The 115,343-nt window shown below is 39.8% G+C and carries 117 protein-coding genes, 3 pseudogenes and 1 riboswitch (1 of these 121 running past the window's edge); of the genes and pseudogenes, 89 read left to right on the top strand and 31 right to left on the bottom strand.

The window, feature by feature from the left end; translation table 11 throughout:
• Positions 1 to 124 precede the first annotated feature (124 nt).
• Positions 125 to 898 (top strand): annotated as a pseudogene (locus tag CSV64_RS01620) (WD40/YVTN/BNR-like repeat-containing protein); the annotation flags it as partial.
• Positions 899 to 1,074: 176 nt separating this feature from the next.
• On the opposite strand, the gene CSV64_RS01625 reads toward CSV64_RS01620, so the two are convergent.
• On the bottom strand, positions 1,075 to 1,503 hold the full coding sequence (locus CSV64_RS01625; protein WP_099633326.1) for a HEAT repeat domain-containing protein: 429 nt from the start codon (positions 1,501 to 1,503) through the stop codon (positions 1,075 to 1,077).
• Positions 1,504 to 2,193: 690 nt separating this feature from the next.
• Here CSV64_RS01625 and CSV64_RS01630 point away from each other — a divergent pair.
• From CSV64_RS01630 to CSV64_RS01645, 4 genes are all read left to right on the top strand, one after another.
• Entirely contained in the window at positions 2,194 to 2,907 is a 714-nt protein-coding gene (locus tag CSV64_RS01630) for an endonuclease V (RefSeq protein WP_099633327.1), read from the top strand.
• A 435-nt stretch (positions 2,908 to 3,342) separates the two neighbouring features.
• On the top strand, positions 3,343 to 3,615 hold the full coding sequence (locus CSV64_RS01635) for a hypothetical protein (protein ID WP_099633328.1): 273 nt from the start codon (positions 3,343 to 3,345) through the stop codon (positions 3,613 to 3,615).
• Positions 3,616 to 3,688: 73 nt separating this feature from the next.
• Positions 3,689 to 3,919 (top strand): hypothetical protein, encoded by a 231-nt coding sequence (locus tag CSV64_RS01640; RefSeq protein ID WP_099633329.1) that lies wholly within the window; start codon positions 3,689 to 3,691, stop codon positions 3,917 to 3,919.
• A gap of 79 nt (positions 3,920 to 3,998) precedes the next feature.
• Positions 3,999 to 4,178: a hypothetical protein gene (locus CSV64_RS01645; protein WP_099633330.1), complete on the top strand. Its 180-nt coding sequence runs from the start codon at positions 3,999 to 4,001 to the stop codon at positions 4,176 to 4,178.
• A gap of 190 nt (positions 4,179 to 4,368) precedes the next feature.
• Here the strand turns inward: CSV64_RS01645 and CSV64_RS01650 are convergent, their stop codons facing one another.
• Complete coding sequence (locus tag CSV64_RS01650) at positions 4,369 to 4,938, bottom strand: hypothetical protein (RefSeq protein ID WP_099633331.1); 570 nt, start codon at positions 4,936 to 4,938, stop codon at positions 4,369 to 4,371.
• Between the two features lie 152 nt (positions 4,939 to 5,090).
• The gene (locus CSV64_RS01655) at positions 5,091 to 5,462 is read right to left on the bottom strand and encodes a DUF4181 domain-containing protein (protein ID WP_233190384.1); all 372 of its coding nucleotides are present in this window, start codon (positions 5,460 to 5,462) and stop codon (positions 5,091 to 5,093) included.
• A gap of 302 nt (positions 5,463 to 5,764) precedes the next feature.
• On the opposite strand from CSV64_RS01655, the gene CSV64_RS01660 reads away from it, so the two are divergent.
• The 4 genes from CSV64_RS01660 (at position 5,765) to CSV64_RS01675 (ending at position 8,830) form a co-directional block, all read left to right on the top strand.
• A complete protein-coding gene (locus tag CSV64_RS01660; protein WP_099633333.1) occupies positions 5,765 to 6,073 on the top strand; it encodes a hypothetical protein in 309 nt (102 codons plus the stop codon).
• A gap of 167 nt (positions 6,074 to 6,240) precedes the next feature.
• Positions 6,241 to 7,035, top strand: coding sequence for a conserved phage C-terminal domain-containing protein (locus CSV64_RS01665; RefSeq protein WP_158232993.1), 795 nt, complete (start codon positions 6,241 to 6,243; stop codon positions 7,033 to 7,035).
• The gene (locus tag CSV64_RS01670) at positions 7,032 to 8,282 is read left to right on the top strand and encodes a replicative DNA helicase (RefSeq protein ID WP_099633335.1); all 1,251 of its coding nucleotides are present in this window, start codon (positions 7,032 to 7,034) and stop codon (positions 8,280 to 8,282) included. Before CSV64_RS01665 ends, CSV64_RS01670 begins: the two co-directional genes overlap by 4 nt.
• Before the next feature lie 83 nt (positions 8,283 to 8,365).
• The gene (locus CSV64_RS01675; protein ID WP_099633336.1) at positions 8,366 to 8,830 is read left to right on the top strand and encodes a hypothetical protein; all 465 of its coding nucleotides are present in this window, start codon (positions 8,366 to 8,368) and stop codon (positions 8,828 to 8,830) included.
• Between the two features lie 374 nt (positions 8,831 to 9,204).
• Here CSV64_RS01675 and CSV64_RS01685 read toward each other — a convergent pair whose 3' ends face one another.
• Genes CSV64_RS01685 through CSV64_RS01700 form a run of 4 tightly spaced genes read right to left on the bottom strand, consistent with a single transcriptional unit; the run spans position 9,205 to position 13,398 of the window.
• Positions 9,205 to 10,317 (bottom strand): GerAB/ArcD/ProY family transporter, encoded by a 1,113-nt coding sequence (locus tag CSV64_RS01685; protein WP_233190385.1) that lies wholly within the window; start codon positions 10,315 to 10,317, stop codon positions 9,205 to 9,207.
• Positions 10,318 to 10,352: 35 nt separating this feature from the next.
• Positions 10,353 to 10,586, bottom strand: a complete 234-nt coding sequence (locus CSV64_RS01690; protein WP_099633338.1) for a hypothetical protein — start codon at positions 10,584 to 10,586, stop codon at positions 10,353 to 10,355.
• Between the two features lie 6 nt (positions 10,587 to 10,592).
• A complete protein-coding gene (locus tag CSV64_RS01695) occupies positions 10,593 to 11,780 on the bottom strand; it encodes a Ger(x)C family spore germination protein (RefSeq protein WP_099633339.1) in 1,188 nt (395 codons plus the stop codon).
• Positions 11,781 to 11,796: 16 nt separating this feature from the next.
• A complete protein-coding gene (locus CSV64_RS01700; RefSeq protein ID WP_099633340.1) occupies positions 11,797 to 13,398 on the bottom strand; it encodes a spore germination protein in 1,602 nt (533 codons plus the stop codon).
• 601 nt (positions 13,399 to 13,999) lie between these two features.
• On the opposite strand from CSV64_RS01700, the gene CSV64_RS01705 reads away from it, so the two are divergent.
• From CSV64_RS01705 to CSV64_RS01740, 8 genes and pseudogenes are all read left to right on the top strand, one after another.
• Positions 14,000 to 14,914 (top strand): ABC transporter ATP-binding protein, encoded by a 915-nt coding sequence (locus tag CSV64_RS01705; RefSeq protein WP_099633341.1) that lies wholly within the window; start codon positions 14,000 to 14,002, stop codon positions 14,912 to 14,914.
• Positions 14,915 to 14,926: 12 nt separating this feature from the next.
• Positions 14,927 to 15,697: an ABC transporter permease gene (locus tag CSV64_RS01710; RefSeq protein WP_085426299.1), complete on the top strand. Its 771-nt coding sequence runs from the start codon at positions 14,927 to 14,929 to the stop codon at positions 15,695 to 15,697.
• 431 nt (positions 15,698 to 16,128) lie between these two features.
• Positions 16,129 to 17,355: an S-layer homology domain-containing protein gene (locus CSV64_RS01715; RefSeq protein ID WP_099633342.1), complete on the top strand. Its 1,227-nt coding sequence runs from the start codon at positions 16,129 to 16,131 to the stop codon at positions 17,353 to 17,355.
• Positions 17,356 to 17,683: 328 nt separating this feature from the next.
• Positions 17,684 to 18,904: an S-layer homology domain-containing protein gene (locus CSV64_RS01720; RefSeq protein ID WP_099633343.1), complete on the top strand. Its 1,221-nt coding sequence runs from the start codon at positions 17,684 to 17,686 to the stop codon at positions 18,902 to 18,904.
• Between the two features lie 435 nt (positions 18,905 to 19,339).
• Positions 19,340 to 20,305 carry a 2-hydroxyacid dehydrogenase gene (locus CSV64_RS01725; protein WP_099633344.1) on the top strand — a complete coding sequence of 322 codons (966 nt, stop codon included), beginning with the start codon at positions 19,340 to 19,342 and terminating at the stop codon, positions 20,303 to 20,305.
• A 126-nt stretch (positions 20,306 to 20,431) separates the two neighbouring features.
• Positions 20,432 to 20,842: pseudogene (locus CSV64_RS01730) on the top strand (peptide-methionine (S)-S-oxide reductase); the annotation flags it as partial.
• Positions 20,843 to 21,013: 171 nt separating this feature from the next.
• Positions 21,014 to 22,522, top strand: a complete 1,509-nt coding sequence (locus CSV64_RS01735; RefSeq protein ID WP_099633346.1) for an S-layer homology domain-containing protein — start codon at positions 21,014 to 21,016, stop codon at positions 22,520 to 22,522.
• 673 nt (positions 22,523 to 23,195) lie between these two features.
• Positions 23,196 to 24,764, top strand: a complete 1,569-nt coding sequence (locus CSV64_RS01740) for a Vga family ABC-F type ribosomal protection protein (protein WP_099633347.1) — start codon at positions 23,196 to 23,198, stop codon at positions 24,762 to 24,764.
• 68 nt (positions 24,765 to 24,832) lie between these two features.
• On the opposite strand, the gene CSV64_RS01745 is transcribed toward CSV64_RS01740, so the two are convergent.
• Positions 24,833 to 25,288 (bottom strand): arylamine N-acetyltransferase, encoded by a 456-nt coding sequence (locus tag CSV64_RS01745; RefSeq protein ID WP_233190386.1) that lies wholly within the window; start codon positions 25,286 to 25,288, stop codon positions 24,833 to 24,835.
• Between the two features lie 29 nt (positions 25,289 to 25,317).
• Positions 25,318 to 25,482, bottom strand: coding sequence for a hypothetical protein (locus CSV64_RS16570; RefSeq protein ID WP_158232996.1), 165 nt, complete (start codon positions 25,480 to 25,482; stop codon positions 25,318 to 25,320).
• 751 nt (positions 25,483 to 26,233) lie between these two features.
• Here CSV64_RS16570 and CSV64_RS16575 point away from each other — a divergent pair.
• From CSV64_RS16575 to CSV64_RS01760, 4 genes are all read left to right on the top strand, one after another.
• Positions 26,234 to 26,386 (top strand): hypothetical protein, encoded by a 153-nt coding sequence (locus CSV64_RS16575; RefSeq protein WP_158232997.1) that lies wholly within the window; start codon positions 26,234 to 26,236, stop codon positions 26,384 to 26,386.
• Between the two features lie 12 nt (positions 26,387 to 26,398).
• A complete protein-coding gene (locus tag CSV64_RS01750) occupies positions 26,399 to 26,866 on the top strand; it encodes a cytochrome c oxidase subunit II (protein WP_099625284.1) in 468 nt (155 codons plus the stop codon).
• Positions 26,867 to 26,878: 12 nt separating this feature from the next.
• Positions 26,879 to 28,543 carry a cbb3-type cytochrome c oxidase subunit I gene (locus tag CSV64_RS01755; protein ID WP_099633349.1) on the top strand — a complete coding sequence of 555 codons (1,665 nt, stop codon included), beginning with the start codon at positions 26,879 to 26,881 and terminating at the stop codon, positions 28,541 to 28,543.
• A 162-nt stretch (positions 28,544 to 28,705) separates the two neighbouring features.
• Positions 28,706 to 30,055 carry an S-layer homology domain-containing protein gene (locus tag CSV64_RS01760; RefSeq protein WP_099633350.1) on the top strand — a complete coding sequence of 450 codons (1,350 nt, stop codon included), beginning with the start codon at positions 28,706 to 28,708 and terminating at the stop codon, positions 30,053 to 30,055.
• Between the two features lie 175 nt (positions 30,056 to 30,230).
• Here CSV64_RS01760 and CSV64_RS01765 read toward each other — a convergent pair whose 3' ends face one another.
• A complete protein-coding gene (locus CSV64_RS01765; RefSeq protein ID WP_099633589.1) occupies positions 30,231 to 31,598 on the bottom strand; it encodes a DHA2 family efflux MFS transporter permease subunit in 1,368 nt (455 codons plus the stop codon).
• A 418-nt stretch (positions 31,599 to 32,016) separates the two neighbouring features.
• On the opposite strand from CSV64_RS01765, the gene CSV64_RS01770 reads away from it, so the two are divergent.
• The 13 genes from CSV64_RS01770 (at position 32,017) to CSV64_RS01830 (ending at position 43,796) form a co-directional block, all read left to right on the top strand.
• Positions 32,017 to 32,631 carry a sterol desaturase family protein gene (locus CSV64_RS01770; RefSeq protein WP_099633351.1) on the top strand — a complete coding sequence of 205 codons (615 nt, stop codon included), beginning with the start codon at positions 32,017 to 32,019 and terminating at the stop codon, positions 32,629 to 32,631.
• Between the two features lie 24 nt (positions 32,632 to 32,655).
• Positions 32,656 to 33,369, top strand: a complete 714-nt coding sequence (locus CSV64_RS01775) for a GntR family transcriptional regulator (protein WP_099633352.1) — start codon at positions 32,656 to 32,658, stop codon at positions 33,367 to 33,369.
• A gap of 153 nt (positions 33,370 to 33,522) precedes the next feature.
• Positions 33,523 to 35,355 carry a bifunctional metallophosphatase/5'-nucleotidase gene (locus CSV64_RS01780; RefSeq protein WP_255397607.1) on the top strand — a complete coding sequence of 611 codons (1,833 nt, stop codon included), beginning with the start codon at positions 33,523 to 33,525 and terminating at the stop codon, positions 35,353 to 35,355.
• A 183-nt stretch (positions 35,356 to 35,538) separates the two neighbouring features.
• Positions 35,539 to 35,919, top strand: a complete 381-nt coding sequence (locus CSV64_RS01785) for a GntR family transcriptional regulator (RefSeq protein WP_099633354.1) — start codon at positions 35,539 to 35,541, stop codon at positions 35,917 to 35,919.
• Positions 35,912 to 36,784 carry an ATP-binding cassette domain-containing protein gene (locus tag CSV64_RS01790; protein ID WP_099633355.1) on the top strand — a complete coding sequence of 291 codons (873 nt, stop codon included), beginning with the start codon at positions 35,912 to 35,914 and terminating at the stop codon, positions 36,782 to 36,784. The genes CSV64_RS01785 and CSV64_RS01790 overlap by 8 nt, the downstream gene beginning before the upstream one ends.
• Before the next feature lies 1 nt (position 36,785).
• Positions 36,786 to 37,490: a hypothetical protein gene (locus CSV64_RS01795; protein ID WP_099633356.1), complete on the top strand. Its 705-nt coding sequence runs from the start codon at positions 36,786 to 36,788 to the stop codon at positions 37,488 to 37,490.
• 142 nt (positions 37,491 to 37,632) lie between these two features.
• A complete protein-coding gene (locus CSV64_RS01800) occupies positions 37,633 to 37,995 on the top strand; it encodes a hypothetical protein (protein ID WP_099633357.1) in 363 nt (120 codons plus the stop codon).
• A gap of 400 nt (positions 37,996 to 38,395) precedes the next feature.
• Entirely contained in the window at positions 38,396 to 38,956 is a 561-nt protein-coding gene (locus tag CSV64_RS01805; RefSeq protein WP_099633358.1) for a class I SAM-dependent methyltransferase, read from the top strand.
• 71 nt (positions 38,957 to 39,027) lie between these two features.
• Positions 39,028 to 40,401 (top strand): MATE family efflux transporter, encoded by a 1,374-nt coding sequence (locus CSV64_RS01810; protein WP_099633359.1) that lies wholly within the window; start codon positions 39,028 to 39,030, stop codon positions 40,399 to 40,401.
• A 100-nt stretch (positions 40,402 to 40,501) separates the two neighbouring features.
• The gene (locus CSV64_RS01815) at positions 40,502 to 40,978 is read left to right on the top strand and encodes an RrF2 family transcriptional regulator (protein ID WP_099633360.1); all 477 of its coding nucleotides are present in this window, start codon (positions 40,502 to 40,504) and stop codon (positions 40,976 to 40,978) included.
• Between the two features lie 162 nt (positions 40,979 to 41,140).
• Entirely contained in the window at positions 41,141 to 41,560 is a 420-nt protein-coding gene (locus CSV64_RS01820; RefSeq protein ID WP_099633361.1) for a hypothetical protein, read from the top strand.
• 190 nt (positions 41,561 to 41,750) lie between these two features.
• Entirely contained in the window at positions 41,751 to 43,193 is a 1,443-nt protein-coding gene (locus tag CSV64_RS01825; protein WP_099633362.1) for a DHA2 family efflux MFS transporter permease subunit, read from the top strand.
• Between the two features lie 144 nt (positions 43,194 to 43,337).
• Entirely contained in the window at positions 43,338 to 43,796 is a 459-nt protein-coding gene (locus CSV64_RS01830) for an OsmC family protein (RefSeq protein WP_099633363.1), read from the top strand.
• 89 nt (positions 43,797 to 43,885) lie between these two features.
• On the opposite strand, the gene CSV64_RS01835 is transcribed toward CSV64_RS01830, so the two are convergent.
• The gene (locus CSV64_RS01835) at positions 43,886 to 44,980 is read right to left on the bottom strand and encodes a thermonuclease family protein (protein ID WP_233190387.1); all 1,095 of its coding nucleotides are present in this window, start codon (positions 44,978 to 44,980) and stop codon (positions 43,886 to 43,888) included.
• 444 nt (positions 44,981 to 45,424) lie between these two features.
• Between CSV64_RS01835 and CSV64_RS01840 the strand changes: the two genes are divergently transcribed.
• The 6 genes from CSV64_RS01840 to CSV64_RS01865 all read left to right on the top strand — a co-directional run bounded on the left by CSV64_RS01840 (position 45,425) and on the right by CSV64_RS01865 (position 51,436).
• The gene (locus tag CSV64_RS01840; protein ID WP_199168377.1) at positions 45,425 to 47,587 is read left to right on the top strand and encodes a M28 family peptidase; all 2,163 of its coding nucleotides are present in this window, start codon (positions 45,425 to 45,427) and stop codon (positions 47,585 to 47,587) included.
• Between the two features lie 170 nt (positions 47,588 to 47,757).
• Positions 47,758 to 49,377 (top strand): GMC family oxidoreductase, encoded by a 1,620-nt coding sequence (locus CSV64_RS01845; protein WP_099633364.1) that lies wholly within the window; start codon positions 47,758 to 47,760, stop codon positions 49,375 to 49,377.
• 266 nt (positions 49,378 to 49,643) lie between these two features.
• Complete coding sequence (locus CSV64_RS01850) at positions 49,644 to 50,063, top strand: organic hydroperoxide resistance protein (protein WP_099625833.1); 420 nt, start codon at positions 49,644 to 49,646, stop codon at positions 50,061 to 50,063.
• A gap of 14 nt (positions 50,064 to 50,077) precedes the next feature.
• Positions 50,078 to 50,554, top strand: a complete 477-nt coding sequence (locus CSV64_RS01855) for a glutathione peroxidase (protein ID WP_099633365.1) — start codon at positions 50,078 to 50,080, stop codon at positions 50,552 to 50,554.
• Positions 50,551 to 50,994, top strand: coding sequence for a MarR family winged helix-turn-helix transcriptional regulator (locus CSV64_RS01860; protein ID WP_099633366.1), 444 nt, complete (start codon positions 50,551 to 50,553; stop codon positions 50,992 to 50,994). The genes CSV64_RS01855 and CSV64_RS01860 overlap by 4 nt, the downstream gene beginning before the upstream one ends.
• A 184-nt stretch (positions 50,995 to 51,178) precedes the next feature.
• Positions 51,179 to 51,436 (top strand): autorepressor SdpR family transcription factor, encoded by a 258-nt coding sequence (locus tag CSV64_RS01865; RefSeq protein ID WP_099633367.1) that lies wholly within the window; start codon positions 51,179 to 51,181, stop codon positions 51,434 to 51,436.
• A gap of 298 nt (positions 51,437 to 51,734) precedes the next feature.
• Here the strand turns inward: CSV64_RS01865 and ytxJ are convergent, their stop codons facing one another.
• The 3 genes and pseudogenes from ytxJ to CSV64_RS17055 all read right to left on the bottom strand — a co-directional run.
• Entirely contained in the window at positions 51,735 to 52,061 is a 327-nt protein-coding gene (gene ytxJ / locus CSV64_RS01870) for a bacillithiol system redox-active protein YtxJ (protein WP_099633368.1), read from the bottom strand.
• 88 nt (positions 52,062 to 52,149) lie between these two features.
• On the bottom strand, positions 52,150 to 52,434 hold the full coding sequence (locus CSV64_RS17050; RefSeq protein WP_369823488.1) for a GreA/GreB family elongation factor: 285 nt from the start codon (positions 52,432 to 52,434) through the stop codon (positions 52,150 to 52,152).
• Positions 52,408 to 52,572: pseudogene (locus CSV64_RS17055) on the bottom strand (transcription elongation factor GreA); the annotation flags it as partial. The gene CSV64_RS17050 and the pseudogene CSV64_RS17055, both read right to left, overlap by 27 nt.
• A gap of 236 nt (positions 52,573 to 52,808) precedes the next feature.
• Here CSV64_RS17055 and CSV64_RS01880 point away from each other — a divergent pair.
• From CSV64_RS01880 to CSV64_RS01890, 3 genes are all read left to right on the top strand, one after another.
• Complete coding sequence (locus CSV64_RS01880) at positions 52,809 to 53,489, top strand: DUF1361 domain-containing protein (RefSeq protein ID WP_099633369.1); 681 nt, start codon at positions 52,809 to 52,811, stop codon at positions 53,487 to 53,489.
• 206 nt (positions 53,490 to 53,695) lie between these two features.
• Positions 53,696 to 54,550, top strand: coding sequence for an aldo/keto reductase (locus CSV64_RS01885; protein ID WP_199168379.1), 855 nt, complete (start codon positions 53,696 to 53,698; stop codon positions 54,548 to 54,550).
• A gap of 369 nt (positions 54,551 to 54,919) precedes the next feature.
• Positions 54,920 to 55,423 carry a hypothetical protein gene (locus CSV64_RS01890; protein WP_099633370.1) on the top strand — a complete coding sequence of 168 codons (504 nt, stop codon included), beginning with the start codon at positions 54,920 to 54,922 and terminating at the stop codon, positions 55,421 to 55,423.
• 521 nt (positions 55,424 to 55,944) lie between these two features.
• Here the strand turns inward: CSV64_RS01890 and thiC are convergent.
• The gene (thiC, locus tag CSV64_RS01895) at positions 55,945 to 57,717 is read right to left on the bottom strand and encodes a phosphomethylpyrimidine synthase ThiC (protein ID WP_099633371.1); all 1,773 of its coding nucleotides are present in this window, start codon (positions 57,715 to 57,717) and stop codon (positions 55,945 to 55,947) included.
• A gap of 118 nt (positions 57,718 to 57,835) precedes the next feature.
• Positions 57,836 to 57,953, bottom strand: a riboswitch (TPP riboswitch).
• A gap of 585 nt (positions 57,954 to 58,538) precedes the next feature.
• Between thiC and CSV64_RS01900 the strand changes: the two genes are divergently transcribed.
• Positions 58,539 to 59,492 (top strand): calcium/sodium antiporter, encoded by a 954-nt coding sequence (locus CSV64_RS01900; protein WP_099633372.1) that lies wholly within the window; start codon positions 58,539 to 58,541, stop codon positions 59,490 to 59,492.
• Positions 59,493 to 59,647: 155 nt separating this feature from the next.
• On the opposite strand, the gene CSV64_RS01905 is transcribed toward CSV64_RS01900, so the two are convergent.
• Together CSV64_RS01905 and CSV64_RS01910 are read right to left on the bottom strand one after the other, a co-directional pair.
• Positions 59,648 to 60,322, bottom strand: a complete 675-nt coding sequence (locus CSV64_RS01905; RefSeq protein ID WP_099633593.1) for a response regulator transcription factor — start codon at positions 60,320 to 60,322, stop codon at positions 59,648 to 59,650.
• A gap of 18 nt (positions 60,323 to 60,340) precedes the next feature.
• Positions 60,341 to 61,699: a sensor histidine kinase gene (locus tag CSV64_RS01910; protein WP_099633373.1), complete on the bottom strand. Its 1,359-nt coding sequence runs from the start codon at positions 61,697 to 61,699 to the stop codon at positions 60,341 to 60,343.
• Positions 61,700 to 61,924: 225 nt separating this feature from the next.
• On the opposite strand from CSV64_RS01910, the gene CSV64_RS01915 reads away from it, so the two are divergent.
• The 3 genes from CSV64_RS01915 to CSV64_RS17130 all read left to right on the top strand — a co-directional run bounded on the left by CSV64_RS01915 (position 61,925) and on the right by CSV64_RS17130 (position 64,003).
• Positions 61,925 to 62,485, top strand: a complete 561-nt coding sequence (locus tag CSV64_RS01915; protein WP_099633374.1) for a YdhK family protein — start codon at positions 61,925 to 61,927, stop codon at positions 62,483 to 62,485.
• Between the two features lie 143 nt (positions 62,486 to 62,628).
• Positions 62,629 to 63,171, top strand: a complete 543-nt coding sequence (locus tag CSV64_RS01920) for a CueP family metal-binding protein (RefSeq protein WP_099633375.1) — start codon at positions 62,629 to 62,631, stop codon at positions 63,169 to 63,171.
• 304 nt (positions 63,172 to 63,475) lie between these two features.
• On the top strand, positions 63,476 to 64,003 hold the full coding sequence (locus CSV64_RS17130; RefSeq protein WP_099633376.1) for a GNAT family N-acetyltransferase: 528 nt from the start codon (positions 63,476 to 63,478) through the stop codon (positions 64,001 to 64,003).
• A gap of 67 nt (positions 64,004 to 64,070) precedes the next feature.
• Here the strand turns inward: CSV64_RS17130 and CSV64_RS01930 are convergent, their stop codons facing one another.
• The gene (locus tag CSV64_RS01930) at positions 64,071 to 65,783 is read right to left on the bottom strand and encodes an ABC transporter ATP-binding protein (protein ID WP_099633377.1); all 1,713 of its coding nucleotides are present in this window, start codon (positions 65,781 to 65,783) and stop codon (positions 64,071 to 64,073) included.
• Positions 65,784 to 66,162: 379 nt separating this feature from the next.
• On the opposite strand from CSV64_RS01930, the gene CSV64_RS01935 reads away from it, so the two are divergent.
• The 4 genes from CSV64_RS01935 to CSV64_RS01950 all read left to right on the top strand — a co-directional run bounded on the left by CSV64_RS01935 (position 66,163) and on the right by CSV64_RS01950 (position 68,404).
• Complete coding sequence (locus tag CSV64_RS01935) at positions 66,163 to 66,600, top strand: VOC family protein (protein WP_099633378.1); 438 nt, start codon at positions 66,163 to 66,165, stop codon at positions 66,598 to 66,600.
• Positions 66,601 to 66,619: 19 nt separating this feature from the next.
• On the top strand, positions 66,620 to 67,153 hold the full coding sequence (locus CSV64_RS01940; protein ID WP_099633379.1) for a dihydrofolate reductase family protein: 534 nt from the start codon (positions 66,620 to 66,622) through the stop codon (positions 67,151 to 67,153).
• A gap of 62 nt (positions 67,154 to 67,215) precedes the next feature.
• Positions 67,216 to 67,641 (top strand): hypothetical protein, encoded by a 426-nt coding sequence (locus tag CSV64_RS01945; RefSeq protein WP_099633380.1) that lies wholly within the window; start codon positions 67,216 to 67,218, stop codon positions 67,639 to 67,641.
• A 166-nt stretch (positions 67,642 to 67,807) separates the two neighbouring features.
• Positions 67,808 to 68,404, top strand: coding sequence for a CPBP family intramembrane glutamic endopeptidase (locus tag CSV64_RS01950; protein WP_199168381.1), 597 nt, complete (start codon positions 67,808 to 67,810; stop codon positions 68,402 to 68,404).
• A 423-nt stretch (positions 68,405 to 68,827) separates the two neighbouring features.
• Here CSV64_RS01950 and CSV64_RS01955 read toward each other — a convergent pair whose 3' ends face one another.
• Positions 68,828 to 69,220 carry a DUF1259 domain-containing protein gene (locus tag CSV64_RS01955; RefSeq protein WP_099633381.1) on the bottom strand — a complete coding sequence of 131 codons (393 nt, stop codon included), beginning with the start codon at positions 69,218 to 69,220 and terminating at the stop codon, positions 68,828 to 68,830.
• Between the two features lie 421 nt (positions 69,221 to 69,641).
• Between CSV64_RS01955 and CSV64_RS01960 the strand changes: the two genes are divergently transcribed.
• The 6 genes from CSV64_RS01960 to CSV64_RS01985 all read left to right on the top strand — a co-directional run bounded on the left by CSV64_RS01960 (position 69,642) and on the right by CSV64_RS01985 (position 75,556).
• Positions 69,642 to 70,601 carry an urea transporter gene (locus CSV64_RS01960; RefSeq protein ID WP_099633382.1) on the top strand — a complete coding sequence of 320 codons (960 nt, stop codon included), beginning with the start codon at positions 69,642 to 69,644 and terminating at the stop codon, positions 70,599 to 70,601.
• A gap of 101 nt (positions 70,602 to 70,702) precedes the next feature.
• Positions 70,703 to 72,283, top strand: a complete 1,581-nt coding sequence (locus CSV64_RS01965; RefSeq protein WP_233190389.1) for an ABC transporter substrate-binding protein — start codon at positions 70,703 to 70,705, stop codon at positions 72,281 to 72,283.
• Complete coding sequence (locus tag CSV64_RS01970) at positions 72,273 to 73,241, top strand: ABC transporter permease (protein ID WP_099633383.1); 969 nt, start codon at positions 72,273 to 72,275, stop codon at positions 73,239 to 73,241. Before CSV64_RS01965 ends, CSV64_RS01970 begins: the two co-directional genes overlap by 11 nt.
• Positions 73,242 to 74,054: an ABC transporter permease gene (locus CSV64_RS01975; protein WP_099633384.1), complete on the top strand. Its 813-nt coding sequence runs from the start codon at positions 73,242 to 73,244 to the stop codon at positions 74,052 to 74,054.
• The gene (locus tag CSV64_RS01980; RefSeq protein WP_099633385.1) at positions 74,047 to 74,796 is read left to right on the top strand and encodes an ATP-binding cassette domain-containing protein; all 750 of its coding nucleotides are present in this window, start codon (positions 74,047 to 74,049) and stop codon (positions 74,794 to 74,796) included. Before CSV64_RS01975 ends, CSV64_RS01980 begins: the two co-directional genes overlap by 8 nt.
• 13 nt (positions 74,797 to 74,809) lie before the next feature.
• Positions 74,810 to 75,556, top strand: coding sequence for an ABC transporter ATP-binding protein (locus CSV64_RS01985; RefSeq protein ID WP_099633386.1), 747 nt, complete (start codon positions 74,810 to 74,812; stop codon positions 75,554 to 75,556).
• 196 nt (positions 75,557 to 75,752) lie between these two features.
• On the opposite strand, the gene CSV64_RS01990 is transcribed toward CSV64_RS01985, so the two are convergent.
• Positions 75,753 to 76,583, bottom strand: coding sequence for an aldo/keto reductase (locus tag CSV64_RS01990; protein WP_099633387.1), 831 nt, complete (start codon positions 76,581 to 76,583; stop codon positions 75,753 to 75,755).
• A gap of 48 nt (positions 76,584 to 76,631) precedes the next feature.
• Complete coding sequence (locus CSV64_RS01995) at positions 76,632 to 77,843, bottom strand: MFS transporter (protein WP_099633388.1); 1,212 nt, start codon at positions 77,841 to 77,843, stop codon at positions 76,632 to 76,634.
• A gap of 176 nt (positions 77,844 to 78,019) precedes the next feature.
• On the opposite strand from CSV64_RS01995, the gene CSV64_RS02000 reads away from it, so the two are divergent.
• The 13 genes from CSV64_RS02000 (at position 78,020) to CSV64_RS02065 (ending at position 87,109) form a co-directional block, all read left to right on the top strand.
• Positions 78,020 to 78,379 carry a winged helix-turn-helix transcriptional regulator gene (locus CSV64_RS02000; RefSeq protein WP_369823480.1) on the top strand — a complete coding sequence of 120 codons (360 nt, stop codon included), beginning with the start codon at positions 78,020 to 78,022 and terminating at the stop codon, positions 78,377 to 78,379.
• A gap of 39 nt (positions 78,380 to 78,418) precedes the next feature.
• Positions 78,419 to 79,066 (top strand): O-methyltransferase, encoded by a 648-nt coding sequence (locus CSV64_RS02005; RefSeq protein WP_099633389.1) that lies wholly within the window; start codon positions 78,419 to 78,421, stop codon positions 79,064 to 79,066.
• 214 nt (positions 79,067 to 79,280) lie between these two features.
• Complete coding sequence (locus CSV64_RS02010; RefSeq protein ID WP_099633390.1) at positions 79,281 to 79,754, top strand: RrF2 family transcriptional regulator; 474 nt, start codon at positions 79,281 to 79,283, stop codon at positions 79,752 to 79,754.
• A gap of 34 nt (positions 79,755 to 79,788) precedes the next feature.
• On the top strand, positions 79,789 to 80,757 hold the full coding sequence (locus tag CSV64_RS02015) for an LLM class oxidoreductase (RefSeq protein ID WP_099633391.1): 969 nt from the start codon (positions 79,789 to 79,791) through the stop codon (positions 80,755 to 80,757).
• 22 nt (positions 80,758 to 80,779) lie between these two features.
• A complete protein-coding gene (locus tag CSV64_RS02020; protein ID WP_085130816.1) occupies positions 80,780 to 80,995 on the top strand; it encodes a DUF896 domain-containing protein in 216 nt (71 codons plus the stop codon).
• Between the two features lie 30 nt (positions 80,996 to 81,025).
• Complete coding sequence (gene hslO / locus CSV64_RS02025; RefSeq protein WP_099633392.1) at positions 81,026 to 81,889, top strand: Hsp33 family molecular chaperone HslO; 864 nt, start codon at positions 81,026 to 81,028, stop codon at positions 81,887 to 81,889.
• A gap of 241 nt (positions 81,890 to 82,130) precedes the next feature.
• Positions 82,131 to 82,439, top strand: a complete 309-nt coding sequence (locus CSV64_RS02030; RefSeq protein WP_099633393.1) for a DUF3784 domain-containing protein — start codon at positions 82,131 to 82,133, stop codon at positions 82,437 to 82,439.
• Between the two features lie 166 nt (positions 82,440 to 82,605).
• A complete protein-coding gene (locus tag CSV64_RS02035) occupies positions 82,606 to 83,007 on the top strand; it encodes a disulfide bond formation protein DsbD (RefSeq protein ID WP_099633394.1) in 402 nt (133 codons plus the stop codon).
• A 72-nt stretch (positions 83,008 to 83,079) separates the two neighbouring features.
• The gene (locus tag CSV64_RS02040) at positions 83,080 to 83,550 is read left to right on the top strand and encodes a hypothetical protein (protein ID WP_099633395.1); all 471 of its coding nucleotides are present in this window, start codon (positions 83,080 to 83,082) and stop codon (positions 83,548 to 83,550) included.
• A 383-nt stretch (positions 83,551 to 83,933) separates the two neighbouring features.
• Positions 83,934 to 84,383: a hypothetical protein gene (locus tag CSV64_RS02045; RefSeq protein WP_143565190.1), complete on the top strand. Its 450-nt coding sequence runs from the start codon at positions 83,934 to 83,936 to the stop codon at positions 84,381 to 84,383.
• 431 nt (positions 84,384 to 84,814) lie between these two features.
• Positions 84,815 to 86,053, top strand: coding sequence for an NADH:flavin oxidoreductase/NADH oxidase family protein (locus tag CSV64_RS02055; RefSeq protein WP_099633398.1), 1,239 nt, complete (start codon positions 84,815 to 84,817; stop codon positions 86,051 to 86,053).
• Between the two features lie 342 nt (positions 86,054 to 86,395).
• Positions 86,396 to 86,623, top strand: coding sequence for a DUF3953 domain-containing protein (locus CSV64_RS02060; protein ID WP_099633399.1), 228 nt, complete (start codon positions 86,396 to 86,398; stop codon positions 86,621 to 86,623).
• Between the two features lie 39 nt (positions 86,624 to 86,662).
• Positions 86,663 to 87,109, top strand: coding sequence for a hypothetical protein (locus CSV64_RS02065; RefSeq protein ID WP_099633400.1), 447 nt, complete (start codon positions 86,663 to 86,665; stop codon positions 87,107 to 87,109).
• Positions 87,110 to 87,197: 88 nt separating this feature from the next.
• Here CSV64_RS02065 and CSV64_RS02070 read toward each other — a convergent pair whose 3' ends face one another.
• The 3 genes from CSV64_RS02070 to CSV64_RS02080 all read right to left on the bottom strand — a co-directional run bounded on the left by CSV64_RS02070 (position 87,198) and on the right by CSV64_RS02080 (position 91,854).
• The gene (locus CSV64_RS02070; protein ID WP_099633401.1) at positions 87,198 to 88,256 is read right to left on the bottom strand and encodes an acyltransferase family protein; all 1,059 of its coding nucleotides are present in this window, start codon (positions 88,254 to 88,256) and stop codon (positions 87,198 to 87,200) included.
• Positions 88,257 to 88,499: 243 nt separating this feature from the next.
• Entirely contained in the window at positions 88,500 to 90,920 is a 2,421-nt protein-coding gene (locus tag CSV64_RS02075; protein WP_158232998.1) for a Lon protease family protein, read from the bottom strand.
• A 196-nt stretch (positions 90,921 to 91,116) separates the two neighbouring features.
• Positions 91,117 to 91,854, bottom strand: a complete 738-nt coding sequence (locus CSV64_RS02080; protein ID WP_099633403.1) for a cyclase family protein — start codon at positions 91,852 to 91,854, stop codon at positions 91,117 to 91,119.
• A 185-nt stretch (positions 91,855 to 92,039) separates the two neighbouring features.
• Between CSV64_RS02080 and CSV64_RS02085 the strand changes: the two genes are divergently transcribed.
• Positions 92,040 to 92,252, top strand: coding sequence for an alpha/beta-type small acid-soluble spore protein (locus tag CSV64_RS02085; RefSeq protein WP_099633404.1), 213 nt, complete (start codon positions 92,040 to 92,042; stop codon positions 92,250 to 92,252).
• A 405-nt stretch (positions 92,253 to 92,657) separates the two neighbouring features.
• On the opposite strand, the gene CSV64_RS02090 is transcribed toward CSV64_RS02085, so the two are convergent.
• Both CSV64_RS02090 and ggt read right to left on the bottom strand, forming a co-directional pair.
• Entirely contained in the window at positions 92,658 to 94,847 is a 2,190-nt protein-coding gene (locus tag CSV64_RS02090; protein ID WP_099633405.1) for a YhgE/Pip domain-containing protein, read from the bottom strand.
• Between the two features lie 236 nt (positions 94,848 to 95,083).
• Positions 95,084 to 96,838 (bottom strand): gamma-glutamyltransferase, encoded by a 1,755-nt coding sequence (gene ggt / locus CSV64_RS02095; protein ID WP_199168383.1) that lies wholly within the window; start codon positions 96,836 to 96,838, stop codon positions 95,084 to 95,086.
• A 382-nt stretch (positions 96,839 to 97,220) separates the two neighbouring features.
• Between ggt and CSV64_RS02100 the strand changes: the two genes are divergently transcribed.
• Positions 97,221 to 98,105 (top strand): D-alanyl-D-alanine carboxypeptidase family protein, encoded by an 885-nt coding sequence (locus CSV64_RS02100; RefSeq protein WP_099633406.1) that lies wholly within the window; start codon positions 97,221 to 97,223, stop codon positions 98,103 to 98,105.
• Between the two features lie 80 nt (positions 98,106 to 98,185).
• Here the strand turns inward: CSV64_RS02100 and bioA are convergent, their stop codons facing one another.
• Positions 98,186 to 99,517: an adenosylmethionine--8-amino-7-oxononanoate transaminase gene (gene bioA / locus CSV64_RS02105; protein ID WP_233190400.1), complete on the bottom strand. Its 1,332-nt coding sequence runs from the start codon at positions 99,515 to 99,517 to the stop codon at positions 98,186 to 98,188.
• Positions 99,518 to 99,533: 16 nt separating this feature from the next.
• Positions 99,534 to 100,262: a dethiobiotin synthase gene (gene bioD / locus CSV64_RS02110; RefSeq protein WP_158232999.1), complete on the bottom strand. Its 729-nt coding sequence runs from the start codon at positions 100,260 to 100,262 to the stop codon at positions 99,534 to 99,536.
• Between the two features lie 96 nt (positions 100,263 to 100,358).
• On the opposite strand from bioD, the gene CSV64_RS02115 reads away from it, so the two are divergent.
• Positions 100,359 to 100,925: a biotin transporter BioY gene (locus CSV64_RS02115; RefSeq protein WP_099633409.1), complete on the top strand. Its 567-nt coding sequence runs from the start codon at positions 100,359 to 100,361 to the stop codon at positions 100,923 to 100,925.
• 54 nt (positions 100,926 to 100,979) lie between these two features.
• On the opposite strand, the gene fabG is transcribed toward CSV64_RS02115, so the two are convergent.
• Positions 100,980 to 101,723, bottom strand: a complete 744-nt coding sequence (gene fabG / locus CSV64_RS02120; RefSeq protein ID WP_099633410.1) for a 3-oxoacyl-ACP reductase FabG — start codon at positions 101,721 to 101,723, stop codon at positions 100,980 to 100,982.
• A 215-nt stretch (positions 101,724 to 101,938) separates the two neighbouring features.
• On the opposite strand from fabG, the gene CSV64_RS02125 reads away from it, so the two are divergent.
• The 6 genes from CSV64_RS02125 to CSV64_RS02150 all read left to right on the top strand — a co-directional run bounded on the left by CSV64_RS02125 (position 101,939) and on the right by CSV64_RS02150 (position 106,563).
• Entirely contained in the window at positions 101,939 to 102,370 is a 432-nt protein-coding gene (locus tag CSV64_RS02125) for a BrxA/BrxB family bacilliredoxin (RefSeq protein WP_099633411.1), read from the top strand.
• On the top strand, positions 102,367 to 103,146 hold the full coding sequence (locus CSV64_RS02130) for a class I SAM-dependent methyltransferase (protein WP_233190390.1): 780 nt from the start codon (positions 102,367 to 102,369) through the stop codon (positions 103,144 to 103,146). Before CSV64_RS02125 ends, CSV64_RS02130 begins: the two co-directional genes overlap by 4 nt.
• Positions 103,147 to 103,561: 415 nt before the next feature.
• The gene (locus tag CSV64_RS02135) at positions 103,562 to 104,149 is read left to right on the top strand and encodes a YpjP family protein (RefSeq protein ID WP_099633412.1); all 588 of its coding nucleotides are present in this window, start codon (positions 103,562 to 103,564) and stop codon (positions 104,147 to 104,149) included.
• 224 nt (positions 104,150 to 104,373) lie between these two features.
• Positions 104,374 to 104,970 carry a hypothetical protein gene (locus tag CSV64_RS02140; protein ID WP_099633413.1) on the top strand — a complete coding sequence of 199 codons (597 nt, stop codon included), beginning with the start codon at positions 104,374 to 104,376 and terminating at the stop codon, positions 104,968 to 104,970.
• A gap of 156 nt (positions 104,971 to 105,126) precedes the next feature.
• Entirely contained in the window at positions 105,127 to 106,068 is a 942-nt protein-coding gene (locus CSV64_RS02145; RefSeq protein WP_099633414.1) for a thymidylate synthase, read from the top strand.
• Between the two features lie 12 nt (positions 106,069 to 106,080).
• Positions 106,081 to 106,563 (top strand): dihydrofolate reductase, encoded by a 483-nt coding sequence (locus tag CSV64_RS02150; protein ID WP_099633415.1) that lies wholly within the window; start codon positions 106,081 to 106,083, stop codon positions 106,561 to 106,563.
• A gap of 9 nt (positions 106,564 to 106,572) precedes the next feature.
• On the opposite strand, the gene trhA is transcribed toward CSV64_RS02150, so the two are convergent.
• Complete coding sequence (gene trhA / locus CSV64_RS02155) at positions 106,573 to 107,208, bottom strand: PAQR family membrane homeostasis protein TrhA (RefSeq protein WP_099633416.1); 636 nt, start codon at positions 107,206 to 107,208, stop codon at positions 106,573 to 106,575.
• Between the two features lie 78 nt (positions 107,209 to 107,286).
• Here trhA and CSV64_RS02160 point away from each other — a divergent pair, with 78 nt between their 5' ends.
• The 10 genes from CSV64_RS02160 (at position 107,287) to CSV64_RS02205 (ending at position 114,890) form a co-directional block, all read left to right on the top strand.
• The gene (locus CSV64_RS02160) at positions 107,287 to 108,123 is read left to right on the top strand and encodes a DegV family protein (RefSeq protein ID WP_099633417.1); all 837 of its coding nucleotides are present in this window, start codon (positions 107,287 to 107,289) and stop codon (positions 108,121 to 108,123) included.
• A 25-nt stretch (positions 108,124 to 108,148) separates the two neighbouring features.
• Positions 108,149 to 108,952 (top strand): GDSL-type esterase/lipase family protein, encoded by an 804-nt coding sequence (locus CSV64_RS02165; protein ID WP_099633418.1) that lies wholly within the window; start codon positions 108,149 to 108,151, stop codon positions 108,950 to 108,952.
• Between the two features lie 8 nt (positions 108,953 to 108,960).
• A complete protein-coding gene (locus CSV64_RS02170) occupies positions 108,961 to 109,533 on the top strand; it encodes a YpmS family protein (protein ID WP_099633419.1) in 573 nt (190 codons plus the stop codon).
• Positions 109,534 to 109,540: 7 nt separating this feature from the next.
• On the top strand, positions 109,541 to 110,077 hold the full coding sequence (gene msrA, locus CSV64_RS02175; RefSeq protein WP_199168399.1) for a peptide-methionine (S)-S-oxide reductase MsrA: 537 nt from the start codon (positions 109,541 to 109,543) through the stop codon (positions 110,075 to 110,077).
• Entirely contained in the window at positions 110,074 to 110,499 is a 426-nt protein-coding gene (gene msrB, locus CSV64_RS02180) for a peptide-methionine (R)-S-oxide reductase MsrB (RefSeq protein ID WP_099633421.1), read from the top strand. The genes msrA and msrB overlap by 4 nt, the downstream gene beginning before the upstream one ends.
• 15 nt (positions 110,500 to 110,514) lie before the next feature.
• Entirely contained in the window at positions 110,515 to 110,739 is a 225-nt protein-coding gene (locus CSV64_RS02185; RefSeq protein WP_099633422.1) for a YozE family protein, read from the top strand.
• Positions 110,740 to 110,817: 78 nt separating this feature from the next.
• Positions 110,818 to 111,522 carry a purine-nucleoside phosphorylase gene (gene deoD / locus CSV64_RS02190; RefSeq protein ID WP_099633423.1) on the top strand — a complete coding sequence of 235 codons (705 nt, stop codon included), beginning with the start codon at positions 110,818 to 110,820 and terminating at the stop codon, positions 111,520 to 111,522.
• Between the two features lie 75 nt (positions 111,523 to 111,597).
• Entirely contained in the window at positions 111,598 to 113,094 is a 1,497-nt protein-coding gene (locus CSV64_RS02195; protein WP_099633424.1) for a lmo1851 family serine protease, read from the top strand.
• A gap of 64 nt (positions 113,095 to 113,158) precedes the next feature.
• Positions 113,159 to 114,058, top strand: a complete 900-nt coding sequence (locus CSV64_RS02200; protein WP_099633425.1) for a CobW family GTP-binding protein — start codon at positions 113,159 to 113,161, stop codon at positions 114,056 to 114,058.
• A gap of 178 nt (positions 114,059 to 114,236) precedes the next feature.
• Entirely contained in the window at positions 114,237 to 114,890 is a 654-nt protein-coding gene (locus CSV64_RS02205; RefSeq protein WP_099633426.1) for a CAP domain-containing protein, read from the top strand.
• A gap of 354 nt (positions 114,891 to 115,244) precedes the next feature.
• Here CSV64_RS02205 and CSV64_RS02210 read toward each other — a convergent pair whose 3' ends face one another.
• Positions 115,245 to 115,343: the 3' portion of an MATE family efflux transporter gene (locus CSV64_RS02210; RefSeq protein WP_099633427.1), read on the bottom strand. It continues 1,257 nt past the right edge of the window; 99 of the gene's 1,356 nt are visible here — the last part of the coding sequence; the start codon falls outside the window, past its right edge; its stop codon occupies positions 115,245 to 115,247.

Consider the following 115,343-nt stretch of genomic DNA (forward strand, 5'->3'; position numbering starts at 1 on the left):
ATTTTGAATTTCACTGGAGATAGTTTCAGAGTTACAAACGCTTTATCGCGACAAAGATAAAAACTAAATTGAAGGCTGGCAAGCTTGTGTATTTTTCATTGCAAACTTATGCACTTTCTTCTTGCAAAACACAAGTATGTGGAATGAACATAAGTATGGGGTAGTGTATTACGGGAAGAGAAATTGGGGCTACAATATTGAGGGGATTATTCATATCGATGAGAATGGTAAGGAGCAGACTCCTACAAAAATCACATCTGAAATAATTGGCTATACGGTATCTATTTTTGTCCCTGGAAAAGAGAAAGAGATACTACCTGCAAGATATACTTTAATTGGTGATCCAGATTGGAGTCAGTCAAATACGACTCAAAATCAAGAAAGTTTTGAAGCTGATCGGCAAGAGATAGCTAATACCAATGAACAGTTTTATTACTCAAAAGAAGTAGGATATATGTTACATGTTACGGATAAAGCATTAGGAGGTACTTTGTATGCACTTAGAAAGACCAGTGACGGTGGTGAAACTTGGGCAGTTATAAATCAAAATCCATTCAATGGAACAGTTGGTAGTGCAGCAGGAATAACTTTTATTACTGATGATATTGGATTTTTAAGGGCAGCAAGACCTTCTGGTACGGAAGGAGTGTTATATCGTACACATGATGGAGGGATATCGTTTGAAGAGGTAAGTTATGCCCTTCAGGAAATGAAGCTGGATAGTGGGCAATCTATAAATCCTTTTGATTTTCCAGGTCTGCCCTTTGAAAAAGATGGGGTTCTTACTATGTTAGTGGGGCAAGGATCAGATGGTGATTATAATGGTAATAGTAGTGGACTTTATCAATCAAATGATAATGGTGAAACCTGGGAGTATATAAAAGAGGTTGAAAATTAATATTCTTATAAAATGGATATTTACAGTTTAGAACTATCGGTCGTTCTTTTAGTATCTACGGTGAAACTTCATTCGATCATACTAGTAGTTTCGAAGAACCGTACCGTAAGATAAAAAAGCCATCCCCTCCACTAGGGGAAAGGATGGCTAACTTTCACATATTGTAAAATTACGGATTAGAGTTTTGACCAACGTTCCTCTAACCAGCTCATAAATTCTACACCTTTGTCGCCTTCATACGCATCAAAGACGTCTACACGCATACGCTTTAATTTATCCGCAAAATCAGCCACAGTATGATCTTTCGGCAAGCTCTTTTTGACCCGCAGGAAGATCTTGTCCGTGTTTTTAATAATATCAAAACGTGGAGGTGATGGCTTTTCCACATCCTCGCCAAATGCGGCAAGTGCTTCATACGCTGCTAATTGAACTTGGTAGACAGTATCATGCTGCATACGATTATTTAATAAATCTATGACTTTGTCATGTTTATAATCCGATAATGTTTTCACTGCTTCCAAACGTTCTCGCCAGCTAGACGTATAATTGGCCTGTTTTTTTAATGCTTCATACTGCTCAGGTAATGCTGTTTCAAACTTTTCCACGTAATTGCACCTCTTTTTTTAACTAAAGAAAAAATGAATTCTTCTTCTGCTTTTATCATTATACGTTGTCTGGGTGAAAATAGCGATGAATCGCTAGTAAGGATATATAGTGAGAAAATAGAAAACAAATTAACGAAGTATGAATTTCCTAGAATGGGAATACATACTTCTTTTTTTGTCGAGATTTTCGTCTTGGCATACGACCATCAAAAAGGATTCTATGTATAAAAGTGAATATCGAAATTTACTCTATTCACTTCGTCTGAACGCTTCCAAACACGGACGGCAACCTGCCTAGGACTGGGTTATCATAGAATGGAAAGGGGGAGCTGGAAAACTTGACAGCGTCCGGTGTATTGCTGTGTGTGTAGCTTTCCGTTATCAAGCGGTGCAGTAGAAGGGAAACGGTTCAAGGATGTGAGAAGAATCAATTTGTACAGACGGTGAATGAGCTGGTAGAGCTTAATATTTACGCTTATTTTAAGTAGTCGATGTTACGGAAAAAGACAGTAGCGGACAGCCAGTTTCATTCAACAAAATAAGGTGAGTATATATATGCATGTCAACGAACATATTGTCATCATGGGTGAAGGAATTGCTGATGTTTGCACAGCGAGTACACTAACGATAATTAATTGTGTTAGACATTGAAGAGTAAATTCCGAAGTGCGATTTAGTTATCTAGGAGGAATGAAAATATACATTCAGAATGTTCATCCGCTACCAGTGGACAATAAGAAGTGGCATGCAATTCAAACGTGTTTAAAAGAAAAAGTGAGTAGGGTCAACAGAATGACTATTACTGATCTCAAGTTCATTGCGGGTGTGGATGTAGCCTACTGGGAGGTTGAAGGAATTGAATGGGGTGTTTGTAGCATAATTGTTATAGATTATGCTACAAAGGTAGTTATTGAAGAAACAAATAGCATGGGAATTATCGCAGTCCCTTATATACCAGGTTATTTGGCATTTCGCGAACTCGCCCTAGTGATTGAAGCGGCCAAAAAGCTTACACACGCGCCAGATCTTTTTATGTTTGATGGCAATGGCTATTTGCATCCAAGGCATATGGGGATCGCAACACATGCTTCATTCTTTCTGAATAAACCGACCATCGGCATCGCAAAAAGTTATTTGAAAATAGCTGATGCCGAATTTAAAATGCCTGAAAATAGGGCAGGTTCTTATATAGATATAATCATAAATAAAGAGATTTACGGCAAAGCTTTACGAACACATCAAGGCGTAAAACCGATATTTGTTTCATGTGGGAACTATATAGACTTACCAACAGCAACAACTATTACTGAGCAATTAATCAATAGTGAGAGTCGATTACCCATACCAGTTAGACTGGCAGATTTGGCAACAAAGAGAAATAGAAGGCTGCTAAGAGATCTTTAGGAGGATGCCTAGGTTCAACAAAACGAATACTTTTATTAAATAATTAACTGCATCAACTGAGGTGAATTAAATCAATACCGCGATTACTAGTTTCATTAGACAGGACGAACATAGCTATACCTTTAATAAGTGGTAACATCATAGCACTAAGTTACTAATGAAGTGAAATTATGATTTCCGGTACTTCTTACTATCATTTGTAAGATTATTATGTATTTCATTTTCACTATTTTTAGTATGACTAACTTGTACGATTGCAACACAAGTGATGTCGTAATATCACAATTAGGCTAATATATTTAATTGAATGAAACCAATTAGGCATTCATCCGTATATAAATCAAGGCGAAAAAAGTAAAGTAATATAGTTATTGGACGTATTCATAGAATAACCATTTCTTATAACCGGAAAAAGACTGATAAAGAGGTGAGGGAATGAAGAAGGTATTTGAAGCTATATACGAGGGTCATCGAATACAAGTTGAGAATAGATGGTTTTCAGGTGAGAAGTTGTATGTAGATGGAGAATTGCAAGATGAAAATTTAGGCGTAGCATTTAGAGGGACTTTAAATGGGCGTATTAGGAATAAAGGAAACGGATCAAAGAGTATAAAGGTGGCTTTAGGTGGGTTTTTTAGTGTCCACTGTAAAGTCTTTGTTGATAATATATTAGTTCCTTCATATCCAATAAAAACAATGCAGTTGTAGAAAATGAACAATTAAATCATAATGAAGTTACTAATTAAAGCGAGAAGTTTGAGAAGGAAGGATGAATGATTATATGTTATGGGTACTTGCACAAAATAAAAAAAGCTTGATGAATGTAAGAGATGTTTCTGTAAAAGGAAAACATATCGTAGGTTTTATTGAAAATAGTCTTTTGGATCAATGGAATAAAAATATCGGTACATATGAATCTAATGAGAGAGCAATAGAAGTTCTCGAAGAAATATTTAGTAGGATAGAAGAATGTACCGGTGCCGCTGTGACGTACTCGATGCCGCAGAGGTAATAATACGAATCAATTATAGGGCTACTTTCTTAGCGATAGGGTTCAGATTAGAAAAAGCTTGTATTGGAGGTGTAAAGCAATGAAGACGACGACTGGATTATATCTTTTCTTTATAGCCATACATCTTGTCAATCTCGCAAATATTACATTATCAAAAGGGGACTGGAACGGCATTACGATGTGGCTTAGTACAGGATTGTTTATAGCAGGTACCGCCTATTATGCATTAAATAAAAGTGCTACCGGGAAAGCAAAGTGATTAGGACGAGAGAGAATATGCTGCTCATCTTCTTAGAAATGCACCCAGATAACAGGAGGGTGTTTGAACCTGTCGATCTGAGCGTAGCCTGATAAATTTGGCGTAGGAACGAGCGAACGCTTCTGAACTTACGTGATAAACGCAATTATTTCCATTAACGGAACACATTGAAAGCTTTTTAAAAGTTGATTTATACGTCTTCAAATACCAATCGTAAATATTCCTCTTTTCGATAGGATGGATCGCTAGTGATGAAAGATACACTATGGGCATCGTGGTCAGCTAACAAAATTATGGATTGTTGCTCCATATCAATACATGCAAATTGGTTTTTATAGTACAAATCAACGTTTTGTGTAACTACCCACATGCAATTTTCCTGTGCTAAATGGAACCATTCTGCAAATGCTGTTTTTAATGAGTCTTCGTTAACTATTGTGACCGTGAAGGATGGAATCTCGGCATGGTATGTTTTTCCATCCGACGTAGTGAGAACTGTTCTTCCAGTGTTTTGATAATAAATGGGGAAGTCCCTTTGATGTAATACTATCGAATCGATTTCATCTTCGTACCCCTCAAAATGAATATAAAAGGGGAAAGCAAAGCATGTGATAGCGGCTTTTTGCATTAAAGCTGCTGTGTATTCTACGTAATCTTCATGAAGATCATAATCACCATAGACATGAAATTGATCATACTCTCCATGTAAATTTACCCAATCTTGATCTGGTTCTACATTTCGTAAAACTTCAATATCCACTATGTATTTCACCTCGTAAGTTATTTCCACACAACTATCTAGTAGACTTTAATTTAAAACTATTCAGTTTACCATTACATTCCAGAAAAACACCTATTTTTCTACGTTCTTCTGTATCCTGACATCCTGAAATAGAGCTTTTAGTGCTTTGTTCAGAAGGGACCAAGTAAGTTAAATTGAACCACGATGATGACGGCTACTATTATGACTAGCATTTCGGTTAACGTTAGGATCGATTGTTTTGGATAGAGTGTATACTTCCATTCAAAAAATGCTGTGATCATAAAATCGAGTATCGCAAAAGCCAGGACAACGAAGAAAAACAGATAAATTAAGTCTTCATAATAAAAAAGTAGAACAGTATATAAAGTGATCAGGCTAATTGTAGAAAATATACGCAAACCTTTATCGATTTTTCGATGTAATTCATTAATGTGGTTATAAGAAAAAAATTCTTTTTTCACTTTTTCAATTTTAAGTAACTTCCTCAGAATAGCCTTAAGTAGTGAATTAACAGCAAACATACATACTATAATCACCCCAAATCTTAACCAGAACACAAAACCCCTCCTCTTTCCTTAATCACCTGTTATTTTTCGTAATCATTCTGTAAATGGACGCGATGGTTGAATAACACTTGATTATTATATTTCTACATAATTATACCAAAGATATCCAATAGGGCTATTGAAAAATTAAAAACAGTACGAAATGAGACATCCAGATCAACCCAATACTAGTAAGTTTCAATTAGAGTGTATCCATAAGCAGAAATCCCTCTATATAACCTGTGAAGCGAGCAATATAAATTAAGGAGGAATTGGATATGCACCAAATAGCTACGAAGCAATACTTGAAAACGACTGCACTGTTAATGGAAAAGAACGCTTGGCATGAATATATTGCACTGCAGGAAATCCATGCGTATGTCTACAGCTTGAAACATGAACATGACCAAGATCGCTGGATTTACAAAACAGCGAAGGAGTGGCAAGAGATGTTTCCGTTCTGGACGCCAGCCATGATCGAAGACATTCTATTCAATCTTGAAAACATGGGTTATCTCGCCATATTGAATGGCAGACAAGATTCTTCTTCAAAATGTTATCAAATTAATTATGCGATGTGTGTGTGAAAACATAGAGTCTACAGGGGTTGGAGAGCTATACTCCCACTCCTTTTTTAGCGTATGTAAAATTATTTTTTAAAATGAGTATCCTTTTCTGAAAAACTCTCTATATGGAGTATGAGAAGTGCAAAGTGAGCACTCATCCACTACTGATCTACAGGGGGAGCAACCAAATGAAATTATTAATTGATGAAGAGCCGATACCGCTACTACCGTCGCTCGTGCACTTAGTGGGAATTAACGGGGCCTTGGTTATGCAACAAGTGCATTTCCGCTCGCTCATATCTAAGAACGTTCGAGAAGGTCATAAGTGGATCTATAAAACGTATGAGGACTGGACAAAAGAATTTACGTTCTGGTCGACGAACACGATTAGACGCATTATTTATGATCTTGAAGAAAAGGGCTATCTCATTTCTGCACATCATCATAACCGAATGAAGATCGACAACACGAAATGGTATCGAATCGACTACACTAAATTGCCAGCAAGTACGTTCGAACTTGAGCAAGTCACTTGCTCAGAAGCGCCATGTGCACCTGTCGAAGTGAAGCAAGTCCACGTGGCGGATTTGGGCAAGCCAATAACCAAAGAACTTAAAGAATCTTTAAAAATAAAGAATAAAGACCAAGTCGAGATGAATCTCGACGTTGCGCATATGGTGATTCAGTATCTGAATGATAAAACCGAAAAGCAATTCAAAGCCAGTTCAGCTGCTACTAAGAAGTTCATTGCTGGCAGAGTAAAAGAAGGTTATACGCAAGAGGACTTCATGAAAGTCATCGATCTTAAAGTGTCACAGTGGATGAATCACGCTGAATTCAACCGCTTCCTGAGGCCTTCAACTTTATTTAGCGCAACGAATTTCGAAAACTATGTCAATGAACTAGCTGTAGTGCAGAAGCCGAAAAAACGTTTGCTTGCTCTGCCAGTGCTAGATTTCAATAAAGGGGATGAACACGTATGAATAGTGAACTAATGGAAAAAAGTCTTCTGGGTACGATGATGGAGGAAAATTATTTGGTACTCGACAGTGGAATCCAAACAGCATTCTTTGAGAAACAGCTGCACAAAAATATTTATCTGACCATGAAAGAATTAGCCAACAACGGACGTCCAATCGACTTCATCACATTGCTAACGACACGTGAACCGGCAGAACTTGGTGGGGCCAACTACGTATCGGAATTACGTCGCTTTGCCAATCCTGCACGCTTTGACGAGTATTTAGAAATTATCGTTTCTAAGTGGAAGAAACGTGAGACAGCAAGGATCATCGAGTCGGCACAGAATGAACAATGGGAGTCAGATAACCTTATCAAGGCATTAGAAAAAATAGATACCGATCATAGGTCCGATGAGTTATTGTTACTTGATGAATACCTTGTGAGTCAGTACGAACGCCCATTCATCCAAGGACCGGACATGACAGGAATTAGCACTGGCTTACAGCCGATGGATTATCTGCTGAACGGATTCCAAGACAGTGAATTCATTGTCATCGCGGCAAGACCTTCTATGGGGAAGACGGATACACTCAATCATCTCGCGCTAACTGCCGGATTAAACGATCATGTACCGATCGTCTTTTCTCTCGAAATGAGCCGTAAAACGATGACCGATCGTCTGATATCAGCTGCGGGTGGGTACAGTCGATTGAAAATGCGCAATCCATACAAACACTTCGACAACTCACAGAAGGATACGTGGATGACGGCACTCGAGCATCTGCAAAGCGCTAAGATCCGTATTGACGACAGAAGCGGAATAAAAGTGAGCCAAATAAGAGCCACTGCCCGGAAAATCATCAAAGCACAACCTGACAAGCGACCGATTATTTTCATTGATTACTTGCAGATCATTCGGCCGGAAGAAACAACGAATAATCAAAATCAAGCAATCGGTCAAATTAGCGCAGATTTAAAAACGATGGCTAAGGAGTTTAACTGTCCTGTCGTCGTGCTATCTCAACTTTCGAGAGCGGTCGAACAACGGCAAGATAAGCAACCGATGATGAGCGACCTACGAGACTCCGGCAATATCGAACAAGACGCAGATGTCGTGTGCTTCCTTTACAGAGAAGATTACTACGATCAAGAATCAGAGCTCAAAAACCATCTTGAAATTACCGTCGCTAAACATCGCAACGGTCCAGTTGGTGGCTTCATGGTTTACTACAATAAAGACAATGGGCGACTGGCATCGATTCGGTGATACAAAAGCGCTTCCGTACCAGGTTCCAAAACAATTCTGGATCTTTCGTGGACCTAGTACCCCTAAAAAAGGAGAGTGAACGTATGATCACAGTGGAAGACTTATTTGATTATGCAGTAGACACCGATATGTCCCTAACCGCACACAGCATCTTCTGGGCGATCACGAATCAAAAGATCCGCATGGACGATGATAGCAAAAAACTTAAAGAAATCGAATTCGACGAAGAAGCGATCCAGCAATCGATGCAAGTGAACATATTGCGTATTGGGGAAATAAAACTTTTCGTGGTGGAAAGTAAGCAACCGAATTGGTACGCATTTTATCTTGGTAAGAAAGAAGCTGACGCTTATCGGTTACATAGCGAAACATTTCATGAAACCGGTGTAAAGGTTACACATGCCGATCGGCTGATGCCAAACTTATTAACATTTGTGGAATCCGGAACAGAAGAAAGTTTATATGAGTATCGAAAGCGCATAGTGCAGTTTCCGGTGTATGTGGGACATGTAGAAGCAGGGAAGCGCTTGGTGCATCGAGCATTATAAATGCGAGAGGAGAGATAGTGTGGAGATAATGGATATGGTGTTGATCCCAGTGATTGTCGGGCTGGTGGATGCGTTGAAAGGGTATGGGTTGCCGAAGAAGTGGTGGCCGGTTGTATCGGTGTCGCTTGGTATAGCCGGCGGGGGTGTGTATTTTTTCCAGGGGACTGGTCTAGTGGGGTGTTGAGTGGAGTTATTATGGGTTTGTCTGCTGGCGGTTTGTATAGCGGTGGGAAGACGGTATGGAGTAGTTAAGAGATACGCTGTAGAGGATACGTACGTTTTGGTCCTCATAGCCATGGTAATCCAGCTCATCTTCATGTAAGAAGACGAGCTGGATTACTATATGATGTACTATCAATACCTAAGCGGTTTCACTAAGGACTTTCAGATTCCTTTTTCAATTTATTTTTTCGAAATGCATACACGATAGCGAGCAAAAGAGGGAAGAACAGTCCAATACTTATGGATAAGTATATTTCAGTCGATTGTTCTATTTCTTTTTGATAGACGACGTTAGGATAGATCACGAGAGAGAGTATAACGGCCAACACGCCTAACGGTAATGTTAAAGGGCGGTAGTCTTTCAAATTTAATAGTTGCGCAATGCCTAAAACAGAAGCATAAAAATAAAGAATCGCCTTAAAATAGAGGGCGATAAACCAAAGGAAACCCATCAATTCTTCAATGCGCTGTACAAAATCCCCCACATTAATTCGTTTGGCTAATTCATAACTTGGATAAATCTGTCTAGCTGTATCATCGGCACCTACTACCGAAACGCTTAAGAATGTAAAAATAAAGATGAAGATTCCACCTATTAAGTTTCCAATTAGAAAGGACTTTCTCGCTTGTTTCACTTTATTAATCAAGGCTGGGAAGATCATTAATAACACAATGGCATTGACAGAGGAAGAGGTAATAAAATAGATGCTGGATTGAACGATCGTTTTGGTCCCTGCCTCAAAAACCGGCTGTAAATTTTCAAACTTGATTTGAGGTGAAATAAACACCACTACAATAAGGAATAGGACAAAGAATACGAAAATAAAAATTTCTGCTGAACGAGCAATTGTTTCCAACCCAAGACGGACGCCCATCACGACGATCCCCATCATAAGAATATTTAGGGCTACTATTGGAGTGTTAGGCATCATATTGGTCGTGATGAACGTAGAGGAATAATACAATAAACTAGCAGTGTATAGAGTAGCCATTGCTACAAATAGTACGGAAACAGCTTTACCTATCCATTTTCCAAATATCTTTTCATTAATTTGGATATAAGTGAGATGAGGAAACCAAAGGGCTATAGTTGTGAATAGCCATATGACCAATAAGCCGATGCCAATACCGACGATTGCGGCAATCCAAGCATCTTGCTTTGCTTCAGTAGCTAATACTGACGGTACAATTAAGATCCCTGTACCAATTGTAAAGAAAATAACCAAAACTAGAAATTGGTATGGGTTAATTTTAACATTTTGCATCATTTCATATCCTACCTTTCCCTCTACTTAGATCTTTACTTCAGCAAAGGAGCCATCAGGTTAGTTAACAGTGTGAATAAAAAAGTGAGTAAGTCCAGTGGTGTCGGAATCGACTTTCCAAATCCAAGCACCATGCCTAATACAACTCCAATCGTAAGAAAAACAGAAAACGCGAGCAATTCTTTTTTATGCTTTCTATCTAAGAGAGGGGGAACTTCAAACCAGATAATGGCAGCTGCTATTAAGAGAATACCTATACTATTCAGCATGATGAGTTAGTCCTTTATCTTTTTTAAGAAGGAATTATTTACTGTACCGATGCGACGAATTTTCATATCAATATGAACATTCACGGTTAAATCGGAAAACTTTTCATCCCAGTGCTCTTTCATCTCGTTCCATTCTTTCGGGTTGGATCTGTGAATAGCTTCACCAAATCCAAAAATGTCTGATTGATATTGTTTTTGTACTGACTCGATCGTTTGATGAATAATCTCTTTCACTTCTTCTTCATAAATTTTCTCTAGCTTGTCAATGGTTTCAGGTTCCATAATATCAATTGAACATAAAACCTCCCCTATATTGCCTTCCGCTTCAATTTTGATATCCACCTCAGGTTCACCTTTATTTATAGAACCTATAATTTTAGAATGATATCGAAAAATATCTATAATAATTTTTCCTTCTTTAGGACATGTAATAGAGGTTACGGTTTTTTTAACGGTGTTGGTGATATCTGAGTAGCCTCTGCTTTCTTCTTCATTTAACCAGCCGACTAGCTGATCTTCTTTAAACACAGCTAAATTATCATATTCAATTCGCGTAGATGGAGTAATCGATTCCACATTCTGTTTGCTAGTTCCTGTTTCTTTGTTACCTAATACTTGAATCCCTGTTAACACCGCTTCCTTTCCGTCACTTATCAGATTGGTTACTAGCTCATCTAATATAACGCCTTCTGTCCCGGCCCAGTTTTTTTCTGATGTTTTTAAGGAATTAAACATTTTATTAGCTGGGATGTTTTCTATAGGTGTAGTCACATTCAATACTTCAGTAGCCGTTATATCTTTCGCAACTACTACGTAGAAGTCTGATCGAAGCTCCCAATCCCTTGATAGCAATTCTAATGATTCGGCTATTCCTTCTTTAGCCAAGTCCTCATTGATGACTAGAATTTGTAGATGTCCCGGATACATTTTTCGTGGGGCGTTCTTTGTCATTTTTCGAATGGCTTCATATACAGTCTCCCCGGTTGCTGTATAGAGAGTGACTGCAGAACGTCCCGTACTTGCCTTCATGGATACTTCCGAAGGTACGACCACTTGTGCACTTATTACGTATTCATTTTCAGTTTTATCGATTCCTATTGCCATTGCGATACCCAGCTCATTTAATTCCCTTCTGTCCCAGCACCCCGACAAGAAGAGGGTGAGAACCAGGAGTGTAACTATGCACTTTTTCATCAATGTACTCCCTTTCCTAATCTTCATTTTTTGGTGGCTGTGGCTTTGCGGAAGCTGGATTTTGTTGTCTTACCTTATTTGTTTGATTGGTTAGGCGTGGGCGGGTAAACATTTTCCATATAGGTGCCACAATCAACGTATCTTTTTGATCGGAAACATTAAATGGAGCTAATGGTGACATATAAGGCACACCAAATGAACGTAAACTGCATAAATGGAGAATCAGAGCTACCATACCTACGGCAATACCGTATAAACCAAACGAAGCAGCTAGTGCCATAAATCCAAAGCGGAGTATCCTTGCAGATATCGCAAGGTTGTAAGTAGGCGAAACAAAACTTGATATAGCGGTTATGGAAACGACGATGACCATCGCGGCTGAAACAATGCCTGCTTCGACTGCTGCAGTACCAATTACGAACGCACCTACAATGGACATGGCTGAACCGATGGAGCGGGGCATCCTAACGCCTGCTTCCCTTAAAATTTCAAAAGTAATTTCCATTATGACGGCTTCAATAAATGCCGGAAATGGCACACCTTCTCGTTGTGCTGTCAGGCTAATGAGGAGTGCAGGTGGTAGCATCGTTTGATGAAAGGTGGTAATCGCAATAAATAACGCGGGAGCAAGCAAAGCAATCAGGTATGCCAAGAAGCGTAGAAGTCGAATTAGACTTCCAATACCGGTATGCACATAGTAGTCTTCAGGAGATTGGAAAAATTGGACGAATAGTGCGGGAACAAGTAGTACAAAAGGAGTTCCATCCACTAAAATGGCTATGCGTCCTTCGAGAAGTGCTGCAGCGACTGTATCGGGACGTTCGGTATTAAAAACGGTAGGGAAAGGGGAGTACGTTGAATCTTCAATTAGCCCCTCGATATTACCGCTTTCCAAAATCCCATCAATATCAATTCGGTCCAAACGTAAACGGACTTCATCGACGATTTTGTCATCAGCAATGCCATGGATATACATAATCGCAACATTCGTTTTCGTCCGTGTCCCAATCACTTTTGACTCCATCCACAGACTTGGATCTTTCAGTTTCCGACGAACCAATGCCGTATTGACACGCAGATTTTCAGAAAAACCTTCGCGCGGTCCTCTAACTACTGTCTGAGACGTTGGTTCCGTTACTCCACGCTCAACCCAGTGCTTATTTCCAATGACCAAACCTTCGGAATATCCATCAATTAACAAAATAGCATCCCCAGATAAAAGAGAAGTAAAAAGATCATCAAAGTTGGTTAGATCTTTAATCTCTCCCACTGTCATAGCAAAATCTTTTAATGCAGTTAAGAGATTTTGTTCAGGCGTTAACTTCTTCTCTAACGGGGTCCCTTTTATATCTAACATCAACGATTCCATAATGAAATTTTGCAATGACGGTGTATCGCTTAAGCCGTCAGTATAGAAAATCCCTGCTTTTACCGATCCACCTTTACCAATTCGAATTTCACGAATGACAATATCCGTGCTCGAACCAAGGCTATCTTTTACAAATTGTATATTGTCTTGAAGACTTGTCTTTAGACCATTAGGCGAAGTATTTTCTTTCGTTTGGCTAGGGGGAGTGGATTGTACTTTAGTATTCACTTTCTTTTTGAAAAAGCCCATACACTACCTCATTTACTGTTTGGTATTTTGCGTAGGTCCGCATATATATTGATTTTTCATTACTGTTTTATTCATCATGTCCTTATTGTTGTTGTTTTATGCGGGTTGGGGTGGTGGTTTTGTGGGAGGAGCGGGGAAATGAAAGGAGTATTTGACTATAAAAGCGTATAGATTAATGTAGAATAAAGTAAAAGAGTAGAGTTAATGGCAGAAGTAATTGGAAGTCTAGAAGATAACTAAAATTGTGTAATATAATACGAGCACATAAAAATTTTCTTGCATTTTGCCGTCTGAACAGAGCTATCATACTAGAACTATCAGAGAAACAAACACGAGTATTTTTCACGATTTTTACTACATCTAGTGAAAAGATTAGTTTTTATAATCCAAAAAAGTATTGGGACAAGGCACCTTAAAGTACCAGCTATCGATCATCATATCGATAGCTGGTACTTTTTTCATTGAGCTGAATCGTAAAATACTAGGTTTTAATACGATGCAGACTGGTGCGAGAACCTGGTACCTCTACTATAGGAATGGTATACTGGCAAATGGATATTTATATAAACCCGAACACAAAGATGGTGAGGAGATAAATAGAATGACATACGCATTAGAAATTAAAGATCTAAAAAAAGTCTATGCTGGTGGTGTTGAAGCTTTGCGTGGCATCGATTTGAAAGTGGAGGAAGGGGATTTTTATGCTCTTTTAGGTCCTAATGGTGCCGGCAAATCTACAACTATCGGAATTGTGACGTCTCTCGTCAATAAGACATCAGGAAAAGTGAATGTCTTTGGCTATGATATGGATACGCAGTTAATGCAAGCCAAGCTGCAGATCGGTCTGGTTCCTCAAGAATTCAACTTCAGTCCGTTTGAAACGGTTCAGCAGATTGTAGTGAACCAGGCGGGCTATTACGGTGTGTCTAGGAAAGAGGCGCTAAAGCGTAGCGAAAAATACTTGAAGCAGTCTGATTTGTGGGAGAAACGAAATGTTCAAGCCCAGATGCTTTCTGGAGGGATGAAACGTCGACTGATGATCTCACGTGCTTTAATGCATGAACCGCGCTTACTTATTCTTGATGAGCCTACAGCTGGGGTAGATATTGAATTAAGACGAGAGATGTGGACGTTTCTTAAAGAATTGAATGAAAATGGCACGACGATTATTCTGACAACACATTACTTGGAAGAAGCGGAAATGTTGTGTCGTAATATCGGGATCATTCAAAAAGGGCAGCTGATTGAAGATACTAGTATGAAATCATTGCTCGCTAAGCTTCAGTATGAAACCATTATTTTAGATATCGAACCTTCAGGACGGACGCCAGTGATTAAAGGTTATACTAGTGAACTCATGGATGATGGGTCTCTTTCTGTAGAGGTAGCACGTGATCAAGGGATCAATGAAGTGTTTAACCAATTGACAGAACAAGGGATTAAAGTGTTATCTATGCGCAACAAGTCCAATCGATTAGAAGAGTTATTTTTAAAGCTTACAGAAGAAACTGCGTAGTGGAGGATGTACATGTTTAAATTATATTTAACCGCATTAAAAGGTTTATCGGTCAAAGAAACGAACCGCTATTTAAGAATCTGGATCCAAACATTGGTCCCGCCAGTCATCACAACTTCTTTGTACTTTATCATTTTCGGGAATTTGATTGGTAAACGGATTGGCGAAATGGACGGATTCTCTTACATGGAATTTATTGTCCCAGGATTGATCATGATGTCCGTCATCACCAGTTCCTACTCGAATGTTTCGTCATCATTTTTCTCGCAAAAGTTTCAAAAGAACATTGAAGAACTATTAGTTGCCCCTGTACCGACTCATATTATTATTTGGGGCTTTGTCATTGGAGGAATAGGTAGAAGTGTTCTCGTAGGGATACTGGTCACGATCATCTCTCTGTTTTTCGTTCCGTTGCAAGTGCACTCGTGGAGCATGGTCATCTTGACATTTTTGATGACGGCTATTTTGTTCTCGTTGGCAGGCCTGTTGAACGGTATTTTTGCCAAGTCATTTGACGATGTGTCTATTGTGCCTACGTTTATTCTTCAGCCGTTGACTTACTTAGGTGGAGTGTTTTTTGCCATCTCGATGTTGCCTCCATTTTGGCAGGTGATTTCACAGTTCAACCCGATCGTTTACATGATTTCCGGATTCCGTTTCGGGATTCTCGGTGTAATCGATGTTCCCATTTTATTTTCCATTCTCATTTCGATTACGTTTATTGTAGTGCTTTACGTAATCAACTGGTATTTGATTGAAAAAGGCCGTGGACTGAGAAGTTAACATCTGTGACGTACTGTAACAGTTATTTGAGAAATTAACTTGAATTCCTAAACAATACACTAGACTCCTGATCAGCCCACTTCGTCATGTGAGCCAATCAGGAGTCTGTTTTAATTTAACCTTGCATAGCTTCTTGAGCAGCAGAGAACCCTAACAAATCAATAGGCATTGCTGTCATAATCCAGAGCCCTTCGTATTAAACGTCGTCTCGATAAATACAGCACTCAACATCTTCTGATTGTTGTCTCCATGAGCAGCCGCTTCAAGTGCAATAAGTCCTTCAAATACGCTATACTCAAATAATTCTATTTACCTATATATACCGACGCTATAATACAAAAAATAAAATAATAATAATCTTTGAAACTATATTGAAAATTTAGCGTCTATACGTCGACCTACGATTACAGAACAGAAAGGAAGGATACACAATGAAAAAGATCTGGATAGCATTTAGTACGGTAGCTCTCGCTCTGAGCTTGCCATTAACAAGTATGGCCACTAGTAACCAGAAGTTCACAGATGTGCCTGAAACAAAGCACTTTGCGGAGGCCGTTAATGAATTGGCAGAACGTCATATTATTACGGGGTATGCGGACGGCCTGTTCAAACCAGGCAATCCCATCACTCGCGGGCAAGCTGCAGCGATCATCGTGAAGCTGCTGAAAGAAAACCCGGATTATTATGTACAGGATCCAGGATTTAAGGATGTTTCGAAAGCAAATGGCTATTACAATTCCATCGCGAAGCTTGCAGAACTTGAAATCATGTCAGGCTATGCGAACGGCAATTTCGGTCCGAATGATCCTGTCACACGTGGGCAACTGGCTTCTATTCTTGTCAAAGCGTATGATTTGCCGCGTTTTGATTTCATTTCTAAGGAAAATCCTTTCCGTGATGTGAAATCGACTAATTCACACGGTGCCAATGTGTTGATTCTGTATAAACTCGGCATCACTTCAGGCGTGACGCCGGAGAGGTTCGGCATCAATGAATTCGTGACAAGAGGGCAAGCTTCTAAACTGATGCTGACAACGGAGCGCGTGTATCCTGATACGTATTCTATAAAAACGCAAGGCGATAAGTCCGGAATGATGATGCGATTTTCGGAAATCATGGCGGATGAGGATACGGATGAATTCATTCCGAACTCTGAAATCTACCATGCAGCAATCATTAAAGGCAGACAAACACCTGCTGGCTATACAGGCGACCGCTTGCAGTTGACGCCGCTTAAAGAGGGCAGAGGAACACTTCAAGTCGGTGGTAATTATGGCATGGAAGCGCAAAACATTAAACGGTATTACGATAAATATTATGTCGATGTGAAAAAGGTGAACGGTCGATTGAAGATCGAGCTTCAACATCCGAGCGAAATCTTAAAGACTCGTGCACGGCTGAAAATGGCAGCGGGTGAAAAGGTCGAAAGTATTCATTTCGCGCAAACCGATGGAGTGGTGATATCCGACAATATGGCATTTGAAGGATATACCGATTCACCGGATGTGTTCATTCGCGTCAATAGACACGGCAACTATATCGCGACAGTCCGTTTAACTAACGGAAAAGAAGTGCGTTATGCGGTGGATGTGAAAGCGCCGACTAAGCATAAGCTGTATTACGAAATCGAAATAACAAAAATGAAAAACAGCAAGTGAGTTAAGAGCGCTAGGTTTCGACACTATTTAGCATGGTGTTGGGATTTGGTGCTCTTTTAAAAATGAAAGGGAGAGATTGGGTCGGTTAGTGAGTACTTTAGGTAGATCGGGGAGATATGGATATATCTAAAAAGTAAGATGTTTGAAATTTTATAAACGCTATTTACTAAAGGGGATAAAATTGCTTTTGTGAAATGGATTTACTTATTTTAAAGTGAAACTTATAACTCTTCCATATTTTTCAAATGATTACACATTTAAGAATATTTACTGATATTATAAGATGAGCTAGTTTCATTTAGCTGACTAAGTAAAAGGAAGTGAAAATATGAAAAATGTAATCAAAGTATCTTGTTGGACTGTATTGCTATTAATGTTGTCATTTATTTGTGTAGTGCCGCATGAAGTGGCAGCGAAGGAATTTAGAGATGTGGCGAATTCACACCCTAACTATGCAGCAATCCGAGAGATGGAGAAAGCTGGTTTTATTAGTGGCTATCCTGACGGTAGATTCCATCCAAATGAGCCGGTTAGCCGGAAGCATGTAGCTGTATTGATGGACAGAGCATTAGGTTTCAAGCAGCCGACAAGTAATAAAGTTGTCTTTAAAGATGTCCCGAAAAAACATTCATATTATACACCAATCATGAAGTTGTATAATGAGGGCATTGTCGGAGGGAGCGCGAACGGAAAGTTTAATCCGGATGCTTCAGTTACGCGTGTGCAGATGGCTAAAATGCTTGACTTAGCATTTGGTTTGAAAATCAGTGATACGCGTTGGTTTAATGATTTAGATAGCTATCACTGGGGATTTACACATGTAGATGCACTGTATTCTAATGGAATTACTAGCGGTGATAATGGAAACTTCTATCCCAATAAACCTGTTACAAGGGCACATTATGCAGAATTTTTATCGCGTTCTATGAAGGTGGGGAAAAGTAAACCAAGTACAAGTATAGTAACCAAGTCCGAAGCGATGGATGTTTTCTTTAGACTACCAACAGAGATTGATTACAAGATTTATCAAAGTAAAAGTAAAAAAGAGAAATTCAGCCAAGCGCGCTCTGAATTCCTACCTTATGCAACAGAGCGATTTGCAGACGGTTTGATTAAACAGGAGTACCCTCACCTGTGCAATATGTGTGACGCTTTTATCTTCCCTTATGTTTCATTTGAAACACAAATTAGATTTGATTTTGAACAACCAGATTCTAATACATTGAAGGTCCACACAATCCTAGTTCATACTCCAGGTGCTGTGTTAGGAGGAGGTTTTGTGGATTATATCTACAAGAAAGAGAAAGATAGATGGAAAATACATGATCTCCAATTCACAAGTCCCGGTAAGAAGAATTTTGAACTGACGATGGAAGAAGCAAAATTGATTATAGAAGACTTTTACGGTGAAGTAAGATATAAGTCAGTGTCTTCTATGACTAGTACGAACTTATTGACTAACGAGAGATATGTATTTAATCAGTACAAATTTAGTACGTCTTTGTATAATGAAGTAACGATAAATTCGGATGATGGCTGGTTTGAGTAAGAAAATGTTATGGAAGTATATAAACTAAAGTATGCATCTTAGAAAATAATCTAACAATAAAAAAACACATGTATATAAGATTGTTTTTATAGTTCCAGTTTAGGGTCTATCCAATGAAAACCCTATTCCCCCAGAAAGAAGGCACCACATGACACCAACAAATTCCCTGGAAAATAAATTCCTAAATTAAAATCTAGAATCCTCACTATTTTACTCATGGAAACCAAGCATACGATTCGAACTCTGCGTGAATGAAAGTTCTCTCAGCATTCACGTGAGTTTCTCTCACAGGTACCTTTTAAAATACTCACATTTGTCTCAAGCACAGATAATTTTTATCAAGGAAAGTTCCTCCAGAAGGTAAAAAAGCAGATGATTTGTCAGAACCCATTCATGTATACTGACAGTAAGTAACGACTATAGGGAGGAATATACATGAAAAAGAAAATACTCGCCTATCGACGTCTAGAGCAACCGGTTTATGATCGACTAGCGAAAGACTATGACGTTCGACTGTTCGTAGATCCAGAAAACGACTCTGATTTTCCTGAATTCTTGCGTCAGGCGGAAGGCGTGATCGGAATTGGTTTCCCTGGGAATGCAGCGATTCTCGATAAGGCGCCGAATCTGAAAATTATCAGCAACGTTTCTGTCGGTTACAACAATCTCGAACTGGGCGATCTGACAAAACGCGGTGTGATGGGGACCCATACGCCTGGCGTGCTCGACGATACTGTGGCTGACATGGCAATGGGGCTGATGCTTGCGACGGCGCGGAGGATGCCTGAGCTTGATGGTTATGTTAAACGAGGTTTGTGGAAAGGGCTTCTGCCGAATGAATGGTACGGTGTGGACGTCCATCATAAAACTCTCGGTATCATCGGTATGGGGCGTATTGGCAGTGCAATCGCCAAACGCGCGCGGTTCGGCTTCGATATGGACATCCTGTATCATACGAGAACAAGGAAGCCGGAAGCGGAGGAACGGTTTGATGCATCTTACCGGGACCTTGACAGTTTGCTGAAAGAATCTGATTACGTCTGTCTCGTAATCCCGTTGACTGAAGAAACGCGGGGCATGATCGGCAGCGAGCAGTTCCGTCTTATGAAGTCGTCCGCTATATTCCTCAATATTTCGCGTGGCGGCACTATCATTGAAGAAGATCTAATCGATGCACTACAACAAAATGAAATCGCGGCAGCTGGCCTCGATGTGTTCGCACAAGAACCTGTCGACCCGGAGAATCCACTGTTGCAGATGAAGAACGTCGTCACTTTGCCGCATATTGGCTCCTCTACGCATGAAACAGAAATCGCGATGGCGCATCTTGCTGCTGATAATCTCATAGCAGGACTTGAAGGAAATAAACCAGCGAACTTGTTGAATTCCGATGTTCTCTGATAGTGATGGTCGGAGTCGTAGGACAAAATTTCGAGCTGCGCGTGATAATGTACTCGGAATAAGAAAAAAGAAACATTTGCCAAATTGCCGAGAGCTGTATGAGTACCTGTCTTATTCTCTTATAAGAAGTTAATTGAAGTATACTTGCAACAAATCGATCTAATTGATGCAGAAGATCAATTTCAAGATCGCGGGGCATCCTATACAACTGTCATTTTCTATTACACAGAGATGCAACGGGAAGCTGCTAAGAAGTCGAAAGACAATCTAGCTGTGAGAGGTATTTTCGCAAAACCGATCGTGACACCCATCCGAAATACTTTATCCGGCAGAAGAATACCATCTAGATTATTAGATAACAGAAGAAGACATTATCAAGAAGATTGTGCACGTTCAGGGCGCAAAGAATTCATCGCTGAGCGCTGGGGAAGTAATGAAAGGCGAGTAGTGCAAGCGTTCTACATGATGGAACTTGCGCGAAAAGCTAACGTGATGATTGGAATAAAAAATCATGAAAGTTTTAGCGACACGCACTGAATGAATCTACATAGCAAAAGTATATAATAGAAGAAATGAGTTTTTTATACGGGGTGCCGACACAATGTAGAATCATATAAGACATATTTTTTGTAAAGAATTTGAAACTATTTCCTAATTTCCTCGTCTATACGCCGCTATAGGAGAACACAGGAGAAAGGGAGATAGTAAATGAAAAAAATAATTATGATAATAGGCGCGATTATACTCACGCTGAGTCTTCCACTATCAAGTACAGCCGCAAGCACTCAACGATTCCCAGACGTCGCACCATCACATCACTTTGCGGAGGCAGTCAATGATTTCGCCGCACGGAATATAATAGGAGGTTATCCAGACGGCACGTTTAAGCCAGGTAATCCAATTACGAGAGGACAAGCTGCTGCAATTATTGCGAAGTTGACGAAATTGGATATGACGAAGATCAAGAATCCTGGCTTTAAAGATGTTTCGATAGCGAATGGCTACTATAAAGCTATTGCTGCACTGGCGGAAGCAGGAATTATCAGTGGATACGGAGATGGGCGTTATGGTCCGAATGATTATGTGACACGTGGCCAATTTGCATCAATACTTGTCAAAGCATTTGATTTACCGCGTTATGATTTCCATAGCATAAAAAATCCGTTCAGGGATATTCATGTTTCACAATCGCACGGTGAGAATATCCTGATCCTTTATAAATTAGGAATCACGACAGGTACATCGTCTAACACATTCGGCATAAATGCAGCTGTGACAAGAGGACAGGCCGCTAAATTAATGAAAGCAACAGAAGAAAAGAAGCCGTCAATGGTCACATTAGAGGCTGAAGATGTTGGGATGGATAAAATTGATGGTGTTATACGGCAAACGGATACAGATTTATATGAATCAGTTATGGTTTATGGAAAGCCAGGCTATACAAAAACAAAAATTCAACTCATTCCACTAAAAGAGGGGAAAGGCACACTCAATGTGTCGGGCCGTATGTTAACTGGGGCTTCTATTGAGAAAGGATACCACGTTCAAGTGGAAAAAGTGTCAGGCGTCTTGAAACTTAGGTTGCAAGAGACAGATGATTATTTACCGACAGAAGCTCCACTTGAGATTTCAGCAGGTGAAAAGATACAAAATATCAGTCTATCCACAGTAGATGGGAAATTTATATCTGATAATATAGTATTCAAAAACTGTCCTTCAACTATCAGCAAGCCGGATAACATGTGCATCAAAATTGATCAGCCTGGAGAATATATTGCCACTGTACATTTTGTTACTGGTGCTGAAGTGCGCTACGCTATCGAAGCGAAATTGCCTAAAAATGCGTATTTTTATTATGAGATTCAAACGATGCGTGAAAGGCTGTCTTATACATTTGATATCGAAGACCTGTTTGAGGATTACCATTACTTCGATCAAGAAGTCGTGAAAAATATAGGAAAGCACACCATCCTTACAGATAGTGCCGAGACCATCGCCACAATCACAAGAACCCCCGGCACAAATATCTTTCACACCACCGCCAAAAGCAATGGCTCCGTTACAATCCAGTTTGAAAAATTGGTTTGGGGCAGCTACCACGAAATCTCTGATGGCATGCCTGGTATCGTAAGAGGCATAAGCATAGACGTTCAAGAAATGTATGGAATCATTAACATTTCCGCTTCAACAATTTTTGAAGGTCAATATGGCCCGTAAACAGACGAAAGCAAGCGTGGAATAGACGCTTGCTTTTTTGTGTTAGTTTTAGTGGGATTTGTTTGATTGAGAGACTTTCAAGATTGTTTATACCTTATATTTTGTTTTTCATAAAAACCTTTTATGTTTTCTTATTTAATATTCCATTCATAAATCCGTCATTGGCATTGGTAGTTAAGACAGAAAAATGGAGATGTAAAAAAACAGATATATATAACTACCTTTTTAAATATAATCAAAGTGTACGTCAGCTCACTGAGGATGCTAAAGTATTGAATTCAATCGTATATTAATTGTCAAGTTCCGACACAATTCAAAATCGTATTGGGACCTGGCACCTTTTAAAATAATGGGTTCCGCTCTAAGCCAACCCCATTGACAAGGAGGATTGCATCACGGTATAGTTAAAAAACTATTACAACGAAAGGGTGACCCAACTACATGAAGTATTAATCCTATTTTACGAAAAAACAATAAAGGTATTCTGCAGGCGACCCTGCATTTTTTTGATGCCTTTTATTGTGTTTTTCAGAATAGGATGGTATTTCTATAGTTGGACCTTAAGGGATAATGATCTCTTTTTGTGTACCCCTATATAATACATGCCTCCTATTCTGAAAGAAGATAGGGGGTATTTTTGTATTCCCCAAAGTTAAAAAGGAGGAATGAACGTATGATAATAGTTGAAGCTAACCACATTAAACACTATATTCAAGACCGCTTGTTGTTGGATATAGATCAACTGGAAGTGCATGCAAAAGATCGAATTGGTTTAGTCGGTAGAAACGGAAGCGGTAAAACGACCTTATTAAATATACTGACTAAAAAAGTTGTTCTTGAAGGTGGTCAAGTAATCCAGCGTGCCAGCGTTGAGCTTTTGCCACAGTTGAAACGAACAGATACAGCCAAGAGTGGCGGCGAAATCACTCAAGAATACATTCAGCAGGCACTTGCTAGTGACGCGGCACTATTACTAGCGGATGAACCAACTACGAATCTCGATACAGAACATATTGAATGGGTGGAGAAAAAGTTAAATAATTGGCCGGGTGCTCTTATACTAATTTCCCATGATCGCATATTTTTGGATTCACTTTGTACGACTATATGGGAAATAGATGAAGGACGCGTTGCAGAATACAAAGGAAACTATACTCAATATTCTAAGCAAAAGGAAGTGGAGTTCCAACAGAAACAACAAGCGTTTGAAAAGTATCAAAAGCAAAAGCATCACTTGGAAGAAGCGATAAAGCAAAAGGAAGAGCAAGCCCAACGAGCAACTAAAAAACCGAAGAATTTAACTGGCTCCGAAGCTAGAATTAAAGGTGTAAAACCATATTTCGCAAATAAACAAAAGAAGTTACGGAAAACTGTGTCCGCTTTTGAAACTAGGTTAGAAAATTTAGAGACTATTGAAAAGCAAAAAGATCTTTCCCCAATACAAATGAATTTGCCGAATGAAGAGACGTTCAAAAATCAAGTAGTTCTTCGGGCAGAAAAAGTACATGGAATGGTTGGAGAGCGTGTCCTATGGAATGATGCAAGCTTTTATATCCGTGGTGGCGATAAAGTAGCCGTTATGGGATCGAATGGTACCGGTAAAACCACATTGATTAAAAAGATCATAGAAAAGGAAAAGAATATCACTGTTTCACCATCTGTGAAGATTGGTTATTTTACACAAAATTTATCAATATTAGATTTGGATAAAACTATTTTGGAAAATGTTCAATCCACTTCAACTCAGGACGAAACGCTGATTCGAACTGTGCTCGCAATAATGCACTTTTTTACTGATGATGTATATAAGTCTGTAAACGTCTTAAGTGGTGGAGAACGCGTTAAGGTGGCTCTGACCAAAATCTTTCTTAGTGACGTAAATATGCTTGTACTTGATGAACCAACTAATTATCTAGATTTGGAATCACTGGAAGCTTTGGAGTCGTTATTGAAACAATACAAAGGAATAATTATTTTCGTTTCACACGATAGAAAATTCATAGAAAATGTCTCCACACGAATAATAGATATTCAAAACAAAGAACTAATAGTATTCGATGGGAGATACGAACAATATAAAAGCCGTAATCCTATTAAAGAATACGACTTACGACAAAATGAATTGCTTTTGCTGGAGACAAAAATCTCGGAAGTTATTAGTCGGTTAAGTGTAAATCCGACAAAAGAATTAGAGATGGAATTTCAAAGATTACTTGATGAAAAAAGAGAGTTGCAAGGATGAAGTAACACACTAAATCCCATCACAATTCAACATCGAGTCACATACAAGAAACCCTCCAGCGACCTAAATTAGTCGTTGGAGGGTTTTTGTTCATTAATATAATTCACAGTTGCTTCATAAACAGCTGGCGCAGCATGCCGTCTTACTTGATCGAGTAGTTCACCGTGATCTTGGAACGGCAGAGTTTCTTCGTCGCCATTACACTTACGATAGTAACGCTCTTCATTAATCGAGTACGTGCCGTCATCTGTTAATTTAGCAATGAGCAACTCTTTATTGAATGAAGATTCTGGGCTGTGGTGAATCTGCTGTTTCACATGGTCCAAATGTTCCCAGTCGATTGCGTCGGGATGGAGGGCGTAGCGAAGTTCCCAGCCGGTATCTTTTATTTGTTCAAATACCATCGTGCCTTTTTCAGTCGTTTCGCTTCGCAACCGGAATGTGCCGGCAGGTGAAGTGACAGGTTCTCCATCTAATGCGACAGGCTGCATCACAAGGTTGTTACCGAAACCACTATCGATCAAGTACAGCGTATCTTCGTATTCGAGCAAGTTCACAACGTGTGTACAAGGTAGCGTTCCGTAATAGGTTCTTCATTCGCAAGCAAAACATCCAAGTTTCCAAATTCGAACTGCTCGGCGAAAAGCTTCTGAACTTGGCTGATCTGCTCAAGCGGTGTGCCGGTAAGTGTTACACGTTCCGAAATCCATTGCAGCATATGTTATCGATCCTTTCTTCAGTAGGAATAACCCCATCATAGCAAATTTCCTTGCGGTGATAATAGTGATGGGACTTGGCGCTATTTTCACTATCGAACAAATCTGCTTCTGACTATAAATATGTGATCAATACGATGAAACGATTTGCGGATATTTCTGTCTGTACGTTGATCTATAATTACATAACAGAAAGGAAGTAATACGTTTTTTTAGACTATGTAAAATACCAATTAAAGTACATTCACAAGAAACTTACGTAATGCGCTCAAATATTTTAATTCATCGTGGTGAGAAATAGAATATAAAAACTTGATGCACATCAAGGTGTAAGTCCACTCCTTGTTTCATACTAAAGCTAAGGGTTACGTAATACTAAAAATAGCTTATGGAACAACTGATGCGATGAATGGATCACTCCATATACATAAAATGAAAAACAGCAAAATCATCCTCGCTAACCACAAATCAAAAAAATGAAAATCTGTTAATAGTTATTTTAATATAATAAAAACGCTTTAATAATTAACGGAATATTCTAGTAATTAATACAATATTAGTATTAATTATGTTATGTTTATACTAATATCAATAGTTAATTGCATTTAAACAGAGTGTAATAAACTTATGAATTTTTAAAAGGGCTAGGTTATATTAATTTTACAATAGTATTATGGTCCATCACTCATAGAGCAGACATCGTAGATTTGCTTTATGTATTTTCGTCAATAACTTATTAAGGGGGGGGATAAAATGAAGAATTCACCAAACGAACGAGTGAACAAGGAGGAAGTAGTGGATGAAAGTTCATTCAGAAATGCTATGTATGCTTCTATACTGTTTGTTGGAGGCGGAATCGCTTTGTTTTGGGTAATATTATTTATTTTCTTTTCAGTACGACTATAAGGAGGTATTCAAATGAAAATGCATCGATATGAAAAAATCTGGCTTTTCTTAGCAGCTTCTATGTTGGTCATCGCAGTAGTCTATAGTGGAGTCCAGACTTTTGCATTAGGCCAAGGCCCGCCAAGTGGTGTAGGCATGATTGATCCAGAAAAAGTTGAAGAGACAGCACCGTTTGATAATCCTGGAATTTCAAAGATTGGCGATAACGAATACGAAGTCGTCATGATATTACGCGCCTTTTCGTTTGAGCCAAATGTAATTGAAATACCTGCTGGCGCGACTGTTCATTTTAAAATGACTTCTATAGATGTCATGCATGGTTTCCAAGTAATTGGTACAAATTTAAACGCCATGATCATGCCAGGACATATTCAAGAAGCAAAACAAAAGTTTAAGAAACCCGGTGAATATTTAGCCATTTGTAATGAATATTGTGGTGTCGGACACCAATTGATGAGCATGAAAATCATAGTGAAATAGGAGGTGAATCAAATGGAAACCATTGAAAATAAAATCAGTACTATGTCAGGAAGTAATAGACTAGACTCTCGTCTTACGTTAACGTATTTCTCCATAGCTTTTATCACCTTGTTGGTAGGTGGACTTTTAGGTTTACTTCAAGGACTTAATCGTGCAGGATTACTTGAACTACCCGCAAACTTTAATTACTATCAAGTCTTAACTGCACATGGTATTTTATTAGTTTTAGTGTTCTCTGTGTTGTTTGTAATTGCTTATTTTTACTCGATACTTTCTCACACGATGGACGGTTTATTTCCGATCGTTAGGAAGATGGGGTGGATTTCTCTCATCACTATGCTGGTAGGAGTAGTACTCGTTGTTACGCAAGTCGTAATGGGGAATGCATCCGTGATGTATACATTTTATCCGCCTATGAAAGCATCTCCTTGGTTCTATGTGGGCTTATTTATTGTAGTCGCAGGGATTTGGATTGCTGCGTTTGGTGGATTCACCCAAATCGCTAAGTGGAGAAAAAGAAATCGTGGCAAACATATACCGTTACTAGGATTCTTTGCGATGGGTGTATTTATTCTTCTATTCTTCGGAAGCCTTGGTGTAACAGCAGAAGTGTTAATGCTGATCCCATGGGCGTTTGGTTGGACGGAAACAATTAATGTTATGCTCAGTAGAACGTTATTTTGGAGCTTCGGACATACGTTTGTAAACATTTGGTACTTAACGGCAGTTTCATTATGGTATGTCGTCGTACCAAAAGTGATTGGTGGGCGCTTATTCAGTGATACATTAACGAGAGTAGTTGTCATCCTGTTAGTCGTTTCGAATATCCCAGGCGGTTTTCATCATCAAATTGTTGACCCAGGAATGTCAGAAGGAATTAAACTTACACATGCGCTAATGAGCATGGTAATCGGCTTCCCGTCCTTAATGACCGCATTTGCGATGTTCTTCGTATTCGCTCGTGTCGGCAAGAAAAAAGGAGCAAAAGGAGTCTTTGGCTGGATTAAGAAAATGCCTTGGGGAGATGTTCGTTTCCTTGCCCCTATGATCGCGATGATCTTCTTCATTCCAGGTGGAGCTGGCGGTATAGCGCAAAATGCGAACCAATTGAATCAAGTCGTTCATAATTCGCTTTGGGTTGTAGGTCATTTTCATATAACCGTCGGAGTGACAGCGGTGTTGACTTTCTTCGGTGCAATGTATTGGTTAATACCTTATTTATCCAAACGGACACTTACGCCAGCAATGAATAAATTAGGTGTAATTCAAACACTTATTTGGACTATAGGAATGGTATTCATGGCCGGAGGAATGCATACGGTAGGTCTACTAGGTGCTCCAAGAAGAACTTCTTACACAACGTATGGTGATAGTGCAACGGCTGCAAGTTGGGATCCATACTTACTATTATTAGCGGTCGGAGGAACATTATTAACTATAGCCCTCGTGATGATTGTTTATATCGTTTTCAACTTAATGTTCTTCGCACCAAAAGGAAATACAGAATTTCCAATTGCCCAAGGTGAAGAGAATGCTAGTGAGACACCCAAGTGGACAGAACAATGGACTGTTTGGATTATAGTTATGCTGTTCATTGTCGCATTCGGTTATGTGATTCCTTTAGTGGATATGATACAAAATGCGCCACCTGGATCACCACCATTTGTCACTTGGTAAACGTGTCATTTACTAAGCGTGAACTATTTATATACCAAGTCCCTACGCGAATATGTGAGGACTTGGTATTTTTATTTGAAACTTTTTCTAAATATCTCCGTCTGTACGGTGCGTAAGTGGCGAAAGTACACAGCACAAATTACTTATAAAGGAGAGAAACAGATGAAGAAAAAACTTACAGCGGCGTTCATCGCATTACTACTCATAGTTCCAACCATGCCGTTTCCAGCACATGCGGCCGAGTTTACGGATATGAAAGGCCATTGGGCACAGAAAGAGATCAAGTATTTATATGACCGCAACATTATTGGAGGATACCCAGATGGTACATTCAAACCGAATGAACCGATCACGCGAGCACAAGCATCCGCCATGCTGATCAAAGCTCTAAAGATTCCACTCGTGGAAAATCCAAACATAGTGTTTAAAGACGTTTCAAAGAAGTCCCCTTATTATAAAATTCTCGCGACGGTAAATGAAAAAGGAATTCTCCGTGGAGACGATGGGTTAATGCGTCCAGGGGAAAATACATCACGTGCGCAGATGGCGGCCATTTTACGCCGTTCATTCAATATACCGTTTGACAGCGAACCAACTTTTGTTGATGTAGTTCCGGCGCACTGGGCGTATGCTGATATTAACGGCATTGCCAAACAACGCATTGCTGGCGGATCAGAAGGCAAATACATGCCATCTCAATCGGTGACGCGCGCACAGTTTTCGGCATTTCTGACACGAGCGCTTGACGATTCGATGAAACTCAGTCGTTACCATTCATATGTCAGCCAGAAAGGAAAAACAGTTGAGCAGAATGGTTTTTCGTACAGTATAGGTAATGGATTGTTGAAAAAAGATTTAAAAACGAATAAAAGTGAAGAGATCTTGAGTAAGCTAGATTTTGAAGCGGTCGATGGGGTTTGGGTTAGTTATATGGAAGATTGGTTTGATGTAATTGTCTATAATGATGAAGTATTCATTCCCTATTTACGTGCAATTGGCCAAGCTTCAGAATTGCCGATGGAGTATGGTATCATACGGACGAAAACAGAGCGCTTTACGGGGCCGAAAGATTCTATGATTATGTCTTCCCTTTTCGGTGAGACGATGCGGAACGTATTTATTTGGAATGACCGCATCTATTATACAAATGAAGCAACGAAAAGAGACTATTACCGAACGCCTAACATCCCGAAAGATAGTAAGTTGACACTCAACTCTGTCGCAATGAATGGATCGGACAGAAAAAAAGAACGCGATTTTGATGCAAGAATTCTATTTTATGAGGATCCAAAAGAAAAGTCGTTTATTCCAAATGAAAATCAAAACAATGCATCCGTGCTGTACGATCATTCGACGATGTATTACTTCAATAAGACAGGTATTTATAAGTATAGCTTGCTGGATAAGAAGACTAGTAAACTGTCGAATCTCCAAGGAAAGCACATGTCGGTCACTAACACCCAGCTGATCGTAACTAGCCAGGATGGGAAGAAGTATGTCTTTAAGAAGTGAGTAAGTATTTAAGTACTAAACTAACGTTGCGTTTTCATGACTAAGTACTTTTTCCAATAAGGAAGACCGCTAATGGAGACTAATTAGCGGTCTTTTCATCTTCAGTTTAACTGGCCAGGTCCAGACACTATTCAGAATTGTGTTGGGACCTGGTACCTCTACCAACTGTGTCCACTTACACCCGAACCCGTTTCACAAACAATGACGCAATGAATCCAACAATAGCGAATCCAGCGATAAAGTAAAACGCATATTTCGTACCCGCCGCAATCATTTCAGCAGCCGAAGCACTAGGTGAAGTTTCTAAAAATACATTTTGCCCGTGTATCATAAAAGTAATCGCCAACGCCGTTCCTGTAGCGCCTGCGATTTGTTGTAAGGTATTCATGACAGCTGAGCCGTCCGCGTAAAGTTCGCGCGGCAATTCATTTAATCCATTCGTTTGAGCAGGCATAATAATCATAGAAATACCTACAAAATAGATTAGGAATGCGATGACCACTTGCCAAATTGGCGTTTCAGCCGAAATAATGACGATAAATAACACACTTGCGACCGCTGTAAATAAAAAGCCGATCGGTAAGATCTTTTTGACACCGAACTTGTCCGACAGCATGCCTATGATAGGAGACAACAATGCGTTCATAGCGCTACCTGGCAGCAAAGCAAATCCTGCGACTGCTGCGCTGACGAGCAAAGATGTTCGCATATACAGAGGAAGTAAAATAGCTGAAGATAGAATTAAAAACATGCCGATGAACAATAGCACGACCCCTAACGTGAACATCGGATATTTAAACACACGTAAATTGATCATGGGGTGCTTCATCTTGAACTGTCTTACGGCAAATAAAAGTAGAGAAACAAAACCGACTATTAATGGAAGATAAACGTATGCGGACGTTAAAGACTTTTCAGCCATAGTACTTAAACTATAAATGACTCCACCAAATCCAACCGTTGATAATACAATCGAAACGACATCAATCGCTGGTTTCGTGATTTGTGAGACGTTGTCAATTTGTTTAAGACCAAATACGATCAATCCTACATAAAACACCAAGCTAACCCAGAAGATATATGACCAACCGAGTGTGTCGACGATTAATCCGGACAACGCAGGTCCAATCGCAGGAGCTGTCGTGATCACAAGCCCCATGACGCCCATAACGGCACCGCGTTTATGGATCGGGAATATCAATAAAATGACGTTCATCATTAATGGTAATAGTATTCCTGTTCCAATCGCTTGCACGACACGACCTATAAATAACACAGCAAAACTCGGAGCGAAACCAGCTAAAAATGAACCGGCTATGGAAAAGGCCAAAGACGCAACGAGCAATTGTTTCGTAGTAAACCACCGAATTAAGAGAGAAGACACAGGTACTAGAATACCGAGCGTTAATAAGTATCCTGTTGTCAACCACTGAGCGGTAGCGGAGTTGACCGAGAAGTCCGCCATAATATTAGTCAGTGCCATATTTAAAGCTGTTTCACCAAATAACCCGATAAAAGCTCCAAACATCAGAGTAAAAGCCATTGCTTTTGGATAACGTACTTGAACAATTTGTAATGAGGACACAATTTACTTCCTTTCTAAAAAAGACTGACGCAAAGAACATGTGCATGAAACGTATTTTGACGCAACAAAGGATACCTACCCTGGCGACAACCAGAAGCAGATATCCTTAGCTGAAATAAGTTCGTTGCTATTCATAACTTGCCGCTTGAGCATTATACCATGTATTTATTACCGGAGGAATAAAATAGCACCTACAGAAGACATATTGATGTTGGCTTATTTTACAGTGCTTTTTAATTTCTCTAAAACTCAATTGACTATTAATTCGGAATGTTATATAGTTTTGGTAACTCCAAGGTAAATTTTGGTCTTACCACCAAGTATTATCAGCTCCATGCTTCATAGATAGATCGACTATAAGATAGGAGGACGGTTCATGAATACGAAATATATGAAAGAGTTCGTTACGTTTCCGGATATTACGATAATGTTGGTGCTATTTATTCCGCTCATAAGCTATAGTCTGTTACATGCATTCTCCTTTGGTGTGTGGATTTCCTTCATTATAGGAATGGCTACTTATGCCATGAGTGAGTATTTGATTCATCGATTTTTATTCCATATGAAAACGCCAACGAATCCATTTTTGTTGAAAACGATTAAACGATTACATTTTGATCATCACGTAGATCCGGCAAATTTAAAACTATTATTTTTGCCGATTTGGTTCAGCTTGCCTGGCTTTACTATTTTCGCACTAGTTTTCTATTTCATAACAGGTAGTTGGCTATTTACGATTGCTTATCTGGCAGGAATTATCGCCTATTTCATGTATTACGAATGGAAACATTATATTGCGCATCGTCCCGTTCAACCGCGTACCGAAATGGGAAGACGTATTAAAAAAGCACATCTTTGGCATCATTTTAAAAATGAAAACTACTGGTTCGGCGTAACGCATACAGCTATCGATAAAACATTCGGTACGTATAAAGATCAAAAAGAGGTCGGTAAAAGCGATACCGCTAAAAACTTAGAGAATCGTACGTAAGTGTTGAATAAAGGAGGTCTAGCCATGAATCGAACAGCAATTGTTGAAAAAGAATTGATTAAAGCCATTCTTCAAGGTGAATATGTGGCGGGCAGTCAAATCGAAACGGAAAGAGAACTGGCGGCGCTGTATGAACTGGGACGGCCCGCCATTCGCGAAGTTTTACAGCGCCTGAGTCACGGAGGCTGGCTGACATTGCGAAAAGGACAGCGCGCTATAGTCAATGATTACTGGAACGGGGGAAATATTACTACCATCGTGGATATTATAGAGTACTTTGATCAAGTGCCAGATGCGTTCGTCCTCTACTTTTTGGAATTGCGTATTGCGCTAACACCTCAATATGTACAAAAAGCGGTACTACTCAATTATCCTAAAGTCGTGGGACTTCTCGCTGAAATCGATGAATTAACAGACACTGCGGAAGCTTTTGCGTCATATGATTGGAAAGTTCAAAAAGAGTTAGCTCGATTATCAGAGAATCCACTCTTTTCGCTCGTGCTAAACAGTTTTGAACCAGCTTATGTGAGAATGGCGTTAAAATACTTTGAAAGCTCATTTCGTCGTGAAGCTTCACTCAGTTATTATAAGAAGTTATTATCCTATGCATTATCAGGTGATGATCAGCAAGCAGAAAAACTTTCCCAGGAAATGATGAAAAAAAGCTATGATCTATGGAAAAGTCAATTATCACCAGATGAAAGAATCGGCGTGAAGTTTAAGCTCGACAGTATATGATATGTACGCTTCATACATATACATCCTTAAGAGGAGGACATCATCATTACGAAAATACTAGTCAAGTCCCTTTTAATTATTCTACTTCTAGTAACCATCACTATTTTAGATGCTCCAAAAGGAAACGCTGATTCGGCTAAAGAATCGATCACGATCCTATTTACGCATGATTTACACGACAATTTTCTGCCGTTTGAAGTAAAAAGAGGAGAAAAAAAGTTATCAGTCGGCGGATATGCTAGATTGCATAGCGCGATAGCTGAACAAAGAGACATCGATCCCGATGCAATTCTAATTGATGCTGGAGATTTTGCGATGGGGACATTGTTTCAAACGATTTATTCAACAGATGCACCAGGCTTACAGATGATGGGGCGGATGGGGTATGACGTGACTACACTAGGGAATCATGAATTCGACTTTAGAGCAGAAGGTTTAGCGAGTAGTTTACGTGCTGCGTTAGACAGTGGTGAAGAATTGCCTAGTATCGTTGCTTCGAATACGATTTTCCCAAAAGATGAAAACGGCAAGATACCTAGCAACATTCGAACATTAAAAAAAGCGATGGACGAATATGACGTTAAAGAGTATATCGTAATAGAACGTAAAGGTATCAAAATTGGCATCGTTGGGTTAATGGGAGAAGAAGCAGCTGGCAATGCACCTATGTCCGGTGTGACGTTTGATGACGCGGTGGAAAGTGCCAAGTCCACGGTTGCTACATTGAAGAATGAAGAACATGTAGACCTAGTCATCGCTCTTTCACATTCAGGTACGTCAGATATTCCGTCGCAGTCCGAAGATGAAATTATCGCCAAAAAAGTTCCCGACATTGATGTCATTATTAGTGGGCATAGTCATACGACACTAGTGGAGCCGATTATCGTAGGTTCTACTATCTTAGGGTCGGCGGGGCAATATGGAGAAAATCTAGGCATCCTCAATATTACACGAAATGAAACCAATAAATGGACAGTTAATAATTATGAATTACGGCCAATTGACGATTCTCTTCCTTTGGATTCAACAATCACTAAAACAATTGAGACATACAAAGAAGTAATTCAAGAAAACTACCTCAATGATTTTGGAATGATGTTTGATGAAATGTTAGCCTATTCTCCATTCGATTTTACGCCTTTTTCTATGTTAGGAATTGAGCAAAAAGAAGAACCCATTGGAAACTTGATAGGCGACTCTTTCATTCACATGATTCAACAACTCGAAAGAGACAAATATGAACCAATCGCTGCAGCAGTAGTTCCGGTCGGGACGATCAGGGATTCATTTAGCGAAGGCGAGATCACGGTTTCAAACGTCTTCAATGCAAATTCTTTAGGTATCGGTCCTGATGAAATTTCTGGCTATCCACTCCTGGACATATATTTGACCGGTAAAGAATTGAAAACCATTGCAGAAGTCGATGCCTCTATTACGCCTATTATGAATGAAGTTCAACTGTATATAGCGGGTTTGAGTTATACGTTTAATCCGAATCGTTTCATTTTCAATAAAGTAACCGACATCAGTTTGCAGTCTATAGATGGGGTAAACACAGAAATCGACGATGAAAAACTCTATCGTGTGATCGGTGGCTTATATTCCGTTCAAATGCTTCCTTTCGTAAATGAAAAGTCGTTCGGTATCCTATCTGTTGTGCCGAAGACTAAGGAAGGTACACCGGTGATAAACTTTGAAGACCAAATCATTTATATGAATGAGCACCAAGAAGTGAAAGAATGGTATGCCATTGCGAATTACTTCAAGTCCTTTAATAAGGTCAACGGTGTTGCTCAAGTACCGACATATTACGAGCAAACACATGGCAGGAAAATCGTAGAGCATGATGCGAACATTTGGGCCATCCTTAAAAACCCGAATGGAATCATCCTAACCGTCTACGCAGTTTTGCTTACGCTTATTGGCTTACTAGCTTTGCTTGTTAAGTTTATGGTGAGACGAAGAAAGCGTAAAAAAAGAAGTTGATCAATTAGAGTAACATCTATTTTCTATCCATTCTATTGAATAAGCCTATAGTAGAAAAACGATCACATTCAAAGTGATCGTTTTTTTAGTTGACTAAAAATTTGTTCTGTTATATGGTTATATACATAACCATATAACCATATAACTAAGTACAGCATATCATGAGAAGAGGTGACGTAAGCGATGAGCAAATCATTGGATGATAAAAAGCCTATTTACCTTCAAGTAAAAGAAATGATTGAAGATCAAATTATGAATAATCAACTACAAGAACATGATCAAATACCATCGACGAACCAGCTCGTTCAGTTTTATAAAATTAATCACATTACGGTTTCGAAGGGAATTAACCTCCTTGTTGAAGAAGAGATTATTTATAAAAAAAGGGGTGTAGGAATGTTTGTGATGGAAGGTGCAAAAGAAAAATTGATACTCAAACGAAGGGAAGGATTCGCTGAGGAGTTTGTTTGGCCAATGTTAAAAGAAGCGGAAAAACTGAAGTTGATGGACCATGATATCGTGAAAATAATAGAAAAATTGAGAGGGAGTGTACAGGATGACTAGAAAAGTGGAGGCAACTAACATACGTGTTTCTTATAACGAGTTTGAAGCGTTACAAGATATTAACTTCACGTTGGAAAATGGGAAAGTTTATGGATTGATCGGGCGCAATGGTGCCGGAAAAACAAGTCTACTATCTGTATTAGCCGCCTACCGAAAGGCGACGAGTGGGGAAATGAAAATAGATGGAGTGAACATTTTTGAAAACGAGAAAGCAATGGCTCAAGTAACGTTTGTTCACCAAACAGACTATAAAGATAATCATGACACAATCACTAAATACTTTGATCTAGCCGAGCGCTTTCGTCCAACATTTGATCGAAAATATGCGGAACAATTAGTTCAACTATTTCACCTTCCAACAAATAAACCACTAAGGAAGTTATCAGCAGGTATGCAGTCAGCTTTTAATGTAACCATCGGGTTAGCGAGTAGAACTCCAGTCACGATTTTTGACGAGGCTTATCAAGGGATGGATGCTCCAACACGTGAAATTTTTTACAATGAAGTGTTAGAAGAGCAAGCACGCAATCCTCGAATTTTCATTTTATCCACACACTTAATTTCAGAAATGGAATACTTATTTGACGAAGTGTTGATTATTCATCAAGGTACATTATTACTTCAAGAGGAAGTAGATACTCTTTTAGAAAGAGGGTATTCTGTTACAGGTCCAACTAGCGATGTAATAGAGGTGGTCGCCGGACTTCATGTATTAAATGAAGAGCAGCTAGGTGGCACAAAATCGATGATGCTGTACGGGGAATTGACGGAAGAAAAAGCGGACGAAATAAATCGAAAAGATCTAGAAATTGGAAATGTTTCACTTCATGAATTATTTATTCATTTAACAAAGGAGGGAATGTAAAATGAACGCAATGGGAAAGAAAATAGGTGCTGATCTGTACTTGGCCCAAATGAAATGGGTCGCGTGGTATTTGCCGATTTTGTATATTGCGTACATTGCAATTGTTTGGTTCCTCGATGAACCAGATATAAGATCGATGTCGTTACTAACTTTTACATTTCAAACAACCACAATATTTATGCTCGTGTGTGGGATCATTTCAAGTTCAGTATTCCTCACCCTGTATGTGAAGTATGGTGTTACTAGAAAGTCGTATTTTCAAGGAGCATTGCTGTCAGCGATAGGCTTAGCGATTACTGTCATAGGTCTAACAACCATTCTAACTTGGATAGTACGTATCTTTAACATCAATGTATTTAAAGAAGTTGTATTATCCTCACTTGGAGTAAACAGCTGGTTACTGACTAGTGTCTCTTATTTCTTCGTAGTGATGATCTATTTTCTAGTTGGATGGCTCATTGGATTAGGATTTTATCGTTATGGAGGCGCTGGTGGATTTGTAACCATTGTAGTTGCTCTTGTAGTCGTATCTGTAAATGACTTACTATGGTCGTTCAATACACCGAAACCGTTAATGGGTTTATTTAACTTTGAAATTCCAGTACCTAATGTTGTAGTTGCGATGATTGCATCATTCGCTATAGCAACAATTATGGCTATAGCAGTTTATAAAATTGTCAAAGAAACACCGATTAAAATAGCATAACTTTCATTTTGTAAGTGCAGAGTATAGGGAGTGAAAAGCTTAAGTTGCAATGGTAGAATTGGCCTTTCACTCCTGCAATTTAAGTACCTGTATAAAAACGTATAGGCTTAACATTATTTGAAATGAAAGATGAGGTTTCTACATGAAAACGGTTAGCCAAGAAGTACAAGAATTGTCCATTAAATCTTTAGAGTCGACTTTTACTAAACTATCGAATGCTTATACAAGTATGACGGTAAAAGGTTCCAATACAACACTTGTGAAAAAACGGCGCGACGCTGTAAAGGTTGGGTTGGAGAGCTTACATGGCGTTTGGTGTAATGGAGATTTCTTCTACGACAGAGAAACAATTGTACAATCTACGGAAATTTTACTAAGTATCATTCCGTCTATTGATAAACAATTAGCAAAAGCAAAGAAGGGTAGTCCTCAAAAAACAGTGAACGAACGACGTATAATCGCACTTAAATTAGCGATTGAATCATTGGAGAACCGTCTCGTATAAAAGAGCAGCTTATGCAGTCAATGAATCTTCATTACGCTAGAATTGGGTCAGATTGTATAATAAAGAAAAGCATGAATTGTAAGTACCGCAAGGCAAAATGTAAACCGTCTTTAGCTTAGATTCATGAAAACCTCTTTTTTGTTATAAAGAAGTAGCAATTGGAATATCGGTTTAAAACGCTAAAAACATATGCACAAAAACAAACGACACCTTTACGTATAGGGACCGTTTGTTTTTTTTATTTGTTTTGCGATTACTTTGCCGCTAATGATATAGCAAGAAAGCTTTTACTAAATGATACAGTCTTCATATCCTGTGAAACAAAAATGTTTACAAATAATACTACATCAATTATAGTGATTGTAGATTCAAAATATCTATAATGAAAAGAGGAAACGAAATGAATGAAAAATTACTGAGGAAAATTAATAATCTGGAGAATATAGAGAGAAGCTCTGCTGAAGAGTTATTTCAGTTCTTATCACTTAATAAAGAGGACAAATTAGTAGATCTTGGAGCGGGAGTTGGTTATATGAGTCTTCCCATTTCTAACTATGTAGATGAAGTGACAGCACTTGATTTTGATGAAGACATTTTAAAATACTTGGAAACAAAAGCTGAAGAAAATGGAATTACCAATATTAAAACGCTTGTATCAGATTTCAAAGATCTACAACTAGGTGACGAAGAATTTGATAAGGCTGTCGCTTCAATATCACTTCACGAAGTGAAACCACTTTCGCTTGCATTAGGCGAAGTATATAGAGTCTTAAAAAATAAAGGAATGTTCCTTTGCATTGAATTAGAGAAATCAGAGTTATCAACTGGTCCGAGAGTTTCATCGGAAAATATGAAAGAAGAAATTCTTGCTGCTGGCTTTGACCTCGTCGATGTTCTGTATCCTCAAACTAAATTGGCTAACCAATCTGTTTATATAGTTGTGGCACAAAAAAATAAATAAAACAGTATTGAACTAGTTGTTAATTTAATTTAGCAACTAGTTTTAGTAGGTACTGTAAAAAGGAGTATTAAATGCGTTCAAAAGAAAAGCCGAATTCTAGTGACAAACTTCGAACTGAAAAACCATCTAAATTAATAATGAATTTATCTATACCTGCAATGATAGGTATATTCGTCATGGCTTTATACAATCTCGTTGATATGTTCTATATTTCACTTGCGGAAGGTGTACATGCAGTTGCAGGTTTGACTGTTTCTTTCCCTGTAATGATGATTGTTATGACATTAGCAGCATCTGTAGGAGTGGGTACGTCTTCTGTAATAGCTAGAAGATTAGGAGAAAAACGAATCAACGAGTCGAACAAGATTTTCGGGACATATATATATTTGCTTCTGCTCATTAGTATAGTAAGTATACTAGTTGGAATTTTTTTATTAGATGATCTTTTGATATTATTTGGAGCAACAGAAAACATTATTGGGTATGCTTCTGCTTATATGCTACCTATTCTTTTGGGTTTCATTTTTGTTAGTTTTTCAATGGCAACAAATATAGTGATACGTGCAGAGGGAAATGCTAAATTTGCAATGTATGCAATGATGATCCCTGCCATACTTAACATAATTCTAGATCCTATACTTATATTCGATTTCGGCTTTGGTTTAGGTGTTATGGGAGCTGGGATAGCAACTGTAATCTCACACGCGATAATGACCATAATCATTTTAATATATTATCATAAAGGCTATAGCTCACTTACCATTCATCTTAACTATATTAGAATGAGGATTTCTACTTTAAAAGAGATTATCGCTATAGGATTTCCAACCTTTGTACACACGGCATCATTTAGCTTAGTAGCTATAGTGATCAATACGATGTTGCTACGATATGGAGGAGATGTGTATCTAGCAGCTTATGGTGTCGCCCAACGTGTCATCGCCTTTGCGGTTATGCCGATTAATGGAATCATGCAGGGAATGTTACCAATTGTAGGGTACAACTATGGTGCAAAACTATATGAAAGAATGAGAAAGACGATATGGTTATCTCTCAGGTATGTTGTCATGATCTCTGTAGTCGTCGTTCTTCTCGTTCAAATATTCCCTGAGTATGCAATGGGGATTTTCACACGCGATCCAGAATTTATAGAAATAGGATCAAAAGCAATGCAGATTATTTTTTCGCTTTATTTTATTGTGGGCGTACAAATTATTGCCGGAGGTGTTTACCAAGCTATAGGGAAACCTAGACAAGCTTTAATTCTGTCACTTTCCAGACAAGTGATTTTCTTGGTACCTTTAGTGATAATCTTACCGATTTATTTCGGAGTGTACGGAGTCTTTCTTGCATTCCCTATCGCTGATGTACTATCATTTATGTTAGCGAGTTTTATGCTTTATCGAGATAAAGAGACTATTTTAGTAAAAGGACAAGATGAATAAACAGTACGTTCAAATAGTTTTCGGAGGGTTTTCAATTGTCTATTATAGATAGTATGGATAGTTTTAAACGTGAAGAAATACAGTGAATGGAGTTGAAAGAATGCAATTTGCGAAAAGTACGGATTATGCGCTACATGCCTTAGTTTATTTGGCTAATTCAGAGAGCGAAGACAAAGTAGGTATTAAAGAATTATCCAATAAGCTAAACGTATCGGAGAGTTATTTATCGAAAATTATGACTCAGTTACGGAAAGATGGAATCATACGAGCCGTTCCTGGCGTAAAAGGTGGATATGAATTATCACGTCCAGCTAGTGATATCACGTTTTTGGATGTTATTTTGTCCACTGAAGGAAGACAAAACATGTTTACTTGTTCCAATTCAGATTCTAAACAACATACATTATTGATAGATGAAAGTAATGGACAATTACTAGAGCAAGAAAAAGATCAACGTGTTTGTCGAATTAAAGAGGTCATGGATCGTGCTGAAATTGTCTTACACGAATTTTTAAACAGTCACTCCATACAAACTACTTTAGATGAGGCTACTAAAGATCGTCATAATCAATTATAAAAGGAATAAAGTAGCTTAATCATGACATGGTACTGATTGATTTTAGTAACCAGTAATTTAGAATCCTATCAACAGGCACGATAACAGCAGTAATATTTAGTACCTGAAAAATCTTTCAAAACATACAATGATAGAAACGTATTTTGAAAGGTGACTACGTATATGGATAGTCAATTACGTTCATTTATATATGGATTACAAACTAGAAATCCTTTACAAACGGTTGAATTATGGATACTAGGAGTGCAAAACCGGAGCGGCGCCGTTCAGCATGCAGTACTATCCCCAGCACTTCAAAAACGAACAGAAAAGCAATTTGCAAAAGACCATTGGGTAACTGGGCAATCCAGTCCGTGGGTGTCAACTATTCATATTGTCCATGTAAATAAAAACAGTGATACAACGCAACAATTTACTCTTGCATATGACCTGATCACTTCCTATGCGAGTTTCGGCAAAGGGCATAAAGTAATTACGGTAGAAAAGAATCCCGAACCGGGCCGTGATAATTGGTTCATTACGAAAATCAGCACGACATCTCTTCCATATGAAGCGATTACTCCGGCTGAAATGATACAGTAATTAGTAGATATATCTTATGCTTTTTGATGAAAAGCGAGAAATAATACTATATATGAAAACATATGAACGTTTGAATCCTTCCCAAACACTCTATTTAAGCACTTTTCTGAGGTAATATCTAGCTATCACAGTGGCTAGATGTTATCTTATTTTTTATGGTCTGTAAAAGTTATGAAGGAAGGTTCGATAGATGGAGGATTCAATACAAGAAAAGATAAAAAGGAAAGAGTTAAAAGTCGCCCCAATCATGACTGTGCTATTGATTGGTGGGTTTATCGGATTGTTTAGCGAAACCGCATTAAATATGACGATGAATGACTTGATAAAGGAATTCGCTATTTCTGCCTCTACAGCGCAGTGGTTAACTACAGGATATTTACTCGTGCTCGGTATTATCATTCCTGTTTCAGGATTACTAATAAAACGTGTTCCAACAAGGAATCTTTTTATAACGAGTATGAGTTTTTCTATCGTGGGTGTACTGATTGCAGCGGTTTCCCCGAGTTTCACGATATTGTTAACAGGACGAATTATTCAAGCAATCGGTACGGGTTTATTAGTGCCATTGTTATTCCATACGGTTCTTATTCTCTTTCCACCATGGAAAAGAGGGACTGCAATGGGTTTAGTAGGCCTTGTGATGATGTTTGCGCCTGCTATTGGTCCAATATCTGCTGGATTAATTATTGATTATTTCAATTGGCATATGATATTTTGGATGATTGCACCGATCCTTGTTTTTGCATTACTATTTGGTATCATTTACTTGCCGAATTTATCTGCTGTTCAGAAGCAAAAGATTGATGTGTTATCCATTATTTTATCTACCATTGGTTTTGGCGGCATTGTCTTTGGGTTTAGCTATGCAGGCGAAAGTGAAGGATGGTCAAGTCCGATTGTGATTGTAGCGTTTGTAACCGGTTTGACCGCTCTCGTTATTTATGGTTTTCGTCAATTATCTATTGAAGAACCGATGCTTCATTTGGAAGTGTTTAAGCATCCAATGTTTACGTTAGGCATAATCATTACGTTGTTTGCTAACCTCATTATATTCTCTTCCAATATTTTATTGCCTTTATTTATGCAAGCAGGGCTTGGTTTATCTGCTTCGAAAGCAGGTCTGTTACTGTTGCCAGGTGGTATTTTTAACGGGATTATGTCGATGGTTAGTGGTCGAATTTTTGATCGATATGGTCCGCGCGGCTTAGTAATTGGTGGATTTGCAATGAGTACAGTGGCTGCATTATTTTTTGCTACGATTTCATCGACAACTAGTTTTTATTTAATTATCATCTTCTTTATGTTATTAATGATGAGCATGTCGATGGTGACGACTCCATCTCAAACAAATGGGATTAACTCGCTACAGCTAAACCGCTACCCGGATGGTACGGCGATCGTTAACTCTGCGATACAAACGTCTGGAGCAATAGGTACAGCGATTGGTATTACTATATTAAACACGTCACAAAATACATTTTTACGAAATATCAGCGACCCCATTACAGCTGCTCATCAAGCGGAAGCCGTCATTTCAGGTGTACAAAATGCATTTTTATTTGCGACCGTTATATCAATTCTTGGTTTCATCTGTTCATTATTTATTAAGCGAGTCAAAGTGTATAATGGCTGATCAGCTGATCTCGTCGTATACTTTCCACTTAGTTTAAAGATAACTGTTAATTCTTACAATAAATTCTCAATACCTATTTCATTCAATACTTTTATATGCTACAATACATATTATATTAGTATGAATTAAAAGGGGATGGGTGTTATGTCAACAACAAACAACACGTTAGTCAAGATTGCGGCTACAGCGAAGTGGGATGAAGGGGTTCGCTCTACACATACGATCCGCGACTTTGAAGGATTTCCGATGGATGAGCCTGTTCATTTAGGCGGAACAGATACTGGTGCAAATCCACTCGAGTTTATCGCGGCAGCACTAAATGGCTGTAAAGCAGTGATGATTCCACTAATTGCGAACGAACAAGGCTTTGTTTTTACAGCTATCAATTTTGATACAACGGGTATCGTAGATTCTCGAGGTTTGATGGGGGAAGAAGGCGTAAAAACGCATTTCCAAAAAGTACGTTTTGTTTGTGAAATCACGACGAATGAATCAGATGCAGCGATCGAGCAATTGAAAACAGAAGTGGAAAGAAGATGTCCGGTATATAATCTATTTGCCGATGCAGGGATTCCTGTTGAGTCGAAATGGATAAAGAAATAATGATGCAAAATTAAAACCGTGTGAAACCAAGTTTGTAACTTGATTTCGCACGGTTTTTTTATTTAACTACTATTTAAAGAGCCCTACTTTTATCGTTCGCAAGCAAATCCGTCTTTATCGCGATCCATTTTAGATTGATAAGCGGGATGACTGCTTGGTACACCGTTAGGATAGGTCTTCCTTAGTTCTGTACAATTTTGAAAAAATTCTGTGCTTTGAACTGGTGGTGTTGGTTTAGCTGCAGGTGCTGGAGCAGGCGCAGGAACAACTGGTTGTTCTGTTTTTAAAGAGTTAGGTGCTGGTGTCGCTTTTTGAGGTGCCGGTTCTGCAGGTTTCTCTTTTACTGCCTGTGCGTTAAAGCCTGTGTCCGTTGCATAATCTTCAACTGACCAAATACCCAACTTCTTTTCTTTCGCTATCGCTTGTGTCTTCTCATACGGATCCACGTATCGAGTATTTGGAGGATAGATGTACGCCACACGGGCTAACCCTTCACTCAACAAGATTTTTTGAATGTTTTTTCCGTCTACATAAATATAGGCAAGTAAACGGTTGTATTTATCAAAGCGCTCTCCGACATCGAATTCAATTTCTAGCGTACCGCTCTCTATTAGCTCTTTATTTCTAGCCTTAGCTTCATCCCCAAACGGTTGCTTACCTAGTCTAGGATGATTAGTTTCAGGCGTGTCGATCAACAAGTATCGAACGTTTTGCTCCTTGCCGTTATATATAATCTTAATCGTATCACCGTCTATAACTTTTACTAATTCTACAGGGATTCTCGCTGTCGTACCGCTTGTCTCTGTGGAGTCTTTTAGTTTTTCAGGAGTTACTTTTGAAGAATTGTTTTTTGAAGGTACTACGACTGGAACGGATTTTTCTTCAACTTCTTTAGATATTGTCTTTTCAGGTTTTTCTATTTCTTCTACAGACTCTTTTTCAGGTGCTTCCTTCTTCGTTTCAACAGGTTCATCCGTAGGTGTCTGTTCTACTGAATCAGCGTTCTCTTTCTCTGGCTCTATATCATCTGGTGAAATGACTACAGCTACGATGAACATCGCAATACCTACTAAAGCGAGAATGCCAAACTTCCTCTTCGACTTTTTAAAGATTGCTTTAATAAGTAAGCCGACAGTCCCAATCAAAATAAATAGAAAACCAAATAACGCAAAAAACACAAACATACTATCACTCTCAATTCGCTTTAATGACTTAACACTTGCTTCCAATAGTGAGATTATCATATTTATTAAGAAAGATATACACAACTAAATACGTAGTGCGATTAGATCACAACTGGTCACGTTAGAAAACGTACTTTCAGTTATGTAAACGTGAACTTACGTAAGGAAGTCTGCGCTACTTGAATACTGCATCGGAATTAGAGAGAGATACATAGAAATAGAAATGATGTTCGCACGCTCATAAATACATCACCATTGGAAAAAAATCCATTCACCTTAGTAAAAAGCAAACAATAACTATTTTTGTTTGCTTTTAATAACACTAATATACTTCAGAAAAAAGTTTCAATAGATTTAGTCGTGAAATGTGAAAATTTCTATTGCGAAAACTCACTCTATATCGTTTAATGAATTGATTGCAAAAAATGAAAAGGACTGTGATATATGAAAAAGATGGTGAGTTACTTAACGTTGTCCATGCTCGTTGCAACGTCACTCGTTGCATGTACGCCTAAAGAAGATACTTCCAATGAGAAGAAAGAACCTGTGGAGGATGTAAAGACTGTTCCACTATCAGATGAAAAGGACAAGTACTTGTCTGAAGTAGATGTAGAATATGCTTTTGAATTTGCTAAAGGAATGGAAGAATATAAAACCAATGAGAAACTGGGCTATCGTACTGCAGGATCAGAAGCGGAACGAAAGACTGGGGAGAAAATTGGAGAAGAAATGAAGAAAATCGGATTGACCGAAGTGACGAAAGATGCATTTACGGTAGATAGTTGGGAGTTTGAGAAAGCCGATTTAACCTTCACAGATACTACTGGTAAAGAACATCTCGCAGTGCTAGGTGGGTATCAAGTGAACTTTGACACGAACGGTGTGAAAGATCTTGAGATAGTCTATGCAGGAAAAGGAACTGCGGAAGAATTAGAAGGATTGGATATCGAAGGGAAACTTGTGTTAATTGACATTAATCAACGTGAAGAATGGTGGATTAATTATCCTACGTATCAAGCCCATGTGAAAGGTGCAGCGGCGGTTATTGCGGTGCAAGAAGCTGGTTATGCCGAAGTTGATCCCGATGCGTTGAATTCACAGGATATTTGCGGACCGGACGATGCACCTGCGTTCTCGATGTCTCAGACCGATGCAGGTGAACTGAAAAAGGCACTTGAAGCTAGTGAAAATGACACGCTTACCGTTAAATTTGATGCTAAATCTACAGTGAAGATGGATCAGGAAGCATATAATTATTACGGGAAAATTGTCGGAAAAGATCCGGATTCCTATATCCTATTATCTGGCCATTATGATTCGTATTTCGCCGGGTTCCAAGATGACAATGCAGCAATCGGTTTGATGCTAGGAATCGCTAAAGGTATGATTGACAGCGGCTACCAACCAGAAAAGACCCTGATCTTCAATGCGATCGCAGCGGAAGAATGGGGTAAGTCGAATACTCGATACGACTGGTCGACAGGTGCTTACAATCAAATCTTCAATATTCATCCCGAGTGGGTCGGAAAGACATTTGCGAATATGAACTTCGAACTTCCAGCATTTGAACATACGACACAAGATGAAATCCGCTCGACTTACGAGTTGAATAACTACTTGACGGAGTTCGCAAAAGAAGTGCCGCCATTATCCGATGTGTACAAAGATGGAATTTCAGTCGTTTCTCCACTACGTACATGGTCAGATGATTTTTCATTCAGTATTGCCGGTGTGCCAGCGCTGCGGAATGATTTCCAAGATAGTGAATTTATGCACTCTCATTATCATTCTCAATTCGACAGTGAAGAGGCGTTCAATGCAGAGGCGCTGAAATTCCATTTAAATCTTTATGGATTATTGACCATGCACTACGATCAAACTGCTGTTGTGCCTTTAGACTTTACGACACGTTTGCAAGCAATGAAAGATTTGATCGATGCCGATGCATTTAAACAGGCATCTGTTGCTTCAGGCGATTTGATGAAAGAGATCGATCAGGCCATGTCCAGTGCAGAACAAGTGAATACAAAAGTCGCTGACGTGAATAAAAAGTATGCCGAAGCACTCAAAAAAGAGGATGCAGACGGAGCGAAGAAGCTGTACGAGGAAAGTCGTGAGTTAAATAGCGACTTGTTGGCTGCTTATAAATACGCGGAAGACCAATTCGTGCGATTGACGTGGGAAGATGAACCGATTTTCCCTCATGAACATGCGCAAAATAACGTGAAAAACTTAGCTGCTTCCATTGAGGCGTTAAAGACAGGTGATATCGCCACACCACTGGACGAGTACTTATACGCAATTGATAACAACTGGTATGCGTATGACTTCGATCAGGAAGTATTCAACTACTTCACGGACTATGTCATAAAAGCACCGAAAGAGCAGCTTATGTGGGGGGCTGGACGAATCGTCGACCATGAAGACCTATTCGACACGATCAAGTCTTTGAAAGCAAAGAAGGAACAAACGAAGCCGGATTTGTCAGTAGAAATCACTACTTTGACAGATGCGCTCGGCAGACAGAAAGAGCTATTGCAACAAACCGTAACAGAAGAAACAGCTAGCGTGAAAAAACTAGGTGAGCTGTTGAGTGAGCTGAAATAATAAGCCGCTTGACATAGAATTAATGCAAAAAAAGCATCGCATATCGCGGTGCTTTTTTGTTATGTTTCGTTGATTACCGCATCGCTAACATTAATTCTATAGTCCACGCAATGCTTCATAAACCAACTCTCCTTGCCATAGGATATATTGCACAAAAATCGTCTAGGGGGATGGAAATGAATAAAGGAACCAATGACCAACCAACATATGACTATATCGTGGTTGGAACGGGGCCAGCAGGTGCTGCCGTTGCAAGAAAGCTAACTGATGATCACCAAAATTCAATGTTAGTTTTAGAGGCAGGAGATAATAACAGTAAGGAACAGCCAATTAGAGATTCTTTGTTTGCTCCACCTTTTATTCTCACTGACGACTTTTTCCCGCAATATTTCTGGCAAGGAAAAAGTGTCCCGCAAAAAAACGTCAAAAATAGAACATTTGATTGGACAGGTGGGCGAACTTTGGGAGGTGGATCCTCCATTAACAATAACCAATATGTAAGACCGTCGCAGGTAAATATGAAACGATGGGAAAATCTTTTAGGTCCGCTTTGGTCACCTGAACAAGAAACGTATCAATTTTCGAAACTAGAAACTTACAATGGCCAGACTCAAAATCCGAATGCTAGAGGATATAACGGACAGTTGGCTATTAGACAGGCTCCTGCTAATCCAACTAGTATGACTGAAAAATTGGTGACAGCAATGGAAAGAGCCACGGGTTTCACTAGAATTTTAGACTATAATGATCCCAATACACCACTAGGCCCCTTTACAAGATGGCAACTATACCAGACTCCCTATGGTCAACGAGAAAGTGCTGATACCGCTTTTCTTTCACCGGATGTTATGAATGGAAACGGTGAAGGGGTAAATGGAAGACGGTTACTAGTATCTTATAATTCAACGGTACAGCGTGTGATTTTTGATAATGAAAAGCGAGCAATTGGTGTGGAGTTTTTAAAAGATGGAAACTGCTATTACGCATATGCTCGTAAAAAAATCATTATATCGGCGGGAATGAATAGCCCTCAGTTATTAATGCTTTCTGGAATCGGACCAGCTGATATACTGGATAAAGCCGGCATTCCCGTTGTTCATCATAATGCGAATGTGGGGAAGAACATGACTACGCACCCGGTAAATACAGCGATGTTCACAACGAATACAACTGATAAAGCACTTCCGGAAGCGGATCCATTTGCGCTTTATACAGGTGGAGCCTTCCTGCCAGATCCAACACCTGGTGCTGACCCCAATCGACGTGGCGTCCAGCTAATTGGCCAAATCGGGACTGGTGGAATGCTAAGTATCGTTTTGATTTTATTGGAACCAAAAAGCCAAGGAACTGTCAGAATCCAAAATGCGGATCCATTAAAAATTGTTCTTGCTGATGTAGAGTTTTTGAATAATCAATCTGACCTGGAAACAATAAAAAACGTTTATAAGGTTTATATTAAAAACATTGTACAAGAACTATCGAAAATTGACTCGCACTACCAACTTGTTACACCTACACTAGAAACGATTCAAGACGACAGCAAACTGGAAGCGTTCATTAAGGAAAACTTAGGTCCAACACATCATATACAAGGCACACTAAGAATGGCACCAAATGAAGAAAGTGGTGTTGTGAATGCTACGGGAGAAGTATTCGGTGTGAAAGATTTGATTGTTGCAGATGATTCCATTGCGCCGTTTGTTTCGGACGGCAATACATCGGCGCCTGCTTTCTTTATTGGCGCAAATATTGCAGATCAATTAGTAAAGCAGGATGAGGGAAATGCGTAAAGATAACTCTTTCATTCATATGGAAATCATATTCTATAGAATGTCACCTTACGTAATGTAACAATATCGGACGAGTTGGTGCAATGAAAATAAATTGTAAAAGAAGTATCCGTGCAAAAGAACTTATGTGATTGGGTAACAGTCATGAAAGTTCATGCGCGGATATTTTTTTATTTTCTATTCAGAAACAAAATCATTGCAATTACCCAATAGATCGCTTAAGATTAAATCGTACACAACGTAAAAAACGAAAAGAGGAATTTTACATGAAACCACTATACGAAACGACGATTATTAACACAGGCGGACGCGATGGCTCTGTTTATTCACCCGATAATATATTCAATCTAGATGTAGCGAAACCTGTAGCACTTGGCGGTGTTGTGTCTGGCGCATCGAATCCTGAACAATTGTTTGCGGCTGGATATAGCGCATGTTTCAACAGTGCACTCGAAATTCAGTTAGATAAAGGCAAAGTAGAGTATGCTAGTAGTGAAGTCATCGCAACTGTGGCACTTTATCCAGATAAAACGGATGGCGGTGTCAAACTAGGTGCGAAACTTGAAGTGACAATTGAGGGTGTCGATCAAGCGACGGCAGAAGAATATGCAAAGAAAGCACATAATTACTGCCCGTATTCTAAAGCACTTAATGGAAATGTAGAAGTTGAAATCACAGTAAAATAAGAGGAGGTATTCAAATGGTATCCGTTTACGATTTTGAAGTAAAAAAACCGAATGGCGAGATATTGTCTTTGAAAGAGTATGAAGGGAAACCTTTAGTCATCGTCAACACAGCGAGTAAATGCGGCTTTGCTCCACAGTTCGGTGGTTTACAATCGCTATATGAACAATATAAAGAAGATGGCTTGATGGTACTCGGCTTCCCTTGCGATCAATTCAATGACCAGGAATTTGATAATATTGATGAAACGACTGAGTTCTGTCAGCTGAATTATGGTGTTTCATTCCCAATCATGGGAAAAGTAAATGTAAATGGTGATGAAGCCGATCCACTATTTGATCACCTCACAACAGAAAAAAGTGGACTGCTGTCGAAAAAAGTCAAATGGAATTTTACAAAGTTTCTAGTAGATCGCAACGGACAAGTCGTGAAACGATACGCACCCCAAACGGATCCTGCAAAACTTGCGGAAGATGTGGAAAAGCTATTATGAAGAAAGACTTTTCTACGCTGGACAAACAGTTGTGTTTTGCTGTTTATGAAACGGCGGGAGAGTTTACTAAGCTATACGCTAATGTCTTGAAACCATTTGGACTTACGTATCCACAATACTTGGTGCTCCTCGCGTTATGGGAGCAGGACGGAATCACGATGAAAGAGCTTGGCGAACAAGTCGGCCTAGGTACAGGGACGCTCACGCCGATGATTTCCCGTATGCAGGAAAAAGGTTGGCTACGCAAAGAACGTTCTATAGAAGACGAACGTAAAGTATATGTCACGCTCGAAAAAAAGGCGCAAAACGAAAAAAATACGATTATAGAGCGAGTCAATGAAGAAATTCAATTGTGTAATATTGGCTTGTTGGAGTATGAAGAACTGATGGCGAGATTAAACGAATTGCACGGTAAATTGAAAGAGCGCACGAAGCTGTAAGCCGTATGAACTTGAAGTATACATTTCTTCGAAGAGTACCTGTACGAAAACAAACAGGAGTGTTTAGCTATTCCTATTTGTTTTCAGCACAGGTACTTTTTTAATTGCTTCAAGTAGTATATAATTAGGTAAATAACTAATTAGACAAACATCTAAATGCTTGAAATGAAAGGAGAAGCTCGATTTGAACGATATTTTTAAAGCTTTAAACGATGAAACGAGAAGACAAATACTAACGCTACTCAGTGAAAAAGGATCACTAACTGCCAGTGAAATACACGAAGAATTCGAGATGAGTAAGCCGAGCATTTCCAATCATTTAAACATTTTACGTAATGCAGGGCTTGTCACTTCGGAGAAAAAAGGGCAGTACATTCATTACACTCTCCACACAACAGTTCTGCAAGATCTTCTTGTATGGATGATCAAGTTGAATAAATAAAGTCGTAAAGTGTTTGAGGAAATGTATCTATACATACACCTAGTGTGCGTGGAGTTGTCTCGTTTTTAAAGTGTGTACGTGGCTTTGAGTTACAGATACTGGTTCTAAACAAGGGAGTTAGAGGATGAAAAGTACAGCGTTGAGACTACAAGGGTACCGATATAAGCTTTATATTTCGCATAAACAAACAAAACACTAGTTTGTTTGTTTGTGCGAAAGTCTATAAAAATACCCGTGTCTGAAACTAACGTGAATGTATATACGTTGCTGAAAATCTCTTGCGCAGATGTGTTTAAAATCAGCTATACATTTCAATTGCATCACGGACTACAGATTCTTTAATGTGATAATGTGTCGCTTGCCATGTTGCTTTTTGATCTTTTACAATTAACAATTGTGGCGATTCATGTCTAACTTTTAAGTCACTTTCAATCGCTTTTGAAATGGCTTGATCCGTTTGTACGACAATGACATAGAGTGGTAAATCTGTAACAAGTTTATGTAATTCTTTTTTTGCGGATAGGCTGCTGAAACATGTCAAACTCATTTTAAAGAGAAGAACGGATTGTTTTTCAGAACTTTCTCTAACAGTTCGCCATTCTTCTATAGTTTTAATGCGTTTCAATTTACGTCCTCCAGTTACTAGGTTTTATATAATGTGTCTAGTGTAACTATATACCCCTAACGGTATATAATCAAATGATTAATTGTATTCATCGTACCGCTACGATCAGAAGGGTCATTTCTCCGCTTGGTGTTTGAACAGATACTTGGTCACCTATAGAATGTCCTAATAAGCTGTTGGCAAGTGGTGATTCATTCGAAATAGTCCCTTCTAGTAAATCAGCTTCTTCGACACCCACAATCGTATAGGTTTCTTTTTCACCATCCGGTAGTTCAATAAATGTCACAGGTGCACCGAAAACGACAGTATCTGTTTCACCATCTGGTACGGAAGTGACTTCGGCATGTCGAAGTCTATCTAAGATAAATACAATACGTTCTTCAATTTGTGCTTGTGACTCTACGGGAGCTTCGTATTCAGAGTCCTCTCTAAAACCACAAAACTTGCGTGCATTTTTAACGCGCTGTAATGCATCTTCGCGCTTCTTTGTTTGTAACTCGTCTAACTCTTTTACTAGAGCTTCTTACCCATTTTGGTCATTAAGTATTTGTTAGGTTCCACGTAATTCAAGCTCCTTTCTTATAAAGCATCATGATGCGTTCATTTTTGAAATACCTTCTCTATATCTAGAGAACTCTATACAATCTTTTATGCAGTTGCAACTTAACTCAATTGGATTCGTTTACACTAGTAGTTAATTTGAGATTGAGAGTAAACATATACCCATTATTACTAACAGGAGGTTCAATGAAAACATTTATTGAGAAACATAAAATACTAGTATTATTCATGTTGGCTTATTGGGGCGTCTGTCTGGTCATGCTCTTTAAGAGTTTCGACTTCCTTTATGCGGTGTTGTCTTGGAATGTGTTATTGGCCATATTACCAGTTTTCTTCATTAATCAAGCGGTCACGACGATAGGGCAGAAGAAGATCAGTTGGACTGTTTTCTGGATACTGCTTTGGTTGTTTTTCTTCCCTAACTCTGTCTATGTTGTAACGGATTTTATTCATATAGCGAATGAAAAGTTCAGATGGGTGTCAAATGCAGGATCCTATGCGCCAGGTGGCGGTATAGTATACAGCCAGGACATCTTCATATGGACCAAGTTATTAGTGATTGCTATGGGCTTCTTTTATTCCATCGTAGTGGGTCTGGAGTCTGTTTATATTTTCGAACAGATGGTTAGAAAGAAGTATTCCAAGAAGATTGGCTACGCGAGTATTGTAAGTGTAGGTTTGCTGACAGGAATCGGCGTTTATATTGGAAGGTTCTTGCGCTTCAATAGTTGGGATGTTGTTTTCAATCCGCTTCAAGTGTTGCAACAAGTAGCGCAAGTAGATCGATTTGCCGTTCAGTTCATTGTCGCATTCTCTGGCTTTGTTTTATTTTGCTATTTGCTGTATCGATCGTTCAAGGAAAAATAAGAAGTGCACTTGTGCCAGTACTACACGTGGATGTTCAGCTATTCATGTGTAGTACAGACATAGGTGCTTTTTTATTGAAAACTGCAGAGAATGTTTAGTTCACATTCAGTAAGGGAAATCACATGACTGAGACGAGTAGAAGACACGTCCGATCAATTCGTGTTTTTTAAATAGAAGAATTTACTTTAAAAAGGAGTCAGATAAAAATGGAACAGATAATCGTACAATCGATGCGATTGAATGACGGAACCAGCCTTCCTTCAATTGGTTTCGGCACAGTAAAGGTTAAAGGCGCGCAAGGTGTAGTGAGTACGTTAAACGCGATCGAAGCGGGATACAGACTCATTGACACGTCAACGAATTATAATAATGAAGGAATGGTAGGAGAAGCGGTTCGGCGGTCAACTGTGCCTAGAGAAGAACTGCTGATCAGTTCCAAACTACCTGGAGCTTCACATGAGTACGAAAGAGCAATTCTGATGATTCAAGAGTCACTGTATCGTATCGGAATCGATTACTTTGATAAATACTTGATTCATTGGCCGCTTCCAAAACAAGATCAATACGTAGAAGCGTGGAAAGCTTTAGTCGATGCACAGAAATTCGGACTGATTAAGACGATTGGTGTTTCTAATTTCTTACCGGAACATCTAGAGCGTATCATTGAGGAAACAGGTGTAACGCCGGCGACCAATCAGATTGAACGCCATCCGTATTTTAACAATAACGAACTAGTAGAATACAATAAAAGCTGCGGTATCGTAACAGAAGCTTGGAGTCCTTTAGGGCGCGAATTAAACGACGTGTTAGAAAATGAAACGATTGTCTCGATAGCTAAAAAACACAATAAGCAACCAGCGCAAATTATTATTCGTTGGAACCTACAGAATGATATTTTAACGGTCGTGAAATCATCTAACTATGCCCATCAAAAAGCGAATCTTGATGTATTCAATTTTGAATTGTCCGAAGAAGATATGAGACAAATTGACTCTTTAGATAAAGGTGAAGCGGGAAGAGTAGAAGGACAGCACCCGAATGAATACGAAGAGTTTGATTAAACGTATCTTTTTTAATATTAAGTTACATTCAGTTTAATGAATACATGTAATTATTTATTTACTTTATTGTGATTTGAATCCATATGTTAGTGTAATATCCAAACAAGATTTATTTATATATAGCAATGGCGGAGGTGATCTCAATGAAAATGAGCCACTTGCTAATTACGTTAATTAGTGTTGTTCTTGTTTTTATCCTAATAAGTAGTGTGCAAAACGAAATTACCTGGCCATTATTAATTCTATTGTTAGTAGCGGGATTTGTAATAAACTTTTTTATCTCTTTATTATCACGTAAGGAATAATGAGATTTGTAATTAGTTTTACATTTATTATGATTATTGCTTAGAAGTAGGGGGAATGACTGGAATGTTATTTGAGAAAAATAAGTTCAGTATATTTACCATTATTACTTGTTTAGTGATGATGGTTAGTATTGTATGGACACCACAAAATACTCAGGCTGCTAGTTTACATGTGGATGAGGTAGCTAAGATTACTTCGGAATATCTTGTATTGAATGAAAAAGATGGCACAGTGACCATCGAAAGAGAAGTAGAATTGGAATCTCGAATCGGTAAAGAATATTTTAATGAGTTAGTACAAACCTTAGAAAAACTTAATGAAGTTTTAGCGCGTCCAGAAGGTGAGAAGTACAAAAAAGAAATAATCGAAGAAGCAAACTCGAATGTTGTGTCGATGGCTAAAATAAGTGGCTGTGGCGCTGCAACTCTTGCTGGCTTTGCACATACTGGAGCCTTTACTGGGCTTATGACAGTTGCAGGTGTTAGTGGTCCAGCAGGATGGGCTTTAGGTACTGTTGTTGGCGGGGTATGGCTAGCAGGGAGTGCGGCAGCTGGGTGTTTAAAATAATCTATAGATTAAATACTGAGATTAATACTCAAAAGCCCTCCAGCAATGGAGGGCTTTTGAGTGTAACTTACTTAGTAAAGGGGTACATTGAAAATGTCTGCGATTTCAGATCCTGTTATTATGATGAAAATGACTCACCAAGGTCCGCATTGTAAAGGGACGAGGTGGGTCATTTTTTATTGTACCAACTTCAAATTCAACTTTTAAAGGACAACGGCTAAAAGTATTTGTGTAATCGGGCGCGTGAATGGAAAACGATATTGAGTCACAATACCGATGATTTTTTCAGGAAGCTAAAAGAGCACAAATCCTGTTCATGAATGGCAGAACATGTATTAATAATGGACACTCTCGATCTTCAAGCATTTCATACACTTCCTATAGGTTACGTTTTCAGTATATTCGTGTATGCACTGTGCTTGCAGGAGAGCCAACTGTTCTTCTAACTGATGAAGATTTCGGCGTTTTACAGAGATCTGATGAATTAACTGTTCAGTTGTCATAACTCCATTCACTCCTTATCAATAATAGATTTCAGCACCGGATTTTTTAAATTCTTCAGCTTTCTCCTTCATGCCACTTTCCATTGCTAGCTTCTCTTCTAAACTGTTTTCATCAGCGTATTTTCTAATGTCGTGTGAAATTCGCATACTGCAAAACTTAGGTCCGCACATCGAACAGAAGTGGGCGATCTTGGCTCCTTCAGCCGGCAATGTTTCATCATGATATTCCATCGCGCGTTCAGGATCCAAACTTAAATTAAATTGATCTCGCCAACGGAATTCGAAACGGGCTTTTGATAATGCGTCGTCACGTTTGTGTGCATTCGGATGACCTTTAGCTAAATCAGCTGCATGGGCTGCAATTTTATACGTAATGACGCCTTCACGCACATCATCTTTATTCGGTAAACCAAGATGTTCTTTAGGAGTTACATAGCATAACATTGCCGTTCCGAACCAACCGATCATAGCCGCACCAATAGCAGATGTGATGTGGTCATAAGCAGGCGCAATATCTGTCGTCAAAGGACCGAGCGTATAGAAAGGTGCTTCTTGGCAAATCTCCATTTGCTTATCAACGTTTTCCTTAATCAAATGCATTGGCACATGTCCAGGACCTTCTACCATGACTTGCACATCATGTGTCCACGCAATTTTCGTCAGTTCGCCAAGTGTTTCAAGTTCAGCGAATTGTGCCTCGTCATTGGCATCAGCAATTGAGCCGGGACGTAATCCATCTCCTAATGAAAACGCGATATCGTACTGTTTCATAATTTCACATATATCTTCAAAGTGTGTGTAGAGAAAACTTTCTTTATGATGCAACATACACCACTGAGCCATAATAGAACCACCCCGTGAGACAATTCCAGTCACACGATGAATCGTCATGGGAATATAACGCAGCAGAACACCCGCATGGATTGTAAAGTAGCTGACACCCTGCTCTGCTTGTTCGATCAATGTGTCGCGGAATACTTCCCATGAGAGGTCCTCCACTTTGCCGTTTACTTTTTCCAACGCTTGATATAGTGGTACCGTTCCGACGGGGACAGGGGAGTTGCGGATGATCCATTCACGTGTTGTGTGAATGTTCTTTCCTGTTGACAAATCCATGATATTGTCTGCACCCCAACGTGTAGCCCATGTCATTTTTTCCACTTCTTCAGCAATTGACGAGGAGACCGCAGAATTACCGATATTCGCATTGATTTTCACATGGAATTTACTTCCGATAATCATCGGTTCCGCTTCTGGGTGGTTAATATTAGACGGAATAATTGCCCGTCCTTTCGCTACTTCATCCCGTACAAGTTCAGGCGTTACATTTTCACGGATTGCAATGAACTCCATTTCAGGTGTAATGATTCCTTTGCGCGCATAATGCATTTGTGTAACATTCATACCGCTTTTTGCACGTAATGGCTTACGTTTCAACAATGGAAATTCTGCATCTTTTTGCATATTTTCTAGTGAACGATATCCATTATCCCGCGGCTTCACTTGCCTGCCTTCATACTCTTCCACGTCATTTCTTTCAATTATCCAGCTCTTCTTGATAATTGGAAGTCCTTTTTTGATATCCACTTGAAAACCAGCTTCCGTATATTTACCACTTGTATCATACACACGGAAAGGTTCATTCGCTATTTCATCTTGATCAGTTACAGTTGGTGATAGCTCAATTTCACGCATCGGTACGAGTATGTCTGGACGACTTCCTCGTACGTAAATCTTTCTACTGGCTGGAAAACATTCATGGATATGGATTTCTTCTTTCTTCTCTTGCATTTTGTCATCGTCTCCTTTTAAGGGGCGACATGACTCGATTTAAGTGATGGGAATCGGCAACAAAAAAGACCAGTTCCGTAGATAGGACCTGGTCTTCAAAACGCAAAAATACGCGTCGCTGATAAAATGAAAACTTCCCTACGCTGGTACGAGCCAGATCAGGTCCAAAGAGTCCGGAATGCGTGTACTATCATTCCATCTCAGTCCAATAACGTTGGACACCCCTAGTTATAGTATTTAATTGTTCGAACAGGAACAGTCTACCATACCTTAATCGGTTTTCAAAGAGTAATTATACTTTTAATTTCCATAGGTTCCGTTATTTACATGTAACTTATGTGATCGGTGAGGAAACAGAAATGCGTAATCAGAAGAAAATCTCCAAAATATTGTACATTCAGTCCTATAGTAAGTTTGTAGAAAAGTATATCGAGGGCTTGTCTGTAAAGATAGATCTATGGACAAGCTATTTTTATAAAAAATTTCAACACCACTCAAGAGAGCAGGTAATGACGAGAAGTGAATGTCTTTGTATGACTTGTAAGATGCATAAGTAGTGATGACGTGAGATAATCAAAAATGAAAAAACAAAAGAGGGAAGGAGCAGAGTAGTAGAGCTTACATCGTATAACATATCTGGGATTGAGAAGGATGAATGCTATGGGAAAGTAAAGTCAAATACATATTCTGTTTTTCATCATGGTGCATGTCATTATGTGCCTCAAGTATGCAGTAATTGAAGCAATTATTTTACTGTAGTCTAGATACGCTTGCATACAGCTAATTAGAAATATCATTCCTATGGAGGAGGTAACCAATATATGTCCTATGTTTTACTCATTATTGGATTTGTATTATTAATAAAAGGGGCCGACTATTTCGTGGATGGTTCTTCAAATATCGCAAGACTTTTACAAATTCCACCTATATTGATTGGGCTGACTATTGTAGCACTTGGAACTAGCTCACCAGAAGCGACGGTCAGTATAATTGCAGCGATGGGCGGAAACGCGGATGTCGCAGTAGGGAACGTAGTGGGGAGTAATATATTCAATATTACGATCGTTGTCGGGATGGCAGCATTTCTGTTTCCGCTGAAGGTACAAAGTGAAACGATACGGAAAGAGATTCCGTTTACTTTGCTGGCGGGTATAGTTATGTTGGTGTTGATGAGTGATATGGCACTACAAGGCTTCAGCAGCAATATGATTACCCGCGGTGATGGAATAATTTTCTTACTATTCCTTTCGATCTTTATGTACTATGTGATTGAACTTGGTCTTAGAAGCCGTCAAAATTCTACGCTTACACAAGCCACTGAGAATGTGAAGTGGGGCAAGAATATACTAATTACTTTAGTCGGGCTGGCAGCAATTATTTTCGGAGGAGATTTAGTCGTAAGTAACGCCACGAAAATCGCTTATTCTCTTGGCATGAGTGAAACATTGGTAGGTCTTACGATTATCGCAATCGGTACTTCTCTGCCTGAATTAGTTACATCGATTTCAGCGGCATTGAAAAAGGAGAGCGAAATTGCTTTAGGGAACATCGTCGGGAGCAATATTTTCAACATCCTGTTTGTTCTCGGGGCCTCCTCTGTCATTACGCCCATCGCGGTGAACGATAAAGTATTTATTGACGTCATCATAATGCTTGTATTGACCTTAGTATTATTGCTATTCGCTAGAACGGGCTTCAAAATTGGTAAGCGTGAAGGTCTCATGTTAGCTGTAGCGTACGTTGTATATCTAGTGTATGTTATTTTACGTAATTAAGAAAAAATCACCAAGTTTGCTATAACGAGAGTTACATACTCCTATGTACAACAGGGCAAAAGAGTCAATCGTCGGCATGCCGATCAATAAAAGAAGGCTACTTTCCATTCATTCATGGAAAGTAGCCTTTTTTATGTGTATGGCATGATCTGTAATTATCTCCACTTATAGCCGATACCCCAAACTGTCATCAAAATCTCGTCAATGGGGAAATTCGATTTCCTCAACTTATCTCGTAGATTTCGAATATGGGAATCGACTGTTCGAACTTCCGTATACGTATCATATTCCCAAGCTACTTGAAGCAAGTCTTCCCGTGTGAACGTACGATTTGGCCGAGTCATCATCGCTTCAATAATATAGAATTCCTTTAATGTAAGACGAACTTCCTGCGTGTCGTATAGGATGGAATAGGACTCCAAGTTAAGAGTGAATGGACCTTCATGAATAGACTTCGGTTGATTGTCGTCCTCTGTACGCCGTAATGCCACGCGCACTCTCGCGGTAAGTTCGCGCTCGTCAAATGGTTTTGTAATATAATCATCCGCCCCTTGGTCAAGTCCTTTTACAACATCAGATTTATCAGATCGAGCCGTCAATAAAATTACAGGTACAGCTGAAACATCTCTAATTCTGCGGCAAACTTCCCAGCCATCCATGCCAGGCATCATGACATCGAGCAATACAAGATGTACGTCCTCCACGTTGAATAGCTCAAGTGCTTTTTGGCCGTCAGTCGCTTGCAAGCAACGATATCCGTGTGGTGCGAGGAATAGTTCGAGCAGATCGAGCATGCGTTGTTCATCATCAACTAGCAAAATTGTTTTCATATGCATCATCTACTTTCATTATAATCGTACCGTAAAGATACTACCTTTTTCTAATTCGCTTTCTACCTCGATCGTGCCACCGTGCGCTTCTGTTAATTCCTTCACCGTCGCCAAACCAAGACCAGCACCGCCAAATGAACGGGAACGCGATTTCTCGACACGGTAGAGCTTTTCAAATATTTGTTGCTGATTTTCAAATGCAATGCCGCATCCGCTGTCTTCCACTTGTAAAATGCTATGCTTTTTATCTTGAAACGCACGAACGATTACGGTACTGCCAGTTTCAGAATAATGTAGCGCGTTGTCTAACAGATTAAGAATAATTTGTTCAAGACGCATTCGATCTGCCACGATAGGAAAATCGCCAGCTTGTTCAATCAGAAGCGTAATTCCTTTCAAATCAAAAGATGGTTGGACGAGCTGTACAATATCTCGGATGAACTCTTCAGCAGAGAATTCGGTTTTCGTCACAGTGAACGTCATTTCATCCATTTGCGCTAAATCCATCAAGTTTTTCACGAGTGTTTTTAAGCGCTCGGCTTCTTCTTCAATAATCGATAAGTAGTTGAACCGCTCTGTATCACTCAGTTCTGTGCGTTGAGCCACTTTGGCATAACCGATCAAGTACGTAAGGGGGGTTCCCATTTCGTGAGACACAGACGCTAGAAACTCTTTTCGTTCGCGTTTGACACGACTCAAGTCATTCGATAATTTCCGGATGGAAGCTGCGAGTTCTCCCAGCTCATCATTCGAAAGCTTCGGCAAGTCCACATCGTACAAACCTTCGCTCATCTGTTCCGTTGCTTCTTTCATTCGAATGAGTGGACGTGTCAACCATTTGGATAGTAATGAGTAGACAACAAACAGAACGACAATGCTTCCACCACCTGCAAGTAGAAAATGTACATTGAGTTGATTGACAAGTTGTCGTATAGGAACCGTACTTTGCAGCATGACAAGACTCCCTGAAACACCTTTTGCTTCATACGGATGCACACTGACAAGATAAGGAGACTTCTCCCAATCAACGGGTAATATAGTATCTTCAGTCAGTAGCTTTTCATTTACTTGGGATACATATGGACCGAGAATACCTTCAGTATCCAGTGAATGCTGTACGATATTTCCTCTATCATCGAGAATCGCGACGTCTCGTTCACCACCGCTTTCCATAAGAATAATATGATGCAAAGTCGTTTCAGTATAATTATCCTCCAACACATTTCGATGATTGCTACCCGTTTTTAAGAGTCGATCTAGTTCTTCATCCACCCGGGCATGTGTGATCGTCTGATGTAAATAGACCATTAACAATGTATCCAAAATAAGAAATGAAATAATGAATGAAGCTGCTAACTTCGTTGAGATTTTATTCATAGCATGCGCTCCTTTTCCCTCTATCGAGCAGTATAAGATAAACGTATCGAAAATGTATGCAGAAAGCATCCATTAAGTGTGACTGGCCATCTTATAAAAAACGAGCAAAGCTTTGTACGTAAGCCTTATGGCAATTAAGGAGTTTGTTAGGAGTTTAGGGATTTAGCTTAAACTAAGAACAGAAATTGCTATACTAATATTAACTTAATGAAGGAGTGAAGACATATGAAAAAACAAGTACTTTCAATAAGTGCAGCGTTTGCTCTAGTGCTTGCTGGATGTGGAGCGGCGACGCCAACAGAGGAAGAGCCTGTTAAGAGTGAAGAAACTTCACACAATGATATGGAAGGGATGGACCATTCGAGCGACGGCAGTATTCCCGAAGGTTTAATGGAAGCGGAAAACCCGACATACCCGGTAGGATCTGAAGCTATTATTGAAACGGACCATATGGCAGGTATGAAGGGGGCTACTGCAACTATCGTTGGCGCATTTGATACAGTTGCCTATTCTATCAACTATACACCGACAGATGGCGGCGAGAAAGTGTTGGATCATAAATGGGTAGTTCATGAAGAACTAGAAGATCCGGCTCCAGCTCCTCTAGACAAAGGAACTGAAGTAACTGTACTCGCTGATCATATGGAAGGCATGGAAGGCGCGACAGCAGAAATTGAATCTGTAGAACAGACGACTGTCTATATGATCGATTATGCGTCAACAACTGATGGAGAAGAAGTACTAAATCACAAATGGGTTGTTGAAGACGAGCTATCAGAAAAGTAATGTTTCAATGATGGAGTTGCCTCGCGCAGCTCTTTTCATTGTATGTAAGTAAAGATCATATACACGTTTTATAAAAGGTCAAACATTTGTTACATAAGTTCTTCTAAACAGACACAAAAATAATTGGAATAGGTTGTGAGAAGATGAAAGGGAAATTAATGGCCATATTGCTACTAATCACCGCTTTGTCAGTTGGTTGCAGCAATGAAAATGCGAATAATGAAGTACAACCATCACCAAAACCACAAGAGACAGTAGATATTAAAAAATTAGTAAAAGACTATACGGTGAGAAATGCTGTAGCTGCGTCCGCTTCAATTACATCGTCTGAACTAATTGTGACAGATGATGATAAAAACGTGACGAAGTATGATCTTCCTGAAGATGAATTCTTTGTCTCGATTGCTCCATTCGTTAACACTACACACCCTTGTGATGTCCATAGTCTAACAGGCTGTCAAGGTGAACTCGTTGAGGAAGAATTCGATGTGCATATAGAAGATTCTGAAGGAAATGTAATTCTCGATGACGTCAAAACAACTGAAGCTAATGGATTTATCGACTTGTGGCTTCCACGTGATGACACATTCACGGTAACGATTAAACAAGATGCGAGAGAAACTGTATCTGAAATTACTACATTCGAAGGGGACAATACGTGCATCACGACTATGCGTTTGGAGTGATTTCTAAGATAGTCGTTGGTAACGAATTCACTTTATCTCCATATGTATAAGTACCTGTGCTTTAATCATTCATGAGTGTTTTAGACATTCACGTTTGATTGCGGCACAGGTATTTTTATAAAGATTTCTAATTATCAAGTCTATTCATTAGCGTTATCCATTTATAGATAATTAACAGAATATTGTCGAAATATGCACTAAAAACGATTGTAAAATTATATTGAATGTACTATCTTTATAGTAAGTTAATGTTAGTTGTTTTACATTACCATAAAGTATTCATAACTCAGGGAGGTTGGTTTTGATGAACAAAGTCGAAGAGAACTATTTAAATGACGGTTATAAGAAATATGTAGGGTCAGATCTAGACATTTTTTATTCAATAAAAAAATGTGAACATGCAGGAGTTTGCGCTCGTGGAAACGCGGAAGTGTTTAATCCGAAACGCAGACCGTGGATTTTGCCCGATAACGGAGAAGCCAATCAAGTGATGAAGGTCATTGATGCATGTCCATCGGGAGCATTGGGTTATATTAAAAAAGAGGACTCGGAGAAAGTTACGTTTTTAAAAGGGGGAAATCGCTTTTATTTAGAAAATGACGAAGGTCAATTAATTGCTGAGATTACTTTTACTACGCCTAATCCCGCAATCTTTATTATTGATCATACATTCGTTGATCCTTCATTAAGAGGAAAAGGTATTGCTCAATCATTGGTAAAAGAAGTGGTGACTAAAGCACGTGCTGAAGATAGGAAGATTCTACCTTTGTGTCCATTCGCTAAGCTAGAATTTGAACGAAAAGAAGAATATGCTGACGTTTGGAAACGTTAATTAAATGTAAATAAAATACCTGTGACGCAAACTTGTATGTTTGTAGCACAGGTATTTTCCTATTTACTTATACTTGGTTAGCTTGATGTAATTGAGCGAATGTACCTTTTTGACGTACTAAATTTTCATACGTTCCTTGCTCTTCAATACCGTCTTCCGTCATCACAATGACTTGGTCGGCATTGCGAATCGTGGTGAGGCGATGCGCGATAATGAGTGTGGTGCGATTAACGGATAATTCTTCTAGTGATTGTTGAATAATGCGCTCTGTTTCTGTATCAAGTGCGGAAGTCGCTTCATCTAGAATGAGAATCGGTGGATTTTTCAAGAACATCCGAGCGATGGCCAGGCGTTGCTTTTGACCACCTGATAGTTTTAATCCACGTTCCCCAATTTGTGTGTCATAACCATTCGGCATGCTATTGATCAAATCGGTAAGATGGGCTTTTTCTGCCGCTTTAAATACTTCTTCGTCTGTTGCATCCAGTTTACCGTACGCAATATTATCTCGAATCGATCCTGTAAATAAGAACACGTCTTGCTGAACGATTCCAATTTGACTGCGTAATGATTTCTGCGTCATTTCTCGAATATCTAATCCGTCAATTGAAATAGACCCTTCATTGACTTCATAAAAACGAGGAATGAGTGAACAAATAGTCGTCTTTCCAGCACCTGACGGACCGACGAACGCAACAGTTTGTCCAAAGTGAATCGTTAAGTCGATATTGCGTAAGACGGGTCGCTCAGCGTCGTAACCAAATGTCACGTCATGAAGTGTTATATCTCCGCGTAACTGATCAACGACTTTTGCGTTCTTCACATCTTTTATCTCTGGCTCTTGGTTAATTAATGCGCGGAAACGACTGAAACCCGCCATACCTTTTGGATACAATTCCAGCAAAGCACTAATTTTATCAATAGGTTTAATTAAAATATTGCTAAATAAAATAAAACTGACTAGTTCACCATATGTTAATTTATCATTTACTGTGAACCAGGCACCGACTATTAAAATGACGAGTGTGACGAGGCGAGTGAGCATATACATTGAAGACGTAGCCCACGCCATAACTTTATACGCTTTTAGTTTAGCTAAGCGGAACTGATCATTGTCTTCCTGAAAACGACGTAATTCAAAGTTTTCATTCGTAAATGATTTCACTACGCGTGAACCCGAAACAGAATCTTCAACCCGCCCGTTGACATCCGCAATATTTTGATACATCTTATGCCATGCTGCATTCATCTTCTTATTCGAGAAGGAGACGACTACTGCGAGCAGCGGTACCATCACGATGGCGATTAAAGCGAGTTCAGGATTGATCGTATACATGATTCCGAATGCACCTAGAATAGTCATGATCGCTATGAAAGCATCTTCTGGTCCATGGTGAGCCAATTCACCGATATCGAATAAATCGGTCGTGATGCGCGTCATAATATGGCCGGTTTTTGTATTGTCAAAAAATCGGAATGATTGCTTCTGCACATGTTCGAACAATTCACGACGCATATCGGTTTCGATATTAATTCCGAGCTTATGTCCTAAATAACTCACAATATAATGAAGGAACGTACTCACTAAATAGACGAGCAATAGTAAGAAACTCACGGTGATAATTCGGTTCCAATCTCCTGACGGCAGGAGTCCGTCGATAAACCACTGAACAGCGAGAGGGAATGCTAGTTCAAGAAGTGCTACGAAAATGGCGCTAAAAAAATCGATCAAAAACAAGCGCCGATGTGGCTTGTAGTAGGAGAAAAATTGTGTAATCATGAAGTAATTCCTTTCCGTTGATATATTAGTAGTATAAGAGAAGACGGGGGAAAAATCACCTTAGACGCGTGTCAATCAAGTTGAAATATAAAATAGAAGGAACTTCACATACAGTCATACATATTGCCATCTAATATGTTCTACTAAATGGGGGGATATGTGCTTGTTCCTCACCTAGTTTTAAACGGTGTAGCACGGCGATCTAAAAAAAGTATAATGTGTTTTTAAAAACAATTTGGTGAAGCATAATGAAGTTATTGGATGTTCGCGTCCGTGAATAAACCATCTAATACTAGGCGGACAAGCGTGGTTTGGAAAAATAATAGCTTTTAAAAAAGTTCGGAATTACGGAAAAATAACGATATGGGGGGTTTGAAACATGAAAATTAACAGAATAGATCATGTCAGTATAAATGTAAATGATCTCGCGAAGGCAAAAGCATTTTTTCTCGATTTAGGACTTGAAGTACATGCGGAATGGGAATTGGATGGAGAACAGTTAGACAAAATAGTGGGGCTTACCAATGTAAAAACCGCATGTGTAGGATTGGGGATGCCGGACGGCCAGACATGGATTGAACTAGTTACATTTCATTCGCCGTCAGATGAAAAAGGTATACAGCAAACTTTTGCAAATACGCTAGGTATCCGACACATTTGCTTTGCAGTGGAAGATATTGAAAGTATTGTTACGAAATTAAAAAATAATGGCAAAGAAATCTTTAGTGAAATACAGCAATATGAAACAAGTTATAAGTTATGCTACGTTCGTGGTCCAGAGGGGATTATTTTAGAGCTCGCGGAGAAAATCAGATGAATTTAGTAGGAGGATTAGTATGAAAAAACAAAGAAAGTTAGTATTATTTATTGCTCAGAGTTTAGATGGTTATATCGCAACAAAAGAGGACTCACTTGATTGGTTATTTCAAGTGGAGGGGGAAGGAGATAATGGCTATTCAGAGTTTTTCGAAACGATCGATACAGTTTTAATGGGTAAGAGGACATATGATTGGATTATGGAACAAGAAAAAGGTCAGTTCCCTTATTCAAATAAAAATAGCTATGTTTTTTCCAGGTCAACCGCAACGGATACAAAAGACGTTACATTTATAAATGGGGATATAGTAAGCTTTACTATTAATTTGAAAAAAGAAGAAGGTAAAGATATCTGGATAGTTGGCGGTGGAGATATACTACATACATTTTTAAAGGAAAAGTTAGTCGATGAGCTGATTATAACAGTTGCACCAACAATCATCGGAGAGGGAATACCTTTATTTAAACCAGACGATTATGCACTCGATCTTTCTCTTAGAGGTACTAGAACTTTCAATCAATTTGTTGAATTACATTACACAGTAAATAGATAAGTACAATATTTTACTGTTATCGGGTGCAATTTACTTGATTTAAAAGAGCTGGGGGGAATCCTATGAAAGTAAAAGCAACCCTAATTATATTGGTCACTTTTGCAAGCCTATTCGGAATTACGGCATGTGTATTCTATAATAAAATATCTGTTTATGAAGCAGGAATGGAGAATGGGATTCAAGATATGTTAAGGGATAGTGCGCTCTTTTTTGAAAATGAAGAGTACGAAAAAGATTATGTAGCACCATTATATACATTGTATGGATATACGGAAGTGCAGTATAACTATATGCGTATGACAACAGATTCTGAAATGTACACGGTAGCACGTATTGTGAAGGAATTTGTTGATCCTGATTTATATGCACAGTTATCAGCTGAACAAAAATCGAAAACAGCACAATATTTACGTCAACTCGCTAATGATGAACCGATCGATTTTGAAAGAGAATTATTACCGTTTTTGAACGAGTTGTCAGTGAAGTAATGAACCCCTCGTTTTTTAAGAAATGAAATATATTGATTACGAAGACTGTCTTAATATTTGAAACGTTATTGTTCTGTAATAAAGCTACTTTGTTGAGCTGATGAAGTAGTGTTAGGTATTTACACTATCCTAGTTTTATTTAAGACATCAAGAAAGGACGTCATATATGGATCATGTGAAGGGTAGTTCAGAAAATAAAAAGTCTGAGTTCAAAATCAAAAACGCAATTTCTGTGTTTTCTTTGTTTACATTCATTTGTTTTGCTGTTATCTTTGCATTTGTGATTTTCGATGTACTCGCAATTCAAAACGTACTTTCCTTTGACAAACCAATAGAATCTATAATTATTTCGGTTGTTTCTTCTTTTGCTTTATTAGTTTTTGGGGTCATCTTAGCCTTTGCTATTCCTTCAAATTACATTGACGACACCAATAAAACCTATCAAGACAATTCATTGTCAACTATTATTATTTTCATGTTTATAGCGGCATTGTTTGAGGAGATATTATTTAGAGGCATTATTCAAAACCTGCTTTTCATAAGTACAGATGTCCAATGGATTGCGATTGTATTAACAACTTTATTGTTTATGATCTTTCATGTCCAGTACTTTAAAAAGCCTACGATGTTAGTAACGATCTGTATCCCAAGTCTAGTTTTTGGTTGGATATATTTTGAGACAAACAATATCTTAGTTCCAGTATTTGTTCATTTTACTATGAATACTGGGATGACCATTTTATTCAAATATAAAATATTGTGATGTGTGAAGTAGGTTGTTTTCCAGTCAAAGAACTATATAGATGCCGAAAGTTTTCAGAGTGTCTAATTTCAAGAATACGATTATTCACTTTGCTGCTCGTAGACTAGTCCTCTACTAATCCATAGTAGATGATTGCAGTATATTCGCCATTAATTGCTATTGCAAATATCGTTTACTACTTCCGTTTTTGCGGAAGGCTGCATACATTTTTTGCATTACTCCTTTGCAATAAAGTATAAGTAAACCATTTTGTGGGCCTCCGTATAGGAATGTAAATCTTGTTACGCAGTTCGAAATATAAACCGCCAACAGACTGCTGATCGCAGACGTTCAGCAGTCTTAACTACAGTGGTTTTGTAAATATCAGCAGAATTCGCATTCTAGGAAATCAAAGAAGAGTAACATCATGTAGAGGTTCTTATGTTAATGCTTCAAGACACTAAACGCTTCTGCGAATTTTCTGGCGAAAGAAAGTGGTGGCTCAACAGATTGGACATGAACATAGAGAATAGTTGGGTTAGTGAAAACCCAATGATTATGAATCGCGCTTACGATTAACCCGTTTCTAGTGAGAGCATAAATAAATCCGGGCAATTCTTCTTGAAGTACTACTACTTCTGCAAGATTGAGTGCATTTCCTTGAGCATCCAGTGATTCAAATGTCATTCCAGCTGGAAGTGCACTTTTACTTTCACGACCTTGTATAGTCAAGTGAAAGTTTCTACCTATTTCTACAGTGCAGATACCTTTTTCTATTTTAGGCTTTCCGTTAACGATCTGGGCATATTGCTGGCAAAGATTCTGTAAGTATTCCATTTATAGACACCCCGCTTTCCCTTGAAATCTGTGAAGGACAGAAGAAGCATAGATTAAAAATCAATACTCGGGTCATTCCATCTACTATCACGTGTTTTGTACCATCATCTTTTAAAATCCTATATCCTTACACACTCTTACGTTATGGGCATGAACAGACAAATGAATCTTGTCCAAGAAATTTAAAGCATAATACGATTATGATGAGCAATAGCCGGAGACGTTCTATTTCATAAAATCATATGTTTTAGGAAGTATATTTTATACACTCGCTCAGTTGAACGCGCAAAAAAGTGCATTGAATGTATAAGAACTTGACCATTGGCTATAAACTTGATAATTGGGTAATTAATTCACTTCATAACAATGCCATAACATTTGAATCAGCAGATTACTACAGTAAACGAAGTAGGTGAGGAATATGGGAGCGGAAAAAAGAGCTAATCAAAAGATGCAGATGATAAAAGAAGGAAGTTTCACGACTTTTCTTAAAGAATCCATTAAAGGAATATCTCAAATCATTTATATCGAAAATACGATAACTGGCCTTCTGATTTTATTAGCTATTACAGTATCGTCACTTTCATTAGGCATCATTGCCCTTTTATCCGCTATGATTGGTACGCTAGTTGCAAAAATAGGCGGCGCGGATCAAACATTGGTCAGTAAAGGTTTGATGAGTTATAACTCTGTGCTTACCGGATTAGTGCTACAAACATTTTTGACCGGACCTACTGCCTGGATCGTGGCATTGGTAGGAGCAGCGGTCACTGCGATATTTACAGCTACACTTATGTATTTCTTAGGCCGCCTCGGCATTCCAATCCTGACCTTACCATTTATTTTATTCACTTGGTTTACATTGCTAGCATCCTATAAGCTTGATAGTATCAAGTTAAGTGATTCACTTTCTCCTCAGAGTTTAGCTAATTGGGAATTGCATATAGAAGGCAAAATCAATCTACTCCAAGCAACTTTCAATGGGATCGGTCAAATCTTCTTTCTCACAGATACTTTACCTGGTCTTTTATTATTCATTGCAGTATTTTGGGCTAGCAGGAAAATGGGCATATATGCGGTGATTGGTAATGTGGTGGCATGTGTTACAGCTCTTGCTTTAGCCGGAGAGCATACGCTGATCATGTTAGGTTTATATGGGTACAATGCTATTTTAACCATTCTAGCCGTAACGGTCGTGTATAACACGAAGGAAAATCGCTATGCACCTATTACAGGTGTGGTGGCGGCCTGTATTACAGTCCCGCTCATGGCGAGTGTTAGTATTTGGTTATTGCCGTTAGGACTGCCCGCATTGACGATGCCATTTGTATTGAGCACTTGGTTGATATTAGGCGCTAGAAAAGTTCTACCTAATTTGTAATTCGTCTATAATGGAAATTTAAACCGTTATACAGGACAAATGTAGACGAACATGAAATAATTGTGAAATGCAGAAAATATTACACTATAAAGGAGAAATCAATGATTATATTTAATAAGAAGTTACTTGTACTTTTCATGGTACTTGTAGTAATTGTGGCAGGATGTAGTAAAAAAGAGGATGTAAAAGAATCAACTCCGTCTAATGAGAATCGCCTCATTTATGCTTCTGAAGAAGAGTTCGAAGGGCTTAACCCGATCCTCGAAGAAACGAATCTAGATGCACTGTTGTTTCGTGGAATCATGCGATTTGATGAAAGTAATAAGGTAGTTACGGATATCGCAGATTCTTATGATGTGTCAGAGGACAAACTTACGTATACGTTTAAGCTAAAAGAAGGCATTACATTTCACGACGGGGAAGAACTTACAGCAGATGATGTAGTGTTCACGATTGAGAGTATTATGGATGATCAAAACGCGTCATTTTTGAAATCTGATTTTGAAGAAGTGGCATCTACTAAAACGCTGGATGACTATACCGTCGAAATTACATTAAAACAGCCATTCACACCGTTACTAGACAAGTTAACGGTACCGATTCTTCCGAAACATGCATTTGAAGGAGTCGATATGAGAACAGCTGACTTTAACAGCCAGCCGATTGGTGCAGGGCCATATATGTTTGATAAATGGGATCGTGGCAATTCATTGACCTTACAAGCATATAGTGAATTTTTTGGAACAAAGCCTTCGATTGAAAAAGTAATATTTAAGTTTATTCCAGATAGTAATGTCCGTGCACTTCAGTTGAAGTCGGGCGAGGTGGATGTTGCATTGTTGGATCCTGTACAAGTTGAAAACTTAGAAAGGGAAGAGAACTTAACTATATACGATATAGAATCAGCGGATTATCGTGGCATTTTATTCAATATGAATTTGGACCTTTGGAAAGATGTCAATGTGCGTCGTGCATTTAGTTACGCAACCGATCGAGAGCAAATAGTAAAAGGCATATTAAAAGGACATGGTTCTGTTGCCTATTCACCATTGCAAAATCATGAGTTCAATAATGACCAAATTGAAAAGTACACATATAACTTAGAGAAAGCGAATGCGCTTTTAGATGAAGCGGGTTGGAAAGAAAATGAGGATGGTATTCGTTCTAAAAACGGAGAAAAACTATCATTTACGATTACTGCGCCTGCAAGTGATACTGTTCGAGTGAACATGGCAAATTATGTTGCCGAAGGATTTAAAGATATTGGTGCGGATGTAAAAGTAGCAGCGCTTGACTGGAGCGCGATTACGATAGAAGACGCAGATGCGTTTATGGTTGGATGGGGCAGTCCGTATGATGCAGATCATCATACACACCTATTATTCCATTCGGATGAATCGAGCATAAAGAGCTCCGGTTATAACTATGGTAGTTATTCAAATGAAAAAGTGGATGAACTGCTTGCGAAAGGACGTACAACAACGGATCCGGAAGAACGTAAAGCAATTTATATGCAGTTCCAAGAAGAACTTGCGAATGATCCGGCATTTGACTTTATTGCCTACGAAAATGCAGTGTATGGGATAAACAAAAATGTGAGTGGTGTGAAAGAACGAACGCTAGGTCATCATGGATCTGGTTTCCTCTGGAACGTCGAGGAGTGGAAGTGGAATGATCAGTAAATGGGTTGGGAAGCGAATGGTGATGGGGATTGTGGTCCTCTTCATCGTTAGCTTCCTCTCTTTTTTCATTATGCAAGCAGCGCCTGGAGATCCTGCTACTGCTTTCTATGGAGGCAATGCGCAAACGTTAACGGCAGCCGAAAAAGAACGCATTACCCGTGCATACGCATTAGACCGTCCAGTTGCCGAGCAATACCTTGCATGGCTAGGTGAGACAGTCAAAGGGAATTTAGGAACGTCCTCTAAAGAAGGCAGACCTGTTTCTGAGATCATCATGGAAAGGCTACCGAATACGTTGCTGTTATTTAGCGTAACGATGTTTTTCATTGTCATAGGTTCCATCTGGTTAGGCACAGTGGCGGGTATGAGGGCAGGTTCTATTTGGGATAAAGGACTTTCCACATTTAGTATCGCGACGTCCTCCATACCTGCCTTTTGGCTTGGTATTTTGTTCATCTACTTCTTTGCTGTAACTCTAGGGGTTCTTCCTTCTTCTGGATCTAGCGATGTAGATGGGAATGGCGGTGTTGTAGATAAAGTCCGTCACCTTATTATGCCCGCTAGCGTGCTCATTGTAACCCATGTGGGAATTTACGCTCGTTTTCTACAAGAAAGTATTAAGATAGAAAACAGTCAATACTATGTGAAAGTTGCACGCGCAAATGGAGTTACGGAGAGGTCTATTCGAAAGGGGATAGTGCGCAACGCGTCCATTCCTTATTTGAATTACATCGCTATAACCATTCCTTCGTTCTTTGGTGGATCAATTATTGTGGAATCATTATTTGCTTGGGCTGGAATAGGGCAATTGACGGTCAAGGCAGTCGCAACAAAGGATTTCCCTTTATTAATGGGCAGCATTATGGTGACGGGTGTTTTAGTCGTCGTGACACTATTTATTGTCGATCTCATTATGTACGCTATCGATCCAAAGTTGCGCAAAGGGGGCGTTCGCTAAATGAAGTCACGGAAAACACTTTGGTTTTGGTGTTGCCTTCTAGGATTGATTGTCTTTTTAACGGTGTTTTCAAGCCTCCTTGCCCCATTTAGTCCAAATAAAATGAATATGGAAGAAGTATATAGTGCACCGAGTAGTGAGCATTGGTTAGGAACGGATCATTTAGGCAGAGATGTTCTATCACGTTTACTAGAAGGTGGGAAAGTAACGCTAGCTGTAGCAAGTAGTTCGGTTATTTTGTCACTCGTCATTGGAGTTGTCTATGGCGGGATTAGTGGCTATTTCGGCGGAGTGATCGATACCGTTATGATGCGGTTGTTGGAAGCACTCATTACCATTCCTTCCCTAATTATTATTTTGGTGTTTCAAGCAATCATTCAAGGCGGGATGTGGGGCATGGCACTACTCATTGGATTGACGGGGTGGCTTGTCACCGCAAGGATTGTGCGTTCCGAATTCATTCGGCTCAAAGAAGAAGAATTTGTTAAAATGGCCAATATGTTTGGGACGCCTGTTTGGAAAATACTATGGGGTCATTTGCTGCGCAACAGCATACCCGCTATATTTGTCGTGACGCTATTTAACTTTGCTGGCGCGATATTCATGGAAGTATCGCTGAGCTTTCTCGGCATCGGTATACCTCCAGCGATTCCTTCTTGGGGGAATATGTTGTACTACGCGCAAAACGATATTTTAATTGGCGCGTGGTGGATTGCATTATTTCCAGGCATTATGATTTTCTTGACTATTCTCGCTATCAATTTTATTGGAGAAGCGTGGAAGAATCCAGAGAGGAGGCGTGTCAATGATTGAAGTGAAAGATCTATCGATTGAAATAAAAGATCAGCATATTACGAAGCACATCGATTTCACAATACGGCGCGGTAAAATTACGTCTTTGATTGGTGAAAGTGGTAGCGGAAAGAGCATGACAGTATCCGCTCTGCTTGGCTTGTTGCCTATAGACGCAAAAGTAAGCGGATATGTCATGTACGAAGGTCGAAACATATTGGATGCGTCTGTTCAGGAGATGGCAAGCCTAAGAAGACAAGATATTTTCACTATATTCCAAGACGCCTCGAACAGTTTTAATCCGTCCGTGAAGCTGGGGCATCAACTGTATACATTTTCGGGAGAACGTGTCGGGGATACGTTAGATGTATTCAATGAGAAAATGCATGTGATTTTAGACCAGTTGGGCTTAGCTTGGGAAGTTGTCGAGCAATATCCTTTTCAATTATCCGGTGGAATGTTGCAAAGATGTATGATTGCGTGCGCATTTTACGTGGAACCGGCTTTACTCATTGCGGACGAGCCCACATCGGCACTCGATATGGTACTTCAAAAAGAATTCATTCAATTGTTAATTCGTCTGAATGAAGAACGGGGTACGACAATTCTCCTCATTACTCATGACCTCGACATCGTCGCTGAAGCCGCTCATGAGATGGCGGTTATGCAGCAAGGAACTATCGTAGAAATGGGGACAGTGGAAACGGTTTTCTCGAATCCTCGTGATGCTTATACGAAGCGATTGTTGGAGAGTAGATTTTAGGGGTGAATAGCAGATGTTAGAAGTATCAAATGTTTCGAAAAGTTATTTTAGTGGAAGCCAGACGAAAAAGGCGTTGAATGAGATTGACATGACTGTAAGTAAAGGGGAAGTCGTGGGGTTAGTAGGAGAGAGTGGTTGTGGAAAGAGTACGCTCTCTCGTGTCGTGATGCAACTTGAATCTGCAGACGAGGGCTTGATTGCATTCAACGGTCAACTAGTCACACGAAAAAACCGGAAGTCATTTTATCAAGCGAGCCAATTAATTTTTCAAAACGCATCAGCAGCACTTAATCCTTCATGGACGGTCCACGAAATTTTGCTAGAACCTCTCCGTACGATGAAAGGAGATCGTGAAGCGCATATTCGACGAATGCTTGCAAGAGTAAAATTATCGGAAACCCATTTACATAGATATCCTTCAGAATTGAGTGGTGGTGAGCAGCAACGTGTCAATCTGCTTCGCTCATTGTTAGTTGAACCTGACCTGCTTATTTGTGATGAAATCGTATCCAATTTGGATCGATTGATTCAAAGAGAAATCATTGACCTGCTTCTTGAGCTGAATCGAGAAATGGATATGTCGATTTTATTCATTGCGCATGACTTACAAGCAGTCATGTATGCATGTGATCGAATTTATGTTATGAAGGATGGCCGAATGGTAGATGAAAGTGTGAAAAAGGATGGAGTATTTCACTTTTCCCATACGTATGCAAGGCAACTATTTGATTCTGTTCTTGGTAGTCGAATGAAGAATTAAAATACTTTTGACAAACCATCATGCTTGATTACTTATTTCTAGACTTTACACGATAAAAAACCTCCTTACCTTACGTAGGGAGGTTTTGTCGTTTAGTTGCAGAATCGGATTTCCAATGGAAGTTATGATGCTCCCTAATGCTCGGATAATTTATGAATACTGTACGAACCGCAATTCGGACAGTATTCATTTTTGATTATGAGAAATCGAAGTTGTCAGGATCTGGTCCGATTCGCTGATCTTGATTTAATTTATTGATTTGTTCCATATCCTCTGAAGTGAGTTCGAAGTTAAACACATCCGCATTTTCAGCAATGCGATGGGCTTTCGTTGATTTTGGAATTGAGACTACACCATTTTGTAAATCCCAACGCAAAATTACTTGGGCTACGGATTTGTTGTAGCGGTCTGCGATTTCTTGTAATTCAGCATTCTCTAGTAGCTCACCTTGCATTAGTGGTGACCACGCTTCCATCTGGATGTCGTGCTTTTGGCAAAATGCCTGTACTTCTTTTTGGGATAAACGAGGATGGTACTCGACTTGATTGATCATTGGCTTTATTTTTGCATCTTTCATTAATTCTTCTAAATGATGCGGCTGAAAATTACTTACGCCAATCGCTTTAGCTTTTCCTTCTTCGTACAAGGTTTCCAATGCGCGCCACGCTTCTTTGAATTGTCCTTCTACAGGCCAGTGAATAAGGTATAGATCCAAGTAGTCAAGACCGAGTTTAGTAATACTCTCGTCAAAAGCTACAAGTGTTTTTTCATATCCCAGTTCGCTATTCCATACCTTAGACGTGATGAATAATTCTTTCCGATCCACTTGTGCTTCTTGTATACCTTTACCTACGCTGCTTTCATTGCCGTAAATCGCGGCTGTATCGATACTACGGTAGCCGTGCTCAATTGCAGTTTTCACTACGTTTACGAGCTCTGTACCTTCTTCCACTTTAAACACGCCAAGACCAAGCCAAGGCATTTCTACCCCGTTAGATAGTGTAGTTGTAGATTGTAAGTTTTTCATATAATTTCTTCCTCCTTCATAGTGTTGGATAATCGTGCATCATGCTTTTCACATCACCTCCTTCATTGCAAGTACTGTTACATTGTCTTTACGCTCTAGCAAACGGCTAATGCCTGTCAAGATAGCTGCGAACATCACCATACTTGCGCCAATCCAAGGTGTATGAATAATACCGATCGAATCCGTGACCACACCACCGAGATACGCACCAATAGCGATACCCGCATTAAAGGCAGCAATATTTATAGCGGAGGCTACGTCGACTGCACTCGGAATGAATCGTTCCGCTAAGATGACGACGTATACTTGAAGTCCTGGAACATTCATAAAAGCAAATATACCCATCAGTATAATGGTTATTAAGCCCGCCACTTTAAATGGTGCAGTGAATGTTAATACGAATAAAATGATGGCTTGTGCGATAAACATATAGAACAGAGCATTTATCGGATTTTTATTGGACAGTTTTCCACCAATCATATTTCCTATCGCAATTGCGATCCCATAGACTAGCAAGATGATTACAATCGTGCTTTGCTTAAATCCGGTCACTTCAAGCAGTAAAGGAGATAAGTAGGTGAACACGACGAACGTTCCGCCATAACCTAGGGCAGTAATAGCGAACACTATTAGTAAACGACTATTCGTCAGGAGTTTCGCTTGATCTTTCAATGTAGTTGGTGCGCTCTGTCGTAAATTTGAAGGAACTAGGAGGCTGTTTGAAATAAGCCCAATCACACCTATAATCACAATTAAAACAAAAGCAGCACGCCATCCTACCTGTTGACCGATGAATGTACCAAAAGGAACGCCTGTAATCGTAGCAACTGTTAATCCCGTAAACATGATGGAGATAGCACTTGCTCTACGATTTTCTGGCACTAAATCCGCTGCGATTGTAGCACCAATAGACATGAACACACCGTGTGAAAATGCGGATATGATTCGTGCAAACAGTAATACGCTTAGACTTGTTGCGGCTGCGGCTATACTGTTTCCGATAATAAATATGACCATGATCCAGATTAAGACGGACTTTCTAGGTAACCTAGAAGTTAAACTAGTGAGGATTGGAGCCCCGATCATCACCCCTACAGCATATAAGGAAATAGTTAATCCGGCTAGTGAAACAGAAATATCTAAATCTTGAGCGATGAGTGGTAATAATCCGACACTCACAAATTCGGTAGTACCTATCGCAAATGCACTGATAGCTAATGCAAGCAATGCAAATGTACTGCGTTTTTTATCAATTGACATCTTCTCACGTTCCTCCTACTAATAAGTTGCATGCAATATTCATGGCATCAATACGTTTGATGTAGTGAAGTGTACCTGCAAATGTTAGTATGAAGTATAGAAATCTAAAAGAGAAGTACGCACTTTAAAGTAATGTAGGCACCTTTTAGTACCTATCAATAGTGGAGGCGATAGAAATGGGCAAAATATATAATATTAGTGTGGAAGCAACATTGGAAGTAATAGGTGGTAAGTGGAAGTGTGTAATACTTTGTCATTTGACACATGGTAGAAAGCGGACGAGTGAATTAAAACGATTGATGCCGAATATTACACAAAAGATGTTAACTCAACAATTACGTGAATTAGAGGCGGACGGTGTGATTAATAGAATTGTCTATAATCAAGTGCCGCCTAAAGTAGAGTATGAATTGAGTGAATACGGCCAAAGTTTAGAAGCTATTTTAAGCTCGCTATGTGCATGGGGAGATATGCATATTACAAAAGTGTATGGCGATAAATCCAAAGTGCTTGCGGAAAGTGTGTTAAATGAATAATGCTGGATTTCATTTACTAGTTGGAGGGGAAGTTATTTAATGAAAAACATTAACCAATATATTGACCAAACTTTTGTTTCAACTGATCAAGTTCTCGATCGTGTGTTATTCTCCATACAAGAAAATGGTATGCGTTCGATCTCGGTTTCTCCAGCGTCAGGCAAAGCATTAACGATGCTCGTTTCGATGACGGGCGCAAAAAATGTTCTTGAAATAGGTGCACTTGGCGGATATAGCGGTATTTGTCTTGCGAGAGGATTTGGCGATGAAGGACATTTGACTTCGCTAGAATTAGAGGAGTCATTTGCGACGTTAGCGAAATCTAATTTAACGAAGGCAGGATTTGGTGAACAAGTGACGTATAAAACTGGACCTGCTGTAGATAGCTTAGAAGCGTTAAAAGCGGAAGGGAAAACGTTCGATTTCTTTTTCATTGACGCGGATAAGGAGAGTTACCGAAACTATTTAGACGGTTGTTTAGAGCTAGCTGAGCCGAATGCGGTAATTGTAGCTGATAATGTATTGGCGGGCGGTTCGGTAGCGGACTCGTCCATCCTAGGCAAGCAATACTCGCAGAATATGAGGAAGTTCAATGAATACACAGCACAGCATCCTCAGTTGATGTCCATATTGTTGCCGATTGGTGATGGATTGACAGTATCGCAAGTTAAATCAGTACGCTCATAGTACTAAAAGACATAGCTAGCAAGCAGATGGTATTTTACCATCTGCTTGCTAGCTTTTTAATTGATACTATAGATTGTAAACACTCTTTATAAGGAGCGAAGTTGAAAACTATACTTAGTTAAAATCCTGTGTTATTATAAAGAGGATAATGATTATCCATGATAGTAAAGTTGGAATTGTCAATTAAAAAAGAGTGAGAAAAGGTGATGATGTAATGCAGATGAAAACCGGAGTGGAACAATCTTTATATGCCATTCTTATCCTGAACATGCTACCGGATCGTGCGGTATTACCAGGGGAAGCTATTAGTCAACAACTTCACGCATCGCCTACGTATACCCAAAAAATCTTACGGAAATTAGTCAGCGCGGATTTAATCACTTCTGTTCCTGGAGTGAAAGGTGGATTTAAGTTAACAAGAAAGCCTGAAGAGATTCGTGTCTACGATATATATTTAGCGATCGAAGGCAAACAGTCACTCTATTCTCCAAGTGGTGTGTTTCATGACATGCTTAATTTAGAAGAAGATCGAGACTGCGCATTAACTGCTTTAATGGCAGAGGCGGAGAATTCTTGGAAATCCATTCTAAAACGCGAAACGGTTGCGTCACTTTATGAAGAAATCAATATAGAATATAATCCGAAAGTACAAGCACTGCAAAAATGGCTAAAAGAAAAAATGGTGTAAGTCCCAGTAGGATAGCTAGCTAGGTGGAGTGATGATGAATATATTTCAAGCGCATCAAGGATTTGCTAGAACGTTTAAAGAAAATAAGTTAACACTTGGCCTGACATTTCCTATGGATCAAGTTGCCGATTATCGTATGCCGATGGATATAGCTGAGCAAATAAAGCTTGCGAAACAAGCTGAAGATGCAGGCTTTGCAGCATTATATGTAAGAGATTCACCTCTTTTCGATCCGAACTTCGGGGATGCCGGCGTCAAGCATGATCCATTTCAACTTCTCGCATATGTAAGCGCGCATACAAGCGAAATCGCGCTGGGTACGGCAAGTGTCGTCACGACGTTGCGGCATCCGCTTCACTTGGCGAAGTCAGCTGCTTCATTAGATGATTTATCTAACCAGCGCTTATTACTTGGTGTTGCCACTGGTGATCGTCCGATTGAATTCCCAGCATTTAAAGTGAACCGAGATCAACGTGATGAACTGTTTAGAGAGTCTGTAGACGTAATGAAAACAATATGGAAAGAATCTTTCCCTACAATCCAGTCTGAACGTGTTGGACTCGAAGCAGGCGATGTGATTCCCAAGCCGCCATTGTCTAACATCCCGATTTTAGGTACCGGATATTCTGGACAAACGATAGAATGGTTAGCTGAAAATACAGACGGTTGGATGTTTTACGCCCAAGAAGCCAATCGCCAACAAGAGCTGATTAAGCTTTGGCGTCAAGCGACAACTGAATTTAAACCGTTCATACAGCCTCTAACTATTCATTTATCAGAGAAACCGAATGCGTCGCCTAGACCGATTCCAATAAAAGTCGGCTTCACATCCGGTCATCAGTTTTTAATCGATTATTTGTATGCACTGCAAGATATAGGAGTCAATCATGTCGTTCTTGCGATCCGTAACGAGGACCGTCCGGTAACAGAAGTGATACAGGAGCTACAAGAATTTGTCGTTCCGCATTTTAGTGCACATAGTAATCTACGTATACGTAAATAATAAATGAAAATGAGGGATTTACATGATCAATCAATTAGGTCGTATTAATGAATTAGCTAAAAAACAACGTGAAGAAGGCTTAACCAATGCCGAAGTAGTCGAGCAAACAGTATTACGTCAAGATTACTTGCGTGAAATCCGCGGACAAGTCATCGGTACATTTTCAGGTTTAACAGTCATCGACCCGCTTGGAAATGATGTCACACCCGAAAAATTACGTGAAACAAAGCTAAACTAAACGTGTAGCGCTATAGAAAGGGTGTATAGAATGAATGATTATTTAGTAAAAGCAGTGGCGTATCAAAACCAAGTGCGCGCGTACGCGGTGAATTCGACTACAACTGTAGCGGAAGCACAGAGACGGCACGCGGCTTGGCCAACAGCTGCAGATGCCCTTGGACGTTCAATGACTGCCGGTTTAATTCTTGGCTCTATGTTAAAGGGCGAGGAGAAAATATCAGTGAAAATTAATGGTGGCGGCCCACTCGGTACAATTATTGTGGATTCGAACGCAAAAGGTGAAGTTCGAGGATATGTGTCGCACCCCCAAACTGACGTAGAATTGAACGAAGTCGGAAAGGCAGTCGGAACGAATGGATTGCTAACAGTTTCAAAAGACGTGGGGCTAACGTATCCTTTCGTAGGACAAATCCCTCTCATTTCCGGGGAAATTGGAGAAGACTATACATCATATCTTTCTAAATCTGAGCAAACCACATCGGCAGTTGGAGTTGGCGTGTTAGTAAATCCAGATAATACGGTGAAAGCCGCAGGTGGTTTTATTATTCAACTCATGCCAGGCGCAGATGAAGACGTGATGAGTAAGATCGAAGAACGCATGAAAGTAATTGCGCCACTCTCTTCCATGATCGAGGAAGGCAGTACACCTGAACAAATACTCGAGCACGTGTTAGGTTCGGAACATGTTACCGTGTTAGAAAGTATGCCCGTTCAATTTCAGTGTCAATGCTCTGTAGAGCGCATCTCTAATGCAATTATCAGCTTAGGCAGCGAAGAAATTCAAGACATGATTCAAACGGATGGACATGCCGAAGCGAATTGTCATTTCTGCAATGAAACCTATCACTTCGATACCGAGCATTTGGAAGCGCTGAAAGAAGTCGCTTTATAATAAAAAAATGAGCACGTGTGTGAGAAACGAACATGTTTGTGTAAACATTCATGAATGTTCTTATACGGGTGTTTTTTAGATTGATTAAATGTAGGTACTGTGTTTGGACACGGAAAATAACTAGACTTTTATAGCATCATACAAAATAATTCATTAATCGAACTATTTCATGAAGGAATGAAACCTTTAAAACATTCATTCGTATGTAAAGTAAGAAAGAATATCGAAGCGAGGGATCGATATGATAATAACGCTACTAATTATTGGAGGATTTATGGGGTTAGGAATTATATTTATGAATGGCAAAGGTTCCATCCTGATTGCGGGCTATAACACTATGTCTCCAGTTGAAAAAGAACAGTATGACGTGGTTGCACTCTGCAAATTCATGGGTAAGATGATGTTCGCATTGTCGTTTAGTATGGTTTTTTGGTTACTCAGTGATGTGTACAATAACAACTCGTTGTTCTACTTTGGTCTAGTTTTATTTATAGCCATCGTCGCATTTATGCTTATTTATATGAATGCAGGAAACAGATTTATAAAATAGGGAAATCTCTATTTTAATAGTTACATGGGCGCAACCCTGGCACGAAGTATGCAAAAATTCATAAGATCTTAATAATGGGAAGCGAACTTATTATATTAAACTAATGCCTGTTCAATAATTAGATCCAAATAACGCTATAACTTACTTACGGAAGGCTGGTGTTTAGATGAATAAAAAATTGTTTAACACCATGGGATGGATATTGCTTTTAGGAATAGGGGTTTTCTGGATCGCATTTGGTTATACAGGTTGGTTTTTATTATTATTGCCGTTAACTACTCTTTTCTTTTCCATTTCTGATGGTAGTATTAGTAAAATGAAAAATATAAAAAAGATTAAAGTTTCACAAATTATTTTAATCTTGATTGCATTTATTATCGCAGTAGGTATTGTGTTTGGTCTTATTCAACTAGCAAATATCTTGATTAATGACGTGTTGGGCTTAACTGGATGGATCAAGACACTTAGTCAGTTTATAGCTATTATACTTTCGTTAATTCCTATTCAATTAGCTTTTGGTAGTGTGATTTATAAAGTGATTGGTGATGTGAGTTCTACAAAGGTATAATAAATCTTTAAAGATTCCACTCCAGCATCAGGTGTTTTTTTAGAATATGCGCACAATATGAGGAGTATGGTGATGGAAACGGAAGTTTTGTATTATAAGAAACTTGAAGGTACAGTACTAGCTATTGATTATATAGAGTGGGCTTTTACTATGTTGCACAATCGAATGTCTACGCCATCTTTGAATATACTAGTTTCTCTAACAGAACCCTTGAATATATTTGAAGTAGAAGAGTACTTTAACAGAGCTTTATATGAGCTAGACATTACGGAACCCTCTTACGATGATAGTGCCAAACACTATGTACGATATTTGTTGAGACAAATCGTGGATGATCCAGGCTTAGCAATTGATAATGCTAATGAGGTGTACACAATTGCCCGAGATCATTTCCTTGGTGAAGAACACGATCGTTGGTATGAAGTAAGTGAGTTAATAGATGATTTTCTATACGGTGATAATAGTATAACCATCACTCGAGCATACTTGACCCAATTGATTGTGCAAGTATCCAAGCAACAAGTAGATAATCACGCCTTTTAAAGTAAACCAATGTTTGATTGTGGAAGTTTATGCTGCCTTTCTAAAAGGTAGCTTTTTTATTTACAAAAGTAGTCATTATTAGAAATGAATGAAATGATTATACTGTTTTACCAATTCTATATTCTTTGTTATTGTAAAAGAAGATTGCATGCTCAATGAATAAGTGTAGAAGTTAGTTATTGGGAGAAATTCATGAGCGAGTTAAAACCAAATATGATTTGCAGATTTGTCGGGAGATACGATTAAAGTTTTATTATAAGCTTGTTGATCGTTCCGTTGCCGAATACAATTCATGAATTTGAAATGGAGCTAAGTTGACTAAAAATGAAGATTGAAGATTGAAGATACCTTTTATAAAACTATATATTGAGTGGGGTGAAGTAATGGATCGGATTAAGGTAGGAAGTTATGTACTAGAAATAGATGTAAACCAAACAAGACAATTTTATGAAAAGCACCATTTTATCACAGAAGATTGTGACTGCAATTATTGCGCTAATTATATTTTAGCTTGTGACACATTCTCATCAGAAGTCAAACATTTATTTAATATACTGGGTATTGACCCCCGTAAAGAAGGTGAGATTTCCGAGTATATAGAAAATGATGATGGTACACATCTATATAGCGCACTTTATCATATTGTCGGTAAAATTATTGATAGAACGGAATTACAGCAACTGACAAATAGTGAAAAAGGAGTTTCGATACCTAATTGTGATGAGGTCGAAATAGATTTTAACGAAAAGGATTTAGATTTAGTTCCAGACGACTTTCCTAAGCCGACTGTTCAATTTGAAATACAATTAAATATTCCGTGGTTGTTAAGATAAGTAATGAAATCCGTCTATTCAATTTATTGGTAAAATAGACCATATCTGTTTCCAGAGAATTAAAATACCGCTATTGAAATCAGTAAAGAGGGAGCGGTGTGATGAAAATACTCAATATAGCATTACCAATCACAGTCATACTTGCAGGTATCATTATGCTAGTTACAAAAAGATTTGAATATATGATTTATTATGTATTGTTACTTGGCGGTTTTACTCTATTTACATCCATAAGAGATATACGTAAAAAAGAAGATGAAGCTCAAGCTTACATGAATATCATAATTTTTGTACTACTTCTAATTCTATACATCTTTATTTTTGTATTAAACTAAACTACGCAATTATTGAATAAAGCTAGTTCACCAAAAATAACTTGATGTCATAATGGCTTTTCTATAATACTTGAAAAATAAGGAGACAAACGATAAATGAATCAATCAAAGTCCGTGTTGAGTAATGCTCTACACCTTCCAAATGGAACCATCATTAAGAATAGAATATTTAAGTCTGCCATGAGTGAAGCTTTGGGGACGTCTCATCAAAATCCGAGTCCGGCCTTGGTGACTTTATATAAAACGTGGGCTGACGGGGGCGCTGGTCTTGTTGTAACAGGTAACGTTATGATCGACCGAAATGCTTTAGGGGAGCCAAATAACGTCGCAATAGAAGATGAACGGGATATGGAGATGTTAATGAAGTGGGCGAAAGCGGGAACTGAAAATGGAACCCACTTGTGGATGCAGCTGAATCATCCAGGAAAGCAATCACCGAAATTGATTTCAAAAGAACCTGTAGCCCCGAGTGCAGTGCCTCTTACAGGTGGGTTACAACGTTTCTTCAAGGAACCACGTGCTCTTGTGGCGTCAGAGATTGTAGATGTAATTAACCGATTTGGAGAAGCGGCGAGAATTGCGAAAAAAGCAGGCTTTACAGGTGTTCAAATCCATGCAGCACACGGCTATCTCGTTAACCAATTTTTATCTCCTTACCATAATCAACGTACAGATGAATGGGGCGGAACGTTAGTAAATCGAATGAGATTTTTGGAAGAAACGTATAATGAAATCCGTAAACAAGTAGGAAGTTCTTTTCCGATCGGTATTAAACTTAACTCTGCGGATTTTCAAAAGGGTGGATTCACTGAAGATGAGTCTATGGAAGTTCTTCAAAAAATGTCCGAAACAGGGATGGATCTCATTGAAATTTCTGGTGGAAATTATGAAAATCCGATTATGATGGGGACAAATGTAAAAGAAACTACAATCAAACGTGAAGCATATTTTATGGACTATGCTAAAAAGGCTCAAAAATTAATCTCTACACCTATAGTAGTTACAGGCGGCTTTCGTACACAAAAAGGGATGGAGGAGGCGGTTGCGAGTGAAGAAATTGATATGGTTGGCGTTGCAAGACCTTTTGCCTTAGTGCCGGACTTAGCAAACAAAATCTTTACTGGCAGTTATGAAACCGTTGATGCAAAACCAATCCGAACGGGGATCAAACTACTAGATAAGAGTGCTTCCTTATTAGAGATTGGTTGGTATGAACAGCAGTTAGCAAGAATCGGTAAATCTAAATCTCCAAACCCTAACCATAATGTTTGGATATCTTTACTACAAAACCTTATAGGGAATGGCCGTAGTGTATTTTCAAAAAGACGCGCCTAGACGATTTCATAGTGGGGTGTAGTTTTTACCTATTCAAGAGTAATCGATATAAGAAATAACATAAGACAGATGGATTATACTTGTCTAATAAATTTCTAGAAAAGAAGTGGTATGTAAAAATGACGAAAAGAAAATTATACTGGACGCTGCTCATTCCTAGTATTTTTATATTTGCGATAGCAATCATTTTATTACCTGATAGCAAGAAAAATTATGCAGCATGTATCCCTTTTTTATTTTGGATTGTAAATTATAGTGTAATGAAAATCATGAAAATTAATACTTGAAATGATAAAGTGATCTATTATTTAGATCCGATTCTCAGATGGAGGTTTTTACATAGTGAATATACTAATTGTTATATTAGGAGTCATAGTAGCTTCTGTATCGAGTTATAGTTTACTGACCGGTGAAAATGTTACTATGCCGTATGTGCAAATTCTTTTGGCCGTAATGCTTGTACTTTTGGGTTTCAGTCAATTAAAAGAAAAAAGAAAAGGGTTAGCGATATTTCTTTTCTTTGCAGCTGCATTTAGCATATTCATAAACATCACCATCTTATTAAGATAATCGGCGTATGGAATATACTAACAGAAAGGAGGTGGAATGATGGAGTACTGGGATATAACGGAGAACCCTACAGATGATGTATATAGAAACCTGATCAACGTGCTTTGCGGTCATTCGGATTCATTTTATTTCGTGACACGGAAAGAACTTACTTATGATCAAGACATACTGGACCAATTCAAACCGTACACTTCGGAAACTTATAAAACGAATGAGTGGGCGAATACAATGACAAAAGGTCCGGCCGCAACCGTCTATATGATGGAATCAAATGAAAAAACATGCGAGTTATTAAAACGCCACGCCAATACTTTGTACGACTGGGTAGCTCCTCATTTACCTGAAGATTTAACTTTTATGAAGAATGGTTTTGCTTGGTTTTCCTGTACGACACATGAAGAATATAGCGGGTTTTCTATCCGCTCCGATTACTACAAAAATATAATGTGTGCTATTGAAGGTTTGAAAATACAAAAGTCCGAGTAATTTATAACTGTATTTATAAAAAAACACCTGTGCCACAAACAAACGTGAATGTGTAACCATTCATGAAAGTTTCGTGCACAGGTGCTTTTTACGTCATGGCGCGATTTGTAGTGGCCTTTTTCTGTGAAAATCCACCGAGGAATAGCTTTCCATGTGGTAGAAACTTTTGGATAACGATCGAAACTACTATGGGAACAAACAAACCGAATGCGGTGAACCCAACAATACCATATGTAAAGTAGTCATTTAATAAAATATCTGTAAAGATGTGCAAGTACATGATAGTTAAAGAATGCTTTTCGATCCTTTGTAGCCAATTTAAAGATGATTTAGCCGCTATGAGTTGGAATGCGCCAACTAACACAACTGTGAAAGAAAGCGGGATGATCAAGTCTAAAACGAAATGGTCATAGCGTAAAAACTTCATACTCAAGTGATAGTCAATGACGTTATACTGATCGAGTGCTATCGCCGTTCCACTAACGAGCAACCCTGCGATTAACCATTTCATCGGAATATTCATCCAAAAACTCTTCAAATAATAGCCAAGTGAAAAATAGACGACTGCCATCAGTGCGACATCGATGTTCCAAATCATCGGAATCGTTTGCGCCGCAGTAGATGGAGCACCGCCAATGACATGCATCGCGAACAAACTTTCCAAGTGAGCGATACTATAAAAAACAGCTAAAATAATGAGTTGTTTTGTGCGGTTAAAGTATTTTGTCATCCATAAGAAAAACAAATATGTAAAGAATAGCGTCGTGACAAACCAGAATACGCCATAGGCACCGCGTACAAAACGTCCCCCGACTACAAGTGTCCACATATCGTTTACATACCATGACAAGTCTGTATTACCCGAACCAATCTCTATCCCGTAACGGATCAGCGTAATGCTGACGAGGAAAAATAAATAAGGAACGATCAACTGCATAAATCGTTTTTGAATCGAGATTTTCATTAAACCCTTTTCAACTACGGGCTTAAAAAACAGTCCGCTTAAAATGAAGAACGCCGGCATGTGAAACCAGTAAATATACTTTACGAGTGGGACATCTAACTGTCCAGGATAATGTCCAATGACGACAAGAATCATTAAAAAACCTTTAGTGACATCTACCCAGGTTAAACGTTTCTTATTCATAATCAGGCTCCTCGAGAAAACTATCGTATATTCATTGTACAACCTTTCGACAGCTTTGAAGGAAATGTAACAGAATTGACTTGGAAATGTAAGCTGGTTGGAAATACATAGGAGGATTTCGGTGGTTTATTACGGATGACTGAATAATCTGATGAAATACAGGATTGTAATCAAAGAAAGGATCTGCACTAGAAATGCTCATGAAGTCTAACCTTCTCGAGCGTTTCATATGCAGATCCTATTTCAATTCTCTTGTTCTTTGGCAAATTCCATAAACAGACGTAATTTAGCTGCAGCTTTTCCATAGACGGTTTCTTTATCATAGTCACCATGTTCATTCGGATGTCCTGCCGGTATACCGGTTAATAGTTCGATTCCTTCTTCAATCGTTCGCACTTTATAAATATGGAACTGTCCACCACGAACGGATTCAATGACTTCATCATTCAGCATCAAGTTTTTTACGTTTTGGTGGGGGATGAGGACGCCTTGTTTGCCCGTTAAGCCTCTACTTTTACATACATTATAGAAACCTTCAATTTTCTCATTAACGCCACCAATTGGCTGAATTTCTCCGTTTTGATTGACGGAGCCAGTTACAGCTAATCCTTGCTTGATTGGAATTTCCGCCAAGCTTGAAAGAATCGCATATAATTCTGTGCTTGATGCGCTATCACCATCCACACCACCATAAGATTGTTCAAAAGCGATATGCGCAGTCAGTACTAACGGATACTTTTGCGCAAATTTTTGTCCTAAATAACCTCCTAATATATAAACACCTTTATTATGTGTATTTCCGCTCATTTGGCTTTCTCTTTCAATATTGACAAAGCCTTTCTTCCCCATAAATGTAGTGGCTGTAATACGCGATGGTTTACCGAAATGATATTGTCCTAAATCATAGACCGCCAAGCCATTTACTTGTCCAATCTTTTCTCCGGTCGTATCAATTAAAATGCTGCCTTCGTCAATACTCGCTTGAATTTTTTCTTCATATAAGTTTGAACGATATCTCTTTTCTTGAATGGCTTTTTCTATATGTTTGGCCGAAACGAGGTCGTCTCCCATGATGCTTGCCCATGCATCCGCTTCATAAAGCAATTCTACTTGTAAATTAAAACGAGTGGATAATTTATTTTGATCGCCTGCGATACGTGAACTGTATTCAATAATTTTTGCCACAGCTGTCGGATCAAAATGCCGAAGTCCGTGTTTTTTACAATGGGTATGAATGAAACTAACTAACCCTGCAATATTATCTTGGTTGTATTTCATTTCCACATCAAAGTCTACACGGATTTTAAAGAGTTTACGGAAATCCTCATCGTGATGGTAAAGCGCTTGATAAATATCCATATTTCCAATAATAATCACTTTTACGTCAAGATGAATTGGGTCTGGGTTAACGGAAGCGGTAGCAATGATGCTCGCATGTTCACCTATATTTTCAATTTGTAATTTATGGATTAATAATGCTCTTTTTAAGCCTTCCCATGCTTGGCTCTTCGAAAATATATCTTTCGCTTGAATGAGAAGATACCCTCCGTTTGCCTCATGTAAATAGCCGGGTTTTATTTTCGTGAAATCAGTACTCATAACACCCATACGGTTTTCATATTCCACTTTACCCATTAGGTTATAAAAGGTAGGATTATCTGCAGATATGACGGGCATGCCTGTAGTTTCGCTATTATCAACTAACACGTTTATCGTATATTTTTTTAGCGCTTGATTCTCGTCTTTGAACAGATTGCCTAGCTGTTTTTCATCCTTTTTAGATGGACTAGGTAAAAACGTGTGAAAGTTATTTACGAGATCTTTTCGTACTGCTTTAATATAGTGCATCACTTCAGGGCAGTCTTTATAATTCTTTTTTAATTCATCAATATGAAAATCGATGGTCGTAATGGCTGTTTGATGATCATAGCCGGCTAAGGATTTCTTCAAATCTTGTTCAAAACGTAGTATCGTTTTCGTCGCTTCTAGAATAATTTCTTGTAATTTGGCAGATTTACTTTCAATGGCTGCGAGTTGTTCCTCATTTAATGCATTATAAGCTTCCTCACTTATAGGTTTTCCGTCTTCGCCCATCGGAATCGTAGCGATCGTGGAATCGGATTGTTTTAGTATAAATCCGTTCTCTGCGGCTACTTCATTGGTCTGTTTATATACTTCGTCCATTTGATCTTTATACTTTCGAATGATCGATGAACGATTCTTTAATCGATTATCTTCATTAAAAGAAGTGGGAATATCTACTTTTAAATCCTTCAATAGGTCTTCCATCGATTTTTGAAGTTGCTTACCGAATCCAACAGGGAGTTTTAGCACTTTAGGTTTGTACTCATCTTCAAAGTTGTTTACATAACACCAGTCAAAGAGGGTAGTTTCTTTCTCTGAAAAGTCATGTACGACGGTAGTGACAAACGACGTTTTTCCCACACCTTCAATCCCTGCAACATATAGATTATATCCAGGTTTATTCACGTGTAGACCAAAATTCATCACGGACCGCGCGCGTTGTTGCCCAACGATATTTGTCAGTTTTTCCACTTGTTCTGTTGATTCGAATGAAAATATCGAGTAGTCTACCACTTTTTTTAGATCTGATGGTTGTAACTCTGCTTGTAGTTTTATGGAATCTTCATTGAAGTTTGCCAAATAACTCACCTCACTCATTTTTGCTTACTATTCAGTACATACCCTTAATGTGATTAATGCACGCAATAATCAGATAAATAATTACGTGAAAATAGAAATTTTACATTACCGAAGTTTTAGATTTCAGCAACCTTTATATATGAAATAGAAAAGGTCTTGCTAACGCTGAAATGTGCACAGCAACACCTTTTAGTATTTACGGCAATATCGCAAAACTGCGGACGGGAAAACCAGAAGCTTTTTCGGGTTTCGGCATAATGTTGAAAATCACGGCACCTTTAGCAGGCAATTGGTCGAGGTTCGTCATCAATTCCACTTGATAGGTATCTTGCTCCAATACAAAATATTCTCCGCGGAGCGCTTGGTGCTTTTGGAAGTCCATCGCTGAATCAGTATCGAATGTTTCGTGTCCAACTGCTTGTATACCGCGTTCATTGAATAAAAACTCTAGTGCCTCTAATCCCCAACCAGGGATTCGGTTATTCCCTTCGGTGTCTTTATTGCAGAAAGCTTCATGATCTGGCCAACGCTTACTCCAATCCGTGCGCAATGCAACGAATGTGTCTGCTTCAATTCGGCCATGCTGTTCTTCAAATGATTTAATGTCTTCTATAGTTATTGTGAAGTCATGATCTTCTTGTGCTTGTTTAGAGAAATCCATTACGACTAATGGTAATACAAGTTCTTTTAGCTCGAGCTCATCGAGATAGCGTGTATCGCGTACGAAGTGAATCGGTGCGTCGATATGTGTTCCATATTGACCCGCCATTTTGAAGCTCTGAGCAAAGAATCCATCATCGTGCGTGAAGAGTGTTTCGAATTCTGCTGCGTCAAAAGCAGAAAAGTGAGGGGAATCGGGTCCGAATGTGTGGGTCAAGTCAACCCATTGTGTACTTTTAAGTAGTTGGATTGCTTGTTGAAGTTCATTTGTCATGTAAGTTCCTCCATTATGTATGTTGTTTCGATAGTATGTTTATTCAAAAAGAAAGTCAATATGTGTTGATGTCGGTAGTAGAACTATGGTTAAACCTTTGAAGTAATTGCTTTAAAAACTTTTTTACTCTCGATGTATGATATTTCGAAAATTGCTCATTCTATTGTCAGAAGGAGGTGGACAACATGCCAAACAACAACAGCAACAGCAACTCAAACCAACTTTTAGTTCCAGGCGTACAACAGGCGATCAACCAAATGAAGGAAGAAATCGCTAACGAATTCGGTGTAAACCTTGGACCAGACTCCACATCGCGTGCCAACGGATCCGTCGGCGGAGAAATTACAAAGCGATTAGTGCGTCAGGCTCAATCACAAATGAACGGTTATACGAAGTAATCGGTTCTAACCAGCTAAATTAGCATGTGAAAAATCAATGTCACTATACGCTTTGATTTCTCAAAAATCAAAAGACGACGATTCATTCGAACCTGAATGGATTGTCGTCTTTTTGTATTGAAAGTGATGCTTTTACAAATAAAGATAAACTTGTTTAGAAACATCGAGGTTTTAATTTTGAAATTCAACGGGTTCAACAGGATACTTTTTATAGTGGGAATCTCCAGACGCGCTGAAATATTATATAGTAGTTAACACGACGTAAAACCTCCTTACCAATGTAGGGAGGTTTTTTGTGTTGCATATTATTTCCGTTGAATATCATATAAATCACCATAACCGAATGCTGCTATAGAGCGGTCAAAGAAACACTCTTTATTCAGCAGACACATTATATGCAACAATTTAATGAAATAGATCGGTTTCACGTGATTTCGCTAAAAGATGATGGGTTGCTTTATTCATTTTTTCTTTGAATACTATACCGAATGTAATGAATACCAATCCAACTACTACTAAAAACAACAGATCCTTTATAGTTCGGGCCCAGACGATTCCTCCAACGGACTCTCTCATCAAGTCAATTGCGTATGTGAAAGGTAGGAAAGGGTTGATCCACTGGAAAAATGAAGGTAGCAGCATAATCGGATACGTGCCACCAGATCCTGCAATCTGTAGCACGAGTAAGACAATGGCCATTGCTTTGCCAACATCACCGAACACCGAGACGAGCGTATAGACGATCGACATGAATACAATACTAATTAATATCCCAAACAAGAAAAATGCGATCGGCTCTTTGACGGTTACACCAAGAAGTAGGATATCGCCGGTCGTCACGATCAGCGTCTGTATGCAGCCGATCAAACCGAATGTAAAAAGCCGGCCTACATAAATTTGTCTAGATGTGAATGTACCTTCACGGCTAATGTCTGTAGAGAGTAAAGAAATTAATAGTAAACAACCGACCCAAATGGAAAGTACCGTATAAAAAGGTGTCATGCCGGTACCGTAATTTTTGATCGGGAACAGCTTCGTTTCATTTAATACAATCGGTTCCTCAAAGAAGCTCCGCTCCGCTTGTGGATTATTTTGCAGTAAGTCGATGATTTCATTAATATCTGTCGTACCTTGAATATCCTCAATACGATTTGCCAGTTGGTTCACTTTCTCGTAGACATATGGGTATTGGTTTAACGCGCTCTCGACTTGCTGTTTACCTTGCGTCAAGTGTTGATCAGCACTAGTTAATGTTTGTTGTACTTCGGGAATGGCGTTCTGTACTTCAGTCAGCAACGCTTTGGCACTAGTTAGTGTCTTTAATGCCTGGGCAATTTCTTTGCGAATGTAAGGTTCTATCGTGTCGGTGTATTCTTTTAGGAATGAATCGGCTTTCATGGAAGTGTTCTCGGCAATCTTTTGCAAATCATTTATACTATTGCGTAGCCGCTCTTCTTCACCTTGCATAAGTGAGTCCATTGTACGTGCATTTTGTTGAATTTCATTTAGTAGATTTTTAAGATTGTCGACTTTTAGTAATGCCGCGTCTATTGGTTGGGAGAGAGTGGCATCTGTTGCATTTGCTTGTTCACCATTCAATTGTTCAGCTACATTCTTTATGTTCTGAAGGTCTTGCTGAAGTCCTTCTAGTTTTTCGATACTGCCAGTTAGACGATCGTCAACTGCTTGTTTCGTGCGATTCCATTCAGTAAAGTCAGGTGATAGTTGCTGAATTTGTTTGAGAAAATCATTGGTTTCATTCGTAATAGCAGTGATTTTCTCCACATCCGCTGTAATACGTGGTGCAGCTGCTTGTAGTCGGTTCTGCGCTGTTGTCAGCTGATCCAACGTATCATTAATCGTTTTCAGTCCTGAATTCGTAGTTCGTTTCGCTTCAGGCAGTAACTGTTGGGCTTTGTTGATAATTTGTTTCGCAGAGTTGGCATCAGTTACAATTCCTTCCAGTGTCTTGTGAATCGCTGGTAATTGCTTTTGAATGTCGAAGATGTATTGCTCGAATTTCTTGATATCAGGTAAATCTTTCTCGATTTCTATTCCAAGTTCATTAAACAAATCGAGTACCACACCATTGACCGTAGAGATAAAACGGCGGCTTACTTTGTCTACAATGACAGAAGCGCCTTTTTCCGTTATTTTAGGTGCGATAGAATTCAATTTTTCATTGACGAAATAATGGATTTCCGCTTTTTCAGGCTCTCCTGAAGTGACTGTCGCAAGTTTGCTAGAGAAGTCTTTTGGAATAAAAATCGCCGCAAAATAGTCACCGTATTCTACGCCGTCCATTGCTTCCTCACTTGTAGTAAATGACCAATCCATCTCTTTATTATCTTGTAAAGTATTTATTAGTTCTTTACCGACATCAATCTGTTTGTCACGCACCATCGCGCCTTCATCTTCATTGACAATCGCGACAGGTAATTGGTCGGTATGGGCATAAGGGTCCCATGTTGCGTAGATATTCAGCCAGGCATATAAAGACGGTAAAAAAGTTAACCCGCCAATCAATAGGGCAGCTACCCAGTTTTTACTAATATGCTTCAAATCCAATTTAAAAATATTCCAGCTTGTTTTCACGATTTACCTCTTTTCCAGTAACGCTTTTTATTAGCTATTATGCCCATAAAACTGGAATTCAACTGATTTCTTTTGTGATTTTAAAATGTGTTTCTGCGTCTAGGTTAGGAAGCCAAAGATTGGTACAGAAATGCACAGGAATATTTTCCGCACGAAAGATGTTTCACTAAAAAAAGCACCTTGTCCCTAGCTGATATAGCAGGGAATAAGATGCTTTTTCTATAATAGTAGGTAATTTATTTACTTACACCAATTGCGGCTCCATTACGGCTGGAATCAGCAACGCCTTTATAGACGCCTTCCTTTTGGTCGATTAGAATACTTTGTACATTCCCGATCGTAGTCGGCTTGTCACCAAATTGATGACCGAGTACACGTAAGTAATCCATTGTTTGTTGTGGAATCTCGCTTTCATAACGATAGGTTGATGTGCTGTTCGTATAGATTCTAGGCTCTTCTACAGCGGCTTTTAGCTCCATACCATATTCAATCGAGTGAATAATCGTTTGCAAAACAGATGTGATAATTGTCGGTCCACCGGGGGAACCAACCGAGAGAACCGGCTTGCCATCTTCAAATACGATAGTTGGTGTCATGCTACTGAGTGGACGCTTATTCGGTTCTACTTGGTTCGCTCCGCCTGGTACTGCGTCAAAGTCTGTTAGTTCGTTATTTAGGACAATTCCGTAACCTGGCACCATGATTCCGCTACCAAATAGTTGTTCAATAGTTGTCGTGTTAGAGACAACATTGCCCCATTGATCCGTTACAGAGTAGTGCGTCGTTTCACCGAGTTTGTCTGGGGCAGGCTGTACTGTAGCTACAGTTGCATTCGGTTTGTTTTCATACTTCCATGGGTCGCCAGCTTTTGGATCTTTCATCATGTGATCCAAGTTGATCAAGTTCGTGCGTTCCTGGATATATTGTGGATTCAATAGTCCTTTTAGTGGAACATCGACAAAATCAGGATCTCCAGCATAGATGGCACGGTCAGCATATGCGAGATGCATAGTTTCCGCAAGTAGGTGATATTTCTGCCATGATTTTACGTTATATTGGGAAAGATTGAAGTGATCCAGAATACCAAGCATCTGAAGAAGGAAGACGCCTCCAGAGCTAGGGGGTGGCATGCTAGCAATCTGATAGCCTTTGTAATCGCCCCAAATGGGATCGTCCATCGTAATCGCGTATGTACGTAAATCTTCAGGTGTCATAGTGCCGCCATATTGTTGTACTGCGCCCGCGATAGCTTGTGCAATTTCTCCTTTATAGAATACATCTGTACCTTGGTTTTTAATTAATTCAAATGTTTTCGCCAAGTCTTTTTGTACTAATAGGTCACCTTCGCGCATAGGCTTGCCGTCAGGTACGAATATTTTTCCAGACTCTTTAAAAGCTAGTTTCAACTTATTTTCTTCAATAGCTTCCGCTAATACCGAGTCAATGGGGAAACCGTTTCGAGCCAAGTCAATTGCAGGATCAATTAATTCAGACATTGGAAGAGTACCAAAGCGTGAAAGTGCTTCCTCTAGTCCTTTTAACGTTCCTGGGACACCGACTGAATTTCCACCTTCCACTCGTTTAGAGAAGGGGATGGGTTCGCCTTTATCATCTAAAAACATGGTAGGAGTAGCTCCTGCTGGTGCGCGTTCACGGCTGTTGATGATCTGTGTTTTATCCGTGTTGGCATCATAATACATGAGGAATCCTCCGCCACCAATACCAGACATCATAGGCTCTGTCACGTTCAGTGCAAATTGGATAGCAACAGCGGCGTCAATCGCATTCCCGCCATTCGCTAATACATCGGCACCGACTTTCGATGCTAATGGATGCGCTGTCGTTACCATACCATCAAGTCCAGTTGCTACTTGACGATAATTTGAATAGTCCGTATCCCAATCACTAGCAAGTATAGTTCCTGGTAATGTACTGAATAAAAGTAAAAAACTCAATGGAAGCACTAGAATCCAATTCAATCGTTTCTTCAATCACTTCACCCTTTCAGAAATGTTTTTACTTTATCCTAGCAGTCGCTCTCCTTTCCAATTAAGTTAGATTATCACATTCTAATAGCGTGATAGCCTGAATAGTTAGATTATAGCAAACGCTTACATATATAAGTAGATTATATTTCGGATTTCGAAATTCAGTTCTAAAGTAGTTAGCGAGCGACGAATTTTCTAGTAATAAATAACCTACTAGCGGTCTGCCGATTTTCTACTAGGGAAACTAAATGAAACCATTTCACTAAAAGTAGAGCATGTTTTCTACAGTTAATTTATTTTGTTATTCTTCATACAATCTTAAGAAACGTCTGCTACCATTCTTCAGACTTCTCCTTCATAATGAATAGTATAGGCGGGTGTATACATGAAGAAATTACTACTGGTGTTACTCATCTGTTTGGGGATCTATGCGGTTGTTACCCAATGGAACGATGTGCAATTGATTGATGAAAATTGGAGTGCCTCGTCGAAGGCCATGATTCTCTTGAATGCACATACAGGTGAGGTGTTATATGAGAAAAATAGTAACAAACCATTACCGATTGCTAGCATGACAAAATTAATGACACAATATATCGTTTTGAATACGATCAAAAACGGCACGATTTCCTGGGAAACTACCTACCAACCAAGTCCCACCGTGATGGATATGGCACAGTTCGCTAGCGCTGCGAAGCTCGGCATGAAAGCGAATGAAAGTTATACAGTACGTGAACTATTTACAGCGATGACGGTCATTTCAGCAAATGATGCAGCGCTTGCGTTAGCTGAAATTGTGGCAGGGACAGAAGAGGATTTCGTTGCGATCATGAATGAACAAGCACGTGCGTTTAAGCTAAAGAAAACTGTTTTCTATAATCCACATGGCTTAGATGGCAATTATCTTGGCAGGGGTGATGATAAAAACAATTTGGCAACCGCTCATGATATGGCAGTGATCGCTGACCGACTCATCGCCACGCATCCTGAAGTATTGGAATTCGCCAGTATGACGCACTTCATGTCTGATGAAGGAATGAAGATGTGGAATACGAATTTATTGTTGCCTGGTATGCGTATGCAAATGGCTGGCATCGATGGATTAAAGACTGGATATACCGATGCGGCAGGTTCGTGTTTTACGGGCAGTGGGGTATTCAATGGAGAACGGGTGATTTCCGTATTAATTGGAGTAGAGGAAGTAGATGGCGATGTAACGGAACCACGTTTTAATGTAACTAGGGAAATGGTGGAGCGGTTTGTAAAGTGATAATTAACTTATATCTGTTTTAAGAAAGACTGCGCTAGAAACGATGGTGGTTTCTAGTGCAGTCTTTATAAATTTTGTAGTTATTGCTGAATACTACTCATAGCCACCAATTCTTCTGTCACTGCCTGAATACCTTCCGTCATTAGAGCAACCATTTCTGCTAACTGTTCATTTGATGTAGCAAGAGGCGGCATCAGGACAATGACATCCCCGAGCGGCCTTGTCAGCAAACCGAGCTTTCTCATTTCCAGTGTAGCTCGGTAAGCTACACGGCTTTCTAATGGGAAAGACTCTTTTGTGTGCTTGTCTTTCACGATTTCAATTCCGCACATCAAGCCACATTGTCTAACATCTCCTACATGTGAAAGTTGCTTGACGTCCACTAGCAATTCCTTAAGCAACATAGACTTTTCTTCTGCCTGCTTTACCAGTTGCTCTTTCTCGAATATTTCCAAGTTAGCTAGCGCTACTGCACATCCGAGCTGGTTCCCTGTGTATGAATGTCCATGGAAGAATGTTTTCATTTCTTCATATTCTCCATAAAACGCATCGTAGATTTCTTCCGTCGCAAATGTTGCGGCGACTGGCAAATAGCCCCCTGTAAGTCCTTTTGCTACAGTCATGAGATCGGGCTGGATTCCTTCATGCTCGACAGCGAACATTTTCCCAGTGCGTCCGAAACCGGTAGCTACTTCATCGACAATCAGTAAAACGTTAAATTCATTGCACAATTGTTCAACGCCTTTTAAATAACCTGCTGGCATTGTATTCATTCCGCCAGCTCCTTGAATCATCGGCTCAAGCACCATTCCTGCAATTTCTTCATGGCGTTCTTCAAATAACAAACGCAGTTCCCGTAGACTTTCATCTCGCACGATATTCTCATCACCTGAAGGGTGGCGGTAAACGGATGGGAATGGAATGACGAGTGCATCAAATAATAGGGAAGTATAGACTTTATGATACAGTTCAATCGAACCGACACTCATCGTCCCGACCGTATCACCGTGATATCCGTTGCTAACTGTCACAAAGCGTGTTTTTTTCTCGAGACCTTTATTCTGCCAATACTGATACGCCATCTTCACCGCTATCTCAACAGATGTCGCGCCACTATCCGAGTAAAACACGCGGGTCAATCTTTCGGGAACTAATTTCACTAATTTCTCTGCCAGCAAAATTGAAGGTATATTTGCTGCTCCGAGTAACGTTGAATGCGCAATGGACTGCAGTTGCGTTTGTATGGCTTCATCTAATTCCTTTTTTCGGTGGCCATGTACATTTAGCCACAATGAGGAATAGCCATCCAAATACGTTTTGCCATGTATATCCGTCACTGTCACGCCTTCTCCGCTTGCAATGATAAGCGGATCTTTCTCGTAATCCGACATCTGTGTAAATGGCAGCCACATATATTGCTTACTTTTCTTAAGTAATTGATTTGCTTCCACTCTGTAACGCCTCCTCTAAAATTGTAAAATCCCATTCTTTATAACATTTCTTTTTCTTTTCCGAATCCATCAGCGTTTCTTGAATGTCTTTCTGATAGGGAATGATCCCAATCACTGGGATACCGCTCAGCTTATAGATCATTTCCACATTGTCTTTGATGATATGTGGGGAGTCTTGCGCCGTATCATTGAATAAAAGCCCTGCGATTCGAATCCCTCTTGCTTTCATTGCTTCGATTGAAAGGAGTGTGTGGTTAATCGTCCCAACACCCGCTCGTGCCACTAATACCACAGGTGCCATCAATTCTGCCAGCCAATCAATCATGCAATACCCTGCTGAGGTTAGCGGAACATATAGCCCCCCAGCTCCTTCTACTACGATGCCGTCATACCTTTCACTATGCTTCTTCACCGTTTGTGTCAGTCTATTAATATCGATTTGTACGTCTTCCAAACTGGCAGCCAAGTGAGGCGAGCAAGGTGTAGTGAATAAATAGTCGGGGGAGAGTTGTTCTTTGTCCGATGCCATACCATAGGTCATACTATCCGGCGCCGCAAAGCTGTCATTGCGTAAAATCGCTCCTGTTTGGATAGGTTTAAACGGGACGAAATTCCGACCGTTCGTAGATAAAAATTCACTGAGTAACACAGTGGCTACGGTTTTTCCGGCATCAGTATCTGTTCCGGTAATGAATAATATCGACACGTTATAAACTCCTTTTGAAAATATAGGTTAACTAAATACTAAATTATGTTAACATATAAATTGTGAGACAACAATAGAAAGTAGGAGGATTAGAAAATGAAAGCAAAAGAACTTGTACTTTGCGCATTATTTGCGGCATTGATGGGGGTGGGAGCGAACATAGCGCCTCTACTGACGATTGGAGGTGTGCCAGTCACGCTTCAGTTGCTATTTGCAATATTGGCAGGGGGATTACTAGGTAGCCGATTAGGGGCCTTGTCTATGTTTGCGTATTTATTTATTGGGTTGGCAGGTGCTCCGATTTTTGCACAATTTAAAGGGGGACTCGGTAGTTTCATTAGCCCGACGTTTGGTTACATTATTTCTTTTATCTTTGTAGCTTATTTCGTAGGGAAGTTTTTCGAGCGTAAACCATCGTGGTTTAGTTATGCGGGTGCAGGTTTTCTCGCAATAGCAGTGAACTACATAATCGGTACGAATTATATGTATTTTGCGTATGTATACTGGGTAGAAGCGCCTGCTGGCTTCAGTTATGCACTTGCTTGGTCTTGGATGGTTGCGTATTTACCACTGGATATCGGAGTTACGATTCTGTCTATTCTATTGATTCCTAGACTGCAAAAAGCTATTAGATTCAAGCCTCTAAGCAAGCGTTTAACATAAAAAATATACCTGTGTGAGGACAATCGAGAAGTTCTCACGCAGGTATATTTTCACTTACACCATCAAAAATCCGCCACTGACACTAATACACTCTCCGTTAACAAAACTCGAATCATCTGAAGCTAAAAATGCAACCACTGAAGCAACTTCCGCAGGGTCACCCATACGACCCGCCGGCGTTAACATCGTCGCCATTTTCTTTACATCATCCGGCAAATCTTTCGTCATATCGGTATTGATCTGTCCTGGTGCAACCGCATTGACCGTTATCTGCTTAGCACCGTTTTCTTTAGCTAGCGTTCGAGTCAAACCAAGTACACCTGCTTTTGATGCACTGTAATTTCCTTGTCCCATGTTGCCCCAGCTGGAAGAAGAGGAGACATTGACGATCTTACCGTACTGTTGTTTACGCATTTGCGGAATGACCGCTTGGCACGTATAAAACATGCTGTTGAGATTAACGTCCAGTACAGAATGCCACTGCTCGGGCGTCATTTTATGGAAAAATGCATCCCTCGTTATACCTGCGTTATTGACCAATATATCGATCTTGCCGAACTTCTCGTAAATCGTAGAGAACGTTTTCGAAACATCTTCTGGATCGGCTACGTTGCACTTCATAGGGTAGACGTTCTCACCTGAGGCATACAACGCCGAAGCTGTTCGTTCCAATTTTTCGAAATTGACATCTAAAATGATTACTGTTGCCCCGTCATTGAGTAAACGTGCGGCTATCTTCTCACCGATTCCTTGTGCTGCACCTGTTACGACCGCGATCTTATCTAGTAATTCCCCCATATTTCACACTCCTTATCATTTTTATAGAATAGTAAGATTACTTTACCATAAATGAATGATGATTCATATAGTCGATTATTCACCTAGAGAATATTAGCAAATGCAATAATCTAGCATCCGCCAACTCAATCACGTGAAATAATTCCTTCTATCCTTTACTATTGAAGTCAGTACGACGTAAAACACTTAACCCCACGAAAGGCGGAGATATTCAAATGAACGCTTATGATGAGTACATGCGCGGAATCGTTACACCGATGCGCGAAGAACTAACGACTGCAGGATTTACAGAACTAACAACGGCTGATGAAGTCAACGATACGCTTAAAGACTTGGAAGGTTCAGCGATCATCATGATCAACTCGGTATGTGGATGTGCAGCAGGTTTAGCACGTCCAGCAGTACGCGAGGCAATAGAAGAAGTAAAACCGGATCACCTATTTACGGTGTTTGCTGGACAAGATAAAGAAGCGACGGAAACATTCCGTTCGTACTTCCCAGAAATCCCACCAAGTTCACCATCCATCGCAATTTGGAATGAAGGCAAAGTGGCTTACTTTATTCCACGTGAACAAATCGAAAACTTCCAAAAAGATCAAATTAAAGAACATCTCGTCGACGTCTTAACTAAAGTTGTTGCTCAGTGAACGTGATTATTACGACAGCAGGACGCCCAGATGAACAGTCCACTGTACTGATGCATCAAGCAGCGGACGCGTTACAGGCACCTGTCGTCGAACGGAAAAAGCGGTCTATCCCTACACTCCAAGACATCTATCAAGCGGATGTCTTAGTGGCGGGGAAGGACCGCTATTCGTTTTACAAAAAAGACGGTACCGAACCGTTCTTCTTTCATCCGAACTCTGCCACCTATCGCCTGAAACGTATTCTAAAAGGCGAAGCAGATCCACTCGTGGTGGCGGCTGATCTAAAGCTAGGAGACTCTTTCCTCGACTGTACGCTCGGTCTAGGCTCCGATGCGATTATTGCAGCGAGTGCTGTGGGAGAACAAGGATCAGTTGAAGGGATCGAAGCGGACCCAATCATCGCGTTTCTCACCCAAGTCGGATTGCACAATTTTCCGATCGACTTTCCACTACTACAAGAAGCGATGAGACGGATCCAAGTCATTCATGCGGAAGCTGTAGAGTTCTTGAAAACTTGCGAAGCGAACTCACGCGACGTCGTATTCCTCGACCCGATGTTCACGACACCGATTGAAGAGTCTTCCAATTTTGAAGTGCTACGGGAAATTGGCGTGACGGATACTGTCACTGAACAATGGGTTACAGAAGCTTTGCGCGTATGTAGACGACGAGTCGTACTGAAAGATCACTACCAGTCACCGATGTTTGAACGCTTCGGCTTTATTCAGCAAATTCGCCCATATACGAAAGTACATTATGGTGTGTTGGAGAAATGAAATGGGCTTTAGCGCGCTCTCATTTCTTTACGTAACGACTAACATAGAAAAAAGACTGTATAGCTTTTTATTAAGCCATACAGTCTTTTTGTGTTTTTTACATAACGCCAGTCTGTTGCGTCTAAAGGGCGTTCTTCGCTTTTGAATTAGTGCGTGAAATTAAGGGAGCTCAAGTACAAAGTCAATACAAGCATACCAATACCTAGTAGAAAGTTAACATCCATTGTTGCGACCTCCTTTATATGTAGCGCGTTAATTGAAATCCGCTTAACTTGCAATCAGAGAACATTTTGTGAATATTGATGATTGAAGTTTGACTTTATTGTACAATGAAATAGTAAAAGATGAAACCTTTTGTGACGCTTTTCGTATGAGTTATGTAGATGTATGACGGAATGTTGAAGGAGTGATGGAAATGAAGCAATGGTTACAGCGGCTGATGATCGCATCTGTCGCCGTGTTGACACTGGGCGTCATTACACCCAATCATGAAATTTGGACAAACTTTACGGATAAGAATGAACCAAATGAATCTGGAACCCACGCAGAAGGCATGGAGTATTCCCTTGAACTGCAAGACAACCGAGATGACTTACTGACACTAGACAGCTACACTAGAGAACAACAATTGGTCGCACACGCGCGTCTATTAACGTATGAAAAATTCGGACAGCGTATCGGCCCCGTAATCCAGAATGAATTCGATCACGAGATTTTCCCACGAATCGAAGCCGTGATCCAAACGACCGTACATAATGCAGCAGATCGCCGTCTCGCCATCACTGAGCAGCCTTCAGGCGATTATGCGGAAAAGATTTTTCACGTCTACGACAAGACAGCGAATGAAGATCTGATCAAATTCCACGTTCGGACGGAAAAGCGACCGGTTGACGGCTACTTCTATAACTTCCATTACCATACAGCGGATGATGGATTTGTGGCGCACCATTCAGTTGGGGATATTTACTGGTCGAAGAACACACCCCCGAAATGGCTTTCGTAAGATGTTGAAGTTTTGTTTAGAGGAAATTGAATTGAATAAAAACCGTGTGAAACCAAGTTTGCAGGAGATTGGTTTTATGCGGTTTTTTGATTTGAGCAGAAACATTGTTGAGTAAATAAGACAATTCTTTAGTTCTCTTAGGTTTGCCAGGCTAGAATTGTGTAAAGACAAGTGAAACCTGTCACAATGCGGGAACGTAGAGAAAAGTGAAACGAGGTGATCAAATGGATGTTTTGAAGTTGGATCTTGATGTGTACTCGCCTTTGATATTACCTATTATTATTCTGATTTTAGCCGGAGGAATTATCGGTATAGTATTCAAATCCCAAATAAACAACTTTGAAAAATATTTTGCAATATTTAAATTTGCTTTTTATATACTTTTAGCCTTTGGAACATTTTTACTGGATGTTACTGTAGATGGCGATAGTATAAAAAGTATTGGTTTCGATATACCTGATAAACTGACTATAGGACAATTTTTATTGATTGTATTGTCTACATTCGAAGCCTGCTCTAATTTCATAGATTTTTTAAAAGTTCCCAAAAGCGACTTTCACTTAGTAACTAAAGAAAAATATCAAACTGATAAAATTGATGACTCTTCTAGAAGGATTCAAACTGCCAAAAAAATTGCGGAGCTTGAAGAGGAAATAGCAGATATCAAAAGAAGTACTCTTTGCATAAATAAAAGTGTGAAAGACAATGAAGAGAAAGAAAATATGAAATCAAAAGATGTGACACAAATACAAACTCGCTTGCTTATTATTTATTTTATTCAAGAATACATAGTAGGTAAAATTAGAAGCAAGAAGAAATAAATTATTTTTAATAGAATTTGCATCACACCGTAAAACGGCTTTCTTGACCGGTCGTTTCCCGGTGTGTTTTTTTGTACCCAATTCCAATGTCTTTCTCTTTGTACTAACACAAACAATGTTATAATAGGTGTAATTTCAGAAGAGGGAGCTTGAAGCATGAAGCAATATTTAGATCTATGTCAACATATTCTGGATACAGGAACAAAAAAGGGAGATCGTACGGGTACGGGGACATACAGTGTCTTCGGGTATCAGATGCGTTTTGATTTAGCGCAAGGATTTCCTTTATTAACGACAAAAAAGACGGCGTTTCGTCTAATTGTCTCGGAATTACTATGGTTTATAAAAGGTGATACGAATATCCGCACGTTGATTCAAGAACGTAACGGTATTTGGGATGAATGGGCATTTGAGCGGTATGTGAATAGTGAAGCGTATACAGGACCGGATATGACGGATTTTGGTCGCCGTGTACTGAAGGATGAAGAATTCGCGGTTACGTACAAAGCGGAGCTCGCATCATTTAAAGAGAAAATCTTAGCGGACGAAGAATTTGCGAACGAGCACGGGGATCTAGGTCCTGTCTACGGTAAGCAATGGAGAGCATGGGATAGTGCGAACGGTGTCATCGATCAGCTTGCACAAGTGATCGACAGCATCAAAAACAATCCGGACTCTCGCCGCCACATCGTCACGGCATGGAATCCAGCTGAAGTGGATGATATGGCGTTGCCACCATGCCACTTACTGTTCCAGTTCTACGTGGCGGACGGCAAGTTATCATGCCAGCTCTATCAGCGCAGCGCGGACGTCTTCTTAGGTGTACCGTTTAACATCGCGTCGTATGCATTACTCATTCATTTAATTGCACATGAATGTGGTTTAGAAGTAGGCGAATTCGTCCATACATTAGGAGACGCTCACTTGTATCAGAACCATATTGATCAAGTGCACGAGCAATTAGCGAGAGAGCCGAAAGAATTACCGACATTGAAAGTCAATTACGACGGTCGTTCGATCTTTGATTTGACGACGGAAGATATTTCGATCGAAGGTTATGATCCGCATCCGAGAATTAAAGCACCAATCGCAGTATAAGGAGGACATACGATGATTTCATTATTAGTGGCACATGACCTAGGCCGAGTGATCGGCAAGGACAATGAGATGCCGTGGTATATTCCGGAAGAGCTACAATACTTTAAAGAGAAGACGATGGGCAAGGCGATGATTATGGGACGCAAAACGTTTGAATCGATTGGTCGTCCGTTAAAAGGTCGATTAAATATCGTCATTACGCGAAATGAAGATTATGAAGCGGACGGGGTAACGGTCGTTCATAATATGGACAGCGCGGTAAAACTCGCGAAAGACTATGCGGACGAAGTGATGGTTATCGGTGGCGCGGAGATTTTCAAGATGTCGATGGCAGATAATGCCGACAGATTGTATGTGACGGTCATCGAGAAAAATTATCCGGGTGATACATTTTTCCCGGAATACGAAGAAGACTACGCGTTAACAAGTAAGTCTCAGCCGCATTATGCGAAAGACGGCACTGCGTACACGTACCAAATTTGGGATAAAAAATAACGCTCTTCTCTATACATAGAGAAGAACGCTAAAGAACATAGATGCGCTGCCTGCCATAACGAATAGGTGCCAGATCGCGTGATTATACGGTACACGGCGTGACATGAAGAAGTACGCACCCGCTGTATAGAGCAACCCACCGATCACAAGCAACCATACGCCTTCTGGCGGCAGTGCGTTATATAATGGTTTGATCGCTAACACGATGAGCCAGCCCATTATGAGATAGAGTGCAAGTGATAGTTTGGCAAAGCGGTGAATGTAAAAGACCTTGAACAAGATACCGAACAAGGTCAATCCCCAGATGATGCCAAATAACGTCCAGCCGAGTGCCCCTTTTAAGGTGACAAGCAAAAATGGCGTATACGTTCCGGCAATCAGTACATAAATGGCGGAATGGTCGAGAATCGCGAAAAAAGATTTCAACTTGACCGGCATACTATGTAATAGTGTACTTGCGAGAAATAGTAACAACATGGACACGCCGAAGATCGTGTAACTTGTAATAGCGATTCCGGTACCTTGTTTCACACCTTTTAAGATCAGCAAGACTAGTGCAGGTATGCTGAGTAAGAACCCGATGGCATGCGTAATTGCGTTCCAGCGTTCTTCCCGCAGATTCTTGTAATCGAATGATTCTTCCATAATTGCACCTCCTGCAACACACTATACCAAATACAGCGATAAAAATCGCAAAAGCCACACGCGAAGGAGATAGAAATCATGAAAAAAATTCATATCGTCACGGATTCCACTGCAGATTTAACGGATGAAGTGATTGCTCAATACAATATCCATGTTGTACCTTTAACACTAATCGTCAATGACAAGTCTTATATTGACGGCGTAGAACTCCAACCGGAAGAATTTCTCAACTTGATGCGCGACGCAAAAGAATTACCAAAAAGTTCACAGCCGGCAGTGGGTGTATTCCAGACTCTCTATGATGAACTGGGAGCGGATGGCTCGCAAATCATCTCGATTCATATGACCGGTGGCATGAGCGGTACAGTGAAATCCGCAGAGACCGCAGCTCGTGCTTCAGACGCAGATGTTACCGTCATCGACTCGATGTATATTTCGCACGCATTGTCGTTCCAAGTGCTTGAAGCATGCCGACTGGCTGAAGAAGGCAAAACAGTAGCGGAGATTGTGGAGGCAATTGATCATGTACGTAAAAGTTCCTCTTTATTCGTCGTACTGGATGTCCTAGATAACATGGTAAAAGGCGGACGTATCGGCAAAGGGAAAGCAATGTTCGGTTCCCTTATGAATATCAAACCTATTGCGTCGCTTAAAGACGGGGTCTATTCGCCCGTCGCAAAAGTGCGCAGCCATAAACAAGTAGTCTCGTATTTATTTGATGAGTTTAAGAAAGAAACAGCAGGGAAAGTAATTCGTAGTGTTGGGATTGCCCATGCAAACGGTCTGGCGATGGCGGAACCGCTCAAAAGCAAGATAGAAGAGATGGGGATTCACGTGATGCTGACATTTACAACACCGATCGTCAGTACCCATACAGGAGAAGGCGCGATCGGATTCATGTATTACACCGAGTGATACTAACTACAAAGGATATGACATTATGAGAAGAATGCTAGTGCTAGGTCTCGTCTTTTCATTGTTCTTAGCAGGGTGCCAGGCCCCATTCAGCAAAAAAGAGACGACGCTTGCGGAACGTGATACCGTTGCGTTCGATCCGTTTATTGTGCCAGAAACTTTTATCCCAAAACGTGTGAACGTCTTAGGGCTAGGTGATTCATTGACACAAGGAGTCGGCGATGAACGTAAAGAAGGCGGATATTTCGGCCGTTTGACGTCGGACATGGAACAATGGAAAGGCATTATGGAAGTGGACGCCGTGAATTTAGCGAAACGCGGACGGCGCAGCGACCAGTTTTTAAAGCAATTGCAAGATGAAGACGTACAAGAAGCGATCATTCAGGCAGATTATATCGTCTTTACGATCGGTGGCAATGACATCATGAAAGTCGTCAAAGGGAACTTCATGCAGATGAAAATGTCTGATTTCTATAAGGCGCTCGGTAAATTCGAAAATAGAATTGAAGAGTTGTTCGAGATTTTGCGTCTGTATAACCCCGATGCACCGATTATCGTGGCGGGTCTTTACAATCCGTTCTCCGTCGTAACGGACGAGGTACAGGAGTTCGAAGACATTATCGCTGACTGGAACCGCTCAATTGAAGAACAAGTGGAACAAGACGGCATGGCTTGCTTTGTTCCGGTAAAAGATTTATTTAATTCGAATGAAAACCTGGTTTATCACACAGACTTCTTCCATCCTAATAGTAAAGGATATGATTTGATGGAAAAGCGTTTTGTAAGAGAAATTAAAAGCTGTTCAGCGGTTGACCTGGAAGTGGAGTGAAGTACAATATGAATATTTGGAAAGTAGCGTTTTTCAGCCTGGCAGGAATAGTGGCAGCGGCGCTCGTGGGAGTAATTATCCTCATCAGTGGTGCTACCGCTTCTCCCCCCCTACCGGAAGATAAAGAGGCAAAAGGGGAAGGCTATACTTTGGCACTCAATACAACCAAAGTGAATTTTGAAGGAATAGCAAACACATATATTAGAAAAGCGGTAAAAGGCAAGTTGCCAGTGGAATTAGAAATGCGCGACGATGTATTGTTAACGTCTGAACTTACGGTGTTCTCGCATACATTACCGCTTGCCATGCATTTTGATCCCATCGTACGAAAAGATGGAAACTTAATTCTCAAACAATCGTCCATGGAATTAGGACAATTGAATGTACCTCCTTCTACGGTATTGAAATTATTGAAGAGTTCAGTTGAGCTGCCAAAATGGATGGTCGTTCGACCGAAAGAAGAAGAAATTTTCATCGATTTAAAAGACTTGCCGATCTCGGGAGACGTCCAAGTGAAGGCAAAAGAAGTGAATTTAGCACAAGATGAGATTATATTGGAAGTATTGATACCGAAAAACTAAGGGGGCAATTACTATGACAACACAACTCGCAACTTTCGCAGGCGGATGCTTCTGGTGCATGGTCAAGCCGTTCGACCAATACGACGGAGTACATTCCGTAACGAGTGGTTATACTGGAGGACATACCATCAATCCAACGTACAAAGAAGTTTGTTCCAATACAACGGGTCACCGAGAAGCTGTAGAGATCGAATTCGACGATAGCGTCATCAGTTATGAAGAATTATTGACTGTTTTCTGGCAAGTAATCGATCCTACTGACGCAGGCGGCCAATTCCATGATCGTGGTGAATCGTATAAGTCAGCGATCTACACACACTCGGACGAGCAACAACAAGCAGCAGAACAATCGAAGCAAGCTTTACAAGACAGCGGCAAGTTTAGCGCACCGATTGTGACAGATATTTTCCCAGCGGAAGTATTCTATCCAGCTGAAGAATATCACCAGCAGTATTATGAAAAGAACCCGGATCACTACGCGCGTTACACTGTCGGATCAGGTCGTGCAGGATTTATCGAAGAAAATTGGGGGAATCGTTCATGAAAAAAGACTTACGTACTGAATTAACAGAGATGCAATATCATGTGACGCAAGAAAGCGGAACAGAACCACCGTTTCGTAATGAATATGATGCACACTACGAAGACGGAATCTATGTAGACATCGTATCAGGCAAACCGTTATTCAGCTCGAACGATAAATACGACGCAGGTTGCGGATGGCCAAGCTTCACGAAGCCAATCGAAGCCGTAGAAGTAACCGAGCATTTCGATACAGCTCACGGTATGCGCCGCACGGAAGTACGCAGTAAGACAGCGGATTCTCACTTAGGACATGTATTTCCTGACGGACCAACAGAACAAGGCGGGTTACGTTATTGTATCAACTCCGCTGCATTGCGCTTCGTTCCAGTGAGTGACCTAGAAAAAGAAGGCTATGAAGAATACAAAGGACTATTTGAGTGAAAGTAGGTGACGACGATGGATCGATCCTTTTACCATTTCGCGCTACGCTACCGTGGCGGTGGAAAAGATGATGTAAAGGCGTTGTTTGCAGATAGAATGTTTGTCGATGCCGGTTTCCCGAAGGATGAAGAGGATTTCGATTCATTGTCGCGTTACGTCGAGGACATGGCGGACGATCATTTACGTTCTACTACATTTGACGAAATATACGCAATCTATCAAGAGCTTTGCAGTAGATAAATGGCGAGGGTTTCATTGCATCTCGCCATTATTCACTGTATGATAATAACAAATTAGTGAAAAGAGGCTGAAAAAAAGATGAGCATACATATTGATGCAAAACCAGGCGATATCGCAGAAACAGTTCTTCTTCCGGGAGACCCATTGCGCGCGAAGTATATCGCAGAAACTTTTTTAGAGGACGTCGTACAGTATAACGAAGTACGTAATATGTTTGGCTTTACAGGAACATACAAAGGCAAACGCATTTCCGTACAAGGTACTGGGATGGGCGTTCCATCTATTTCTATCTACGTAACCGAGTTAATGCAGGAGTTTGGCGTTCAAAAATTGATTCGCGTTGGAACATGCGGTGCGATTCAAAAAGACGTGAAAGTACGGGACGTTATCTTGGCACAAGGTGCGACAACAAATTCTTCACTAAACGACGTTACATTCGGCCCGATTCGTTTTGCGCCGATTGCGAACTTTGATTTATTGATGAAAGCGTATAATGCAGGGAAAGAAAAAGGCTTGCATTTACAAGTAGGAAACGTCTATACAGAAGATTTCTTCTATAATGAAGACGCACAGCATGAAAAACTAGCGCGTCACGGCGTATTGGCTGTGGAAATGGAAGCTGCAGCACTGTATACACTAGCGGCTCGCTATGGCCGTCAAGCACTAGCTGTCCTAACAGTTAGTGACCACATCCTTACAGGAGAGATTACGACTCCTGAAGAGCGTCAAACGACATTCAATGAGATGATCGAAGTTGCGCTAGACGCAGCAATTGCTGACTAATAGAATAGATAGAAACTTGTAAAAGACCGCTCTTGGCAGCGGTCTTTTGCAGGGATATGGAAAGTAGGGAAGACAATGAACGAAAACGATTCGCATGAGAACGAGAAACCTCAACCGGAAGCGCAGAAACCTACTCGCTTTATTCGGATCAAACCGTTTTCTCTGATCATGCTCATTTTTTTCCTTGTACTGGCGACAGCCGCCGTTACCTTCGTTGCACTGACGGTAGGAGACGAAAAAGTAGTAGAAGTCGTCAAACCGAATCAAGTAGGTATGGAACGAAAAGAGTTCAAGAAACTGTATGAGGCATACGATCAACTGAAAGAAAGTTATTTTGACGATGTAGATGATCAAGTTGTCATCGACGGTGCAATCAACGGAATGGTTGATTCATTGGGTGATCCGTACTCCGATTATCTAAATGAAAAAGAAGCCAAGCAATTGAATGAAAGCATATCTTCAAGTTTCGAAGGAATTGGTGCGGAAATTCAAGAGTCAAACGGCTATATTAGTATCGTGTCACCAATCAAAAACTCACCTGCTGAAAAAGCAGGTTTACTACCAAATGATACGGTGCTATCAGTAGACGGCGAAAGCATACAAGGTTTGTCTTCATCGGAAGCAGTATTGCTCATCCGTGGAGAAAAAGGGTCCACTGTGACATTATCTGTTCGACGCGGCGAGAAATCGGATCCGTTTGACGTGAAAATCGTCCGTGACGTGATTCCGATCAATACGGTCTATGCAGAAATGCTCGACGATAACATCGCACATATCAATATCACATCGTTCTCTGAACATACGTATGAAGAATTACTCGAAGCCCTGAATGAAATGACTGATAAAGGCATGGAAGGCGTACTCATTGATGTGCGTCAAAATCCAGGTGGCATCTTAAGCGGTGCAATCGACATTTCCGACTTATTCGTTCCGGATGGCAAAGTTTTATTCCAAACGGAGGAAAAAGGGAAGGCACCGGAAGCGTACCCTTCGTCTGACGGACAGAAAGTAACCGTTCCCGTCGCGTTGATCGTAGATGAGGGCAGTGCGTCCGCGTCTGAGATCTTAGCAGGTGCGTTAAAAGAGTCTGCGGGTATTCCAATTGTCGGCGTGAAGACGTTTGGTAAAGGAACGGTTCAAACACCGACTCAATTACCGGATGGCTCCAACTTGAAATTAACGACAGCGAAATGGCTAACTCCAGACGGCAACTGGATCCACAAAAAAGGGATCGTGCCTGACGTGAAAGTACCGTACCCTTCGTATGCGTCACTTCCTTTCCTAGATTCATCTGAAGAGATGGACGAAGGTCTCGTTTCACCTTCCGTACAAGCGGCAGAAGAGATGTTAGAAGCGGTAGGGTATGACCCAGGAGAAGCAGATGGTCTCTACGACGCAGATACAGCACAAGCCGTTAAAGCGTTGCAGAAAGATCTATCACAAGAGCAGACAGGCATCTTGACTGGCGATACAACAGTCGGCTTAATGCAGAAATTACGGGACAAGATGAAAGAAGATGACCCGCAATTGCTGAAAGCGAAAGAAGTCGTGTTAAAAGAAATTAACTCATAATCAAAGATCCACGCGTCCAGCAATCGTTGGGCGCGTGTTCTCTATGGAAAAGGATGATATAACTATGATCGATGTATATTTACTCAGCGGCTTTCTCGGAAGCGGTAAGACATCACTACTCGTTAATCTGGTAGACCAGGTAAAGAAATCAGGAAGACAACCAGCTGTTCTAATGAATGAATTCGGAGAACTGAATATCGACAGTCAAATCGTCGAGGAAGCAGGAGAGGTTCCGTTAAAGGAATTACTAAACGGCTGTATATGCTGTACGGGTGCGGAATCTACAGAGGCACAATTACAAGGCTTACTAGCAGATTATCCGGAGATTGACGTACTGTTCATTGAAACAACAGGTGCTGCTCACCCTGTAGAAGCGTTAGACGCCGTTTACTCGCCGTTATTCGCAGAGAAACTAGACGTCAAGGGAATTGTTACTGTAGTGGACGCCAAGCGCTGGATCGACCGTGATAAGCTGTCGCCTCGTATACAGGCTTTATTCCTCGAACAAGTTCGCCACGCACACTTCATGGTGCTCAATAAGACGGATTTGCTGACAGACAACCAATTGGCGTTCGTGACGATGCAAGTGACGCAATTTAATAGTTACGCACCGCTCGTCCAGACCGTGAACGCGAAAGTCGATTTCAGCTATATCGAGAAGATGGTCAATGTGGAAGCACCCAAGCAGCCGGTCGCAACAGGTAGTGGATTACCACTTGCATCAAAGGTGTTGGCGTTTGATACACCGATCAACCAACAACATTTTGAAGACTGGGTGCGGACATTACCAGACAGCGTCTACCGGATGAAAGGCTATATCCAACTAGAAGGTTCTCGGTACTCGCATTTATTCCAATATGCATATGGCATGGTCAACTGGATACCTGAATATATGCAAATACCGTCTAAATTAGTGATCATCGGAGAGCAACTCACCGACATTGAATATACGCCAAAAAACTAGTTGTCAATAGCTTTCTATTGTTAATAGTCTTCTCTACTGGATAAGGTTGCTAATTACATCGTTCTCAGACTCTCATTCCATAGCTTTCTAGAGTTCATTGGACAAATTGGTAGGTTTGACCAAAATCTCTCCTTTTCTTTGACGTTATGCTAGGTCACGTAGAAAAGGAGGGACCAAGATGAAAAAACCTTTATCACTCATCTTATTAAGCTCAGCTATTTTATTGCCTACACATGCAGCAGAGGCAAGCACGACAAATCAGGTGAAAACACACACCTATACGTGGAATGTATCGGATCAGCAGGTGTACACGTATTACTTTGGTAACTATCAGTACCAGAAGCCACAACAACGTCCGGTTGCGAAACCGACACCACCTGCACAACAACCAACTCAGCCAAACCAACCAGTGGAGAAACCACAAACAGACAAGCCGGCACAACAAACAGCGAATGTGTCTGCAACAGAGCAAGCCGTACTCGATTTGACGAATGCGGAACGTACGAAGGCAGGACTCAAGCCGTTGCAGATCGATGCAGCCTTGCAAAAGTCCGCAAAGCAGAAATCAGCCGATATGGCAGCGAACAACTATTTCTCTCATACGAGCCCGACATACGGTTCACCGTTTGATCAGATGAAACAGAATGGTGTTACATATAGTTCGGCAGCCGAGAATATCGCGATGGGTCAGCGCAGTGCACAGGATGTCGTGACAGCTTGGATGAATTCAGCTGGACACCGTCAAAATATCCTAACGCCTGGGTTTACGCATATCGGTATCGGTTATGATGCGAATGGACACTATTGGACACAGCAGTTTATACAGAAGTAAAGCTAGTTAGGCTAACGGAGTGATTTCCGTTAGCTTTTTTTAATGGGGAGAGTTAGAGACTGCATGATTTCCGTTGTAGAAGTTCAAGAGAGTAGTTGAGACTGATAGAGATGCGAGGGGTAATGAGCGGATACAGGTTAGTATAGAGCGCTTGACGTGCAGTATGAGCGGTTGTGGACTTTGATAGAGCGGTTGCCTCGTATCATAGAGCACTTCACGTTGACCATAGAGCGGATACAGATGAACTATGAGCGCGTTAGACGAATGAATGAGCATAACTTGCATGGCTCTCATTCACTTCAGACACAAAAAAGGCCAATGGAATCAAAACTCCATCAGCCTGTAACCAACTCATTATTCCACTTCACGATACCTATTCTGTATAAACCGTAACCTAAACGACAGAATCACCGCACCTACCGATAGACCAACTATGAGACCAACCCAGTATCC

Source organism: Sporosarcina sp. P32b (genome assembly GCF_002743335.1).
In the GTDB taxonomy this organism is placed as follows: domain Bacteria; phylum Bacillota; class Bacilli; order Bacillales_A; family Planococcaceae; genus Sporosarcina.

What these genes read in the sequence shown, in the direction of transcription:
- CSV64_RS02065 (WP_099633400.1), top strand. Translation starts at nt 86,663, where the DNA reads ATGGAGTACTGGGATATAACGGAGAACCCTACAGATGATGTATATAGA.
- CSV64_RS01945 (WP_099633380.1), top strand. Translation starts at nt 67,216, where the DNA reads ATGAAAGTAAAAGCAACCCTAATTATATTGGTCACTTTTGCAAGCCTA.
- CSV64_RS01975 (WP_099633384.1), top strand. Translation starts at nt 73,242, where the DNA reads ATGAAGTCACGGAAAACACTTTGGTTTTGGTGTTGCCTTCTAGGATTG.
- CSV64_RS02150 (WP_099633415.1), top strand. Translation starts at nt 106,081, where the DNA reads ATGATTTCATTATTAGTGGCACATGACCTAGGCCGAGTGATCGGCAAG.
- CSV64_RS01710 (WP_085426299.1), top strand. Translation starts at nt 14,927, where the DNA reads ATGTTTAAATTATATTTAACCGCATTAAAAGGTTTATCGGTCAAAGAA.
- CSV64_RS01910 (WP_099633373.1), bottom strand. Translation starts at nt 61,699, where the DNA reads ATGAATAAAATCTCAACGAAGTTAGCAGCTTCATTCATTATTTCATTT.
- CSV64_RS01985 (WP_099633386.1), top strand. Translation starts at nt 74,810, where the DNA reads ATGTTAGAAGTATCAAATGTTTCGAAAAGTTATTTTAGTGGAAGCCAG.
- CSV64_RS01670 (WP_099633335.1), top strand. Translation starts at nt 7,032, where the DNA reads ATGAATAGTGAACTAATGGAAAAAAGTCTTCTGGGTACGATGATGGAG.
- CSV64_RS01700 (WP_099633340.1), bottom strand. Translation starts at nt 13,398, where the DNA reads ATGGGCTTTTTCAAAAAGAAAGTGAATACTAAAGTACAATCCACTCCC.
- CSV64_RS17130 (WP_099633376.1), top strand. Translation starts at nt 63,476, where the DNA reads ATGAACAAAGTCGAAGAGAACTATTTAAATGACGGTTATAAGAAATAT.
- CSV64_RS01840 (WP_199168377.1), top strand. Translation starts at nt 45,425, where the DNA reads ATGAAAAAGATGGTGAGTTACTTAACGTTGTCCATGCTCGTTGCAACG.
- CSV64_RS02185 (WP_099633422.1), top strand. Translation starts at nt 110,515, where the DNA reads ATGGATCGATCCTTTTACCATTTCGCGCTACGCTACCGTGGCGGTGGA.
- thiC (WP_099633371.1), bottom strand. Translation starts at nt 57,717, where the DNA reads ATGCAAGAGAAGAAAGAAGAAATCCATATCCATGAATGTTTTCCAGCC.
- CSV64_RS02015 (WP_099633391.1), top strand. Translation starts at nt 79,789, where the DNA reads ATGAATATATTTCAAGCGCATCAAGGATTTGCTAGAACGTTTAAAGAA.
- CSV64_RS01830 (WP_099633363.1), top strand. Translation starts at nt 43,338, where the DNA reads ATGTCAACAACAAACAACACGTTAGTCAAGATTGCGGCTACAGCGAAG.
- CSV64_RS16570 (WP_158232996.1), bottom strand. Translation starts at nt 25,482, where the DNA reads ATGCTGCAATGGATTTCGGAACGTGTAACACTTACCGGCACACCGCTT.
- CSV64_RS02070 (WP_099633401.1), bottom strand. Translation starts at nt 88,256, where the DNA reads ATGAATAAGAAACGTTTAACCTGGGTAGATGTCACTAAAGGTTTTTTA.
- CSV64_RS02030 (WP_099633393.1), top strand. Translation starts at nt 82,131, where the DNA reads ATGATAATAACGCTACTAATTATTGGAGGATTTATGGGGTTAGGAATT.
- CSV64_RS01820 (WP_099633361.1), top strand. Translation starts at nt 41,141, where the DNA reads ATGGATAGTCAATTACGTTCATTTATATATGGATTACAAACTAGAAAT.
- CSV64_RS02200 (WP_099633425.1), top strand. Translation starts at nt 113,159, where the DNA reads ATGATCGATGTATATTTACTCAGCGGCTTTCTCGGAAGCGGTAAGACA.
- CSV64_RS01800 (WP_099633357.1), top strand. Translation starts at nt 37,633, where the DNA reads ATGAAAACGGTTAGCCAAGAAGTACAAGAATTGTCCATTAAATCTTTA.
- CSV64_RS01825 (WP_099633362.1), top strand. Translation starts at nt 41,751, where the DNA reads ATGGAGGATTCAATACAAGAAAAGATAAAAAGGAAAGAGTTAAAAGTC.
- CSV64_RS01860 (WP_099633366.1), top strand. Translation starts at nt 50,551, where the DNA reads ATGAAGAAAGACTTTTCTACGCTGGACAAACAGTTGTGTTTTGCTGTT.
- CSV64_RS01915 (WP_099633374.1), top strand. Translation starts at nt 61,925, where the DNA reads ATGAAAAAACAAGTACTTTCAATAAGTGCAGCGTTTGCTCTAGTGCTT.
- CSV64_RS02170 (WP_099633419.1), top strand. Translation starts at nt 108,961, where the DNA reads ATGAATATTTGGAAAGTAGCGTTTTTCAGCCTGGCAGGAATAGTGGCA.
- CSV64_RS01770 (WP_099633351.1), top strand. Translation starts at nt 32,017, where the DNA reads ATGAATACGAAATATATGAAAGAGTTCGTTACGTTTCCGGATATTACG.
- CSV64_RS02045 (WP_143565190.1), top strand. Translation starts at nt 83,934, where the DNA reads ATGGATCGGATTAAGGTAGGAAGTTATGTACTAGAAATAGATGTAAAC.
- CSV64_RS01795 (WP_099633356.1), top strand. Translation starts at nt 36,786, where the DNA reads ATGAACGCAATGGGAAAGAAAATAGGTGCTGATCTGTACTTGGCCCAA.
- CSV64_RS02085 (WP_099633404.1), top strand. Translation starts at nt 92,040, where the DNA reads ATGCCAAACAACAACAGCAACAGCAACTCAAACCAACTTTTAGTTCCA.
- CSV64_RS01940 (WP_099633379.1), top strand. Translation starts at nt 66,620, where the DNA reads ATGAAAAAACAAAGAAAGTTAGTATTATTTATTGCTCAGAGTTTAGAT.
- CSV64_RS01635 (WP_099633328.1), top strand. Translation starts at nt 3,343, where the DNA reads ATGAAGAAGGTATTTGAAGCTATATACGAGGGTCATCGAATACAAGTT.
- CSV64_RS01685 (WP_233190385.1), bottom strand. Translation starts at nt 10,317, where the DNA reads ATGCAAAATGTTAAAATTAACCCATACCAATTTCTAGTTTTGGTTATT.
- CSV64_RS01765 (WP_099633589.1), bottom strand. Translation starts at nt 31,598, where the DNA reads ATGGCTTTTACTCTGATGTTTGGAGCTTTTATCGGGTTATTTGGTGAA.
- CSV64_RS01630 (WP_099633327.1), top strand. Translation starts at nt 2,194, where the DNA reads ATGAAAATATACATTCAGAATGTTCATCCGCTACCAGTGGACAATAAG.
- CSV64_RS01930 (WP_099633377.1), bottom strand. Translation starts at nt 65,783, where the DNA reads ATGATTACACAATTTTTCTCCTACTACAAGCCACATCGGCGCTTGTTT.
- trhA (WP_099633416.1), bottom strand. Translation starts at nt 107,208, where the DNA reads ATGGAAGAATCATTCGATTACAAGAATCTGCGGGAAGAACGCTGGAAC.
- CSV64_RS01955 (WP_099633381.1), bottom strand. Translation starts at nt 69,220, where the DNA reads ATGGAATACTTACAGAATCTTTGCCAGCAATATGCCCAGATCGTTAAC.
- CSV64_RS01740 (WP_099633347.1), top strand. Translation starts at nt 23,196, where the DNA reads ATGATAATAGTTGAAGCTAACCACATTAAACACTATATTCAAGACCGC.
- CSV64_RS01775 (WP_099633352.1), top strand. Translation starts at nt 32,656, where the DNA reads ATGAATCGAACAGCAATTGTTGAAAAAGAATTGATTAAAGCCATTCTT.
- CSV64_RS02010 (WP_099633390.1), top strand. Translation starts at nt 79,281, where the DNA reads ATGCAGATGAAAACCGGAGTGGAACAATCTTTATATGCCATTCTTATC.
- bioA (WP_233190400.1), bottom strand. Translation starts at nt 99,517, where the DNA reads ATGTGGCTGCCATTTACACAGATGTCGGATTACGAGAAAGATCCGCTT.
- CSV64_RS01675 (WP_099633336.1), top strand. Translation starts at nt 8,366, where the DNA reads ATGATCACAGTGGAAGACTTATTTGATTATGCAGTAGACACCGATATG.
- CSV64_RS16575 (WP_158232997.1), top strand. Translation starts at nt 26,234, where the DNA reads ATGAAGAATTCACCAAACGAACGAGTGAACAAGGAGGAAGTAGTGGAT.
- CSV64_RS02115 (WP_099633409.1), top strand. Translation starts at nt 100,359, where the DNA reads ATGAAAGCAAAAGAACTTGTACTTTGCGCATTATTTGCGGCATTGATG.
- CSV64_RS02020 (WP_085130816.1), top strand. Translation starts at nt 80,780, where the DNA reads ATGATCAATCAATTAGGTCGTATTAATGAATTAGCTAAAAAACAACGT.
- CSV64_RS02165 (WP_099633418.1), top strand. Translation starts at nt 108,149, where the DNA reads ATGAGAAGAATGCTAGTGCTAGGTCTCGTCTTTTCATTGTTCTTAGCA.
- CSV64_RS01735 (WP_099633346.1), top strand. Translation starts at nt 21,014, where the DNA reads ATGAAAAAAATAATTATGATAATAGGCGCGATTATACTCACGCTGAGT.
- CSV64_RS01760 (WP_099633350.1), top strand. Translation starts at nt 28,706, where the DNA reads ATGAAGAAAAAACTTACAGCGGCGTTCATCGCATTACTACTCATAGTT.
- deoD (WP_099633423.1), top strand. Translation starts at nt 110,818, where the DNA reads ATGAGCATACATATTGATGCAAAACCAGGCGATATCGCAGAAACAGTT.
- CSV64_RS01845 (WP_099633364.1), top strand. Translation starts at nt 47,758, where the DNA reads ATGGAAATGAATAAAGGAACCAATGACCAACCAACATATGACTATATC.
- CSV64_RS02135 (WP_099633412.1), top strand. Translation starts at nt 103,562, where the DNA reads ATGAAGCAATGGTTACAGCGGCTGATGATCGCATCTGTCGCCGTGTTG.
- CSV64_RS01690 (WP_099633338.1), bottom strand. Translation starts at nt 10,586, where the DNA reads ATGCTGAATAGTATAGGTATTCTCTTAATAGCAGCTGCCATTATCTGG.
- CSV64_RS02125 (WP_099633411.1), top strand. Translation starts at nt 101,939, where the DNA reads ATGAACGCTTATGATGAGTACATGCGCGGAATCGTTACACCGATGCGC.
- CSV64_RS01885 (WP_199168379.1), top strand. Translation starts at nt 53,696, where the DNA reads ATGGAACAGATAATCGTACAATCGATGCGATTGAATGACGGAACCAGC.
- CSV64_RS01905 (WP_099633593.1), bottom strand. Translation starts at nt 60,322, where the DNA reads ATGAAAACAATTTTGCTAGTTGATGATGAACAACGCATGCTCGATCTG.
- CSV64_RS01935 (WP_099633378.1), top strand. Translation starts at nt 66,163, where the DNA reads ATGAAAATTAACAGAATAGATCATGTCAGTATAAATGTAAATGATCTC.
- CSV64_RS01950 (WP_199168381.1), top strand. Translation starts at nt 67,808, where the DNA reads ATGGATCATGTGAAGGGTAGTTCAGAAAATAAAAAGTCTGAGTTCAAA.
- CSV64_RS01850 (WP_099625833.1), top strand. Translation starts at nt 49,644, where the DNA reads ATGAAACCACTATACGAAACGACGATTATTAACACAGGCGGACGCGAT.
- CSV64_RS02205 (WP_099633426.1), top strand. Translation starts at nt 114,237, where the DNA reads ATGAAAAAACCTTTATCACTCATCTTATTAAGCTCAGCTATTTTATTG.
- CSV64_RS01980 (WP_099633385.1), top strand. Translation starts at nt 74,047, where the DNA reads ATGATTGAAGTGAAAGATCTATCGATTGAAATAAAAGATCAGCATATT.
- CSV64_RS01755 (WP_099633349.1), top strand. Translation starts at nt 26,879, where the DNA reads ATGGAAACCATTGAAAATAAAATCAGTACTATGTCAGGAAGTAATAGA.
- CSV64_RS01995 (WP_099633388.1), bottom strand. Translation starts at nt 77,843, where the DNA reads ATGTCAATTGATAAAAAACGCAGTACATTTGCATTGCTTGCATTAGCT.
- CSV64_RS02000 (WP_369823480.1), top strand. Translation starts at nt 78,020, where the DNA reads ATGGGCAAAATATATAATATTAGTGTGGAAGCAACATTGGAAGTAATA.
- CSV64_RS02195 (WP_099633424.1), top strand. Translation starts at nt 111,598, where the DNA reads ATGAACGAAAACGATTCGCATGAGAACGAGAAACCTCAACCGGAAGCG.
- CSV64_RS02100 (WP_099633406.1), top strand. Translation starts at nt 97,221, where the DNA reads ATGAAGAAATTACTACTGGTGTTACTCATCTGTTTGGGGATCTATGCG.
- CSV64_RS01920 (WP_099633375.1), top strand. Translation starts at nt 62,629, where the DNA reads ATGAAAGGGAAATTAATGGCCATATTGCTACTAATCACCGCTTTGTCA.
- CSV64_RS01790 (WP_099633355.1), top strand. Translation starts at nt 35,912, where the DNA reads ATGACTAGAAAAGTGGAGGCAACTAACATACGTGTTTCTTATAACGAG.
- CSV64_RS02005 (WP_099633389.1), top strand. Translation starts at nt 78,419, where the DNA reads ATGAAAAACATTAACCAATATATTGACCAAACTTTTGTTTCAACTGAT.
- CSV64_RS01640 (WP_099633329.1), top strand. Translation starts at nt 3,689, where the DNA reads ATGTTATGGGTACTTGCACAAAATAAAAAAAGCTTGATGAATGTAAGA.
- CSV64_RS02145 (WP_099633414.1), top strand. Translation starts at nt 105,127, where the DNA reads ATGAAGCAATATTTAGATCTATGTCAACATATTCTGGATACAGGAACA.
- CSV64_RS02140 (WP_099633413.1), top strand. Translation starts at nt 104,374, where the DNA reads ATGGATGTTTTGAAGTTGGATCTTGATGTGTACTCGCCTTTGATATTA.
- CSV64_RS01750 (WP_099625284.1), top strand. Translation starts at nt 26,399, where the DNA reads ATGAAAATGCATCGATATGAAAAAATCTGGCTTTTCTTAGCAGCTTCT.
- CSV64_RS01655 (WP_233190384.1), bottom strand. Translation starts at nt 5,462, where the DNA reads ATGTTTGCTGTTAATTCACTACTTAAGGCTATTCTGAGGAAGTTACTT.
- CSV64_RS02080 (WP_099633403.1), bottom strand. Translation starts at nt 91,854, where the DNA reads ATGACAAATGAACTTCAACAAGCAATCCAACTACTTAAAAGTACACAA.
- CSV64_RS02160 (WP_099633417.1), top strand. Translation starts at nt 107,287, where the DNA reads ATGAAAAAAATTCATATCGTCACGGATTCCACTGCAGATTTAACGGAT.
- CSV64_RS02035 (WP_099633394.1), top strand. Translation starts at nt 82,606, where the DNA reads ATGAATAAAAAATTGTTTAACACCATGGGATGGATATTGCTTTTAGGA.
- CSV64_RS01900 (WP_099633372.1), top strand. Translation starts at nt 58,539, where the DNA reads ATGTCCTATGTTTTACTCATTATTGGATTTGTATTATTAATAAAAGGG.
- CSV64_RS01695 (WP_099633339.1), bottom strand. Translation starts at nt 11,780, where the DNA reads ATGAAAAAGTGCATAGTTACACTCCTGGTTCTCACCCTCTTCTTGTCG.
- CSV64_RS02040 (WP_099633395.1), top strand. Translation starts at nt 83,080, where the DNA reads ATGGAAACGGAAGTTTTGTATTATAAGAAACTTGAAGGTACAGTACTA.
- CSV64_RS01855 (WP_099633365.1), top strand. Translation starts at nt 50,078, where the DNA reads ATGGTATCCGTTTACGATTTTGAAGTAAAAAAACCGAATGGCGAGATA.
- msrB (WP_099633421.1), top strand. Translation starts at nt 110,074, where the DNA reads ATGAAAAAAGACTTACGTACTGAATTAACAGAGATGCAATATCATGTG.
- CSV64_RS01880 (WP_099633369.1), top strand. Translation starts at nt 52,809, where the DNA reads ATGAAAACATTTATTGAGAAACATAAAATACTAGTATTATTCATGTTG.
- fabG (WP_099633410.1), bottom strand. Translation starts at nt 101,723, where the DNA reads ATGGGGGAATTACTAGATAAGATCGCGGTCGTAACAGGTGCAGCACAA.
- CSV64_RS01960 (WP_099633382.1), top strand. Translation starts at nt 69,642, where the DNA reads ATGGGAGCGGAAAAAAGAGCTAATCAAAAGATGCAGATGATAAAAGAA.
- CSV64_RS01705 (WP_099633341.1), top strand. Translation starts at nt 14,000, where the DNA reads ATGACATACGCATTAGAAATTAAAGATCTAAAAAAAGTCTATGCTGGT.
- CSV64_RS01805 (WP_099633358.1), top strand. Translation starts at nt 38,396, where the DNA reads ATGAATGAAAAATTACTGAGGAAAATTAATAATCTGGAGAATATAGAG.
- CSV64_RS01725 (WP_099633344.1), top strand. Translation starts at nt 19,340, where the DNA reads ATGAAAAAGAAAATACTCGCCTATCGACGTCTAGAGCAACCGGTTTAT.
- CSV64_RS01810 (WP_099633359.1), top strand. Translation starts at nt 39,028, where the DNA reads ATGCGTTCAAAAGAAAAGCCGAATTCTAGTGACAAACTTCGAACTGAA.
- CSV64_RS01785 (WP_099633354.1), top strand. Translation starts at nt 35,539, where the DNA reads ATGAGCAAATCATTGGATGATAAAAAGCCTATTTACCTTCAAGTAAAA.
- CSV64_RS01990 (WP_099633387.1), bottom strand. Translation starts at nt 76,583, where the DNA reads ATGAAAAACTTACAATCTACAACTACACTATCTAACGGGGTAGAAATG.
- hslO (WP_099633392.1), top strand. Translation starts at nt 81,026, where the DNA reads ATGAATGATTATTTAGTAAAAGCAGTGGCGTATCAAAACCAAGTGCGC.
- CSV64_RS01965 (WP_233190389.1), top strand. Translation starts at nt 70,703, where the DNA reads ATGATTATATTTAATAAGAAGTTACTTGTACTTTTCATGGTACTTGTA.
- CSV64_RS01835 (WP_233190387.1), bottom strand. Translation starts at nt 44,980, where the DNA reads ATGTTTGTGTTTTTTGCGTTATTTGGTTTTCTATTTATTTTGATTGGG.
- CSV64_RS01660 (WP_099633333.1), top strand. Translation starts at nt 5,765, where the DNA reads ATGCACCAAATAGCTACGAAGCAATACTTGAAAACGACTGCACTGTTA.
- CSV64_RS01890 (WP_099633370.1), top strand. Translation starts at nt 54,920, where the DNA reads ATGTTATTTGAGAAAAATAAGTTCAGTATATTTACCATTATTACTTGT.
- CSV64_RS01815 (WP_099633360.1), top strand. Translation starts at nt 40,502, where the DNA reads ATGCAATTTGCGAAAAGTACGGATTATGCGCTACATGCCTTAGTTTAT.
- CSV64_RS01645 (WP_099633330.1), top strand. Translation starts at nt 3,999, where the DNA reads ATGAAGACGACGACTGGATTATATCTTTTCTTTATAGCCATACATCTT.
- CSV64_RS01665 (WP_158232993.1), top strand. Translation starts at nt 6,241, where the DNA reads ATGAAATTATTAATTGATGAAGAGCCGATACCGCTACTACCGTCGCTC.
- CSV64_RS02055 (WP_099633398.1), top strand. Translation starts at nt 84,815, where the DNA reads ATGAATCAATCAAAGTCCGTGTTGAGTAATGCTCTACACCTTCCAAAT.
- CSV64_RS01720 (WP_099633343.1), top strand. Translation starts at nt 17,684, where the DNA reads ATGAAAAATGTAATCAAAGTATCTTGTTGGACTGTATTGCTATTAATG.
- CSV64_RS01970 (WP_099633383.1), top strand. Translation starts at nt 72,273, where the DNA reads ATGATCAGTAAATGGGTTGGGAAGCGAATGGTGATGGGGATTGTGGTC.
- CSV64_RS01715 (WP_099633342.1), top strand. Translation starts at nt 16,129, where the DNA reads ATGAAAAAGATCTGGATAGCATTTAGTACGGTAGCTCTCGCTCTGAGC.